Consider the following 113,601-nt stretch of genomic DNA (forward strand, 5'->3'; position numbering starts at 1 on the left):
TGCGCTCGGACAGGCGGGCGGCGAGTACCATGCCGGCGGCTACGGCTTCGCCGTGCAGCCAGTTGCCGTAGCCCATTTGGGTTTCGATGGCGTGGCCGAAGGTGTGGCCGAGGTTGAGCAGGGCGCGGATGCCCTGCTCTTTTTCGTCCTGCTCGACGATGCTGGCTTTCATCTGGCAGCAGTGGCGGATGGTGTCGGCAAGGGCGGCGGGCTCTTGCCGCATGATGCCGGGCATGGCGTGTTCGAGTTTGGCAAGGAAATCCATGTCGCCGAGCAGGGCGTATTTGATGACTTCGGCCAGGCCGGCGGAAAATTCGCGCGGGGGAAGGGTTTGCAGGGTGGCGGTGTCGGCGATGACGGCTTGGGGTTGGTAAAACGCGCCAATCATGTTCTTGCCAAGCGGGTGGTTGATGCCGGTTTTGCCGCCCACGGAGGAATCGACCTGGCTGAGCAGGGTGGTGGGGATTTGGATGAAGGGGATGCCGCGCTGGTAGGTGGCTGCGGCAAAGCCGGCCAAATCGCCGATTACGCCGCCGCCGAGGGCGAGAATGGTGGTGCGGCGGTCAGCATGGTGCTGCAACAGGCCGGTGTAGATTTGCTGGAGGGATTCGTTATTTTTGTATTGTTCGCCGTCGGGCAGGATGATCTCGCAAACATTGATGCCGAGTTGTTGACAGGCTGCTTTGACGGGGGCAAGATAAAGCGGGGCAACGGTTTGATTGCTGATGATGGCGGCTTTACCGCCGATATGTGGGCGGATGAGTTCGGCCAAGTTGTCAAATAAGCGGAAACCAATATGGATGGGATAGCTGTGACCGGGGGTATGGACGTGCAGGGTTTGCATTACAGGGTATCTCGGCTGTGTTGTTGGATAAGGTGCAGCAGTTGCTTGGTAATCTGCGGACAGGAGTGTTGTGCTGGAATGTTGAATACAAGGTGGGCAGTCTCGCGGTAGAGCGGGTCGCGCTGCTGATAGAGCTGTTGCAGCTTGGCAAGTGGATCGTTTACCTGAAGGAGGGGACGGTTTTTATCGCAAGAAATGCGCCGGTATAAAATTTCCGGGGTGGCATGCAGATAGATCACTGTACCACGCGTATGCAGACAACGGCGATTATCGGGAGACAAGACGGCTCCACCACCGGTAGCGAGAATAATGGGATGACGGCGGGTCAATTCGTCAATAACAGCAGCTTCGCGCTTGCGAAAGCCACCCTCCCCTTCCAGCTCGAAAATGGTAGGGATAGAAACGCCGGTACGTTGGCAAATCAGTTGGTCACTATCAATAAAATCGTGCTGTAACAACGCTGCCAACTGTTTCCCATGAGTGGTTTTACCCGCACCCATCAATCCGATCAAAAAAATATTGCCTGCCATGATATCCATGGCAGGCATTGTAACCGAATCAATCGGCGAAGTGTGGCTTAGTAGCGCAGAACGTTGCCTTCACTACCCATGATGCGCGGGGTGATGAAGATCAGCAATTCGTTTTTGCTGTTATTGCGTCTAGTACCACGGAATAAATTACCTACAACCGGAATATCGCCCAGCAGCGGTACCTTGTATTGGGAATTAGAGTTATCTTCCTCATAAATACCACCCAAGATAATAGTGCCGCCATCTTCCACCATAGCGCGGGTATTCAGCTCTTTAGTGTTGATACACGGAGTACCCAGTACGCTACAGTTTTCATCCACCGAGTCTTTATTCAACTTGATGTCCATAATTACGTTACCATCGGGCGTGATTTGTGGGGTAACAGTCAAACCTAACACCGCCTCTTTGAAGCTGGTACTAGTAGCACCACTGGAAGAAGCTTCTTGGTAAGGAATCTCGCGACCAGCCTTGATAGTTGCTTCTTTGCGGTCTTGAGTCAGCACGCGTGGGCTAGAAATAATCTTACCGCGGTTTTGTTCCTGCATAGCGGTCAACTCTAATCCCAAAGCACCAGAAGACAATGCCCGAACTATAGTGATAGAAGAGGTTGCTGATACAGCCGGTAGGTTCACGTTCGGTGCAATAGAGAAAGTATTACCGTTGGTGCCACCACCGCTACCTAGACCACTACCAATTCTAGTTGAGCCAGAAGTTTTGTTATAACCGAACTTCACCCCCAAGGCACGAGAAAAACCATCATTAGCTTCAACAATTCGAGCCTCAATCATCACTTGGCGGGCAGGAACGTCCAATTGTTCAATTAATCGTTCAAACTCTTTAATAACATTCTGGTTATCCTTAATAATCAATGTATTTGTAGCTGGGTCAATTACAGCCGACCCCCGACTACTCAACAAAGTATTATTATTGTTGCCACTACCTCCTGAACCACCTGTGTCACTAATATTCAGAATTTTACGAAACTCATTGACATCCTTGTATTTCAATTGGAATGTACGGGATACTAGTGGACCAAGTTCATCAATACGCTTAGCATCTTCTAAATTTTTGATGTCAATTTGTCGGAATTCATCAGCAGGGGCAACACGAATAATATTACCATTACGGCGTGCATCCAAGCCTCTCGACTGCATTACCAAATCCAAAGCCTGATCCCAAGGCACATCTTTCAACGACAAGGTCATTTTGCCAGAAACACTGTCACTGGCCACGATGTTCATATTGGATTCTTTAGCCAAAATCTGCAGAATGGTACGCACATCCACATCTTGGAAATCTAACGAAACCCGTTTACCAGTAAAGTGACGATTACGGTTACGAAGGCCATCTTCAGCTACAACAGATTTTGGAGAAACGGTAATAATATATCGACCAGCAGATTGACTGGTTTTATGTTCCCAACCGCCTTGGTTCTTAATGGTAATCTCTGTGTCATTACCTAACCGGCGTAAGCTGATGGTGCGAACCGGAGTACTGAAATCAGTTACATCCAAATTACGTTGTGCAGCAATCGGCAATTGGTTATTTTTCAGCAAAATAACCAAGTTATTGGCACGCTGTTTGATTTCAGGGGTACCACGATAACCGGCCGTATTGATTTCAATCACGCCAGAATTACTTGCACCTTTGTGAAAATCAACGGCTACGTTGGCAGTATTGCTACCAAGAGCATTCTGACCAGCAGCAGGACGAGTTTCTGTTACACCAAGAGATTCTTGTTGGATTTGGTTACTGGGAGGAGCAGCTCTTACAGTTGTAGAAGCTCCCTGGCCAGATTCATTTAGATAAATCCAAACCTCATTGCCTCTAACTTCAGCATTATATTGTCCTGGCCTATTTAGATTAAGTAGAACGCGGGTCTTATTGCTATCTTGAGCAACAGCAATTTGACTAAGCAGAGAGTCATTATATTGCAGCACTGGTTGATTAAGGTTAGCGCCAGTATTTGGGAAATCCAAAGCAATACGGGCAGGCGTAGTAGTAATAAAACCGCTAGGCTTCAACATATCCCGATCGAAACGAATTTTAATAACCTTCTGATTATTCGGTAGAGCAGAGACATTAATATCTGTAATATTACCAGCCAGTACGCCTTGCATGGCCAAGCTCATACCTAAAACGGTTAGATATTGCAGTTTTTTGATTTTCATAGCGTAAATCCCTTGGTAAGTTTAATTGGGTTTTGATTGGTTAGAAGCGTCTGGAATATTCAATTCCAATTCCGCTGTTCGACGTTGCCATGCACCATAGCTGTCTTCAGTTACCTCCGATAAAATCAGCTTATCCGGAGTAATAGCGGTAATTTGTCCATAGTTTTGGCCAAGATAATTACCTACATGTACGGTATAAGTATGACCGCCAGCTTCAACAAAGGCAGAAATCTGCCCACCCCGCTTAATAGAACCCACATAACGTAAGCTCTCCAAGCTAAAGTTTTCCAAGATTTCTTTTGGCCTATCAGGGTTCGGAGCATTAATACCCGATTGCTGATTAACACGAAGTCGCTTAGGATCAAATATATTTAACCCATTAATAACAGGATCGATATACTCAGGCGATTTCGAAATAGTCGGTATCTGGGGTTGACGAACCTTACTCTTTGCTTCAGCTCGAGCGTTATCCATCCACTGCTGCAAATCACCCTCTGTCAAAGAACAGGCAGCCAGCAAAAAAACCGCTGAGACCCATAATATATTTTTCTTCATTATAAAATCCTTTATAAAGAACCAATCTTATCACTCTGCCTTTGGTGCCGATGCGGCTGAAGCAGTAGAGGCTTCACTCTGAGGCAATGCCTTATAAGTATTGGCGTTGGCTGTCAAAGTAAGCATGCCATTACTATCCTTTGCATCTACAGGGGCAAGATTGATCTTATCCAAGGTTACAATACGTGACAAACGACCTACATCACGTATAAATTGTGCAATTTGCTCATAACTTCCCGAAATGGAAATTTCATAAGGCAATTGTTGTACGTTATCAAGATCTACCGGAGGCAAAGGTTTCACACTATTCATACGCATACTGTTTTTCGCCCCTGCCTGATGCAATTCCTGAATTAAATTTGGAATTTCTGCATCTGTAGGCAATTGTTTCAACAATACGTTGAATGCAGTACGGATTTTTTCCAGCTCATCCTTCAAAACTGGCAGGTTGGCTGCCTGATCAGCTTTGCTCTGATATTCTTGCTTCAACTGCTCTTCTTTTTGCTGCAAACCCTCATATTCTTCCCATTGTCCTTTAAACAAGGCAAAGTAGCCTGCAATCAAAAGGAGAACAACGATAACGATACCAGCACCAAGCTGAACCAGCTTGTTTTGTTTATATAGAGTATTAAGGTCAATTTTTTGTGCCATGATTTCACCCTTCCATTAATTTGCAGGAGAGGAAGTGGCTGTAGCGGATGATGCAGGTGCCACAGACGTATTGGGTACTGATGCAGGAGTATTGCTGGCAGCAGAAGCAGCTTCTGGCATTGCAACGGGAGCAATATTTATTGAATCTCCGCTCATTGGTGCGGAAGCAACTGCTACAGTCAATTCAAACTCTTGTACAGACTCTACTTTATTGATGCTATCCAAAGAGGGTTGACCAAATACATTGGTACTTGGAATTACCCGCATAAAATCAGCAATTTTACTATCACTAGTAGCCTTACCAGACAGAGTATAGGTGCTAACATCCTTAGCCTTAATACCTGTTAGATAAACACCTTCCGGCGCAACAGTGTTCAATGAATCAATCATCCTAGCTGCTTCAAAACGCTTATTCTCCAACTCCTCCACTTTCGCTTTCCGAGCTAAGAAATCGCGCTTTTCAGCTTCTAAGGTTTCTACTTCCTTAATTTGAATATTTAACTGATCAATACCGGCAGTTAGCTGTTGGTTGCGTGACTCTTGATTTAATATTAGGCCACTAAGCGATACATACGTAAATACCAACAAACCAACACCAATCAAACCAGAAAAAATCATCAATCTAGTGAACTGGGCTTTTTTCTGCTTATCCTGCTCCTCACGATAAGGGAGCATATTTAGTTGAATTAATGGAATCATTTTACAATCCTCTTACAGCCAATCCAAACGCAACGGTCAGTTGCCCGGATTCCAAATTAAATTTCGAAGTTTCGGTTTGCTTGCCGCCTTGCGTGCTGACAATAGGCTCCACTTGTTGAGTAGAGATATTGGTTTGCGCATACACGCTTTTTGCGAGGCCAAAAGGCTGCATGAATGGGCATCCCGAAATCAAGATATGCTTAACACTATCTTGATAATCGCTGCTCACCGTTGTGTAATAGAATTGCAGAACCCTCTGAATTTCTTGAGTAAGCTGACTATTAAAGTGATCAGCTACCGCACCCTGGAAATCTGCGGGCTTATTGCTTTTGAAACGCATACTCCAAGCATCATCCTCACTCAATTTATATTGCCGCTGGATATTATGGGTTAGCTGTTTGTTACCGAAATTAGTTTCTTGTTTATAAACAATACTGCCATTTTGCAGAATCAGGGCTTTAGTCTGTTCTTCATCCACATGGAAAATAGCCAGTTTCTGGTGTTCCAGATCAGGAGCAAATTGATCAATCCAAATAGAGAAAGCGTTCACAACGGCGAAAGTATCCACATCCATTTGAGACAACGGAATATCGGCATCGGCGAACAAATCCCTACGCAGATCCACATCATCACGCTTGGCCGCCGCCATAACGATTTCCTGCACATTGCCGTTTTGCAATTCGGCAGTAACTTGGAAATCATAGCTCAGATTATCAGAACCGATGGTTTGACTGGCTTCCAGCTCAACGAACTCATCTACCGGCAGATCAGCACTACGGGCATCATAAGTAATCGTTTGTATGTTTGTTAAAGCCTGCGGCAGGGCTGCTGTTACATTCTTGCAACTACTGCCGAGCTGTTGGTAAGCTTGTTGTAAATATGACACGAGTTGGTCATGATCTTCGATGTTGCCGTTTATAATAACGCCTTTAGGCAGGGGCTGGATGGTGTAATTTTCCAACCGCAGATTACTCGGAACACTGCCGGCAAGATGTACCATATTAATGGCGGTTGGCGTAATATCCACGCCCAAGCAGCCTTTGCTGCCAAAAGACATTTTAGCCTTTTGTTTTGATTTCCTTGGTTTTTTTGATATTCGCATCTTTAAGCCTCCCTTTAAAAGACCGGCTGACCGGTCACAGGTAAATTTATATCAGGTTTAGCGTTTTCTTGCATAAATTAAGGTATAGTTTACTTTAGTCAAAGTACTTATTGATAGAAAAATTTGTAACTATGTTTAGAAAAATACTTAAAACGGTTTTTGGACTACTGCTGGGACTAACCTTGTTCGGTGTTGGGCTACTGGCTATTGCAGTATTGGTGACCTACCCGAAACTCCCCAGTTTGGAGACGGTAACAAATTATCAGCCGCGGATGCCGCTGACTATTTATTCATCAGATGGCAAACTCATCGGCATGTATGGTGAGGAACGCCGCGCGTTTACCAAAATTGACGAATTCCCGCCTGTGTTGATCAATGCCGTTATTGCTGCAGAAGATAAACGCTTCTACCACCACTGGGGGGTAGACGTTACCGGCGTGGCTCGCGCCCTGATCGGCAACTTCCGTGCCGGCGGCGTACAGTCTGGTGCCAGTACTATTACCCAACAGGTAGCCCGCAACTTTTACCTCACCAACGAACGCAGCTACCGCCGTAAGTTCAATGAGGCATTATTGGCCTACAAAATTGAGCAATCGCTAAGTAAGCAACAGATTTTGGAGCTGTATTTCAACCAAATCTACTTAGGCCAACGCGCCTATGGCTTTGCTGCCGCTTCGCAGATTTACTTCAACAAACCGGTAAAAGAGCTGACTTTGGCTGAGGCCACCATCCTGGCCGGACTGCCTAAAGCGCCCTCCTCTTTTAATCCAATCGTGAACCCCGAGCGCGCCCGCTTGCGCCAGCGTTACATTCTCAACAATATGGTTGAAGAAAAGATGATTACGCCCGCAGAACGCGACCAAGCGCTGGCTGAAGAATTGCATTACCGGCGCCAACAGGTAGAGATTGACCAAAACTCTCTATATGTAGCTGAAATGGTTCGCCAAGAAATGTACGACCGATACGGCGAAGATGCCTATACGCAAGGCTTCCGCGTGTACACCACCGTTAGCTCCGAAAGCCAGCGCGTGGCCACCCTAGCCCTGCGCCGAGCCCTGAAAGGTTTCGGATTAGGCGCTTATCGTGGTGCAGAAGCATTTATCGATTTGAACACGATAGAAGCAGAGACCCTGGACGAAAACCTAGATCAATATCTGGATACGGTTTACACCGTAGACGGCCTACAACCGGCCGTGGTGTTGCAGGCCAGCCGCTCTTCTATTGAAGCCTATACGCAAGGCGGCAACCGCATCAAAATCAGCGGCAATGCGCTCAATTATGTAGCGCGCACCATCAACAACGGCAAAGACAACGCCATCCGCCCCGGTGCGGTTATCCGCGTACGCAAACTCGATCGCGGCTGGCAGATTAGCCAAATGCCCGAGCTGCAAGGCGCATTTGTGGCATTAGATAGCAAAACCGGCGCCATCCGCGCCTTGGTGGGCGGTTTCGACTTCCATAGTAAGAGCTTCAACCGTGCCACTCAGGCCGAGCGCCAACCGGGTTCTACCTTCAAACCCTTTGTCTACTCAGCCGCTTTGGCCAAAGGTATGACTGCCGCCACCACCATCAACGATGCCCCGATCGAATTGCCCGGCATGGGCACCGGCGGTCGGCCGTGGCGCCCGAAAAACTCCGATGGCCGCTATTCCGGCTTCATCACCCTGCGCCAGGCACTTACCGCGTCTAAAAACATGGTTTCCATTCGCATCGTGATGGCGCTTGGCATACACGAAGTACATCAATACGTGCAGCGTTTCGGCTTTAATGCCCGTCAGATTCCCGATTCGCTGTCTATGGCTCTGGGCAGCGGTGTGGTTACCCTGTTGCAAATGGCGCAGGCCTATGCCGTGTTTGCCAACGGCGGCTATAAAGTGTCTCCCTATGTAATCGACCGCATTGAAGACAGCCAAGGCCGATTGCGCGCCCAGATGAAGCCCTTGGTGGCCGGAGAAAGTGCACCGCAGGTTATCGACCCGCGCAACGCCTACATCATGTACACCATCATGCAAGACGTGGTACGCCGAGGCACCGGTGCCCGCGCCAGCGCTCTTGGTCGGAGCGATATTGCCGGCAAAACCGGTACCACCAACGAAAACAAAGATGCCTGGTTTGCCGGTTTCAACCCCGACTTAGTGGGCGTGGTGTATATCGGTTTCGACAAACCGCGCAGCATGGGCCGTGCCGGCTTCGGCGGCACAATCGCCCTGCCCGTATGGGTGGAATACATGCGCTACGCACTCAAAGGCGTACCACAAAAAGGCATGCCGATGCCCGCGAAAATCGTACGCAAGGGCGGCGAATACTTCCTGCAAGAGCAGCAGAGCACCAGTTCGCGCCTGGCCATCGACAACCGCGGCGCCGCACCTGATGCCGAAGATATCCAAGCCGCAGGCGGCGATCCGGTGATACCGGAAGAAAACACCGTAGAACCGATACCGCAGCAAAACGGCGGTGATGGCGGCGCAGCAAACTCGCAAGAGATTGACGCCCTGTTCTAACCCAATCACCTCCGCCTGATTGAAAAGGCTACCTGAAAACCCTATCCGGTATTTTCAGGTAGCCTTTTTCTATAGCCGCAACCATGCGGCATCACACAGCAAATACAGTAGCCGCGTGGGCATCAAGTGACTTATAGTGAATTAACAAAAACCAAGACAAGACGGCGAGCCGCAGACAGTACAGATAGTACGGCAAGGCGAGTCAACGCTGTACTGGTTTTTGTTAATTCACTATATTCTGCGCCACAGGCTACCTGAAAGCATAAGCCTTCGACCCAAATCAAACGAGCATTGCCCGTTTTCGTAAAACCAAAATTTATTTCAGGTAGCCTCCCGACCCAAACAGTATTATCTGCCCGCCAAACATCATCAAAGCAACAATATGGCAATAAAACCACATATAAAGAACCAAACGCCATTAAATACGCAATAACGTGAGAATATGCCAAAACCAGGTTTGCAAAAATCACAAACCATATAGTCAAGTCAAGCTCCTGCCCTGTATAATTCCGCCCCGGCCGCTGATTTGGGCGGCCGTTTTATTTTCCCGCCAAAGGGTGTGGTGGAAGCAATGATTTATTCCTACACGGCGACAAGCCGCAAACAGCAAAGCAATCAGCAAGGCAAGCCAACGCAGTAGGAAGCAATGCAGTGCTTTAACCATACCGAAAACCACTCCATACCCACATCACCATGAATCAAAAACCCTCCGTACTCGGCGGCGCCATGATTATCGCCGGCACTGTAATCGGCGCCGGTATGCTCGCCAACCCCACCGCCACTGCCGGCATCTGGTTTGTCGGCTCGCTCATTGTGCTGCTCTACACCTGGTTCTCCATGCTCTCCAGCGGCCTGATGATTCTCGAAGCCACCACCCACTATCCGCCCGGCGCCAACTTCGACACCATCGTCAAAGACCTGCTCGGCCGCGGCTGGAGCATCATCACCGGCCTTTCCGTAGCCTTTGTGCTCTATCTGCTCACCTATGCCTACATCTTCACCGGCGGCAACCTCACCGCCCAAGCCCTCCAAGCCCCGCTCTGGGTGGGGCAGATTGTGTTCGCCCTCGTCTTCGCCGGCTGCGTGTGGTGGTCCACCTTTTGGGTAGACCGCGGCATCACTATCCTCATCGGCGGCATGATTATGACCTTCCTCTGGGCCAACGGCGGCCTGCTCCTTTCCGCCCAGCCCGCCGTATTATTCGATACCGTCGGCAGCGGAAACGGCAGCTACTGGATCTATCTCGGCACCGCCCTGCCCGTCTGCCTCGCCTCCTTCGGCTTCCACGGCAACGTGTCCGGCCTGTTCGACTACTTCCGGGGCGACGCCAAAAAAGTGGCCCGCTCGCTCTGGCTCGGCACTTTGGTGGCGCTGGTGATCTACGCCCTCTGGCAGTTTGCTGTGCAAGGCAATCTACCACGCAGCCAGTTCGGCCCCGTGATTGCCGCGCAAGACAACGTGGCCGCCTTGCTCGCTGCCCTCGCCCAAGTGGCCGGCAGCGGGCTGGTGCGCGTGCTCTCCCTGTTTTCCTACATGGCCATCGCCTCCTCCTTCCTCGGCGTAACCCTCGGCCTGCTCGACTACCTCACCGACCTGTTCGGCTTCGGCACCAGCCGCGCCGGCCGCAGCAAAGCCGCCGCCCTCACCTTCCTGCCCCCGCTCGTTGCCTGCCTGCTGTTCCCCACCGGCTTCGTACTCGCCATCAGCTACGTCGGCTTCGCCGCCACCGTATGGACGGCATTCGTCCCCGCCTTGCTGCTCTACGCCTGCCGCAAAAAATTCGGCGAAGGCAAAGGCTACCGCGTGTACGGCGGGAAATGGCTGATGGCTTGGGTGTTCTTCTTCGGGCTGGCCAACGTCGCCGCCCAAGTCCTCAGCCGCGCCGACATCCTGCCTGTTTTTAAAGGCTGATACCCGCCCCAAAATTTCAGGTAGCCTTCTGATAGCGGCTACCCTGAAAAATGATAAGGAACAAACCTCCATCCATCCGCGGCAAAACAAAAAGCTTACCTGAAAATTTTCAGGTAAGCTTTTTGGCGTGTAATGAATCAATAAAACCTGTACCACATGAGCCCGCTTTGCCATGATGTCTGCACCATATGCAGCCAGCCGCCTTGCCGCATTCTTATTTCAATCTACTACATTTGGCATTGCAGCCGTATTTCGATACAGAAAGCGCCTTGCCCAAAACCTGCCTACTTACCTGCATCGTCTTATCCTCATAAGGAAACGGCCAGCACAATAGCAGTAATAGGTTTTCAGGTAGCCTATTCCGCCCCGCAGCTTGTATGTAAAAAACCCCATTCGCTATAATCCGCGCTTTCACATTTTCGGCTGCACACCGAAAACCATCACCCTCCAAGAGGCTACCTGAAAGAATAAATATGAAAGCTATGAATAACATCGTCGTCTATTGCGGCTCCAATCTCGGCGAAGACCCCTGCTACAGCCAAGCCGCTCGTGAGCTGGGCCGCACCATTGCCGAACGAGGCAGCCGGCTGGTATACGGCGGCGGCGGCATCGGCCTGATGGGCGAAGTGGCTTCTGCCGCCCTGGCTGCCGGCGGCCAAGTAACCGGCATCATCCCCACCTTCCTGCGCCATGAAGAAATGGCACACGGCCGCCTCACCGAGCTTATCATCACCGACAATATGGCCGATCGGCGAACCAAAATGATTGAACGGGCCGATGCCTTCATCGCCCTGCCCGGCGGATTGGGCACATACGAAGAGCTGTTTGAAGTGCTCTCGGCCGCCCAGCTCAAACTGCACAGCAAACCCATCGGCCTGCTCAACGTCAACGGCTTTTTCAACCCCATCATCACCCTGTTGCAGCACACCGCCAACCAAGGTTTCATGCCTGCCGCCAATACCGGCTTAGTGTGTACGGACAGCAGCATCCCCGCCCTGCTAGAAAAAATGGCCGCCTACCGTTTTCAAGACGCACCCAAATGGAAACGCCCCGCCTGGCAGGAACAGGCAGAGGCTACCTGAAAATCAAATACTATAGTGAATTAAAATAAGAATGCTACAGCGTTGGCTCGCCTTGCCGTATTGCTCATACTGTCTGCGGCTCGCCGCCTTGTCCCATTCTTATTTTAATCCACTATACTTGTTCCTCTTAAATACTCCGCAACAAACTCACTTTTCCAACGGCAGGCTCTCTCAAAGTCTGCCGTTTCTATTTTTACAAATCCGCACCAAACCCCTTGCCAGCACCGCCCTCCACCCCTTCCCCTCCATCAGGCCTGTATCTTTGCTCTAAAATTTTCTGACTAAAGTCAACCCATGACATTATATTTTATGATATGATGTATCAATAAATAGATAGGCATCAAAATAAACTGCCAATTCAGCCACATTTCAAGATATTGTTCTTTAAAATCAACCAGCTTTAATGCAGGCAAGGTGTGTAAATAATTTTAATATTTGCTCACTTGAACGCAACAGACAAAGCAACTGTTAATTTTTCTTAGCAGTACTTAACTGTAATCCGATATTCCATCCGCCGCCAGCCTTGGGTGCTGCAATTCTATAATCCGCCACCAAGCTGCCCAGCCAAAATATCATTAATCTTCTATTAATCACTTGCCTGCATATACCAATGCAGGTTTATTTTTTGCCCTTGTTCCGCAAGCGGCAAAACACAGGTTGCCACTACTGCCGCTGCGCCCTCCGGCACGGCGGCAACGGTAGCAAAAGCCAGCCTCCCGGCCGGCAAAAGCAGTTGTTTCTTAATTTACTTAAAGGATTTAGATCATGAAGAACATCTTATTAGGCTGTGGTCATAAGGAACTTGGTGACTATCTGAAGAGCTTGATTGACACTTTGGAAAAGGGTGGTCACACCATCCGAATAGCCCATGACCCGCAAGAAATCCTGACGTTCCTGAAACATGACGCCAGAATAGGCTCAGTGCTTTGTACACTGGATATTTTCAACCGAGAATTAGACGAACAAATTATCGCGCTCAACGACGAGCTGCCCGTATTCATCCTGAAACCCACCGATTGCGACAAACCAGTGGATTTCAGCGCCGTAGGCGACCACGCCACCTTCATCGATTGCCACCTGTTCAGCAACGAAGACGTTGTGGACAAAATTGAAAAAGCCATCCGTCACTATATCGACAACATCACACCGCCCTTCACCAAAGCCCTGTTTGATTATGTGGTTGAAAACAAATACACATTCTGTACTCCGGGTCACATGAGCGGTACCGCTTTCCTGAAATCTCCCGTAGGCAGCCTGTTCTATGACTTCTACGGTGAAAACACATTTAAATCAGATATTTCTGTTTCCATGGGTGAATTGGGCTCCCTGCTCGACCACTCCGGCCCGCACAAAGAAGCCGAAGAATACATCGCCGAAACCTTCAATGCCGACCACAGCTACATCGTAACCAACGGCACTTCCACCGCCAACAAAATCGTGGGTATGTATTCCGTACCGGCCGGCAGCACCGTGCTGATCGACCGTAACTGCCACAAATCATTAACCCACCTGTTGATGATGAGCGACATTACCCCGGTGTATCTGAAACCGACCCGCAACGCCTACGGTATCTTGGGCGGTATTCCGCAAAAAGAATTCACCAAAGAAGTCATCACCGAGAAACTTGCCAAAGTTCCGGGCGCCACTTGGCCGGTACATGCCGTGATTACCAACTCCACTTATGACGGCCTGTTCTACAACACCGACAAAATCAAAGACACCCTGGATGTGAAATCCATCCACTTCGACTCCGCCTGGGTTCCCTACACCAACTTCAGCCCGATCTACAACGGCAAAACCGGCATGGGCGGCAAACAGGCCAAAGACAAGGTCATCTTTGAAACCCACTCCACCCACAAACTGCTGGCCGCATTCTCACAGGCTTCCATGATTCACGTTAAGGGCAACCTGAACACCGCCACCTTCGGCGAAGCCTACATGATGCACACCTCCACTTCCCCGTTCTACCCCATGGTAGCCTCTACCGAAGTGGCGGCAGCCATGATGCGCGGCAACGCCGGTAAACGCCTGATGCAGGATTCGCTGGAGCGCGCCGTTAAATTCCGTAAGGAAATTAAAAACCACAAAGCCCATGCCGATTCATGGTATTTCGACGTGTGGCAACCTGAAAACGTGGACAACATCGAATGCTGGGAATTGCACCAAACCGACAAATGGCACGGCTTCAAAGACATCGACGCCCAGCACATGTACCTCGACCCGATCAAGGTAACCCTGCTCACCCCGGGCTTGGATAAAAACGGCCAGTTGGAAAAAACCGGTATCCCCGCCAACCTCGTTTCCAAATTCCTGGAAGACCGCGGCATCATCGTGGAGAAAACCGGCCCCTACAACATCCTCGTGCTCTTCAGCATCGGCGTGGACGACACCAAAGCCCTCAGCCTGCTGCACGCATTGAACGAGTTCAAAAACCTGTATGATGCCAACGCCACCGTGGAAGAAGTATTGCCGCGCGTATTCAACGAATCGCCCTCTTTCTACAAAGACATGCGGATTCAAGAACTGGCGCAGGGCATCCACAGCCTGATCTGCAAACACAACCTGCCCGAACTCATGTTCAGCGCATTCGAAGTGTTGCCGACCATGGTGATGAACCCGCACAAAGCCTTCCAGCTCGAGCTCAAAGGCCAGATTGAAGACTGCTACTTGGAAGACATGGTAGGCAAGATCAACGCCAACATGATTCTGCCCTATCCTCCCGGCGTACCGTTGGTAATGCCTGGTGAAATGATCACCGAAGAGAGCAAGCCCATCTTGGAATTCCTGATGATGCTGTGCGAAATCGGCGCCCACTTCCCCGGCTTCGAAACCGACATCCACGGTGCCTACCGCCAAGAAGACGGCCGCTACAAAGTTAAGATCGTTAAAGCTTAACCCACGCGGCACGGGGCTATATGCCCCCGCAGCATAAACCAACCGGCCTGAATAATCAGGCCGGTTTTTTATCTGCCGCTCAGCAGGATAAGTTTAAACCAACACGGCGTTGCCTCGCCTTGCCGCACTGTCCACGGCTTCGTCGCCTTGTCCTGATTCAAACTAAATCCGATATAGCAAAGGCTACCTGAAATTTTAACTGCGCAGAAACTCTGCGTTGCGTCGTGCTTTCAGGTAGCCTCTTCCATAAACATGCCAACATCAAACAGCCAGATAAATTTTCAGGTAGCCTCTCCATGCGAAAGGCTACCTGAAAACGCAGCTTGAGCCAGTTAAAGCCAACAAGACCGGTTTTGCAAAGCGAAAAGTCTGCTGGCACGCAATCTGCGACTAACGCTGCTGTCCGCGTACTGCCGTCCAAGCCGCATCCAACCGGCGGCCGGCTTCTTCCAGCGTGGTATTCGATTGCTGCGCGGCCACATCCGCCTCATTCAATTGCGTTTGCAACTGCGTAATTTCCGCCTGTTTCTGCTGCAAGGCAGTTTGCGCCGCTTCCAAACGGGTACGCAGCGTATTCACACGGCTGCCGTTATCGGTTTGCGCCTTCAATGCTTCCTGATACGCCATCTGCGCACTCAAAAGCTCAGTTTGCGCTGCATCATCCGCCCAAGCGGGCGCAGCGGCGGCCAGCAGGCACAGCCCGGCCAGAATTCCCTTGATCCGCATATTTTCTCTCCTTAATTCTGCAAAAATCACAAAGTTTTGCCGCAGGCAATTTCAAACTGTTTGCCGCCGGCCGAACCTTTCACCACCGGCTTGGCAGGCAGCCTGGCCATTTCATATTGGTTGGCAGCCAACTTGTTGCCGGAGGCATCCCACATCTCCACTGCCATCAAACGGCGCGTGCGCGCCTGGCAGTCGAACTGCCATTGGTTGACCGCCGTTTTGAAATGCGGCGTGTTCACATAATGCTCGCGCCCCACATCCGACACCGTCATCCGCTCGCGGAAGCTAACCCGGCTGCCTTCTTTCCGAATGCTGGAAGTATCTATTTCGTAAAGCATATTACCGTTCTGGCTCAAGCCCACTTCCCTCCAGCTGCCGCCCAAGCTCGGCCCGCTGCCCATACTCGAACAACCCGCCAACACCAGCACCGCGCACAGCCCGGCCCATCTCTTCAGTTGCATAAAAATCCTTTCAGGTAGCCTTCAAACGCTATAAAATCCGCGCCATTATATCCAACAAACCCCGCAAACGGAAAACTGCTCATGCCACAGCCCTCCGCCCTCAACATCCTGCGCGAAGTTTTCGGCTACCACGCCTTCCGGGGGCGGCAGGAAGAAATCGTGAACGCGCTGGCAGAAGGGCAAAACCTGCTGGTCCTGATGCCCACCGGCGGCGGCAAATCCCTGTGTTATCAAATTCCCGCCCTGATGCGGCGCGGGCTGGCCGTGGTGGTGTCGCCGCTGATTGCCCTGATGGACGACCAAGTGGCCGCCCTGCAGGCCGCAGACGTGGCCGCCGCCAGCGTGCACAGCGGCATCGGCAGCAGCCAGGTGCAGCAGATTGCCAACACCATCGAAGCAGGCTACCTGAAACTGCTCTACGTTTCCCCCGAGCGCCTGGTGAGCGAACGCTTCCTGCGCTTTCTCGACCACACCGAAATCAGCCTGTTCGCCATCGACGAAGCCCACTGCGTGAGCCAATGGGGGCACGACTTCCGCCCCGAATACCGCCAGCTCGGCCTCCTGGCCGACCGCTACCCCGCCGTCCCCCGCATCGCCCTCACCGCCACCGCCGACGCCGAAACCCGTGCCGACATCAAACACTACCTCAAGCTGGAAAACGCCGCCGAATACATCACCAGCTTCGACCGCCCCAACATCTACTACCAAATCATCGAAAAAAACAACGGCAAAAAGCAGCTGCTCAATTTTCTGCACAGCCGCCCCCACGGCGAAAGCGGCATCGTTTACTGCCTAAGCCGCAAAAAAGTGGAAGACACCGCCGCCTTTTTAAACGAACACGGCTACCGCGCCCTGCCTTATCACGCCGGCCTCACCATGACCGAGCGCAACGAAAACCAGCACCGCTTCACCCGCGAAGAAGGCCTCATCATCGTAGCCACCGTCGCCTTCGGCATGGGCATCGACAAGCCCGACGTGCGCTTCGTCGCCCATCTCGACATGCCGCAAAGCATCGAACACTTCTACCAGGAAAGCGGCCGCGCCGGGCGCGACGGCCAGCCCGCCGCCAGCTGGCTGTGTTACGGCCTCAACGACTACGCCCTGCTGCGCGAACGCATCCAAACCGGCAACAGCAGCGACTTCCAAAAGCAAATCGAACAGCAAAAACTCGAAGCCATGTTTGCCGTGTGCGAAACCTCCGGCTGCCGCCGCGCCGCCCTGTTGCGCCACTTCGGCGAAGCCATCCCCCCCTGCGGCCACTGCGACAACTGCCTGCACCCGCCCGTCCTCTTCAACACCACCGAAAACGTGCAGAAACTCCTCAGCTGCGTTTACCGCGTCGGCCAGCGCTTTGCCGCCGGCTACGTCATCCACGTATTGCGCGGCAAAGCCGACGACTGGATTCGGCAAAACCGCCACGACCAGCTCTCCACCTACGGCATCGGCGCCGCCCTGTCCGACAAAGAATGGCGCGGCATCATCCGCCAATGCATCGGCCAAGGCCTGCTCGCCACCGACCCGCACAACTACCACGCCCTCATGCTCACCCAAGCCGCCCGCCCCGTGCTGCAAGGCAAGCAGGCCGTGATGCTGCGCCCGCTCAAACGCGAAAAATCCGCCACCCGCACCCCGCGCGAACAATGGCTGCGCACCGAGCGCGAAGAACGCCTCTGGCAAGCCCTGCGCCAATGGCGCACCGAACGCGCCCGCGCCGACAACGTGCCCGCCTACATCGTGTGCGGCGACCGCACCCTGCAAGACATCGTGCAGCAACGCCCCGCCAGCCTCACCGAACTGCAAAACATCTACGGCTTGGGCGAAGCCAAAATCCAAAAATTCGGCAGCGGCATCCTCGAAGTCTGCACGCGCTTCACCCAAGACAGCGCCCCCGAAACCGCCCTGCCGGATGCCTAAGCCGCTCCATAAAAGGCTACCTGAAATTTTCAGGTAGCCTTTTTAAAGGCGGACAACACGTTTTCAGCCAATTTATAGTGGATTAACAAAAATCAGGACAAGGCGGCGAGCCGCCGACAGTACAAATAGTACGGCAAGGCGAGCCAACGCTGTACTGGTTTTTGTTAATTCACTATACTTTGCCACACATGGCGCAGCCCATATTATTCGGAGCAAGCCGGGCAATACCGAATCAGCAAAACCAGCCAGTTTAAATATAAAAACACAGGCTTTAGTCAGATTTGATGTGGCAGGGATCAACTAGCTGGGGCACAAACCGCCCTGCTCATACAGAATGATTCAGGCTACCTGAAAGCAGTCTGGCACTGCAGAACTCCGGCGGGGGATATCTGCATTGTTTGAGTGTGTGCCTTCCCGCCTCCTGCACAACAAAAAGGCTACCTGAAAACCATACCGCATAGTTTCAGGTAGCCTTTCGCGCAAAATCAAACCGCCCCACAACATGATGCCGAAGGGCGGTACTTCAACAGCAAACGGAAAACAGAACCCGGCTAAATCCCGCCTTGCGCCTTCACTTTTTCACCACCTTCCAGCTTATTCAGCGCAGAAAGATAGGCTTTGGCGGTGGCGGCCAGAATATCGGTGTCCGCACCTTGGCCGTTGGCCACGCGGCCGTTTCTGGCTAGGCGCACGCCGGTTTCGCCCTGGCTTTCCGTGCCGAAGGTTACCGCATTCACCGAATAAATCTGCAATTCGGCACCGCTCTGCACCACGCTTTCGATGGCTTTGAAAATCGCATCCACCGGGCCGGATCCGGTGGCTTCGGCATGCCGCTCTTCGCCGTCGGCGCTGAACACGATTTCGGCGCGCGGCAATTCGCCGGTTTCGGTAACGATGCGCTGGGAGATGAATTTGTAGCGCTCGGGCGCGAGGTTCGACATTTCGTCCGACACCAAGGCGTGTAAGTCTTCATCGAAGATTTCGCGTTTTTTGTCGGCCAAATCCTTAAAGCGGGCGAAGGCGGCGTTCAATGCCTCTTCGCTGTCCAATTCAATACCCAGCTCGGCCAGCTTGGCCTTAAACGCGCTGCGGCCGGAAAGTTTGCCCAAAGTCAGGCGGTTGGTAGCCCAGCCCACGCTCTCGGCGGTCATGATTTCATAGGTTTGCGGGTGTTTGAGCACGCCGTCTTGGTGGATGCCGCTTTCGTGGGCGAATGCGTTGGCGCCGACTACCGCTTTATTGGGCTGCACGGGATAACCCGTTACCGTGGATACCAATTTAGATGCGGGCACGATTTGCGTGGTGTCGATGCCGGTTTCCAAACCGAACAGGTCGTGCCGCACTTTCAGCGCCATCACGATTTCTTCCAGGCTGGCATTGCCCGCGCGTTCGCCCAGGCCGTTGATGGTGCATTCCACTTGGCGCACCCCGGCCTGGATTGCGGCCAGCGAGTTGGCCACGGCCATGCCCAAATCGTTGTGGCAGTGGGTGGACCACACCACTTTGCCGCCGTTGGGCACACTGCGGATGATGCTGCCGATGCGCTCGTACCACACGGATGGGACAGAATAGCCCACGGTGTCGGGGATATTGATGGTGGTGGCACCGGCATCGATAACCGCCGTGAAGATTTTTGCCAAAAAGTCCAAATCGGAGCGCACCGCATCTTCGGCGGAGAATTCCACGTCGTCCGTGTATTCTTTGGCAATTTTCACCGCTTTCACCGCCGCGTCGATCACCTGCTGCGGCTTCATTTTCAGCTTGTATTCCATGTGGATGGGGCTGGTGGCGATGAAGGTGTGGATGCGTTTTTTCGGCGCGGGCGCAACCGCTTCGCCCGCCTTGCGCACATCGTTTTCCACCGCACGCGCCAGCGAGCAAACCGTGGATTTGGTGATGATTTTGGCAATGGCGTTCACCGATTCGAAATCGCCCGGGCTGGCGGCGGCAAAACCGGCCTCAATCACGTCCACCCCCATTTTTTCCAACTGGCGGGCGATACGGATTTTCTCTTCCTTGGTCATGGATGCGCCGGGCGACTGCTCGCCGTCGCGCATGGTGGTGTCGAAAATGATGACGCGGTTGCTTTGCGGCTGCACGGTGTTTTTCTCCAAAGTTGTCTGCTGTTGCATAAAGGCATTCAAATCAATCGGCCTGCCCTGCGCTTCGGCCAAGGCGGTCAGCCTTTGCAGTTGCGCCAGCGGCAGCGAGCCGCGCGTGCGCCATTTGTAAATCGCCGCCGTGGAGGCAGCGCCTTCGGGATCATGTTGGCGCAAGGCCTCGGCCAACGCGTTTACGCCGCCGAAATAAGCAATCAGGAGATCGATATCGAGCTTCATAATGGACTTTCAGTCTAATTTAAACCATAAACTTGGCAAGTGTCACCATAATAGACATGTTTAGACACAAAAGCAAATCTATTTATGCAAAATTCGGCCGAATAATGAATGTTACCTATACTTATTGTCCATACTATTCACTTGTTGCACAAATGCCTTAACCTTTCCTACCAGTTTAGTCGGTTACTGGACATAAATGTAAAGAAATCGCTATAATTCAAAACAGATACAGAGGGTTTCCGAAAAAGAGGGGCTTGCTGGCATACAACAACAAACGGCATCCCGCCGCTTACCAAGCGGCAAGCTTTGGAACGCAGGCCTTACGCAGCGATACAAACAGAGAATAAACACCGATTCTGATACCTACGGCCGGACAACTTCATCCCATACAATCAAGGCTGCACTGCCTTGCCAATCAAACCAGCAAAATAATCGGGGATGCAAAGTGTTTCGTGCCACTACTTGCGGGGGACAGCGATGTTCGATTTATCTCTCTCTCTTACTTTCTTATTACTGGCATTGTTGCTATGGCTGCTGGTGCGCCTCAAACAGCACCACCGCCAACATAAGCCGCTCACCACGCACGGGCATGACGATTGCAGTTTTTTCACCCGTGAATACCACCGCGACCGACAATAGCCCATTCGTGGCAGCCGCGCGGTGCATATCTTGTTTTAACGCCGCTGAAGCAAATGCTTTCAGGTAGCCTCACTCCAAAAAGGAATCCCATGCCATATAGCCTTCGCCGGTCTACCTTCCGCAGCCTCGCCTTGGTCGCACTCTTGGCCGCCCTGCCCGCCGCCGCGCAAACACCGTCTGACGAATCTCTTAACCGGCTGATTGACCTGCAAAACCTGCCCGCCCAGCTGCGTGCCGCCATGCCCGCCGCCACCGATTTCGCCAATCAGGAAATCGCCCGCCGCATCAACGATAACACCCGCCTGAACCCCGAGCAGCGTGCCGCGCTGCAACGCGCTGCCGAACAATATGTTGCCGGCATGAACCGCGAAGTTTTCCAATCGGAAGAAATGCTGAACCAGATGCGCGAAATCGGCCGCGATGCCATGCGCCAAACCTACACGCAGGAAGAAGTGGATGCCATGATCGCCTTCTACCGTACACCTGCCGGACAGAGTGTGTTGAACAAACAGGGCGATTTGACCAAAACTATGATGCCGCCGATGATGCGTCTAATCAGCCAGCGCTACGAACAGGTAAGCCAGCGCCTTACCCCGCAGTTCCGCCGCGAAGTGGAACGCATCCGTCTCGAAGCTGAACGTACTGAGCCTCCACGCCACAGCGGCCGCGGCAAACGCCGTTAAACAGCCCGAACGACACAACGGCACGGCAAATTTCTCCCTGCAAACCCTACCCCGCCAAGCCGCTGTGCGGGTAAAATACAGCCATGCCAACAGGCTACCTGAAAATAAAGCCTCTACGCGGTTCAAACCCGGCGTAGCGGCGCGGCCAAGCCAAACTTTTCAGGTAGCCTTTAACACAGATAACCTGCAAAAATACCCTGATTGAGTTTCCCATGCCCACCCTAGCCGAATTCCTCCAGCAACACCTCGCCGAACACCACCTCCCTGCCGAATTAGGCAGCGTGGTTTCCACCATCGTCCAAGCCTGCCAAACCATCAGCGGCCAAGTGCGCCAGGGCGCGCTCGCCGGTGTCCTGGGCGAAGCCGGCAGCAGCAATGTGCAAGACGAAGCCCAGAAGAAACTGGACGTTATCGCCAACCAAATCCTGATTGACGCTTTGCGCGCCAACCCCGCCGTGGCCGGCTTGGCCAGCGAAGAAGAAGAGCAGTTCGTGCCCGCCGGCGATCAAGGCCGTTATCTCGTGCTGTTCGACCCTTTAGACGGCTCGTCCAATATCGACATCAATATTTCGGTCGGCACTATTTTCTCCATCTTGGAAAAACCCGCAGGCCCGCTCTCCACCCAATCCTTCCTGCAAAGCGGCCGCGCCCAAGTAGCCAGCGGCTATGCGCTCTACGGGCCGCAAACCCAGCTCGTGCTCTGCCTGCGCCACGGCGTGGCCGTGTTTACCTTGGATGCGGACGGCCAATTTGTCCAAACCCAGCTCAACCCGCAAATCCCGCAGGCCACGCGCGAATTTGCCATCAATATGTCCAACCAGCGCCATTGGCAGCCGCCCATGCAGCAATACATTGCCGAGCTGCTCGCCGGGGAAACCGGCCCCCGCGGCAAAAACTACAATATGCGCTGGGTAGCCAGCATGGTGGCCGAAATCCACCGCATCCTCATGCGCGGCGGCATCTTTATGTATCCCAAAGACGCGCGCGACCCGGCCAAGCCCGGCAAACTGCGCCTGATGTATGAAGCCAATCCCTTGAGCCTCATCATCGAACAAGCAGGCGGCGCGGCCACCAACGCCCGTGAGAACATGCTCGATATCCAGCCCGAAGGTCTGCACCAGCGCGTGGCCGTAATCATGGGCAGCCGCGAAGAAGTGGATTACGCCACCCGCTTGCACCAACAATAAACCCTAGGGCTACCTGAAATAATTTCGGCTTTGCCGAAACAGCTGCCCGCAACAAAATATTGCTTTACCCCCGCCGAAGCAGATGCTTTCAGGTAGCCTCCCCCTTAAGTTTTTAATCCGACATCGAACACACCATGCAAACCATCCGCGCCGCCGCCATCCAACTCGTTTCCCATACCGACCCCGCCGTCAACCGCCGCAGCGTCGTACAGCAAGTGGCCGCTGCCGCCCAAGCCGGTGCCGACTGGGTGCTGCTGCCCGAATACTGGCCGCTGATGGGCCGGCACGACACTGACAAACTCGCCCAAGCCGAACAATTCGGCCGCGGCCCCCTGCAAATCTTCATGGCCGAGCTGGCCGCCCGCCACCGCATCGTCTTATTCGGCGGCAGCATCCCCCTGCTCGCCAACGAAAGCGGCAAAATCATCAACAGCCTGCTCGTATACGGTCGCGACGGCCAATGCCTCAGCCGCTACGACAAAACCCACCTCTTCAGCTACACCGGCATCGGCGAAAGCTACCGCGAAGCCGACACCATCGAAGCCGGCAACCGCATCCCCCCGTCGGTGGAAATCGACGGCTGGCGCTACGGCCAAGGCGTGTGCTACGACCTGCGCTTCCCCGAAATCTTCCGCGCCCAGCAGCCGTTCGACGTACTCCTCCTGCCCGCCGCCTTCACCTACACCACCGGCAAAGCCCACTGGCAAACCCTGCTGCAGGCCCGCGCCATCGAAAACCAATGCTACGTTATCGCCGCCGCCCAAGGCGGCCTGCACGACAGCGGCCGGCGCACCTACGGCCACAGCATGATTATCGACCCCTGGGGCGAAATCCTCGCCGAGCGGCCGGAAGGCGAAGGCTGGATCATGGCCGAACTCAAACCCCAACGCCTGCACACCATACGCAACCAACTGCCCGCCCTGCAACACCGCCGGTTTTAAACGCAAAGGCTACCTGAAAATCAGGTGTAAATTTTCAGGTAGCCTTAGCACAGCCAACCAAGCGAATTAAAGCCTTCCCCACCATCTGATAGGAGAAAATATGAGAGCCGTCCGCACCATTCTAAGCATCGCCCTTCTCATGACCGCCCTAAGCGGCTGCCAAAACGTGGCAGACATCCTTGAAGAAGTGAATAACCTAACCACCAGCGTTAACGAGTTTGCCAACGGCCAACCCATCAGCAGCAAGAGCGCACCGATGAGCAGCGGCACCAGCGCCTCCATCACCCAATCTCTTAACCGCGCCGTGCCCAACCGCGGTGCCGCCCCGCTCTTCAACGATGCCAAACCGGCCATTGCCAACTATATCGGCCTCATCGCCTGCGGCGCATCGTCTGGCCGCCTCCAGCGCTATAGCGCACCCGGCACTCAAAGCGGCAACCTCGCCCTGCCGCACGGCAATATGGAACATCACACCGGCGGCTGCCTGCGCATTTTGCGCGTAAACAATATCCGCAAACTCGCAGCCAACGCCCTTTCCTTTGATGTTTACTATATGTCGCCGCAAAGCGAAGAAGTAGTGCGCCGAACCCATCGCGCCATCAAACAACCGGATGGCGAATGGCTGTTTAATTTCTACGGTTGGTAACCCAACCAGGCTACCTGAAACTCCAAATACCCATGTTTCAGGTAGCCCTACCGCCCGTAAAGGCTACCTGAAAGCCTGAGCCGCAAGGCAGTTAAAACCACACGGCAACCCGTTCACAAGAAAGCAAACCATGCAAAAAATCGTCGTCCTCACCGGCGCCGGCATCAGCGCCGACAGCGGCCTGCGCACCTTCCGCGACACCGACGGCCTGTGGGAAGGCTACAAAGTGGAAGAAGTGTGCACGCCCGAAGCCTTCGCGCGCAATCCCAAGCTCGTGATCGACTTCTACAACGAACGCCGCCGCCAGGCGCGGGCCGCCGAGCCCAATGCCGCCCACCGCGCGCTGGCCGAACTGGAAAAATATTATCAGGTTCAAATCGTTACCCAAAACGTGGACGACCTGCACGAACGCGCCGGCAGCAGCAACGTGCTGCACCTGCACGGCGAATTGAACAAAGCCCGCAGCAGCGCCGACGAAAACTACGTAATCGAATGGACGGGCGACCAATCCGTCAACGACACCGACCCGCAAGGCCGCCCCATGCGCCCGCACATCGTTTGGTTCGGTGAAGCCGTGCCGCTGATTGAAACCGCCGCCCGCCAGGTATCGCAAGCCGATAAAATACTGGTGGTCGGCACCTCGATGCAGGTGTATCCCGCCGCTGGTCTGCTGGAATATGCGCCCTACGAAGCCGAACGCTACCTGGTCGATCCGCGCCCGCCGAAAGGCTTGGCAAACATCAGCATTATCGAAGCCAAAGCCAAAGACGGCGTGCCGCCGCTGGTGGAAAAACTGATTGCCGAAGCCGCGCGGCACTGATTGCCGCTAGGCCGCCAGAAACATACGCTGGTTTTGCCGAAACCAGCCCGCTGTTTTCAGGTAGCCCCTCCTCCGGCAAAAGGCTACCTGAAAACCATAACCCTTTATTTCAAAAACCACTTACCTAAAATACGCCCATGACCACCATCCTGCTCTACTCCTTCACCTACCTCGCCTTCGCCGTGGCCGCCGTACTGATTTCCAAAAAACTGGGCTTGGGCTCGGTGTTGGGCTATTTGATGGCCGGTATCGCCATCGGTCCGGTTTTGGGTTTGGCCGGTAAAGAAACCGAATCCATCCAGCACGTTGCCGAATTCGGCGTGGTGATGATGCTGTTTTTGGTCGGTTTGGAGCTGGCGCCGCAGAAGCTGTGGCAGCTGCGGCACAAGCTCTTGGGGCTGGGCGGATTGCAGGTGATGCTCTCCGTGGCGGCGATTGCCGGCATCACCATAGCCATCGGCAAAAGCTGGCAGATGGGCGTGGCCGTGGGCTGCATTCTGGCGCTCTCCTCCACCGCCATCGTGCTGCAAACCTATAGCGAAAAAAATCTGATGCAGTCGCCCGGCGGGCAGGCAGGCTTTGCCATCCTGCTGTTTCAAGACGTGGCCGCCATCCCGATGCTGGCGCTCTTGCCGCTCTTGGCCGCCAGCCACCACCACCGAAGCGGCCCGCACACCACCAACCTTTTGGCCGACCAGCCCGGCTGGGTGCTCGCCGCCGTGAGCATCGCCGCCATTTTGGCCATTGCCGTGGGCGTGCGCTACCTGGTGCCGCGCATGTTCCGCTTCATCAGCAAAGTCCGCCTCAACGAAATGTTCACCATGTTCACCCTGGCCTTGGTGGTGGGCATCGCCACGCTGATGTCGCTTATCGGCCTCTCCCCCGCGCTGGGCGCGTTCGTAGCCGGCGTGGCGCTGGCCAACAGCTCCTACCGGCACGAAATGGAAAGCCACCTCGAGCCTTTCAAAGGCCTGCTTTTGGGGCTGTTTTTCGTCACCGTGGGCGCGGGCATGAATTTTGCCCTGCTGCATAAAGAATTTTGGGTGGTGGCCGCCATCACCTTGGCCACGCTGGCGGTAAAAGGCACCATCCTCTTTATCCTCGGCCTGCTGTTCCGCCTGCCGCGCATGGGCAGCAAACTGCTCGCGCTCAGCCTGGCGCAGGCCGGTGAATTTGGCTTTGTGCTGCTTACCATCGCCCGCCAGAGCCATGTTCTGCCGCGCGCCATGGCCGACCGCATTTCGTTGGTGGTTGCCCTCTCCATGCTGCTCACCCCGCTCCTGTTTATCTTCTATGACAAAGTGGTTGCCCCGCGCGGCATCGTGGAAGAAAACCAAGAACGACCGCAAGACGTGATTGAAGAGGAAAACCCTGTCATCCTGCTCGGCCACGGCCGCTTCGGCCAGCAAATCAACAGCCTGCTCACCGCCTGCGGCTTCCATACCACCGTGATCGACTACCAGGCCGACACCGTGGAAGGCCTCACCAAATACGGCAGCAAAACCTACTACGGCGACGCCACCCGCCCCGAACTGCTCAACTCCATCGGCCTGGCGCACGCCAAACTGCTCATCATCTGCATCGGCAACCGCGAGCAGTCCACCGAAATCGTGGAATTCGTCCACCGCCACTACCCCAACCTGCCCATCATCGCCCGCGCCCACGACCGCATCCACGCCTACCACCTGCACCATGCTGGCGCCAACTACATCATCCGCGAAACCGTAGACGCCGCCATCCGCAGCGGCCGCCTCGCGCTGGAAAAACTCGGCATCAACTCCGAAAAAGCCCAAGAGCTCAGCGAGTTCTACGCCGCCCGCGACCGCTACCAGATGGACAAAATGGCCGAGAAATATACCCCCGACCTGCCCGTGTTTGCCAATGAGCCCCTGCTCGAAACCGCACGCGAAATCGACGTCGAAACCGCCAAAATGATGCAGGCCATACTGCGCGGCGAAAACGTAGAATGGCAGGAAGACCCCGAAAGCTGGACCCGCCTGAAAAAAGGCCTCGCCTAAACCGCCATGCCAAGCAAAAAAGACCTCCGCCGCCACTTCCGCCGCCAACGGCAAAGCCTGCCGCCTGACGAACGGCGGCGCGCCGAAAAGCGCATCAACAACCTGCTCAAAGGCTACCTGAAACGCGGCAAACGCCTGGCCGTTTATTGGCCCATCGGCAGCGAGCTGCGGCTCGACAGCCTCACCGCCGCCGCCCGCCAACGCGGCACCGAGCTCTACCTGCCCTACATCGAACCGCGCCGCCTACGCCTGTGGTTTACTCCCTTCCCGCAGCAGGGCCGCCCCGAACGCCGCCGCCGAGGCAAGCTGCACATCCCCCAGTTTGCCGGACGCAAAATCCGCATCCACAACCTGCACGGTATCGTCATCCCCCTAGTTGGCATCGACCGGCGCGGCTACCGCCTCGGCCAGGGCGGCGGCTACTATGACGTTACCCTCGCCGCCACCCGCCACCGCCTCTGCCCGCGCAAAATCGGCGTCGGCTTCGCCTGCCAGGAAACCGACACCCTGCCCGCTGAAAAGCACGATATGCAGCTGGACGACTGGGTGTGCGAAAACGGTATCCGGCATTTCCGCCCAACCTACCGACAACAGCTGGAAACGGCCGTCAATACAGCAGGGCAAACCAATGCGGTATGAAACGTTTGAACATGAATTGAAATAATCCTGCTGCCGATAAAATTACCGAAGAAACCCACCCTTTGGATTCATTGGACAAAAAAAGGCTACCTGAAATTTCAGGTAGCCTTTTCTATTATTCAAATGTGCCTTACGCCCCCAAAAACCAGAATTTCAATGCCCACAGCACGGCCACGCCCCACACCATCGGCGGTACGTCGCGGAATCGGCCGCAGCACAATTTCACCAAGGCATAGCTGATGAAGCCCATGGCGATGCCGTCGGCAATCGAATAGGAGAAAGGCATAAACACCATGGTGAGGAAGGCGGGCGCGGCTTCGGTCATGTCGTGCCAGTCGATTTCGGTAGCCGAGCGCATCATGTGGATGCCGATATACAGCAGCGCGGGCGCGGTGGCGAAGGCGGGCACGGCTTCGGCCAGCGGCGAAAACCACAGGCAGGCGAGCATCAGCACGCCCACGGTAACGGCAGTAAGCCCAGTTCGGCCGCCCGCAGCCACGCCGGAGGCGCTTTCCACATAGGGCGTGGTGGAGGAAGTGCCCAGTGCCGCCCCGGCCACGATGGCCACGGAATCGGCAAACAGGGCTTTTTTCAGGCGCGGCAGTTTGCCGTTTTCCAACAGGCCGGCACGGTGCGCCACGCCCACCAGCGTGCCGGTGCTGTCGAACAAATCCACTAGGAAAAAGACGAAAATCACCGCAATCAGGCTACCTGAAAATAGATGGTTGAAATCCATCTGCATAAAGGTGGGCGCCATGCTGGGAATGGCCGATACCACGCGCTCGAAGCGGGTCAGCCCCAGCGGTACCGCCAGCAGGGTAACGCCCAAAATGCCGATGATGATGGCGCCGCGCACACGGAAATAATCCAGCACCACGATGATGAAAAAGCCCAGCAACGCCAAGAGCATCGGCCAATTCGGCGTATACACGCCCGGCTGCCCTTCCACCGGCAGGCGGAATTCGCCCATGTGCACCAGCGTGGCCTCATTGCCCACCACCACGCCCGAGCCTTTGAGCGTAATCAGCGCCAAAAACAGGCCGATACCGGCGGCAATCGCCATTTTCAGGCTCATCGGCAGCGCGTTCACCAACATTTCGCGCACTTTCAAAAAGCTGAACAAAATAAAGATGATGCCGGACACAAACACCGCCGCCAGCGCCACCTGCCACGGCACGCCCATGCCTTTGACCACGCTGAAGGTGAAATAGGCATTCAGCCCCATGCCGGGCGCCAGCGCAATTGGATAGTTGGCCAGCGCGCCCATAATCAGGCAGCCGATGGCGGCGGAAATACAGGTAGCCACAAATACCGCGCCAAAATCCATCCCCGCCTGCGACAGGGTGTGCGGATTCACCACGACGATGTAGCACATGGTGAGGAAAGTGGTCAGCCCCGCCATCAGCTCGGTGCGGATGGTGGTTTTATTTTCGGAAAGTTTGAAATAACGGTCTAGAAAGGATTGCATGATGTTTCAAGTGTGGTTGGGAAAAAGGGTTGAGATAAAGGTTTCTTGCAGGATTAAGCTCCGGTTTTATTTTCAGGTAGCCTCAAGGATTGCCTGCGGAAGGCTACCTGAAAACTATCCGCTATCGATCTTTGCTGCCGGAATGCAAGGCTAACCGCGCCATCCATTCGGCAATCTGTTCTGCTTCGGCAACCTGCCGGGGGTGGCTGGTTATCCAAGATTGAGTCTGCTCGTGTAGCGGCATAATCGGCTGTTTGTCGTTTGACTGCTCCAGCGTTTGGCGCATGAGGGTCCGCCCGGCAATATCGCGATAAGCGCATAAATCTGCTTGGTTTCCCGCATAGCATTGCACAATATAGCCAACAAACTGCCGCATTACCCGCCCGCGAATTTCGCTTTCCCAGCGGGCTGCCTGCTGTTTGTCCGCAAGCAGCCGGTCGAACTCTCTCTGCTGCTCCGGCGTCATGGCAAGAACGTGATCCACTACCAGGCTGGATGCTTGATCACCCAAATATTGGGCGGCCATCCGTGCCTGCCGGGCAAACGCCAACTGATCAAGCCTTTCGGCATCCTTCGCGTAAGCCGGTGCAAGCAAGCATAGCGATAATGCCGCCGCCATCATTTGCTTCATCATTTTCAGGTAGCCCCTGTCTCTTTTGCTTTGTGTTTGACGCGTTATAAAAGCTACCTGAAAACATCTGCCAAACATTTTTCAGGTAGCCTCAGTAGTTAGCCGCGCGGCTGGCGTACAGTTTTATCCGTCCAATCAACTAGCTCGTATAAGCCGTCAGCGCCGCTGTACGGTACGTCCGACAGCAGAGCGAGGCTATGCACTTGTCCGGCCTGTGCGGTTTGCGCCATGCCGCTGCCGCAAGCCACCGCTAAGATATCAGCCAACAGGGTGTGTTTGAATTTCATCATGTTATCCCTTTCTACATGCCCGACAAGTACGATTGTACGACTAAAACGCTAACAGGCTACCTGAAAATATGTACCTCAAATCAGTGGCAAGCAAATACCAAAGCGCACTGATTTACAAACCAGCCTCACGGATTATCGCAGTTATTTCAGCTGCCGCCTGCTCCGACAATCGGGGGTTCTGCCATATCCAGGCGTGGGTTTGCGCATTGAGCGGCACAACCCGCTGCCGATCGCCAGCTTGTTTCATAACAAATTCAAATATCTGATGGAAATACATATCGCGATAGGCACACAATCTAGCCGCATTGCCGGCATAACAGCGATTCATATAGGCAGGCCAGGTTTGCATGAGCTGGCGCCGAGTCCTTTGATTAAACGCATTTTCTGCCTGTTTACTTGTATTCAGCCACCGCTCTTGTTCGGGCGACATTACGGCCAAATTCGCCAGCACGATATTGCTCAGCTCGTTTTCAATATATTCGCTCGTTAGCTGAACCTGCTGATAGATTTCATCCTGGTCGAAATCCTGCTAATTTTCGGCACAGGCAGGGGCAAGCAACAAACCCAATAGCGCGGTTATCGCGATTTTCTTCATGCTTATCCTTCCTAGTAAATTTTCAGGTAGCCTGTTGTTTACTCCACCAACTCGCCGCGTAACGAGAAGGTGAAGGCTTCGGTGATTTTGATCTCTACCATTTGATTGATGAGCGACACATCGCCGGTAAAGTTCACCACGCGGTTGTTGGCGGTACGGGCTTGAAGCTGGTCGGGATCTTTTTTGGAGATGCCTTCCACCAGACAGCGCTGCACTGTGCCGAGCATGGTTTGGTTGATGCGGGCGGTTTCGGCTTCAATCACTTCGTTCAGTGCTTCCAAGCGGCGCACTTTTTCTTCGTGCGGCGTGTCGTCGGGCAGGTTGGCCGCGGGCGTGCCGGGGCGCGGGCTGTAAATAAAGACGAAGCTCAAATCGAAGGTGATGTCTTTTACCAGCTTCAGCGTTTGCTCGAACTCGCGTTCGGTTTCGCCGGGGAAGCCGACGATGAAGTCGCTGCTCAGGCACAAATCGGGGCGGATGGCCCGCAGTTTGCGGATGATAGATTTGTATTCCAAGGCGGTGTAGCCGCGTTTCATCGCGCTCAATACGCGGTCGGAACCGCTCTGAATCGGCAAGTGCAGGTGCGACACCAACTTGGGCAGGTCGCGGTAGCATTCGATGATGGCATCGGAAAATTCGCGCGGGTGGCTGGTGGTAAAGCGCAGGCGTTCGATACCGGGAATTTCGTGGACAATGCGCAGAAGGGTGGCAAAATCGCAGATTTCGCCGTTGTCCATTTCGCCGCGATAGGCGTTCACATTCTGCCCCAACAGGTTGATTTCTTTCACGCCTTGCTGCGCCAGTCCGGCGATTTCGGTCAGCACGTCGTTCAGCGGGCGGGAGAATTCTTCGCCACGTGTGTAGGGCACCACGCAGAAGCTGCAATATTTGGAGCAGCCTTCCATGATGGAGATGAACGCGCTGCCGCCTTCCACACGCGCGGGGGGCAGGTGGTCGAATTTTTCGATTTCAGGGAAGGAAATATCGACTTGCGACAAGCCGGTGGTTTCTTTGTCCACAATCATTTTGGGCAGGCGGTGTAGGGTTTGCGGGCCGAACACCACGTCCACATAGGGCGCGCGCTCGATAATCGCCTCGCCTTCCTGCGACGCCACGCAGCCGGCCACGCCGATGATGAGGTTAGGGTTTTTCTGTTTGAGCGGTTTGACGCGGCCGAGGTCGGAAAACACTTTTTCCTGTGCTTTTTCGCGCACGGAGCAGGTGTTGAAGAGGATGATGTCGGCGTTGTCGGGTTCGGCAACCTGTTCAATGCCGCCGTGTTCTTCGGCGAGGACGGCGAGCATTTTTTCGCTGTCGTATTCGTTCATTTGGCAGCCGAAGGTGCGGATAAAGACTTTTTTCATGGTTTGGTTCTTCTTTCAGGTATCCCGTAATTGCGGGGCTGATGGTTTGCGGAGGCGGCATTATACGCAGTGCGCCTCAGGATGAAAAGGCGGAATTAAAACAAAATGATGTAGCATGATTTAAGGCTACCTGAAATCCTGTTAAAGCGAGGGATTTTTCAGGTAGCCTTATTGCATGAGGCGGCGGGCTTATTCGCGGTTGCGGCCGTGCCAAAAATAGCGCAGTACGAAGCCGGGAAAGGCGAATACCAAATAAAGGCACACCACCGCCACATAAAACTGCCAATACTGGCGGTGCACGCTACCGGCCTGTGCCTCCAACATATAGGCCAGCAAGGCCACAAAGGCGAAACCGGCCAGCAACTCCGGTAAATGATGGCCGAAATGTTTTTCAGGTAGCCTTTTGAGGCCGAACCAGCGCTGCGTAACAAACGGCAGGTTGGCGCACACCAAGGCCACCAGCAACAGCAGATACATCGCCGCCGTCATCGCCCTGCCCTACCCAATATTGGTTTAGAAGGTTTTTGCCAGCGCATATACGCACCAATCCATCAGCAGGCTCGGCATCAGGCCGAACAGAAGCAAAGCCAAGGCGCAGGCCGAAAGCACTACCCTGCCCCCTACACACATAGCCGGAGCTTGTGCCGGCTCGGCAGATTCGTCCATATACATCACTTTCACCACGCGCAGGTAGTAGAACGCGCCAATCAGCGACATCACCACCGCAAACACTGCCGGCCACACAAAGCCTTGACCCACCAATGCTTTCAACACGCTGAATTTGGCATAGAACCCGGCCAGCGGCGGAATACCGGCCATGCTGAACATCACCAGCAGCATCAGGAAGGCATACCAGGGATGGCGTTGGTTCAGGCCAGCCAAATCGGCGATTTCCTCGCAATCACGCCCTTCGCGCGAGAGCAGCATCAGCACGCCGAAGCCGGTGAGCGCCATCAGTGCATAGGTAAGCGCGTAATACAGTGCGGCGCTGAAGCCTTCAAGGCCGCCCATAAACGCCAGCAGCACGAAGCCCATATGCGACACCGTGGAGTAAGCCAGCATACGTTTGATATTGGTCTGCATCACGGCAGCCAAGTTGCCCACCAAGAGCGAAGCCAGCGCCAACATATTCAGCATCGGCACCCAATCGGTGTGCAGTGCGCCCAAGCCGGTAACCAGAATGCGGAAGGCAAACACTGCGGCCGCGATTTTCGGCGCCGTGCCCACCAGCGCGGTAACCGCGGTGCTGGAGCCGTGATACACGTCCGGCACCCACATATGGAACGGCACGGCACCCAGCTTGAACGCCACCGCCACCACCACAAACACCAAACCCAGCTTCAGCAGCCACGGATTGGCCGACTGCCCCAACCCTGCCATCAGCACTTCCGGCAAGAGCAGCGAGCCGGTTGCGCCGTAAATCATGGAAATGCCGTACAGCAGCAGGCCGGAAGCCAGCGCACCGAGCACGAAATACTTCAATGCCGCCTCGCTGGCGCGGGTATCCTCGCGGCGCAGCGCAATCAGCGCATACAGCGACAACGATAGGAGTTCCAAACCGATATACAGGGTGAGGAAATGGTTGGCGCTCACCATCACGCACATACCCAGCAGCGCAAACATAGTGAGCGAATAGAATTCGCCTTTATAAATTTGGCGCGCTTTCAGGTAGCCCCTCGACACCACGAACAGCACCAGCACCACGGCATAAACCGCGAGCTTGGCCACATACGACATACCGTCCAACACAAACATCGCATTGAAGGTTTCCACCGGCTCTCCCGGCCATAAAGCTACCTGAAAAACCGCAGCAGCCAGCACGCCCAATATGGCCAGGCCGGCAGTGATGCCGCGCTTTTCGTCCGGCAGCCACAAATCCACCAGCAGCACCGCGCACAATGCCGTGAGCAGCACGATTTCGGGCATGGCGGGGATTAAGTTCAGATCAGTCCAGTTCATTCACACACCTCAAATCTTGCTTTGCGCCACATGCGCGATCAAATCGTTAGCCGCCTGATGCACCACGGCGATAAACGGCTCCGGCCACAGGCCCATGCCCAGCACGGCGGCGGCGAGGATGGCCAGGATGGCGAATTCGCGCCGGTTGATGTCTTTTATTTCGGCCACATGCGGGTTGGTTACCGCGCCGAAAATCACGCGTTTGTACATCCACAGCGTGTAGGCCGCGCCCAAAATCAGCGTCAATGCCGCCAGCGCGCCGGTAAGCAGGTTGTAGTTCACCGCACCCATAATCACCATAAATTCGCCCACGAAGCCGGAAGTGGCGGGCAGGCCGGCGTTCGCCATGGCAAACAGCATCATAAAAGCGGCAAATTTCGGCATCACGGTAACCACGCCGCCGTAGTCGGCAATGTTGCGGCTGTGCAGGCGGTCGTACATCACGCCGATGCAGAAGAACATGGCGGCGGAAACGAAGCCGTGCGAAACCATCTGCATAATCGCACCTTTCAGCGCCCACGGCTGCAACTGCACCTGATTGGTAAACAAGAACATGCCCAAGGTAGCGAAACCCATGTGGCTGATCGAGGAATAGGCCACCAGTTTTTTCATATCGGTTTGTACCAAAGCCACCATGCCGATGTAAATCACCGCAATCAGGCTGAGCACGATGATGGCGGGGGCAAAATAGCGCGACGCATCAGGCAGGATGGGCAGGATGAAGCGCAGAAAGCCGTATGCGCCGAGTTTCAGCGTAATAGCCGCCAGCACCATCGAACCGCCGGTGGGCGCTTCCACGTGCGCATCGGGCAACCAAGTGTGCACCGGAAACATCGGCACTTTCACCGCAAACGACAGGAAGAAGGCGGCAAACAGAATCTGTTGGGTAAACAACGGAATTTGTTTGATATTTTGGAAATCTTCAATCGCGAAGCTGCCGCCGGTTTGCAGCGACAAATACACCAAGGCCACCAGCATCAGCAGCGAGCCCATCAGCGTGTAGAGGAAGAGTTTTACCGAGGCATACACGCGGCGCGGCCCGCCCCATACGCCGATAATCAGATACAGCGGAATCAGCATGCCTTCGAAGAAAATATAGAACAGCATGGCATCGCGGGCGGCAAACGCGCCGTTGATCAGGCCGGACATAATCAGGAAGGCCGCCATGTATTGCGCCACCTTTTTCTGAATCACTTCCCAGCCCGCAAGCACCACCATCAACGTGATGAAGGCGTTGAGGATGACAAACAGCACGGAAATGCCGTCCACGCCCAGCGCGTAGTTGATGTTGAGCGCAGGAATCCACGCATAAAACTCGGCAAACTGAAAGCCGCCGCTCAAGCGGTCGAACTGCGTAAACAGCGGCAACGTAACCAGAAAACCGGCCAGCGCGCCAACAAAAGCCAGTATCCGCGCCAAGGGGGCACGGCGGTCGCAGCCGGTAGCCAGCACCAATAATCCGGCGGCTATCGGCAGCCAGATTGCCAAGCTGAGAAGATGGTTAGAAAACATAGTTGTAACCTGTGGTTTGAATAAATAAATCGTCGTTTTTCTGCGTTTGCCGCTTTTCAGACGGCCTCTAAATAATGCTGTTTTTATTCCCAATCAATATCAGTATTCTTACGATATTTTGCCTGTATCAAGACATCTAATTCAGCCAAATTTCTTATTTTTGATTGTTTAATCAATAGTTCTCTTAACTTCATACTCAAATCAATATATTTGGAACCTTCACTTGCCCCGCGTGCTGAACGAAACTGGTTATCTTTTAAAAATTTCTCTATAGGTTTATTAAGTAATGGATATTTATCTGGATATTCCTGACAAAGCATTTCTGAAAAAACAGAACGACGAGTAGAAACCTCACATTCTTTTAGCCAATCAATTTTCTTGGCAACAACATAATCCCTCTCAGTAGGTGGAGCATCAAAAACCGATTGGGTAGCAAAGCATAATTTTTTAAAATCTGAAGACTTACCTTTTCCCGTCCATGTTTTATCTTGAAAACGGTTACCTACACCATTACCCCCATTTTCGTTTTTCCAAGACCATAATTTATTAAACTCCATATAAAACTCATCATTATCTATCTTTCCATCGGCACATTGCTTAATAAGTTTTTTTAATTGTTTGCGTACAGTCTGATGGTTTCTCATCTGTTCTCTTCGTGCTTCAATTAGTTTTTTGTCATAATTTGGCATTTCCATAAATAATGCATCCATCGCCGATTTACTGAAGGTTGGTTTCTTATGAGTAATCCCGGCTTCTTGATATTTTTCAAGCCAATCTTCCGATACAGGAATAGATTTCATTGCAATTTTATTAGCCCAAGACTTAGCGTTTATAAATTCTTTCTCAGAGATTTCTGTCAAAATATTAGCTTCATAATTGCTATTAAATGCAGCATGAGTCAAATTTGAAGAACCAATTAAAGCATAACATCTATTTTTATCATTTTTCCAAAATACAGCCTTGGGATGAAATCCTTGAATATTCTGAGCCACCATTAATGCAAATTTCAAGCGTGCTGGAATCCATTTCAGCACCTTCCGAATAGCATTTTTTTTGGATAAACCAAAATCTTGACCAAAAATAAATTTAAACTCTTTCAATTTATCATTAAGCTTATTCTTTACATCCCAATGAGTGAGATACGCGGAAAAAATATACAATTCTACTGCCTCTGAAACAGCTTTCTCATATACTGAGTTCAGTCCATTATCACTAGAAGCCTCCGAATGTAAAAACAACTGTGTCATCTTTTTCGCTCCAGTCTCAGCTAATCTCAGCAAGTAAAATTTACGTATATGAGCTGCATGTAGATTATGTTTTCAGACGAAATCTAAACGCTGCCCTCTTTCTCAATCACCAAAATCCGCGCTTCGCCGCGCGGGTGGGCGACGTGTTCCGCGCCGATGCCGGCATAGAAGATGTCGCCGCTTTGCAGCCGCGCCACGCGCTCTTCGCCGTTTTCGCGGTAGTGCATGTCCACTTCGCCGTCCATCACGGCAAACACTTCCTCGCCGTCGTTCACATGCCATTTGTAGGGCCGGTCCGTCCAATGCAGGCGCACGGTGATGCCGTTCAGATTGGCGATGCTGCGCGCGCCCCATGCCCTCTCGGCGGTGAATTCGGCGGCGCGGATGATGTCGGTTGCGCTCATTTTTTCCTCTGTGTGTGGTGTTTTCAGACGGCCTTTTAGTTTTCAGGTAGCCTTAATTAGCTGTCCCGCCCGAACGGTTTACTTCCTGCTCGAAACGGATAAAGGCGGCAATCATGGCCTGCCACACGGCTTCCGCCACATCGGGCGACAAGCCTGCCGCCGCAGCCTGTTCGCGTCGTGCCTTCAGCACCTGCACCACCCTTTCGGGCGCGGCCACGGCCTGCGCGTCGTGTTTGGGTTTCAGACGGCCTGCCTGTGCAACCAACTGTTGCCGCCGCGCCAGCAAGCCGATGAGCTGGCTGTCCAGCACGTCAATCGCCTGCCGCACTTCGGCTAGGGTATCGGGCAAAATATCAGCATCCATTTTTCAGGTAGCCTTTATCTGAACCAAAGCTGCCAGAAGAACACCACAATCAGCACCAACACGCCGGAAACCATGGCGGCGGCGTAGGTGTAGATGAAGCCGGTTTGCAGGCGGCGTACCTGCCCTGCCACCGCGCCGACCAGTTTGGCCGCGCCGTTTACCAGGCCGTTGTCGATGATTGCGGTATCGACGGCTTTCCAGAAGAAAGTACCCAGCGCGCGCGTGCCTTTGGCAAACACGGCGAAGTAGATGTTATCGAGGTAGTATTTGTTTTCAAACAGCACATACACCGGGCGGAAGGCCTGCGCGATTTTGGCAGGCAGCTGCGGCGCTTTCACATACAGGAACCACGCAGCCAATACGCCGCCGATGGCCAGATACAGCACGGGCGTATGCAGGCTGTGCGACACCATGGCCATTGCGCCGTGGAATTCTTCCTTCATGATGTGCATCACCGGATGCAGCTCGTGATTGACATAAATCACGTCTTTAAAGAAATCGCCGTACAGCATGGGTTCGATGGCGATGTAGCCGATAATCACTGACGGAATCGCCAGCAAAATCAGCGGCAGGGTAACCACCCACGGGCTTTCATGCGGGTTGTCGGACGGTTTCAGGCCGTGGTGGTGGCCGTGGTCGTCGTGATGGTCGTGCTTGGCCTCGCGCCAGCGTTCTTTGCCGTGGAAGACGATAAAGTATTGGCGGAAGGCGTAAAACGCGGTAACGAACACGCTGGCCAGCACGGCGAAATAGGCGAAACCGCTGCCGGGCAGATTGCTGGCGTGTACCGCTTCGATAATCGAGTCTTTGGAATAGAAACCGGAGAACAGCGGCGTGCCGATGAGGGCGAGATTGCCCAGCAGCATGGTGAACCAGGTAATCGGCATGTATTTGCGCAGGCCGCCCATATTGCGCATATCCTGGTCGTGGTGCATGCCGATAATCACGCTGCCCGCCGCCAAGAACAACAGGGCTTTGAAGAAAGCGTGGGTCATCACATGGAACATGGCCACGGAATAGGCAGACACGCCCAAAGCCACGGTCATATAACCGAGCTGCGACAGGGTGGAATAGGCCACCACGCGTTTGATGTCGTTTTGAATCGTGCCGAGGAAGCCCATAAACAGCGCGGTAATCGCGCCAATCACCATAATCACGCTCAGCGCGGTGGTGGAGAGTTCGTACATCGGCGACATGCGCGACACCATAAACAGGCCGGCGGTAACCATCGTGGCGGCGTGAATCAGCGCGGAAATCGGAGTCGGGCCTTCCATGGAATCGGGCAGCCACACATGCAACGGGAATTGGGCGGATTTACCCATCGCACCGACAAACAGCAACAGGCAGGTGATGGTAATCAAATCCCAGCCGAACAGAGTGCTACCGACCACGTTGGGCAAATAGGCGAACACGTCGGCATAGCGCAGGCTGCCGCCGAAATAGGCCAGCACCAAACCAATGCCGAGCACGAAGCCGAAGTCGCCCACGCGGTTCACCAAAAAGGCTTTCAAGTTGGCGAAAATCGCGCTGTCGCGTTTGAAATAGAAGCCGATTAGGAGGTAAGACACCAAGCCGACCGCTTCCCAGCCGAAGAAAAGCTGGATGAAGTTGTTGGACATAATCAGCATCAGCATGCTGAAGGTAAACAATGAGATATAGCTGAAGAAGCGTTGGTAGCCGACTTCTTCGTCCGCCATATAGCCGATGGTGTAGATGTGCACCATCAGCGACACGGAAGTAACCACCACCATCATCAGCGCGGTGAGGCTGTCCACTAGGAAGCCGACCGAGAAATCCAGCCCGTTCATGGTCAGCCAGGTATAGACGTTTTCATCGAACTTGGCACGGCTGCCGTCGATAAACCCGCACAGCACATAGGCCGACAGCACGGCGGATACGGCCACGCCGAGTATGGTAACCGTGTGCGCGCCCCGGCGGCCGATGGTGTTGCCGAACAGCCCGGCCAGCAAACAGCCCGCCAAGGGCGTGAGGGCGATGATGAGGTATAAAGTCATGTCAGTCATGTTGTTGCCATCCTTACGGATAAATCTTTCAATTTTGTGCGGCTCGTTTTCAGACGGCCTCTTTGGCTGTCCGTCAGGCTACCTGAAAAAATAGATAATTTTACGAATTGCAAACGAGCAAATTCACTGTTTTTCAGGAAATTTGAATTCAGCTCGCTCCAATCGTTTATATGCCACTGCTAATTGCTCTTCAGTAAACAAATCACACCACGGCTTCTGTAACACTAAATATTCCATACTGTACTGTAAAGCGTGTATTCCACCACCACTCAGAATCAGTTCTGCAAAGCCACTTTGAGTACGATCGCCTGTGCTCAATAATTTATCAGCTGCCTTTTTCCCACCCAACTCATTTACCATTTGAAAAAATCGTGTTGCACGATATGGCTTCGGAAAATCTAAAGCATTGTAATAAATGTCCAGCATGGCTTTGTGAAATTCTTGTTTCAACTGTTCTTCGCCCATAATCTCTTATCTTCAGCCAATCACTTAATTTATGTTGGAATCTACCTTAGTTATGATAAGGCTACCTGAAACTTTCAGACGGCCTGTTTTCAGGCAGCCCTAGCCTTTGAGGCTATCCAAATCCGTTACGTTGATCGTGTTGCGGTTGCGGTATACCAAAACCATAATCGCCAGGCCGATGGCGGATTCGGCCGCGGCCACGGTGAGCACGAAGAAGACGAAAATCTGCCCCGCGCTGTCGCCGAGGTAGCGCGAGAAGGCGATAAAGTTGAAGTTCACCGCCAACAGCATCAGTTCGATCGACATCAGCAAAATCAGCACGTTTTTGCGGTTCATGAAAATGCCCATCGCGCTGATGCCGAACAACAGGGCGGACAGCACCAGATAATGCGTAATCGTAATCATGCTTTGCCCTCCCCTTTAGCGGCATCGGATTCGGCGGCTTCGCCGTTGTTTTCTTCGCTTTCAGACGGCCTCTGCACCACGGCTTCCATCTTCACCATGCGCAGGCGGCCTTTTTTCGCGTCCACTTTAACCTGGTCGGCCGGATTGATGTATTTCGGCTTGAAGGTTTTGCGGTGCACCAGCGCGATGGCGGCCACCATACCCAGCACCAGCAGCACGGCCGCCAGCTCGAAAGGCAGCAGGTAGGTGGTGTAAATCTGCGTGCCCAGCTCGCGCACGTTGCTGTGGTCGGCCGGCACGTCGTTCATCTGGCCGAAGGCGGCCAAATCGGTATCCGGCGCAACCAAAATCATGATCAGCGCCACGGCCATCAGCACGCCGACCACGGCGGCCACCGGCGCGTTGCGCCAGAAGCCTTTGCGCATTTCCTCCACGTCGATGTTGAGCATCATCACCACGAACAGGAACAGCACCATCACTGCGCCCACATACACCACCACCAGCGTGATGCCGAGGAATTCAGCCTGCATCAGCATCCACATCATTGCGCTCATGCAGAAAGTGAGCACCAGATACAGCGCGGCATGCACCGGGTTTTTCACGGTTACGGTTTTCAGCGCGCCGAACAGGATGATGGCGGCCAACAGGTAAAACAGGATCAGTTGAAAGTTCATATTTTTGCACTTTCCGTTTCGGGATATTTCAATCGGTTTTGCTGTGCGTTCCGGCTTGGTCGGACGCGGTTTATTGGCTGCGCCATTGGCTGCGCCAATAGCTTAAGAATTCATCTGCCAAGCCTTCCGGGTTGGCGCGTTCCGTCCACGACAAGGGGGCATCGTAATACTCCAATTCGTGTACCAGTACGGGAATATTTTTGCCGAACGTTCCGGCAATCACGCCTTCGGCAAACAGGCGTTGCACCACGGCGATTTGGGTTTCGACAAAGGCCTGGTAAAACTCACCCGATTTCTCGCCTGTTCCACTGCTTTCGTCTTCATCGTCGCCGTCAAACATGGCTTCGTATTGTTCTTCGGTGTAGGCAAAGGGCGCGTTTGCCAGCCATGCTTGGAGTTCTTGCTTGTTTCTATATGCGTCTACGCCCAACAATTCGGCTTCGTCTTGCAGCCAATAGGCATAATTCCACTTGGCTTCGTCATCCTGATTAAGCGTCTCACCCTTCTTTTCTTCAAACTGCCCGCAAGTGTTGTAGCTGACTGAAAGGCCGGGCAACCACTCATCACCGCCCCGAACCCAGAACGATAAGGCATATACATCATCCCGCATCTCTTCAGGCAGCCCGGCCAATGCGGCGGCGGTTTTCTGAAAAACCATATTGGCAAAGGCTTGTTGCTTATCCATTCTGTCTTTCCTTCAATCACGGCAGCCGGAATATTGGCTTCAGGCTACCTGAAAACTCTGCGGGCGTTCCGTTCTTTAGCGGTACGGCGCATCGGCCGCTTTGCGTTTGGCGATTTCGGCTTCGTATTTGTCGCCGATGGCCAGCAAAATCGGCTTGGTCATGTGCAAATCGCCTTTTTTCTCGCCGTGGTATTCGAAGATGTGGGTTTCCACAATCGCATCGGTCGGGCAGGCTTCTTCGCAGAAGCCGCAGAAGATGCACTTGGTTAAATCGATGTCGTAACGCGTGGTGCGGCGGGTGCCGTCTTCGCGCTCTTCGGATTCGATGTTAATCGCCATGGCGGGGCAGACGGCCTCGCACAGTTTGCAGGCGATGCAGCGTTCTTCGCCGTTCGGATAGCGGCGTTGGGCGTGCAGGCCGCGGAAACGCACGGATTGCGGCGTTTTCTCTTCGGGGAAGTAAATCGTGTCTTTGCGGGCGAAGAAGTTTTTGAGCGTTACGCCCATGCCTTTCACCAATTCGCCCAGCAGGAAGGTTTTTACTAAATTAGCCATTTTCGGATGCTCTTTTCGGATTATTCTGTTTATAGGCCGTCTGAAAGCGGTTTTTAACCTGCCGCGCCCACCATTTCTAAAAACTCTGCTTCGGTCAGCTTCGGGGTATCGTTGGCCAAGTCGTAATACGGAGCTTTGCAATCGATAAAGATTTGCGAGGTGGTTTCAAAGCCCGCGTTGTCGGCAAACAGCCCAGCGTTGATGTAATAATCGTTGCCAACTTTCACAAACAGGTGTGTGCCGCAGTGTTTGCAAAAACAGCGTTGTGCCCATTCGGACGACTGATAATGCGCAACGTGCTCGCTGCCTGTGATTTCGGGCGACTGGGCGGACAAAGTAAAAGACGCGCCGCCGCCCCATACGCGGCATTTCCCGCAATGGCAGGCGTGAAGTTCGTGGTTTTCGGCGGTTTCCAGTGATACTGCGCCGCACAGGCATTGAGCTTTCATCGGTTTCTCTCGGTTTGAAACGGTTAAAAATTTGGGTTCAGGCTACCTGAAAACTTTCAGACGGCCTCCCTGCCCTATTTCCACAAGCTCCACGGCGAAGCCATCCACAGGCCGTAGAAAACGATGGCGACAAAGCCGATGGGAATCAGCACTTTCCAGCCCAGGCGCATGATTTGGTCGTAGCGGTAGCGCGGGAAAGTGGCGCGAATCCACAGATAGCCGTAGAGCACGAAGGCCATTTTGGCAAACATCCAAATCGGGCTGGGCGTACCGACGATGCCCCAGCTTTGCGGGAAGGGCGACAGCCAGCCGCCGAGGAACATGATGGAGGTGAGCGCGCCGATTAGAATCATGAAGATGTATTCGGCGAGGAAAAACAGGGCGAAGGCAAAACCGGAGTATTCAACGTGGAAACCGGCCACGATTTCGGATTCGCCCTCGGCCACGTCAAACGGGGCGCGGTTGGTTTCGGCCACGGCGGAAATCAGGTATACGAGGAACACGGGGAACAGGGTGAACCAGTTCCACGAGAAAATCGAGCCGCCCGCAATACCGGTGCTTTGCGCGGCCACGATGTCGTTGAAGTTCAGGCTACCTGAAACCATGATTACGCACACCAAAGCCGCACTCATGGCGATTTCGTAGGAAATGGTTTGCGCGGAGGAGCGCATCGCGCCGAGGAAGGCGTATTTCGAGTTGGACGCCCAGCCGGCAATAATCACGCCGTACACGGAAAGCGAGGTAATCATTAAGATATACAGCAGCCCGGCATCGACTTTGGTTAAAAGCCATTGGTCGGAGAACGGCACCACCGCCCACGCGGCAAACGAGGGTGCAAGCGAGAGCATGGGACCGATGTAGAACAAGGCTTTGTTGGACGAGCTGGGGCGGGTAACTTCTTTAAACAGCAGTTTCAACACGTCGGCAAACGGCTGAATCAAGCCCCACGGGCCGGTCACGTTCGGGCCGACGCGCAGCTGCATGAAACCGATGACCTTGCGCTCGAAGTAGGTCAGGTAGGCCACGGTCAGGATCAGCGGCACAAGGATAATCACGATTTTGACGACAATCGACACCAAGAGGCCGATGTCGTTGCCCGCCGCGCCGAACCAGCCGGCAAACAGGGCTTGAAACCATTCCTGCATCATCAGACTCCTTCCAGTTCAATCGCGTTCATCAGCCCGCCCAACGCGGCGTTGGCCGGATGCTGCGGCAGGTGGACGACGTTGGGCGGCAATATGTTGTCGGCCATTACGGTTACGCGCACGCGGCTGCCGTTCTGCACAGCTTCGGCGGTTGTGCCGTCGGCGAGGCCGAGCGCGGCCAGCGTATCGGGATGGACGCGGGCGGCGGGCACTTGGGCGTGCGAGGTTTGCTGCAGCGCTTCGGCGCGGCGCACGATGGCGTCGGTGTGGTAGATGCCGACGCCGCCGGTGCGGATCAGGCCTGCGGCGGCAGGCGCGGCTTCGCCCTGCCAGTTGCTGCGGTTGTTCAGTTTTTCAGGTAGCCTTTGGGCATCCAGCGCGTCGTGCAGGATTTGCTCACTGCTGTCGTATTCGAAGCCTTCCAGCTCCAGCAGATTGCCCAGTACGCGCAGGATTTTCCACAGCGGGCGGCTTTCGCCCAAGCCTTTTACTACGCCGTGGAAGGATTGCAGACGGCCTTCCATATTGACGAAGCTGCCGGAAGTTTCGGTGAACGGGGCAATCGGCAGCAGCACGTCGCACACGTCGAGCAGGGTATCGCTGACGAACGGGGTGAACGCCATCACGCTCTTGGCCTGTTTCAGCGCGGCCACGGCGGCGGCTCCGCCCGCCACGTCGGCTTCCGGCTCAACGTTGAGCAGCAGCACGGCCTGTTTCGGCGCGGCAATCATTTCGGCAATGCTGCCGCTGTCGGCATTCAGCAAATCCGCGCCCACGCTGTTGGCCGCCTGCGGCAGGATGCCGAATGACGCGCCGGTTTGTTCGGCCAGCCTTTGCGCGGCGGCGTAAATCGCGGCGTAGTCGGGGTGGTTTTGCGCTTCCGCACCGAGCAGGACGGCGGCTTTTTCCGCGTCTTTCAAACCGGCGTGAATCGGGTTGGCGGCATCGGCGGACAGGGTTTTCAGGTAGCCTGCCCATTGGTTCGGATGCAGGGTTTCCTGTGCGGCCAAGGGCATATGCAGTTGCTCTTTACGCGCGGCTACCACGCTGATTTTGCTGCCTTGGTTGGCCGCCACGCGCAGGCGGGCGGTGAGCAGCGGCTGCTCTTGGCGCAGGTTCGCGCCCACCACCAACACGGCTTGCGCATCGGAAAGGTCAGCGATATTGCAGCCCAGCCATTGCGCGCCTTGCAACGTGCCTTTCAGACGGCCGTCTTGTTCGCGCAGGCGGGTGGCAAAGTGGCGGCTGCCGATGCCGTTAGCCAGTTTTTTCGCCAGATAGAGTTCTTCCAACGTGTTCATCGGGTTGGCCCAAAAGCCGATTTGCTCTTGGTTGCCGTCTTTGGTGATGCATTCGATGCCGTTGCGCACGTATTCGAGCGCGGTTTGCCAGTCCACATCGATCCATTCGCCGCCCTGCTTGATTTTCGGGTTTTTCAGACGGCTTTCGTGGTTCAGGCCTTCGTAGGCGAAGCGGTCGCGGTCGGACAGCCAGCATTCGTTGATGGCTTCGTTTTCCAGCGGCAACACGCGGCGAACGGTGTGTTCTTTGGTTTGCACGATCAGGTTGCTGCCCAATGCGTCGTGGGCAGACACGGATTTGCGGCGGTTCAATTCCCATGAGCGGGCGTTGAAGCGGAAAGGTTTGCTGGTGAGCGCGCCCACGGGGCAGAGGTCGATGACGTTGCCAGAAAGTTCGGTTTCCACGGCGCGGCCGATGAAGGTGAGGATTTCGGAATGTTCGCCGCGGTTGGCGATGCCGATTTCCTGGTTGCCGGCGATTTCTTCGGTAAACCGCACGCAGCGGGAGCAGTGGATACAGCGGCTCATTTCCTGCGTGGAAATCAGCGGACCCATTTCTTTGGCCACCACAGCGCGTTTGGCTTCGGTGTAGCGGGTGGTGGATTTGCCGTAGCCGACGGCCAAATCTTGCAGCTGGCATTCGCCGCCCTTGTCGCACACGGGGCAGTCGAGCGGGTGGTTGATGAGCAGGAATTCCATCACGCCTTCCTGCGCTTGTTTGGCCATTTTGGAATGGGTGTGCACCACCATGCCGTCGGTTACCGGTGTGGCGCAGGCGGGCAGCGGCTTGGGCGCTTTTTCCACTTCCACCAGGCACATGCGGCAGCTGGCGGCGATGGAAAGTTTTTTGTGGTAACAGAAGTGGGGGATGTAGGTGCCGAGCTTCTGCGCCGCTTCAATCACGGTCGCGCCCTGCTCTACCGATACTTCCTTACCGTCAATGCTGATTTGTAACATGGTGTATTTCCTACGTTACGGGTATTTAAAATTTTTCGTTGTGAGGCCGTCTGAAAAAAGGCGGCGGCCTGCGGGCTGTGTTTCAGGCAGCCTGTTTTCAGACGGCCTTTTTGCTTTCAGGTAGCCCAATTATTCCGGCAGCTAGCACCACTTGTGCTCTTTCATCGGTTTGCCGTGTTCGATGTAGTGGACGAATTCGTCGCGATAGTGCTTCATGAAACCGCGCACGGGGAAAACGGCGGCGTCGGCAAGGGCGCAGATGGTACGGCCGGCCATGTTGTTGCCGATGCTTTCTAAAAGTTCGAGGTCTTCCATGCGGCCTTGGCCGTTTACGATGCGGTGAACGATGCGGTAGAGCCAGCCGGTGCCTTCGCGGCAGGGAGTACATTGGCCGCAGGATTCTTCGAAGTAGAAGTAACTCAATCTTTCCAATGCCTTAACCATGCACACGTCTTCATCCATCACGATGACCGCGCCGGAACCGAGCATGGAACCGGCTTTGGCGATGGCGTCGTAGTCCATGGTGAGGGTCATCATCATGTCACCGGGAATCACGGGCGAAGAGGAGCCGCCCGGAATAACGGCTTTCAGTTTTTTACCACCGCGCACGCCGCCTGCCATGGCCAAAAGGTCGGCAAAGGGCGTGCCGAGCGGCACTTCGTAGTTGCCCGGGCGTTCCACGTGGCCGGATACGGAAAAGAGTTTGGTACCGCCTGCGTTGGGAATGCCTTTATCGGCAAAGGTTTGACCGCCGTCGCGGATAATAAAGGGAACAGAGGCGAAAGTTTCGGTGTTGTTGATGGTGGTGGGTTTGCCAAACAAACCGAACGAAGCCGGGAACGGAGGTTTGAAGCGCGGCTGGCCTTTTTTGCCTTCGAGCGATTCGAGCAGCGCGGTTTCTTCACCGCAGATGTATGCACCGTAGCCGTGGTGGGCGAAGAGTTCGAAATCGAAGCCGCTGCCCAGGATGTTTTTGCCAAGGAAGCCTGCTTCCCGGGCTTCGGCCAGAGCGGCTTCAAAGCGTTGATAGCCTTCAAAGATTTCGCCGTGAATGTAGTTGTAACCGGCACACGCGCCCATGGCATAGCCGCCGATAATCATGCCTTCAATCAGGGCATGCGGATTGAAACGGATGATGTCGCGGTCTTTGAAGGTGCCGGGCTCGCCTTCGTCGGTGTTGCAGACGATGTATTTTTCGCCGGGGAAGGAACGGGGCATGAAGCTCCATTTCAGGCCGGACGGGAAGCCGGCACCGCCGCGCCCACGCAGGCCGGAAGTTTTAACTTCGGCAATCACGTCGTCTTGCGGCGTTTTTTCGGCCAAAATTTTACGCAGGGCGGTGTAGCCGCCGCGTTTGACGTATTCGTCCAGCGTCCAGCAATCGGGATTGGCGGTATCCACTTGGTCAAAAATCACGCCTGATTGGTAAATAGCCATTTTGGTGTGCCTATGTGTTTCGGTTTCTGCTGCGGCCTTGTCGGTTTCAGACGGCCTGTCAATATTGCGGTGTTTTTCAGGTAGCCTGTTAGGCCGTCTGAAAAAGGGTTTTCTGTTTTCTTTCTGTTCGGTTTCGAGGCGACCTGCGTTGGTTTTTCAGACGGCCTTTGCGGTTTCAGGTAGCCTCTAACCCAATTCAGCGAGTTTGGCTTCAATCGCTTCTTCAGTCATGAAGCTGCACATTTTGTGGTTGTTCAGGAGCATCACGGGGGCATCGCCGCATGCGCCCATGCACTCGCCTTCGACCAAAGTGAATTTACCGTCGGGCGTGGTTTCGCCGTAGCCGATGCCGAGTTTTTTCTTCAGGTATTCGCCGGCATCCACGCCGCCACGCAAGGCGCAAGGGAGGTTGGTGCAGACAGTGAGTTTGTATTTGCCGATAGGCTTGAGATCGTACATATTGTAAAAGGTGGCAACCTCATAGGCCTGCACGGGAGGGATACCGATGTAGTCGGCAACAAATTCGATGGTTTCGGGGGCGAGCCAGCCTTTTTCGGTTTGGGCGATACGCAGTGCCCCCATGATGGCGGAGCGGTGGCGATCAGCCGGGTATTTGGCCAATTCGGTATCGATTTGTTTCAAGGATTCTGCGGATAACATTAGCGGTCTACCTCTCCGAATACGATATCTTGCGTGCCGATGATGGCAACGACGTCGGCGAGCATGTGGCCTTTGGCCATTTCGTCCATACCTTGCAGGTGGGCGAAGCCGGGGGCGCGGATTTTCAGGCGATAGGGTTTGTTGGCGCCGTCTGAAATGATGTATACGCCGAATTCGCCTTTGGGGTGTTCCACGGCGGTGTAGGTTTCACCCTCGGGCACGTGCATGCCTTCGGTAAACAGTTTGAAGTGGTGGATAAGGTCTTCCATGCCGAACTTCATTTCGGTGCGCTTGGGCGGGGCAACTTTGTGGTCGTCCACGATGACGGGGCCAGGATTAACACGCAGCCAATCGACACACTGCTGAATGATGCGCACGGATTGGCGCATTTCGTTGATGCGGCAAAGGTAGCGGTCGTAGCAGTCGCCGTTTACGCCGACGGGGATGTCGAAATCCATTTTGTCATAAACTTCGTAGGGCTGTTTTTTGCGCACATCCCATTCGATGCCCGAGCCGCGCAGCATCACGCCGGTGAAGCCTTTTTGCAGGGCGCGTTCGGGGGAGACCACGCCGATGCCGACGGTACGCTGTTTCCAGATGCGGTTGTCGGTGAGCAGGGTTTCGAGGGTGTCGATGCGGCCGGGGAAGCGTTGGCAGAAGGCTTCGATAAAGTCGAGCATGGTGCCTTCGCGGGCTTCATTGAGCTCTTTCAACACTTTGGCGTTGCGGAATTTGCTGGCTTCGTATTTCGGCATGAAGTCGGGCAGGTCGCGGTATACGCCACCGGGGCGGAAATAGGCGGCGTGCATGCGCGCACCGGAAACGGCTTCGTACAAATCCATCAGTTCTTCGCGGTCGCGGAAGGCGTAGAGGATGGCGGTCATTGCGCCGATATCGAGGGCGTGCGAGCCGATGCCCATCAGGTGGTTCAGAATGCGGGTTACTTCCGCAAACATGGTGCGGATGTATTTGGCGCGGATGGGAATATCGATACCGAGCAGTTTTTCCACGGCCAAGCAGTAGGCCTGCTCGTTTACCATCATGGAAACGTAGTCCAACCTATCCATATACGGCAGGGTTTGCAGATAGGTTTTGGTCTCGGCAAGTTTTTCTGTGCCGCGATGCAGCAGGCCGATGTGCGGATCGGCGCGGACGATGGTTTCGCCTTCCAGCTCCAAAATCATGCGCAATACGCCGTGGGCGGCGGGGTGCTGCGGGCCGAAGTTAATGGTGTAGTTTCTGAGTTTAGTGGCCACCGTAGTTCTCCTCGCGGACGACGCGCGGGGTAATTTCGCGCGGCTCGATGGTTACAGGCTGATAGATAACGCGTTTTTCGGTTTCGTCGTAACGCATTTCGACATAGCCGGAAATGGGGAAATCTTTGCGGAAGGGGTGGCCGACAAAGCCGTAATCGGTGAGGATGCGGCGCAGGTCGGGGTGGTTTTCGAAGACGATGCCGTACATATCGAAGGCTTCGCGTTCGTACCAATCGGCGCTGTTGTAAATATTGATAACAGATTGAACCAGCGGGAAATCGTCGTTTTCCGCCCACACGCGCACGCGGATGCGCTGGTTGTTTTTCACAGACAACAGCTGGCTGACCACGGCAAAGCGTTTGCCCGGCCACGGTTCATTTTTATAGGTGCTGTAATCGACACCGCACAAATCCACTAGGAGCTCAAAGTGCATTTCTTCGTGGTCGCGCAGGGTCTGCATGATATCGAGATAGTGTTCGGGGCGGCATTCGACGGTTATTTCATCCAAAGCCAGCAATACTTTGTCCGCCTTGCCTGCCAAGATGCGCTGTGCCGCGCCGTGTAAATCTTTCGGGTGCATGGTGCGCTCCTAGTTACGGGCAATGGTGTAAGTACGCTTGATTTTGCCTTGAAGCTGAATCAGGCCGTAAATCAAGGCTTCGGCAGTCGGCGGGCAGCCGGGCACGTATACGTCTACCGGCACCACACGGTCGCAACCGCGCACCACTGAATAGGAATAATGATAATAACCGCCGCCGTTGGCGCACGAACCCATCGACAACACCCAACGCGGCTCGGCCATCTGGTCGTACACGCGGCGCAGGGCGGGTGCCATTTTATTGGTCAGCGTACCGGCCACAATCATCAAGTCGGATTGGCGTGGCGAGGGACGGAAAATGATACCGAAACGGTCGAGGTCGTAACGCGCCATACCGGCATGCATCATTTCCACCGCGCAGCAGGCCAAACCGAAGGTTACCGGCCACAGCGAGCCGGTGCGCACATAGTTGAGCACCGTATCCGCGCTGGCGGTAACGAAACCTTTATTCAGAATGCCTTCTACTCCCATTCCAGCGCTCCTTTTTTCCACTCATACACAAAGCCCACACCGAGCACGGCGATGAAGACAAACATCGACCAGAAGGCAAACTGCCCCGACTGCGCCAGCAAATCTTTGAACACCACCGCCCACGGAATCATAAACGCCACTTCCAAATCGAACAGGATGAACAAAATCGCCACCAAGTAATAGCGCACGTCGAATTTCATACGTGCGTTTTCAAACGCCTCGAAGCCGCACTCGAACGGCTGGTCTTTTTCGGCATAGTGGCGTTTGCTGCCCAGCAGCGTGCCGAGCAGGATAAACAGCACACCGGCAATCAGGCCGACCAAGATAAAGATAAATACGGGAAAATAGTTAGCCAACATGGTTTGCACTCTGAAATAGACATAAAAATGCAGGTAAAACCAACTCGTATTGTAACCAAATTTTTTTCCGCATTCAAAATAAACAGGCTGGAAAATACAATATTATCATTACATTATAATGATAATAATTTTCTATATTAAAATTATGCAGGTAATCCTTAGAATATTCCGATCAGTTCTGATTTAAATCAACGCTATAAGTTTATCCGTATAAAATATATGGATATGACGCATAATTGACCAACCGCAGGCTACCTGAAAGCAGTTTGTCGCCTCAGTGCAAAAGCGTGTAGAATGCGGCGGTTTGCTATTGATGCCAGATTGGGGCTTCAAATTTATGGATCCTTCCGGTTCCCACAAGATTCTGTTTTTCCTTATTTATTCTTCCTGATTTCTCCCGTGCGCCATTACCGTGATGCACGGTAAGGAGTGCGCATGCCTACCCTACTGCCCTCTTCCGAACAGCCGCAGATCGATACCGCCCGTATCCACGAACTGGCCGACGCCCTGCTGCCGGTGTATGACACCATCCGGCCCGACAGCGTGCTGGACAACCCCTATTTAAACAGCTGCCTGGCCGAACTCATCGAAATCCTGCACGAGCTGCATCCGGCCGATATTGCTGCCGTACTCGAATCGCTGCCGCTGCAATCCCGTCTTTTGGTATGGAAACTGGTGGAGCCGGAGAGCGACGGCTCCATCCTGTTGGAAGTATCCGATGCCGTCCGCGAATCTCTGATTGAAAACATGGAGCGGCAGGAAATCCTGGCTGCCGTAGAAGACATGGACGTGGACGACTTGGCTGAGCTGGCCGACGACCTGCCGCGCCAAATTGTGGCCGAAGCCCTGCAATCATTGGGCGAGGAAGAACGCGCCCAAGTGCAGGCCTCCATGTCGTTTGCCGACGACCAAGTGGGTGCCATCATGGACTTCGAGCTGGTAAGCATCCGTGCTGATGTTACCTGCGAAGTGGTACTGCGCTACCTGCGCCGCTTCGAGAGCCTGCCCAACCACACCGACAAAATCTTCGTGGTCGACGAAAACGACGTCTTGCAAGGCGTATTGCCCATCCGCAAGCTCCTCGTGGCCGATCCCGACGAAATCGTGGAGCACATCATGGCGCGCGACATTGTGCGATTCCGCCCCGAAGACAACACCGAAGAAGCCGCGCAAGCGTTTGAGCGTTACGACTTGGTAACCGCGCCCGTGACCGATGCCGATGGTAAGCTTATCGGCCGCCTGACCGTGGACGAAATGGTGGACGTGATTCGTGAAGAAACCGAAGCCGATATGTTGAACATGGCCGGTTTGCAGGAAGACGAAGACCTGTTCGCGCCCGTGCTTGATTCCGTGAAAAACCGCTGGATGTGGCTGGCCATCAACCTCTGCACCGCCTTCCTCGCTAGCCGCGTCATCGGCGCATTCGAAGGCAGCATTGCTCAAATTGTCGCCCTGGCCGCGCTGATGCCGATTGTGGCCGGTATCGGCGGTAACTCCGGCAACCAAACCATCACCATGATCGTACGTGCCATGGCTATGGGGCAGCTTTCAGGTAGCCAGGCGCTGTACCTGTTGCGCAAAGAAGTGGGGGTGGCGCTGATCAACGGCGTGATTTGGGGCGGCGTGATGGGCGTGGTGGCCTGGCTGCTGTATAAAAACATCGGCATCGGCCTGGTGATGGTGGCCGCCATGACGCTAAACCTGCTGCTCGCCGCCACCGTGGGCGTGCTGATTCCGGTGATCATGGATAAACTCGGTCGCGATCCGGCACTGGGCAGCTCGGTGCTGATTACCGCCGTTACCGACTCCGGCGGCTTCCTGATCTTCCTCGGGCTGGCTACGATATTTTTGCTTTAATCTCAATTTCATATATAGTGGATTAACAAAAAACAGAACAAGGCAGCAAGCCGCAGGCAGTACAAGCCATACGGCAAAGCGAGCCAACGCTGAAGCATTTTTTGTTCACTCACCATAAAGTTTTCAGGTAGCCTTTCCCTACCAAGCAGAGGCTACCTGAAAATTTTTAGAGGCCCAAAACTGATTCCACCATACAGCTACAGCCCGTTCCATATCAAACCGCAACATAGCCATATATAGTGAATTAACAAAAATCAGGACAAGGCGGCGAGCCGCAGACAGTACAGATAGTACGCAAGGCGAGGCAATGCGGTACTGGTTTTTGTTAATTCACTATAAAATCAGCAGCAGCTTCAGCCTCCTTTTTTCAGGTAGCCTCATCATGAACCCATCCCGCCCCAAAGCCATATTCGTAGATGTCGATGACACGCTGGTGCGCAGCGTCGGCCAAACCCGCATCCCCATGCCCGCCGTCATCGCCCATATCCGCCGCCTGCACGATGCCGGCCACCAGCTCTATTTGTGGAGCAGCGGCGGTGCGGATTACGCCCGCGCCAGTGCGGAAGAGCTGGGTATCGGTCAATATTTCCAAGCCTTTCTGCCCAAGCCGCAAGCCTATATCGACGATCAAGCCGTTGCCGACTGGCGCTTCTGCCGCCACATCCTGCCTGCCAACAGCAGCGAAATCGAATAATCCGCCCTTCCCGAACCATCCGCCTGCAATTCACCAAACCAATATAGTGAATTAACAAAAACCAGTACCGCATTGCCTCGCCTTACCGCACTATCTGTATCGTCTGCGGCTCGCCGCCTTGTCTTGTTTTTTGTTAATCCGCTATAAAAGGCAAAAGGCTACCTGAAATTTTCAGGTAGCCTTTTGCCCAATCAAAACGCTGTCTGCAACAACGGCCGGAATGCCTTGGTTTCCAGCTTGCCTAGACCGTAGATTTTGGCCTGCCCGCCATGCGGCCGGGTTTGGAATTGGTAATTCAGGCCGGGATGCCGCCATTCCAAACCGGCGGGGATATTGGCCACCAAGCAGTCGCGGGTTCGGCTGCTGCAGAATTCCAGCCAGGCGCGGCTGTGTGAGAAGTGTTTCGCATCCGATTCATCGGCCGTGCGGATTTTGGATTGGCGGTATTGCGCCATTAAAAATTGGAGAATCGGTACGATTTTTTCCCGATTGTCCGCTTTTTGGTAGACAGCCATACTGTTTGTGCCGTTTTTCATACCATCAATCGTTATCGGGGCTACAGCCGTAATCTGCGAAGGGAATGTCCACATTTCCAAGGTGAGCGAATCATCCTGAATCAGCTTCTCGGCAAATGCCTCCAGCACTTGGTCTTCATTTGCGGCGGCAATTTTCGGCACGGAAGCCGCTTCCCGCGCGCCATTGGGCACGGCGGGGCGGCCAGCCGTTTGCGTGCCTTGGTGTTGCAGGACAACCTGTGCGCAGGCAGACGACAAACAGGCAGCGAATGCTGCTGCCAAAACGATTTTTTTCATTTTTGTTTCCTGATTAACTTAAAACACAAACGGCCCATTTTTCAGGTAGCCTGACAGGGGATGGGCTACCTGAAAACATGAGTTTCAACAAATCCGAAACCGCATACATGCGTTTCGCACACACTATCCATGCAGCTATGCTTACCAACGCTAGATTCGGGAGTGAGACCAATGGCTGCCGCCCATTTCCAACTATCGCCAAAATACTTATTCCTTCATACCGCATCGGCCAGCCTGACCATCACTATCCGTACCGTCCGCGCCCCAACGCTTGATAGGAGAAATCATTATTTCAGCTACAACCCTATCACTCATCAAGGCTACCTGAAAATATCGGGCTCGAACCAAACCAATACCCGAAACTACTGCCCCGTTTCCATCTTTGCCACTTCGTGTGGGTTGAGCCTTGCTTCATCTTCCTGCCCCAAGCCGACTAGGCGGCGCAGGCGGGTCATATAGAGGTTTACATCCAGCCCCTGTCCGTTGCGCTGCGCGCTCCAGATGGTTTCGGCCAGCGCGTCCATCATATCGTGTTCGGCGCGCACCCAGTTGCCGGCATAGCGGCCTTGCAGCTCGTGGTGGATGGCGCGGATGCCGGGCGGTTGGTCGATGTCGCTTTGCTCTTGTATGGAAAGGTGCAGCGACAGGTGCAGGAAGGGGTTGGTTTCGCCCTGCTCCGGCGTCCAGTTGTGGTCGAGGTAGCGTTCGATATTGTCGAGATAATGGTGATATTCGGGGTGGGCTTCGATGATGCGCAGAGCTTTTTGCTGGAGTTTGTCCAGTTGCAGCGGGGTAAGGCGTTGCCGCCATATGTCGGCAAAAAAGCGACGTACGTCGTGGGTGTTTACATCATACATTTTCAGGTAGCCTTTGGCGCTTAATCGCGGATAACCAAGGTTTTGGCCAGCATATCCTGCCCGGTGCGGCGGTTGCCGTCTTCCATAAACATCATCAGGATGCAGGCCGAGGCCGCCACCAAGGAGAGCATGCCGCCGATAAGCGGGAGGAATTTCAGCAAAATGGCCAGCGGCAGCAGGACGGCGGCTTCGCGCAACAGAAGGTATTGCACCAGGCTGGGTTCGCTGCCGTCTTCGCTGATCACGCGGATACCCATCATGCGTTTGCCCAGGCTTTGCCCGCTATTGGCCATCAGCATGGCCTGCCCGATTACATAGGCAAGCATCGCGCCGTAGCCGATGAGCGCAGGGTTGCCGAAATTGCTGCCGAATAGGCCGCCGACTAGGCCAGTAATAAAGTTGACACCGATGGTAAACACCAGCATTATCAAAAGATTCAACGCTGCTGCTGCCACCCGCCGCCACGGCGCGGCCAGCTCCACATTGATGCCGTCTTCATCAAACACTTCGTCTTCCAACACGGCGGAACGGAAAACTTGTTTGATCTCTTCACCTATCTGGCTGTTGAAATTGGGTTGACGAAAATCCCGCATGATTATTCCTTTCTGATTAGTCTGACGTTTGGCTTATGGGGCTACCTGAAAACCGCCTCCCGCTGTTTTCAGGTAGCCTGTGAAATGCCGCTACTGATAGCGCTGCCCGTTATGCTCCAGCCAGCCGTCCGCATGGCGGCCGGCCGGGTCGCGGTGCGTCCAGTGGATCACGCCGCCTTGGGCGTTGTATTCGTATTCGCCGGAAAAGCCCACCGTGTCGCCACGCTGCAAACGCGGAATGCGCGGCGCGAGGTCGATATTGTGTGCCACCAATACGGTTTGGCCGTTGGAGAGTTTCATGATGAAACGCTGGTGGCGCGAGCCTTGGGTGTCGTCGGGCAGGGTGCGGTGCACTTTGCCGCTGCCGCTCACCTGCACATCGCTGCGCTGCTCGGCAAAGGCTTGGGCAATCAGTTCGGCGCCGTCTGTCGCGCCCCGCTTGGCAGCAGCTTGGGCAGCATTTTGGCGTGGCGTGCGCGCCTGCTCGACTACGGCGGTTTTCGGCGGCGCCGCGCCCTGCTCCGGCTTGGATTTCGGCTGTTCGGCAAAGTGGAAATAGGCGGCGATGCCGAGCAACACCAAGAGCCACAGCCATTTGTTTTGTTTCTTATTCATTGTTGTTTGGATTGGTTGGCGGGCTACCTGAAAGCTTGCGCTTGCGGAAGCGGCGTTTTAGCTCCGCAGAAACTTAGCTTCCTTCGGAAACGGTGTTTTAGCTCCGCAGAAACTCCGCCTCCTTCGGAAACGGTGTTTTAGCTCCGCAGAAACTCCGCCTCCTTCGGAGACTCCGTTTTCAGGTAGCCTCAAATGGGTTAGTCGTCATGCCGCACATCGGGCAACAGCAGGCTCAGGAGAATCGCCAGCAGCGCGCACAAGCCCACGCCGGCGAAGCTGAAACTGCCCAGCTTCATTTCCATGCCGCCCACGCCCACGGTGAGCACCGAGCTCACAATCACCAGGTTTTTCGGCTGCATCAGGTTTACCTGTGCGTCGATCAGCGTTTTCAGCCCCAGCGAAGCAATCGTGCCGAACAGCAGAATCATCACCCCGCCCATCACCGGCAGCGGAATCGAAGCCAGGAAAGCATTGAATTTACCGAAAAACGCCATGCAGATGGCGAAGATGGCCGCCCAAGTCATGATGGCCGGATTGCTGTTTTTGGTGAGCATCACCGCGCCCGTTACCTCGCCGTAAGTGGTTACCGGCGGGCCGCCGATCAGGCCGGCCACGCACACGCCCAGGCCGTCGCCGGCCAGCGTTCTGTGCAGACCCGGCTCGGCGGCATAATCCTTGCCGGTTACCTTGCCGATGGCCATGATGCCGCCGATGTGCTCAATCGCAGGCGCAATCGCCACCGGCAACATAAACAGCGCGGCCTGCCAATTCACCTGCGGCGAATGGAAATGCGGCACGGCAAACCACGGCGCGGCCACAATCGGCGCGGTATCCACCATGCCCATGGCCAAAGCCATCAAATAGCCCGCCGCCACCCCGATTAAAATCGGCACCAGCTTCATCATCTTGCTGCCGAACACCGCCACCATCACGGTTACCGCAAACGTAAAGCCGGAGAGCAGCAGCGAATGGGTGTAGTCCAGCACCTGATTGCCGCCCGCCCGGCCCATCGCCATATTGCCGGCCACCGCCGCCACCGAAAGCCCGATCACCATAATCACCGGTCCGATCACCACCGGCGGCAGCAAACGGTTGACCACCGGCAGCCCGAAATACTTAATCAGCGCGGCAAACACAAAATACATAAAGCCCGCCGCAAACAGCCCGAACATCGTGCCGCCCATGCCCCATTCCTGCATGGCATAGATAATCGGCGCGATAAACGCAAACGACGAACCCAGGAAAATCGGCACCTTGCGGCCGGTCAGCGCCTGAAACAGCAGCGTACCGATGCCCGCGCCCAACAGCGCCATCGCCGGGTTCAACCCCGTGAGCAGCGGCACCAGCACCATTGCGCCGAAGGCCACAAACAAAATCTGCGCCCCCGCCACTGCGGTTTTGAAAGATTGAAACATGTTTCCTCCTCGAAAAATTCAGTCGGCAAAACGGGCGGGATTATACCCGAGAGCCTGTGCCTCCGCATCGCTTGGGCTACCTGAAAATGGGAATCCTGCCTGCCGGAAGAAACGCTAAAAATGATGACGGATTAAAAAACGGCACTTTCCCGAAAGGCAGAAAAGATGGCAGAATCACATACTGGCTGGAGAGCGAAATCCAGCGTCGGATTCTTGAAACCGCAGAAGCCGCCGGTAAAAATTAAAGCGGGTATAACGGCGGGCATTAAGAGTAACCATTAAAACATACCATATTATAAATCAATAATATATCCAAATTATGCTTTTATTCATCGACAACTACGACTCCTTCACCTACAACATCGTCCAATATTTCGCCGAGCTCGGCCAAGAAATCAGCGTGCGCCGCAACGACGACATCACGCTGGACGAAATTGCCGAACTCCAACCCCAATACCTCGTGATCGGCCCCGGCCCCTGCTCGCCCAAAGAAGCCGGCATTTCCGTGCCGGCCCTGCGCCGCTTTGCCGGGCAGATTCCCATTTTGGGCGTGTGCCTCGGCCACCAGGCCATCGGCGAAGCCTTTGGTAGCCGCATCGTGCGTGCGCAAGAGCTGATGCACGGCAAAGTATCGCCCGTGCACCACACCAACAGCGGCGTATTCGCCGGCCTGCCCAATCCCGTAAACTGCACCCGCTACCACAGCCTCGCCATCGAACGCGCCAGCCTGCCCGAATGTCTCGACATCACCGCCTGGACGGCAGACCGCGAAATCATGGGCGTGCGCCATAAACAATATGCCGTGGAAGGCGTACAATTCCACCCCGAAGCCCTGCTCACCGAACATGGCCACGATATGCTGGCCAACTTCCTCAAAGAACATGCTGCCCGTACGTAGCCAGTGAGCCGAACTTATCATTCCCGCATCGGCTCGCTTCGCAGAAAACTAAAGGCTACCTGAAACTTCAAATTCAAACCTCAAACAAAAAGGAGAACACCATGAGCCTGAAAGCCCGCCTCACCGAAGACATGAAAACCGCCATGCGCGCCAAAGACACGCTCGCCCTATCTACCATCCGCCTGGCCAATGCCGAAATCAAACGCTACGAAGTGGACGAGCGCACCGAAGCCGACGACGCCAAAATCACCGCCATGCTCAGCAAAATGATTAAGCAGCGCAAAGAAAGCGCCGCTATCTACCACGAAGCCGGCCGCCAAGATTTGGCCGACAAAGAGCTGGCCGAAGTGTCCATCCTCCAGCGCTACCTGCCCGAAATGCTTTCCGAAGCCGAAATCCAAAGCGCTGTGGCCGAAGCCATCGTCCAAACCGGCGCATCCGGCATGGCCGATATGGGCAAAGCCATGGGCGTGTTGAAAAAACGCCTCGCCGGCCAGGCCGACATGAGCGACGTGAGCCGCCTACTCAAAGCCGCCTTGCAGAAATAGCATCCCACAGGCTACCTGAACATGCCGACAGCTTTCAGGTAGCCTTTCTTTCCCCCGCAAAGGCTACCTGAAACGCAGTACTATATATTCACCCCATCACACCATGGCCAAGAAAAAGAAAACCCTGCCCAAAGATTTCACCGAGCTGCTAGCCGCCAACGACTTAAACACCCTCAAAGCCGCGCTTAGCCAATGCGAGCCCAATGCCTACGATCGCTATGCATTTAACAAACCCGCCCTATCCTTCTACGACATTCCCGTAGAGCTGATGGCCTGGTTGTTGGAACAAGGTGCCGACATCAATGTAAAAGACGAATACGGCCGCACCCCGCTCCACTATCACGCCCAAGTGAACAACACAGCGCAGCTCGCCTTCTTGTTGGCACAAGATGCAGACATTCACGTCCAAGACACCTACGGCAACACCCCGCTGCATTTTGCCGGATATCATGCCGATGCCGCCCGCCTGTTAATCGAACACGGTGCCGACATCAAAGCCAAAGGCGACAGGAGGCACGACGTGGTGGAACGTATGCTCAGCCGACTGAGCAGCGGCGAAATCGCCCGTGCCGCCCAAGCCGCCGCAGTGTATTTGCAGGCGGGCTACAAGCCCACCAAGCTGGCTAAAGAGCAGGTTGTCCGTATCGGCGAAGATTTCGAATTCCACCGCGCCGGCTTCAACCCCGAATTCCTGGCCGAAACCGAAGCCGGTCTGCAACAGCTCTACCGCCTGTTTGCCGTGCCGCCCGTGCCCAAACGCATCCAACACGACGGCCAATCCCCCATCATGCTCGCTGGCGATACCTGGGAACAACGCTACGAACAAGCTTGGGTGCTGCTCGTACCTGGCAGCGGCCAGGCCGGCACCATGCAGGGCGAAGCCGTACGCATCGCGGGCAAGATCAACGACGAACTCCTGCGCAACGCCATGGGCAACTGGGATAAGGAATACCGCAAAATGCTCACCGCCCTCGGCGGCTATTTGCAACAAGGCAACGCCCTGTCGGCAAGCCAACTGGCCGAAGTAGCCCACATCTCCAAACACATGTTGGAAGACGACGGCACCGGCAGCAGCCGTCTGTGCGAGCTGGCCACCCTTTGGGTGTGCCGCAACCCCGAGCCGATTGCCTTGGAAAAACCCACATACTGATATTAACCACCCCCCTTTTTCAGGTAGCCTTTCTTTCCCCCGCAAAGGCTACCTGAAATCACCCGAACCATCACACAAGGAAACCCGATGTTTACCCCCCAACAAGCCCTGCAGCGCCTGCTCAGCAACAACGAACTCTTCCACGACGAAATGACCGACCTCATGCGCCAAATCATGCGCGGCGAAGTAGCCCCCGAGCTGATTGCCGCCATCCTCATCGGCCTGCGCATCAAAGTGGAAACCGTATCTGAAATCAGCGCTGCCGCCCAAGTGATGCGCGAATTTGCCGCCAAAGTGCCCGTGTCCGAGCCAGACAAACTTGTCGACGTGGTCGGCACCGGCGGCGACGGCGCGCACACCTTCAATATTTCCAGCACCGCCATGTTCGTGGCCGCCGCTGCCGGTGCCAAAGTGGCCAAACACGGCAACCGCAGCGTGTCCTCCTCCAGCGGCTCGGCCGACGTGATGGAGCTGGCCGGCGTCTCCCTCGCCCTCTCGCCCGAACAAGTGGGGCAATGCATCGACCAATGCGGCGCCGGCTTCATGTTTGCCCCCAACCACCACAGCAGCATGAAATACGTCGCCCCCGTGCGCCGCGCGCTCGGCGTGCGCACCGTATTCAACATCTTGGGCCCGCTCACCAATCCCGCCGCCGCCGCCAACCAGCTCATCGGCGTATTCCACATTGACTTGGTGGGCATCCTCGCCCGCGTGTTCCAGCAGCTCGGCAGCAAACACGCCCTCGTGGTGCACGGCAGCGACGGGCTCGACGAAATCACCCTCACCGGCCCCACCCGCGTGGCCGAGCTCAAAGACGGCCTGATTGCCGAATACGACATCCACCCCGAACAATTCGGCCTGCCCGTGCGCGCCAACCTCAACGATATTAAGGTGGCCTCCGCCGCCGAATCCCTCGCCATGATGGACCGCGTGCTCGCAGGCGAAGCCGGCGCCCACCGCGACATCGTGCTGCTCAACGCCGGCGCCACCCTCTACGCCGGCAACGTGGCCGCCACGCTCGACGAAGGCGTGGACAGGGCGCGCGAAGCCATCGACAGCGGCAAAGCCCGCGCCAAACGCGAAGAGGTGGCCGCCTTCTCGCAAAAACTGGCCGCACAACAGGCGAAATAGTGCAGATAAATTTCAGGTAGCCTTTGAGGCAAGCCTAACATGATGAAAAGGCTACCTGAAAAAGCAACCGCCTAAAATACTGTTCAGACTGGTATTTATAGTGGATTAACAAAAATCAGGACAAGGCGACGAGCCGCAGACAGTACAGATAAGGCAACGCTGTACTGGTTTTTGTTAATTCACTATAACGCTTTCCCCTACGATCGGGGCGTCATATAAGGCTACCTGAAATTTCAGGTAGTCCCATGCCCCGCAACAACCAAGGAAACCCATGCGCGATCCCGAATTTTTCCTCCACCGCTACGCCCCCACCACCAATCTCATGGCCTTTTTGGAAGTCCCCTATGACAAGCTGGTTGATTTTATCGTGCAGTGAGTAGGGTGCGTGCGGAACGCACGCACGCGGCTGGAATAACACGGGCAACTTGGCATAACGGGCAACGGCGTGACACCTGCGGCGCACACCTACACGCCCCCAAGCAGCCGACAAATCGGATGAAGAAAGGCTGCCTGAATTTCAGGCAGCCTTTGCGTTGCAGACAAGCGCGGCGGTTTAAAAGCGCAGGCCGGCGCGGATGCCGAAGGCGTGCGTGCGGCTGGTGGACGAATTGAAATGTTGGCCGGCATGGTCGCGGGCATGGGTTTTGTAATGCTCGTAGCGGTAATAAGGGCCGAAGGTCAGCGCCAGATTCGGGGTAAATTGTTTCTGCGCATCCACACCCAATCCTAGGTCATAGCTACTGCCTTTATGCGTTTCATCGGGTATGTTGTAAGCCTGCGACCATTTGGTTTCCGCACGACTACGCAGGCTGACCTGTGCTTCCCCCCACGGGGTGATGCTCCAGCCACCGCCCAAGTCCTGCTCGTATTCCGCCTGTGCTTTCAGGTACAGAATGCCTGCATTAACGTCCACGGCATTCGGGGCATGGACTGTGCGGTGTTTGCTGGCATTGTCGCCACCATAGGTATAGCCCAAACCGCCGCCCACGCGCAGACCGCCCTGTTTGAAACCGGACGGGGAATACAGGTAGCCCGCATATAGGTCGATGTCGTCGGCTTTAGCACCGTCCACCAAAGTTACGCCGTTTGCTTTTACATCAAAACTGCGGCGGGTATAGCTCAATTCGGCACGGATGGCGTGCTGTTGCGCCAGCGGGATATCGGCACGGCCGCTTAGGACAAAGCCATCGTCGTTTTGCTTGACATCGCCGCTTTTTGTATTGCTATGTTTGTAGCCGGTGGTAACGGTATAGCGCCCGTCTTTAATCGGGTGCAGCGGGGTTTCTTGGGAATCGGGCGCGGCGGATGCGGCGGCGGCGAAGGAAAGGATGGCAAGGGCGAGTAGGGTTTTCTGCATAATTCGGTCTCCTTGGAATGGGGATTGAACGATGCTGCAAAAGCCCGAAAAAAAGGGCTGCACAGCGGGGGCTGCACAGCGGGGGCTGCACAGCGGGGGCTGAGGCGGCAAACCTGCCTGCGGCGGTTTGCCGCCTCAGCCAAACTTATTATCAATCATCCGAGCCTAGGCTTACAATTCTAGCGGCAGGTTTTGCCTTTATTAACAAAAGCTGCCGAAACAGGCGCAGCCCGCTCCGCCTGCCGTGGAAAGGCTACCTGAAAACATAAAGCCGCCCGAAGTCCCCCAGTGAGTAGGTTGGGTTAGCCGCAGGCGTAACCCAACACATAAAGTTTGGAATGTTGGGTTTGCCAACCCAACCTACCCTCTGCCCTATCAACAGGCTACCTAAAAATGAATTTCAGGTAGCCTGCTCATTGTGTGGGGTGTAGGATGTGTGCGGAACGCACGCACACGGTTTTGGAATAACGGGCAACGGCGTGCGTACCTGCGGTACTCACCCTACACACCGTGCAAACTTTCCTGTAACAAAGGCTACCTGAAACATTTTTCAGGTAGCCTTTTCGCGGTTTGGCTGGCATAAACCCCGCCCTATGCGTTCTCAGGTAGCCTTTTGATGGGCTATGCCTAGTGCCGCGGCTGGCGGTAGTTATCGAGGTCGACGATGCGTTCGAGCAGCATGTCGCACAAGTCGTCCATGCTGTCTTCGTCGAATGCGCCGTTTTCGGCCACGAGGTCTTCGAGCCAATCGAGGCTGCGGCAGAGGCGCTGGTAGTTGATTTCGGTGTAGGCGGCGGGGCTGGCGGGAAGTTCGCTTTGCAGGAGGGCGAGGCCGTCGTCGCATAGGTTGTCCCAGGCGCCGAGGCGGCAGGATTCGCAGATGTCTTCGGCGGTGCGTACCATTTCGCCGGTATCGCCGCTGCTTTCAAACAGGCGTTGGGCTTCTTTGCCGTAGGGGGTGTCTTCAAAATATTCTTGCCAGGGCTCAAAGCTGAGGCCTTCGAAGTTTTGCGGCACGAATTCTGCGGGCAGGTTGCCCAGCAGTTCGAGCATTTCTTCGGCGCTGTAGAAGCGGCCGTGCGCGCCTGCCTTGACGGGATCGGGGATTTCGCCCCAGTAAAAGCCGCTGAATTCTTCGAGCAGGATTTGGAAGGTGTTGTCGTGCCGGTCGATGATGCCGAGAAAGTCGTGGTGCTGCTGCAGACGGCTGAAGTATTGGGGCAGCTCGGCGGCGGATACGGTGATGGGGCTGCTGCCGTCGATGTGGGCGTCGTCGGTGTAGAAGGAATAGAAGATTTGGTAGGTGCGGTTCATGGCGGGGCTTGGCGAAGGGGAAAAGGCTACCTGAAAAATCGGGGGTGGCTGAAACGTTTATTTCTTCCTGCCGCATCGGTTTGCCTGGTGCGGAGAAATGATGGTTTCAGCCAAGCGCGGATTGCGGTGCGGCCGGTTGGCCGGAATGGGGCGCGGCGGGATTAGGGCCGGCCGGTACGGGGGCTGACGGTGAGGATTTCGCAACCGGTGTCGGTAACGAGCACTTCGTGTTCCCATTGGGCGGAGAGTTTACGGTCTTTGGTGACCACGGTCCAGCCGTCGTCGAGGATGCGCAGGTGGCGTTTGCCTTGGTTAATCATGGGCTCGATGGTGAAGATCATGCCGGGCTGCAACACGGGGCCAGTGCCTCTTTTGCCGTAGTGGACGACTTGCGGGTCTTCGTGGAAGCTGCGGCCGATACCGTGGCCGCAAAATTCCTGCACCACGGAGTAACCGGCGTTTTCGGCGATTTGCTGGCAGGCATAGCCGATGTCGCCGAGGGTGGCGCCGGGCTTCACGGCTTCGATGCCGGCCATCATGCTTTGGTGGGTGATGTCGATCAGGCGCTGCGCCTGCGGGCTGATGGTGCCCACGGTATACATGCGGCTGGAATCGCCGTGGAAGCCGTCTTTTTTGATGGTGATGTCGATATTGAGGATATCGCCGTTTTTCAGTGGCTTATCGTCGGGGATACCGTGGCAGATAACGTGGTTTACGGAGGTGCAGCAGGATTTGGGGAAGGGTGGGTTGCCGTAGTGCAGGGGCGCGGGGTAGCCGCCTTGCACGTTGACATGATAATCGTGCACCAGCTGGTTGAGTTCGTTGGTGGTCACGCCGGGTTTGACGAAATCGCCGATGTAGTCGAGGGCTTCGGCGGCCAGACGGCCGAGTTCGCGCATTTTTTCGATTTCTTCGGGGGTTTTGATGATGATAGCCATGTTGTTTTTCCTAATGATTCCGGTAACGGGCTACCTGAAAACGAGGCTTTGGCCGGGCCAAAACTTTTTCAGGTAGCCTTTGATGTTATTCCTGTTCGCCGTTGCGGCGTTTGCGGCGCAGCGGGATGCCGTGGGCGCCGTATTTTTGCGGCACGATGCCGCTGCGGGCGAGCAGCATGAGTGCGCCGAGCAGCATCATGCCGAGCGCGGTCAGCGGGGCGAAAGCGACAAACATTTGGTCGCGCAGGTAAACCGCGGCGCCGATATACATCAGCATGGGGCCGTGCACGATGCTTTGGGTGTTGATGCCATCGAGCAGCAGCAGGGCAAGGCCGCCCAACACCAGCGCGAGCGCCAGCAGCGTGGCGGTGGTGGGCAGGATGTCGGTGCTGCTGAGAAACCAAACGGCGCCGAAAATAATCAGTACGATGGGGAGGAAAAGGGAGGGTTGTTTCATAAGGGTTTCCTACTGGGGAAGGCTACCTGAAACCTGGCGGCACGGCATTTTCAGGTAGCCTTATAACCGGGCAAACAAGCAACTCAGCGGTTTTTCAACAGCCGCTGTTTTTCGCGCTTCCAATCGGCTTCTTTCATGCTTTGGCGTTTGTCGTGCTGTTTTTTGCCTTTGGCCAGGCCGATGTCCATTTTGATGTAGCCGCGCCGGTAGTGCAGGTTGAGCGGCACGAGGGTGTAGCCGCTGCGCTCCACTTTGCCGATTAATTTGTTGATTTCGCTTTGCTTGAGCAACAGCTTGCGCTGGCGCACCGGATCGGGCTTAACGTGGGTGGAGGCGGTGGGCAGCGCGGTGATGTGGCAGCCCACCAGGTAAAACGCGTCTTTTTTCCAGTGGATATAGCTTTCTTTCAGCTGCACGCGCCCGGCGCGCACGGCTTTCACTTCCCAGCCGTCGAGCACCAATCCGGCCTCGAGCTGGTCTTCGATAAAATAATCGTGAAAGGCTTTTTTATTGTTGGCGATACTCATGATGCTTTGCCGTTTCGTTACAGAAAGCGGATTTTAACAGCAAACCGTGCCGCTGAACATTCGCCCGGCGCTGCCCGGCCAACGGCTTGGGCAGGCAGACATAGTGAATAAAATTTAAGAATGCGACAGCGTTGGCTCCTTTTTAATCCGCGATACTTTCAGGTAGCCCTCTGCCGCCGTGCTACAATCTGCCTGCTTGAAATCAAACCCCGCCAAGGAAACCGCCATGAAGCTCTATATCTACGACCACTGCCCCTTCTGCGTGCGCGCCCGCATGATTTTCGGCCTGCGCAACGTGCCGGTGGAAGAAATCGTTTTGCTGAACGACGACGAGGCCACGCCCATCGGGCTAATCGGTGCCAAACAAGTGCCCATCCTGCAAAAACCCGACGGCAGCCACATGGGCGAGAGCCTCGATATCGTGCGCTATATAGACGAATTCGCCGGCCAAGCCCGATTGGACGAAACCATCCGCCCCGCCGTGCAGGCCTGGCTCGATCAGGCAAGCCAACCCTGCAACCATTTAGTGATGCCGCGCGACGTGCGCCTCGAGCCGCCCCTGCCCGAATTTGCCACCGCCGAAGCCATTGCCTACTTCGTACAGAAGAAAGAGCAAAACATCGGCAGCTTCGAGCAAAACCTGGCCGAAACCCACACCTATCTCGAGCGCATCCATCTCGCCCTACCCGAGCTGGCCGCGCTGTTGGGCGGGCAGCCTTATCTCAACGGCAGCGCACCCGGCATGGAAGACATCATCATCTTCCCCGTGTTGCGCAACCTCACCTTGGTGAAAGGCATCGCCTTCCCCGCCAAGTTGCAGGCCTATATCGAACGCCTGTCGGCCGAGAGCAAAGTGCCGCTCTATTCCGAGCGCGCCCTATAGCCATGAATACCCTGTCCGGCCACGCCCGAGAAGCCGCCGCCCGCGCCAGGCTGCAACGCAGCCGCCGCCAGGCCGGCGGCCTGCTGCTGGCTGCCGTATTGCTGTTTATCGTTTCCGCGCTGTTCGTGCAGCGCCACCCCGCGCTGGGCTACCTGAAAGCCTTCGCCGAAGCCGCCACCGTCGGCGCGCTGGCCGACTGGTTTGCCGTAACCGCCCTCTTCCGCCATCCGCTCGGCCTTAAAATCCCCCACACCGCCATCCTGCCGCGCAACCAAAACCGTATTGCCGACGAGCTCGGCCGCTTCATCGAAACCAACTTCCTGCCCGAGCGCCCCATCGCCATCCGCATCTACCGCCTGCGCATCGCCGAAAAACTACGCCGCTGGCTGGCGCGCAACAGCACCCGCCAAGAATGGCTGCCCGCCCTCGCCCGCCAAATCCCCGCCGCCCTGCAAACCATCCCGCCGCAAGAAGCCGCCCGCCTCGGCGCCGCCTTCTTAGCCGCACACGGCAGCGGCAAACAACTCGGCAGCGCCCTCTCACAAGCCCTGCTCCTGCTCGAACAGCAAGGGCTACCTGAAAGCCTGCAAACCGCCCTGCTCGGCCAAATCCGCCATTGGATCAAACAGCCAAACACCCGCGTTTTACTCGAAGAAAACCTCCGCGCCTGGGCTGAAAAAATCGAAACCAGCCAACCCGACACCTGGGACAAACTCAAAGCCCAGCTGCGTGGCCGCCTCGTTGGCCAAATCGACAGCTGGGTGGCGCAAAAAGCCCTCGACTGGGCCGACAACTACCTCGAAGCCGCCCTCGCCAGCCCGCAGCATGAACTGCGCACCGCCTTCCGCCGCCAATACCGCGCCCTCGCCCGCGAACTCGCCCAATCCGAAGCCTGGCAGCGCAAACTCGCCCTAGCCAAACGCCGCCTAGCTGACTCCCCCGAGCTGCAACAGCAAATCGCCCAACTGTGGCAAAGCCTCACCGTCCGACTCGCCGCCGATGCCCAACGCCCCGATTCCGCCGCCGCCCGCCGGCTGAACAGCCTGCTCACCTACCTGCTGGAGCAACACGCCGCCACCCCGCAGCAGCTGCGCCGCCTCAACGTGCGACTCGCCCTGCTCGCCCGCAGCCTGGTGCGCCGCCACCGCCACGCCGCCGCCGAATTTATCGCCGACAAAGTGAAAAGCTGGGACAGCCGCCAAATGAGCGACAAACTCGAGCTTTCCATCGGCCGCGATTTGCAGTTTATCCGCATCAACGGCACCTTGGTCGGCGGCCTGGTCGGCCTGCTGATTTACACCCTCAGCCAATGGCTGCCCTCACTGTAAGCGGGGTTCGGCTGCAAAAGGCTACCTGAAAACACACGGCACCAGTTTCTGCGCCGCCCAAACCAGTCATCCCTCCGATAAACATGTCATGCCATAGAAAGGAAGCGTCATGATCCTCACCCGCCAGCAAGCCCTCGATATTTTCCGCCGCCGCGTTTCCACCCGCCACTACGACCCCGCACGCAAAATCAGCGCCGAAGATTTCGCCGCCATCCTCGATTTCGGCCGCCTCTCGCCCAGCTCCGTCGGCTCCGAACCGTGGAAGTTTCTGGTGATACAAAACCAAGGGCTGCGCGAAAAAATCAAGCCCGTGGCCTGGGGTATGCAAAGCAGCATTACCGAAGCCAGCCACCTAGTGATCCTGCTGGCGAAAAAACACGCCCGCTACGACACTCCCTTTTTCAGCGAGCTGATGGACCGGCGCGGCTTCCCCCCAGAGCAGCGCGCCGCCGCCCTTGAGCGCTACCGCAGCTTCCAAATCCACGATATCGCCATTGCCGACGACGAACGCGCCCTATTTGACTGGGCGAGCAAACAAAGCTACATCGCCCTGGCCAATATGCTCACCGGCGCCGCCATGCTCGGCATCGACTCCTGCCCCATAGAAGGCATGGACTACGCCGCCGTGGAACACATCCTCGCCCAAGCCGGGCTGCTCGACCCCGCCGAATACGGCGTGTCCGTGGCCGCCACCTTCGGCTACCGCGCCCGCGACATTCAGCCCAAACCGCGCCGCGATGCCGCCGAAACCGTGGTTTGGGCGGAATAAAGCAGATGGCCGAGCCGATAACTTCAGCCTCGCCGCAACCCGCACCACCCGCTTTCAGGTAGCCTCAATGCACCAACAGGCTACCTGAAGCCGACTGCCCGAGAAAAACATGCCCCCACCCCTCCAAAGCCAGTTCAACGCCGTATCCGAACAATACGACGGCCAGCGCCGCGCCCTCATCCCCTGTTTCGACCTCTTCTACCAAACCGCTGCCGAGCTCGCCGCCGCCGTACCCAACGTGCGCCGCGTGCTCGACCTCGGCGCGGGCACCGGCCTGATGAGCGCCTTCGTGCACACACGCTGCCCCCAGGCCGAATTCATCCTGGCCGACCTCTCCGTGCAGATGCTCGCCAAGGCGCGGGAACGCTTCCGCGGCCTGCCAAATGTCCACTTTATCGAACAAGACCTCGCCCGGCTCGCACCCGATGACAGGCTACCTGAAAACGGCTTCGACCTCATCGTCTCCGCCCTCGCCATCCACCACCTCGACAACCCACAAAAGCAAACCCTGTTCCGCCAAATCGCCCGCCTGCTCGCCCCGCGCGGCCGCTTCATCAACGCCGACCAAGTGCTGGGCGAAACCGCAGCCGCCGAAACCGCCTACACCGAACACTGGCGGCGGCACGTAACCGCCCATCCCGATTTGTCCGCCGAAGCCAAAGCCGCCGCCTTCGAGCGCATCAAACTCGACCGCATGGCCACCCTGTCCGGCCAATTCCAATGGCTTGCCGCCGCCGGCCTGCCGCCCACGCTCTATTTCCAGCACTACAATTTCGTGGTGCTCGCCGCCGACAAACCTTAAAATTCAAACCGCCGCCTCCGCCGTGCGGCAACCCCGCTTTCAGGTAGCCCCTTTTTCAGGTAGCCTCTAATAAAGTAGCTAAAAAACCAAATATAGTGGATTAAAATAAAAATGAGACAAGGCGGCGAGCCGCAAGGCGTACAGGTAGTACGTCAAGGCGAGCCAACGCCGTATCATTGCGATTTTAATCCACTACACACAGGATATTTATGCACACACACTCTTTACGCCCGCACCTGCAGCTCCTCGGCATGGCCTTGCTGTGGGGCGCAAACTGGTCGTGGGGCAGAGCCGTGGTTCAATCCATGCCCCCGCTCACGGCTGCCACGCTGCGTTTCATACTGGCCGCCATCCTGTTGGTGGGCTGGCTGTTACTGAAAGAAGGCACGCGCCCGCTGCTCCGGCTCACCCTGCGCCAATGGGCGGGTTTGGCCGCGGCTGCGGCGTTCGGCGTATGCAGCTATGCGGTGTTTTTCATGCAGGCGCTGCAACACGTTCCCGCCGGCAAGGCCGCCACCGTGGTGGCACTCAACCCCATTCCGACACTGCTGCTGGCCGCCGTGCTGTTTAAAGAACGGCTCAATGGAGGCATAGTGGTCGGTATGGCCTTGGCCGTGTTCGGCGCGCTCACCGCCATCGCGCGCGGCAACCCCCTGTCCATATTGGCCGGCGGCCTCGGCACGGGCGAATACCTGCTGCTCACTACCGTGCTGTGCTGGACAGGCTACGCCCTCATCGGCCGCGTTTTGCTGCAAGGCATCAGCCCCCTCCTCACCACCGCCGCCACCGTAGCCATCGGCGCACTGATGCTGCTGTTTCTAACCGCATTTTACGAAGGCGGCGCGTTCACCCACAGCCTGCAGCACACGCCCGCCTGGGTATGGCTGCTGCTCGCCGCCATGTCTTTCGGCGCCACCATGCTGGCCTATCTTTGGTATTTCGACGGCATCCGCCGGCTCGGTGTCGGCACAGCCTCGGCCTACATGGCACTCGTGCCCGTATTCGGCATCGCCATCGCCACCTTTTGGCTGCACGAGCCACCGCACGTCTCATTATTGATTGGCGGCGCAGCCGTGGTGGCCGGGATGAGCCTAATGAACTTCGCCAAACGCACGAAACGGTAATAAAATATTTCAGGTAGCCCCATCCAAGGCTACCTGAAAAAAGGAAATACTATGTCCACCCCTATCCACCTCTACCGCCCTCTTCACACCCTCAAGCCCTTCGGCAGCAATATCTGGATTGCCGACGGCGGCATCGTGCGCATGGCCTTTCCGCTCGGCCTGAGCATCCCCTTCAGCACCCGCATGACGGTTATCCGCCTCGCCGATGGCGGCCTCTGGTGCCACTCTCCTATCGAGCCGAACCCAGAACTGTTATCCCAAATCAACGCACTGGGCGAAGTGCGCCACCTCGTCTCGCCCAACCGCATCCACTACGCCCACATCCCCGCCTGGCAAAAACACTACCCCCAAGCCACCGCCTGGGCCAGCCTCGGCGTATGCGAACGCGCCGCCGCCCAGCGCATCGCCGTATCCTTCGATGCCGATTTGGGCCCCAGCGCCCCACCCCAATGGGCAGACGACATCGCCCAGCTCCCCTTCCTCGGCAGCTCAGTCATGACCGAAACCGTATTCTTCCACCACGCCAGCCGCACCCTAATCCTCGCCGACCTCATCGAAAACTTCGAGCCCGCCAAATTCTCCAGCCGCTTCTGGGCGCAGGTAATGAAATGGGTCGGCATCGCCGATCCCGACGGCAAAACCCCGCCCGACTGGCGCGCCACCTTCCGCAACCGCGCCGCCGCCCGCGAGAGCCTGGCGCAAATGCTCGCTTGGCAGCCCGAAAAAATCATCCTTGCCCACGGCCGCTGCTACGAAACCGACGGCACCGCCGAACTGCGCCGCGCCTTCCGCTGGCTCAAGCCTGCCGGGTAAAACAAGAAGGCTACCTGAAATTTTCCAGCATACGAGGCAGATGCGATGGCAGTCCTTTCTTTGTATTTAAAATCAGAACGTACCGCCAAACCTATCTCATCAAAAACGGCGGATATTCCGCCAAATCTCCGCGCAAGTGCCGCGCCAACAGCATTGCCTGAATATATGGCAGTAGCCCGATTTCCACTTCCTCGCCTAAAAACGGATGCACGATTTTTTCCTGCTTTTTCGCCTGCAAGGCTTGGAACAACAGCTTGCGCGCATCGGCTTTCAAGCTTACCGCGCCGCTTGCCTCGGTAACGAAATCCTGCGGTTTGATTTGCCCTCGGTTAATCAGCGACAACACCAGCCTGTCTGCCCACCACGCGCGGAATTCTTCCAAAATATCTTGCGCCAAACTGTCGCGTCCCGGTCGGTCGGCGTGCAGAAAGCCCACTTGCGGATCCAGCCCCACGCCTTGTAGCGCGCCGCTGATGTCCTTGCCCAAGATGCTGTATACAAACGACAACAGCGCGTTCACCCCATCTCTGGGTGGACGGCGGTTACGCCCGTCAAAAGAAAAGCCGCTTTTTTCGCTCAAAAGTTGCCCGAACACGCCGAAATAACGCGCTGCCGCATCGCCTTCAATGCCGCGCACCACGTCCAGCTCCGCCGCGCCCTTCAACTGCCGCAACGAAATATTCAAAGCATCGACTGAATTTTGAATCGCCGCATTCTCGCCGTAATTACGAATCTGCCGCTGAAGCACCCGCTTACTCGCCTGAATCTTCGCCGCGATGATATTGCGCGCAATCGGTACGGGATTTTGCTCCGACACCCGATACTGCGCCCGACGCAACAGCACATTGCCGCTCTGCCGCCCCTGAAGTCGCCCCAAGAAACGTCCGTTTTCGGTAAAAAACGCCAAATTCACATTATTTTCGCCGCAAAATCCCAACAAAAACGGCGATACCAACACATTCCCGAAACAAAAAATATGCCCGATGGAATGCACCGGCAACTGCGCCACCTTCTTACGCTCCTGCTCCACCACCAACGTCTCCCGCTCCTTATGCAGATAGCTGCCTTGGGTGGTGATATAGAGGGTGTTTTGCAGTTTGCGCATAGGAAAAACTCCTTGGGTTTTGACCGCACTTTTGGGGGCGATGAGGCTGGCTACCTGAAAAATGATGGGTAAGTTGCCAATTTATAATGGTTTAGTCTTAGTTCTCAAAAAATTTTTGGGTTCAAGCACTTTTTCTTCCTGAACCAAAACTTCTACTATATTTTCAATTTCATCCCATGTCATATTTGCTCTAAAAGAAAAACTTGAGTCTGACTCATCCCATATACAGTTCATCGTCCTATCAAATAGCTCAACCGTTGTTCTTCTTGGGTTACGAGCAAGACGTGAATTAAAAAAGTTATTAACTACACTATAATGATGAGAGTGTATAAATTCAGACCAACTATCTATCAATTCATCTTCAGAACGAATATCAATAAATTCAAACTCTTCAAGATTCCTATCCTCAAAATTTCCCCAAGATTCTTTTAATAGAGAAATAGCTTCTGTATCTGTTGCTGGTGCACTATATCCAAAAACCGTAACAAGGTAAGCGCGTCTAAATGCACTCCTTACAGCCTTCCAATTATCTTGTGTAAATGGATCTGCCGCATAATTTTTCTGACGTATGGGATATAACAGCCTGCTAGGTTGGAACGGTTTTTTACACTCACGACAAACATTACCATTTAAATTTCCACCGCACTTATGCTCACTACAATATCCTACTGAAACATTACCATGTAAAAAAGCCAAATCTGGGAGATCGCTCGTAATACGAACAGCACGTTGATATGCTTGCAATAACAGCGGATCCCAATTAAAAGTTGCTACCAAGTCCTTTTGTCTTAAGGACAATAAAATTAAATCGTATATATTAGGTTCATCAGGAATTTCTAAACAAGAAAAATATTCTCTTATCTTATTATCTAATTCCTCTCTGATGAACTGACAATCAACTCGATCGTGTAATTCTGAATAAATATCCTCCAAGTTATTACTTTTGGTATTTAAATTGACATTTTTTATTATCGAAGACATCCCTAGCTCTTCAATAAAATTATTCATAACAGATGATTTTCTACCATTTTTATCGCCATTAGGTATAGCTGCCATTGTAGCCCCTGCACCAAGTAAAACTACATGTGGACGATTTTTCATTAAGAACTCAAATTCATGAGCTTGATCTTCATTCATAACATTCCTTTTATAATTACATGCTTATTAAAAGTTAATTCCCAAACAACCCCGCCACATACCCCACACTCTTATCCCGTTTCCCCAGCAACTCCGGCTGGCAAATTTCCACCAGTGAGCAGGCTTTGCAGCGTTTACCATAATCGGGTCGCGGGGTTTGGCCGCTGATTAGGAGTTCGCGGACGGCGGCGATGGTGGCGAGTGTTTGGGCACGCAGGTCGTCTGAAAACACGACGGGGACGCGATGGCGGGTTTGCATATACCACAGCGCGCCCTCAAGGACGGTTTGCCCCGTCATTTCTTCCAAGCACAAGCCTTGGGCACAAAGCTGGATTTCGTCCATCGGGTCGGGTTTGGGCTTGCCGCGTTTGTATTCCACGGGTTTAAGACGACCTGTTTTTGTATCCACTTCCACCAAATCCAACACGCCGCTGATGCCCAGTTTCTCCGCCGACACATGCACCGTCCGATCAAAGCGCACGCCCTTGCGCGTTTCCGGTTCGCCCGAATCCACCCGCTCATGCAGTGCCTTGCCCTGCGCAGTCAAATAGTTCTCCGCCCACGCCTGCTCGTTGTGAATCAGCGCGCATTGACGCGGGCAAAAGGCGTAGTGTTGCAGGGCAGAAAGGGGAATCAGGCGCGTGTCCTGATTTCCCCCTTGGGTTTCGGTTAAAAGTGCGGTCATCTTTTTAAGTGTTTTTACAGCAACTCTTCCACACTCACGCCATTGAGGCCGTCTGAAACCACACTGATGTTGTAATCGCCAAAACCGCTGGCGGGCGTACCTGATTCGCCGTTTACGCGTTCAACTTTCACGGCGTCAAACAGTTTATGTGCAGGCTGGCTGCCGAGTGCGCTGTCGTGTTTAAAAACAATCAGTTTGCGCGCCGCCATTTCGCCACGGGCGGCGGAGCGGTCGTGTTCAAACATCAGCGTCAGGGCTTGCCAGAGTTTGGCTAAGTCGTCGTCTGAAAAGCCGGTTTTAGCGGCAAGGTTGGCGGAGATAAAGCCGTGCACGCGGTAGAGCGCGTAAGGGACGATGTATTTGCGCCCCATGGTGCGTTCTTTTTCCAAGTCTTTTTCGTTGGTGACCGCCATGCGGGTGATGGAAACTTCCAGCGGCACAATCGGGTCGATGGATTGGGCAAACGCCAGTTGCACCGGACCGCGCACTTGTCCGCTGTTAACTTCGGTGGTCATCACGGCGCCGAAGGTGCGGATATCAAAGAAGTTTTTGCACATCCAGGCGGTAATGTCGCGGGCTTTGGTTTCGTCTTTAGGCAGTTTTTTGGCTTCTGACTCAATGCCGAGTGCTTCATAAGCGCGTTTGTTTTGCAGGTTCAGCACGCTTTTTTCTTTGACGTAGATTTCGTAACCGGCTTCGTTTTCGCTACTGATTTCGACAAAATTACGGATTTTGCGTTTCAGGCAGACATCGGTTACCAAGCCTTTGCTGGATTCGGGGTCAAGGCGCGGCATATTGCCCGCATCGGGATCGCCGTTGGGGTTGCCGTTGGTTACGTCAAAAAAGTAAACAAATTCATAGCGGTTTTGAATAGCAGACATTTTCTGGCTCCTTAATTTTCAATAGTTTCAGCGGTTTCTTTTTTAGCAAAATAGCTTTGTTTTTGATGGTAATAGCCGATGGCGAAGCGGCCTTGCTCGTCAATGCTCAAATGGCGCGGAAAGGTTTCGGGCAGTTTGGCAATGATTTCGCCCAAATCTTTATCCAAATTCACCGCCATGCCGGCTTTGTCTTTACGCAAGCGCGATAAATGGTGTTTTGCACCCGACAAAAGGCGCGGAAAAACCGAAAACGGCACGGCGGAGGCAGAGCCGTAATAGCGGTCGGCAATGCCGGCATTTAATTCGCCCAACGCCTGATATTGAATGCGCTCCAACACGGCAAACAGCCGCCCTAAAAGATAGGCGCGATTCGGGCTTTCATTGTTCAAACTCATAGGAACTCCTTCTTCGATAAAACCTTTTCTAAAACGCCGCTGTAATACGGCTTTCATCATTGCCACGCGCAGACCGTTCACGTCGCCGTCAGCGCGGATTCGGGTAATCAGTTGCGACAGCAAACTTAAGGGATACGGCGTGCCGCAAATCACGGCGCGGGTCATTTCGCCTGCCAATACGGGCGAGATATTTTCGCTTTTGCCCAGCACGGCAGTTTGCAATAAAAGTCGCCAAATAGACGGCGGCGTTTTCCACGCGCAAGGCTCAATGGCTAAATCTTGCCAATGCTGCGCCAAATTTTCCGCCAGCTGCCCAAACGTGGTGTCCAGCCAAAACCGAACAGAAATCCGCGCGGCATTGGGGGCAAGCCCTAAGATATAAAAACGGGTATTGGGAGAGAGTTCGGGCGCAATTTCTTGCAGCGGGCGACCTTTGCCCATTTGTTCCAATACGTTGAAAATTTTAGCACTTTCTTGTTCGTCATCCGGTGGCGTGAACACTTGCGCGAAGAAGCCCTCGGCAGCCTGCGCAGTTGCGTTATCATCCGCTTCCGCCCAAAAAACCGTGCTGGCGTCGCCGATGGTCAAACAGTGATTATTTTCGCGGCGCAACAGATAGTTCAGCGCGGTGGTGTAGGCAAAAGCGGATTGTTCGGAAACAGGGGCGTTTGCACCTTGCTCCTTACCGAAAGAGGCAAAAGCTTCTTTGTTGAACGAAATAATCGAACCGCCGGAACTTTGCCCGCCAAACACGCCTTTAATCGCGGGATGCAGCCTTGCAATTGGGGCAGTATCGCCGCTAATCAGGCACAGGCCTTCGAGCGCTTCATCGCTTTTCAGGCAGCCTGCCCACAAGGTTTGTGCAGCTTCGCGTTTATGGATAAGTGCGGTCGGTTTTTCAAGAGAAAATGCGATGTTGGCATCGAGCATTTCGGCTGGCAGATTTTCGGCAGCAAAATGTGCAGGCTGCCAGTTTTGCAGAAAACGGCACAAGGCTTGCAAGCCCTCATCTTCACTGTTTTGCAGTATATCGAGATGGTATTGCTTGAAGGCGTCCAAGGTTTTTTCAGACGACGTAAACGGTTTTTCTTTGGCTTCGGCTTTGTTTTTATTGGCTTCCACGCCAAGCGCGTAGGCGGTTTTATCCCACAAAAAATTCGGTTTGATACCCGATGTGCGTTTTTCAGGGCGCGGCACGCTCATCAGCTTCGGTTGCGGCTTTTTATCGGCAGTCAGATTCGGCACAACGGTTTTCAGACGACCTTCTTTATCCAACACCAAAATCCAGCCGATTTTCTCCTCACTAAAGCCATAAGGCGGCACTTTCGGGTTGCCCATTTCATCGGTTTCCGCTGCCAAGCGGCGGTAATAGCGGGCAAGGGACGCAAGAATCATGCTTTCACCTCCTCGGCGTAAAACGGCGGCACATCAATCACGCCGTCTTTCATTTCCGCGCGGAAAAAATGCGGCGTGTTGCCGTGGTCAAAATCAATGTCGTGCAGCATCCAACCTAAATCGCGGTTTGCCTCGCTTTCCAATAATGCCGACGGCGGCAGCGGCTCGCCCTCGTCAATCAACGCAAAATCGGCAGGAAATTCACGCACGCCCAAACAAGGCTGCTGAAAGCATTGCCCCTTTTTCGCACGGCGTTTGAACATCTCGATATGCTTGGTAACGGTCTCATCCGCCCCCGCTTTTGCCGTCAGCACCGCATGGGCTTCAATCACATAAGCCACGTCTTTAAGCACCGTCGCCGCGCGCTGCTGGCGGTCGTCTTCAATCAGCGTATATAAATCGGCAACGCTCTTACGCTTCATCGCACCGCTGACCTTGCCCGCCGAAATCTTGCCGCCCAACTCATTGCGCCGCACCGACTCAAACCGAATCGGCTTTAACACATAAATCCGGTCAATCACCCACCGAATCGCCGGCTTCCAATGCACCGCCGCCAAAATCCCGCGCGCCGCCGACGGCGTGATGACATCATAAGACACCCGCTCCACCTTCATCTCCGGACGGGTAAAACAGGCATAATCGCCCCAAATGTGTAGGCGGATTTGGTTTGCCATACAAACTCCTTAACACACAGCCGCCCGAAAGCGGCTGATTTTTACTGATAACCTATAAATTTTAGTTTCAATCCACGCACTTGATAAGTGCGATTCGCTTTAGACAGACTTTTTCTCAAACCTTAAAAAATCCGCCAATTTTTTTGATTCAACGACTTCATCATGGGAAATCAGTACATAACGCCAATGCTTACCATTGTGCTGTAACGCATAATCCGTAGCGTGTTTGCACCATTCAAAAGCTGCATCAGCTTTTGCCAAAACTTCAGGATCTTTTAAATCTTTACCTGCTTTAGTTTCGACAAGCCAGATAGAATCTTCGGTTTCTACAACAAAATCAGGGATATATTCTTTAGAATCCAAACCTGATTTCCAGTAGATCTGGAATTGTCCTTGCGCTGGTTTGAACCATTTTTGCGCGTCTCGTTCCAGAATCACAGCAAAACGGCGTTCAGTATCAGAGTCGAATTTTTGTAATGGATACAGACATTTGGAAAAGCTACCAAACAGCATTTGCTTAATACGGCTGACATCTTTTGGTGTTTGACGCACCGAATGAATCGGTTCATCAGCTGAAACAGTATAGTTGCATGGTTTGAGCGTACTAAATCCTTGGCTGACGCGTACTTCATAACTTGCCGCTTTTTCCCAAAAATGCGCCATCATTTGGGCATGGATTTCACGGGCTATCAGACGGCGTTCTTTATCCAGCACACTCAAAACTTCCTCTTCGGATAAATAAGCGCGTAGGTGCGCCACCATCTGCCCCGCCAAATCGTAAAGCAGGTCAGCCTGCGTGAAATAGTCGATATCGTCGAAATCCATCAGCGAAAAAACAATATAGTCTTCAGGGCGTTTTTCCTTCATACCCAATTCAGCAGACAGGCTACTTTGTTCATTAGTGTGCAGATTGTGAATAGTGATTTCACGTTCACTCGGTTGTAGATGCAGGCTGCTTAAATCGAGTTTGAATGGATGGAATCCCGTGCTAACTTCCCCGCTGGGTACAACTGTAATTCTAGGAATATCGATGGTTTGATTCACCATTGTTTCTGTGGTTTTAGCAACAATCTCAGCTATATCCAGCTCATCCACTAGCAATTCCCCTTGAGCCGGTTGTAATGCCGTCTGAACTTCTTGAACGATTTTTTCGCGGATTTCCACTGTCAATAATGCTTGGGAAGTTGGAGCCTCACTTGGACGGGAAGCATATTTTGCAGCAGCTTCCATTACCTTTCGGGCAATGCGTTTTTCGGTTTCAGTTTTAAAAACAGGCTGATAATCGACTGAAGAATTGGTTTCTGAAATACCTTGTTTTGTATTTTCAGACGACGTTTCCGCCAATCCCAATTTCGTTTCCACTCCGCTATACACCTGCACGCTGACTTTTTTATCGTCCGCACTTGGTGCATCCAAAATTACCTGTTTCAATTTCAGCACTGAATCACCTTTATTAGCTTCATCGATGATTTCCTGAAAGCGGTCGTGGGCGATAATGTTCAATCTATCCACCACTTCCACTCCCGTGCGTTTACCGTAAGGCAGACGCAAACCGCGTCCGATAGATTGCTCGATCAGTGTTCTAGCATTGGCAGCGCGCAACGGTACGATGGTATAAAGATTGGTAACGTCCCAGCCCTCTTTGAGCATATTGACATGAATCACGATTTCCGTCGGCTCATCCACGCTCTCCACCGCTAAAAGTCGTTCAATCATTTCTTCTTCGTCTTTGCCTGATTTACTCGAATCCACCTGAATCACTTTGCCCTGATAACGCCCGTTATAAAAGTTATCCGATTCCAGTAAAGACAATAATTGCGCCGCATGTGTGGTATCGCGGGCAATCACCAGCATAAAAGGCTTCACCATGGCAACATTATTTTCCCGAGCATAAGTCATAAGCTCGACCTTGGTGTTTTCATGCACACGCACGCCATCTTCTAACTTGATTTTCTCAATTTCTTCGGGCGTATAATTTTTCGCATCAAAATTGCGCTGTGTTACTACGGCAGGCATTTTGACAAAACCATCGTCCATTGCCCGAGCCAAAGGATAATCTACAATCACATTTTTGAACGGAATAGGTGCTTTGGTGGATTCCACAAATGGCGTAGCAGTTAACTCTAAGCCAAAAAGCGGATTTAATTCATTAATCGCCCGCATCCCCGCCTGCGCCCGATAGCGATGTGATTCATCCATCAGCAATACCAAATCAGGTAGATTTGCTAGATAATTGAAATAACTATCGCCCAGTACTTCTCGCATCCGCTTGATTTTCGGCTCTTTGCCTCCTCGCACTTCGCTATTTATCTTCGAAATGTTGAATACATTAACGGTAATCTCACCAAAAAGATTATCCATCCCCATACTCAAATTCTGCTGTTCATAGTTGTTGCCGCTAATGAGTTTGGGTGGATTTACCGCAAATTCACTGATTCCCTTAAACACATATTTCGGCGTATTCGGTGTAAAGTCTGCAATCAGCTTGTTATAAATCGTCAGGTTCGGCGCAAGTACAAAAAAATTATTGATACCGTGTGCCAAATGCAGATAGGCGATAAATGCTCCCATTAGGCGGGTTTTCCCCACCCCCGTTGCCAAAGCAAAGCACAATGACGGAAATTCCCGCTCAAAATCCTCTAAAGTAGAAAACTCTGCTTTTAAAGTATTCAACACTGCAGCCACATCTCGGTCTTTTTGTGCCATTTCCGGTGCAGCATCCAACGCCTGCTTTAACTTCGCTAAACTTTCTGCTTGCGGTGCACGCAAAGACAAACGTCCGTTGATATAGTTTTGAGTTCTGATGCTCATGGTTTTATCTCTTATCTCTTGTTTTCAGTAATCAAGAATAGCTTAATCACCGATTTGATCTTTATTCCTTTAGCTGTCTGGATTTTTTAGATAACCAAACCGCCATATGTGATCAGTTGCTCGAACATTTCGAATAACTGACATTTTGTGCAGCAAGCCAGCACAATTCGAACTATCCGGAATTTCCGGACAGCTCATCTCTTGCTTCCTGCCAATCCGACAACTCATTTTCCAACTGTTCAACTGTCGGCAGATTCGTTACCAATGGTTCCGGAAGGGCGCGCACCAATTCGTATTCTGCAATACCTATCGGCTTGTCTATGCCCGATAAGGCATATTCCGCCACCAAGCGATTTTGCGTTTTGCACAACAGCAAGCCGATGGTTGGATGATCGTCAAGGGCTTTCACTTGTGCATCGATTGCTGCCAAATAAAAATTCAGTTGCCCTGCGTGTTCGGGCTTAAATGCTGTGGCTTTTAATTCCACCACCACATAGCATTTCAGGCGGATATGATAAAACAGCAAATCAATAAAAAACTCGTCGCCGTTTACTTCCAAGCGGTATTGCCGCCCAACAAAAGCAAAGCCGTTGCCCAATTCCAGCAAAAAACGGGTAATGTGCTGCACCAAGGCATTTTCGATTTCCCGCTCTTGCGCATCCTCGCCCAAACTCAAAAAGTCGAACAAATAAGGATCTTTTAATGTTTCTTGCGCCAATACGGAAGTCGGCGCGGGCAAACGGGCGGCAAAATTGGTAACGGCTTTTCCTTGTCGCTCGTGCAGGCAGTTTTTAATGTGGACTTCTAATGTGGCGCGCGACCAATTTTCCGCTATTGCTTTCTGCACATAGAACAAACGTGCTTCTTGTTCCTTAATACGGTTAAGCAAAAGCACATTATGACCCCACGGCAATTGTCCAACAGACTGTTGGACAATTTCAAAATCAGTCCAAGCTTCGGCAAAAGCCCGCATATATAGAAGGTTGGCACGGGAAAACCCCTTCATTTCAGGAAACGCCTCGCGCAAATCCCGCCCCAAGCGGTCAATCACTTTACTGCCCCAGCCTTGCGCAGCCTGCCGCTGCAAAATATCCCGCCCGATATGCCAGTAAAGTGATACCAGTTCGGCATTTACTGCCAAAGCCGCTTTGTACCTCGCAGCCGACACTCGATTTTTAATGTCTGCCAACCATTGCACATAATCGGCGGGCATCATCGCCATTTCCTTACCCATCACTATCCTCTCCATCAAACAACCCGCCCTGATTTTTGACCGCACTTTGGCGTTTCACGGGTTTGGTTTTGGCGGCGGGTTGGTTTTCAGACGACCTTGGTTCAAGCTCTTCTTCCGCCATCGGAAGATTGGCGACGTTCAAGCTGTAATCGTCGTGTCCCCATTCGCAGCGTTTCAAAATCATTTTGGGGATTTTTTTTAGGGAAAGATTCGGGAAACGCTCTGCCGCCTGATCTGCCGTAATCCCACGCCAAGCGGAGCAGTAGATTAGCAGGCTGCGACCTGCTCCAACCTCGTCTGAAAGTACCTGCAACTGTTCAACAGATAGGCTTTGGGTGGTAACGTAGATAAAATCGTTTTCGCTGGAATAACCGTGCTGCCACCAAAGGTTTTCAGACGGCATATAAGTAAATCCCTCCAGCTTCGCCAAGGCTTCCGCCAGCATTTCAGGGTTGTAGTCGGGATTGATGATTTGATTGCCCCATTTGTCATTGACAATCAATGTTGGCGCAAGGCGGAAATAGCGGAATCCACCGCCTCCCTGCCAGTTTACTGCCTTGGAAATACCACCTTGGTCTTCGCCATCGATGACTTTTTGCAGGCGTGGGATAATGTGCGTATGGCAATGCTCACCAAGCTCCACCATAATCCAACGCCGTCCCATTTTATGGGCAACTGCGCCAGTCGTGCCTGAGCCTGCGAAAGAATCTAGAACGAGATCGCCAGGATTGGTGGCGAGGTGGATGATACGGTGAAGAAGCCTTTCGGGTTTTGGGGTATCAAAAATATCTATTTCATTAAATTTTTTCACTTCTCTTTTTGCGTCTTGATTATCTCCAACCTCTGTTCTTAACCAAATTGATAGAGGAACTATTCCACCTTGAACCTCACTCAAAAACTGTTTTACCCTAGGCTTGTTCTTTCCATTTTTGCCAAACCAAATTCTATTTTCACTAAGCCATTTTTCATAAGTAGATAGAGACGGAGCCCATTGTCTTCCTGCTGGTGGATAGTGTGTGATTCCTGAAGGAGTTACTACGGGGTATGAGTGCCCAGCTGCTTTGGTTTTTGAAGTCATATCACCACTCGACCAAGCTCCACGAGGATCATTATCAGGATTAGAAAAAGAACTATCATGCGCTTCATTTCTTGATAGTTGATTTAAAACGCATAAATTTTTATTTTTTGAATACACCAATACATGGTCATGGCTAGCTGTAATTAATTTTTCATCATTTTGAGGTGAAAATTTCTTCTGCCACACCACATTCGCCACAAAATTCCCCCGACCAAACACTTCATCACACAATACTTTCAAATAATGTGCTTCGTTGTCGTCAATGGTAATCCACAGCGAACCGTCGTCTGAAAGCAGGCGTTTGATAATCTCCAAACGGTCGCGCATCAGCCCCAGCCAAATAGAATGCTCCAGCCCGTCATCGTAATGGGCAAAGGCACTGCCTGTGTTGTACGGCGGATCAATAAACACGCATTTCACCTTACCGGTAAATTCCTGCTCCAAGGCTTTAAGTGCTAGCAGGTTGTCACCAAAAATCAATCGGTTATCAAACGCCGCCGATTCCGACCGCACTTTGGCATGATAGGATTTTTCAGGGTCTTCCAGCAAAATCCGCGCTTCTAATTTCGGACGTTTATGTTTGCCTATCCAGGTGAGTTCTAGTTTTTGGGTTTTCATATTTCTTAACTCGGTTTCTTTAGTGGGTGTAGCCGGCGTGTATCTCCACCATTTTTCCAATAACTTCCAGTATCTTTATTTGGCCATCCATAATCCGGACAAATTAAAGCATCACATAATTGCTCAACTAATTTTGCAAATCTTAATCCATCTTGGGGATAAAGATTAAACGAAAGTTCATTGAAATGTGCGCCAATAACATTTCGTGTTTGAGCAATTTGTTGTATCTCTTTTAAAATTTCACCAATTTGAATTTCTTCATTATTTTGTTCGCTTATTTTTTCAACCTTCAGCTCTCTTAGTAATTTACCATTTACAGCTCCCAATAAATCGCTTAGTACATAAGTATTTCCTACTTTTCTTGGAACTGCACAAGCATATTTTATAGTCAGGAAATCCAGCAAAGCCTCTAAAATAACGCCTGCTTTCCCAGTAATAGATTGTATGTCTGGATCAGAATCAGCGAGTAAATTTTTTAGCCGAACAATCTCTGTAATTGATCCAGTTAAAGCCATTCCACTATCCAACGACCAGTGTTTTAACTCTACAAATTGGCAACCTTGTTCAGGCTTTAAAATACCCCAGCGAAATTTCTCTCGCCAAGGTCGATAGTGTGTTGTAACGATAGTATGTTGGAATTTCTGGATTACATCATAAATCATGCCGATAACACGCTCTACATGGGGTTCATCTACACTACCCAATACATCATCTAAAACCAGTATTTTTTGTTCTGGATTTTCACGTTCAGCTAAGGCTAAAAATACACAAAGTCCCAAAGTATCCAAATGAGAATCACTAAAATATGCTTGCGGAGGGGTATCTTGTTTTCCGCCGAATTCCATTGAAATATCTAAAGAACCTCTTTTGGCTGCATCTAATGCCAGGGCAATTTTATCTAAGCCTTCATTAGGATGAATTAACTCATAAAGTTCACCGACTCTTATTGAGATTGCCTCAAGAATATTGTCTGTATATTCCTTACGCTTACTCTCAATAATATCTAGTACTCTTTTCAATTTAGGTAATGTTATAGATAACTCGTTAACAATATTTTCATTATTTGCAAGATCATTTAATGAACGTCGTAATGTCTCTATAAAGTTCTTACTATCTATGCATCTATCCGCTTCTTTTCTCCAAGATTCTTTCTTATTGTATACCGTAGTCCATTCTAACCATTGCGTTGGATCTTCAGGTGCTGGAAAAAATGGAAGATCTAGGTCTTGAATCTCAGATGTATTCAAACAGTAATTTTCTAATTTTTTAAAATCATTTCTTGTATTTTTTAAAAAATCCTCTAACTGTTGTTTCTTACTTTTTAGGGAAATTTCACTCCTCGAAACGGTTTGTTTTGCAGTATTCAATTTCCCAATCAGTCCATTTTCTTCAATCTGCTTATTTACATTCTCAACTAAATTACTTATATTTTCGGAACTTCCACAAAGTGGACATTTTTCCAAGGTATCATGTTTATGAAAATATTTTTGTGCAGCTTGAAGAATATCTATGATTTCTAAATAATTATTGGAAGCTGCTTCGCTTAACTTGGTTAGTGTAACCTGATCGTTAGCCAGTTTGGTTTCAGCATTCTCTATTTCATTACAGATTTGTAGGTACTTTTCGTATCCTCCTTCAATTTTGTTCCAATAAGAAATTAAAGCATCAATATTATTTTTCTTTTTTTCAAGATGAGCTACGTCTTTTTTTACTTCATCTTTTGCCCACGAAATAACATCATGTATTGGACAATTTACTTGTTTCCAAAAATGTTCGATAGCATTTCTATTTTCACTTACACGTGTTATTGCAGTATCAAAATCTCGCTCCTTATTATTGATTAGTTTTCGTAATGTATTTTCTGATGTTTCAATTCCAGATACATCAATAAATTGACGAATTTCCTTATAACGTTCTGCTGGTTGTGCAGCTATTAATCTTAATATCTCACTGCGGCGCAATACTGATACCTGTGGTCTTAATACTTCAAAATCAACAGATACATTTTTCTTATCTAAAGATAATATGCAGGTACCACTTGAAGTTTCTAATGAAACTTTAACATCTGAATGGGATTTCCCAACAGACGGCCAATATGTTTTTGTAGAAGATCCAACGCCCCTATTTTCCAAAGAACCAATTTTGCTATTCCCCAGTAAATCAAAAGCATCTGAAATTGTGGATTTCCCCGTACCATTTTCTCCATAAATGATCGTCAGTTTTTTGCCTTTTTCAAAATTCAGAACAAAAGGTGTTACAGAACCTCTAAGATTTTCAATAGATAAACTTTTTAATGAAATAGTGGACATTTTTATTCTCCAATTCCCATATTTGTTTTAGGGGCTGACGTAGATTAGCCCTAAATTCCACACCAATCACGCAGGATTTTAAGCTGTTGGGACGGTGTGCCAAAGTTAAATCGAAATTCGCATTCTTTCAAGAACAGCGGGAAAGATTTGCGATCGATTCCGTTGTATTTTCGCAAGACGCGTTTTGCCTGATTCCAAAAATTCTCAATGCCGTTGATATGGTTCTGGCGGTCTGCAAATTCCTTGGAATGGTTGATGCGGTGATGGATAAAACCGCTCACGTCCAACTTGTCGTAGCTGCTCAGGCTATCCGTGTAAACAATGCTGTCCGGCATGATTTTCTGTTTGATAACAGGCATCAAAGTATCGGACTTGGCATTATCTACGACAACGGTATAGACCCGTCCGTTGCGTTTCAGGATGCCGAAGACAACCACTTTTCCTGCCGCACCGCGACCACGTCTGCCTTTACGCCGTCCGCCGAAATAGCTTTCGTCCAACTCGACGGGGCCCTCGAAAACCTCATCGGCAGCCAAGGCCAAATGATGGCTGATGACCATGCGGATTTTACGGTAAAACAGAATAGCGGAGTTGGGCTGAATGCCCAAAATATCGGCAGCGGAACGGGCGGTAACTTGGAGTACGAAAAATTCAAGCAGTTTATTTTGAACTCTCTTGCTTAATTTACAATTGGTTATCTGCATTTTCGTAGCCTAGCATAACTGCTAATCTACGTCAGCCCCTTGTTTTATCTATGGCTTTTTCTATAGCCAATAACCAATCTTCCTCTTTCATTGAACCTGTTGCAATTTTCTCTTGATAGCGTTCTAAATCAGTAGCTAAAAATAGCTTTTCTTCAATTAAAGAAGGAAAAATTAATTCGATTAATTCTTCATCTGGTGATTTCATCTTACCATTTCCTCGCATAATTAGTTTTTACTACAGATGAAATATAGGAATTAAGACCTATCCCTTGTACTGCTAAATTCTTCATCTGTTCTACTGCATATCTACCTGGTTTAACATATGTATATAAATAGTTTCTATAACGCCCACTCTTAAATACAACATGAATAGAATCTTCAAAAATTTGATACGAAACGATATTAGAGTTTCTAGAAAGATTTTGATAAAGCTCCATTAAACCATCTCCCATTCAATAAAAAACAATTCTTCCTCTTCTACCGTCTGCTTCAAACTTTCTTCTAATTCTTCAATCAGCTGGTTGCGCTGCGCTTCAATTTCATCCTGTTTATCAAAAAGTTCACGGCGTTGGCGGCTGCGTTTATTTTCTAATTCGCGCTGTTTTTTCTGCCAACTTAGTTTTTCCTCTAAAGTGGCGGAAGTGGTGGCGGTGCGGCGGACTTCTTTGATTTCACGATCGGTTTCTTTAATCTCCTGTTCCAAACCTTGTTTTAAATCATCCGCCCAGTCGTCCAGTTTTTGCACTTCCTCCTCAAAATAACCCAAATTACGTTTGGTGGCTTGGTTTAATAGCGTTTGGCGGCGTTCAGCCATATTGTCGGATAAGGTCGTCTGAAATCCCATTTTTATTGTGGTTTCAGCAATACGTGCAGGCAGGCGCAGAAGTTTTTCTGGATCGTCAGCTTGTAGGACTTCACCGTTTTCAGTTATGGCGGCAATCAGTATGTGCTGCTCTGTATCACCCAATGCGCTGATGCTGATGAGTTTGGCAATAAGTTGTCCGCTTTGTCCGCGATAGGGTTTGAGTGTACTGATCCTGCCGTTATGCTCTTTATAATCAAAAATTAGACGAGCTGGTGGACAATCGCGTTTTTTGGCGCGATCGATGATAGCTTGTGCCAAGGGATGGGTGATGCGGTAGAGATAGGCTTCGCCACTTTTTCGCGGCAGTTCGTATCGTCCTGTTGGAATGTTAAGGCCGTCTGAAAGATTTTCAGGTAGCTTATTGAGTATAAAACCACCATCACAGATATCTGAACTGTCTCCAAGCTCGCTCTGGGTTAAATCCATCAGAATTTTTCCGTATTTGTTGAGTGCTACTTGGCTTTCTTCAGCACAAATACGTAGTCTTTCGCGGACTTCCTCATCAAAATTTTCCAGCAGGGTTTGACGGGCTTTCATCATGCTCTGGTTAATTTCGTCCGATAGTTCACTTTGCAGGCTATCAAAGGCAGTTTTGATATCTTCTGAGTGGCGGCATTGGCGGTAGATTTCAGCAATGCGTCGTTCGATATCTACGCCACTACCGATTGCCCCCAACACTTCGTCACTGGCACCAAATACACCATCAAAAAGCTTAAATTTTTGCTCAAGCAATTCGTAAACACGCTGGTCGGCTTCATTGGTTTCATCAACGAAATTCACGACGACAACATCGTGTTTTTGTCCATAACGGTGGCAACGACCGATGCGTTGTTCGACACGTTGAGGATTCCACGGTAAATCGTAATTGATAATGAGGGAGCAAAATTGCAAGTTGATACCTTCCGCACCTGCTTCAGTGGCAATCATGATGGTGCCGCGCTCTTTGAAATGTTCTACCAAAGCGGCACGGGTATCGGCGGTTTTGGAACCGGTAATTTTATCGCTGCCTTCATGCCGTTTGAGCCAGTCTTTATAGATTTTTTGTGCTTGGGAATCACTGTTTGTGCCATTGAATAACACGATACCTGCCCCATTCTCACCTGCATAGTCAGTTTGGGCAAGACATTCTAAGAGATAGGCTTGGGTGCGTTTGGATTCGGTAAAAATAATGGCTTTTTGCGCCGCACCAAGTTCTTTCAATTTGGCAAAAGCTGTGGAAAGTGCGGTCAGTAATGCGCGACTTTTTGCGTCTTCTCGGATGTTTTCGGCAAGTTGTTTAAAATGTTTAAGCTCTTCAATTTCATCGGCAATCGCTTGATATTCATCAGCAGTTAGAATGTTCGATTCGTTTTCTTCTTCCCATTCTTCTGCAGTTTCATCTAAGCTTTCATAATCCTCATCCAGAGTTTCGACCAGGTCTTGTGTGGTTGATTCTGCCAATACACCTTGTAGGCGTTTGGTCATAGTATCCAGTGCACCTGCAATAGCACGGCTACTAGAGGCTAAAAGTTTCCACAACACTAGGGAAATAAGCTGTCGTTGTCCTTCTGGCATTGCTTGCAGATTTGGACGGCGCAGGTATTCGGCAACCAAATGAGAAAATTCTCGTTCTTGGTCGGATGGCGTAAATTTTTGCAGGATGGCAAGGCGCTGAGTGTAGGGAACATAGGCCTGTACTTGGCGGCGTAAGGTACGCTGGCAAACAGGGCTGAGTCGCTGGCGCAGATGGGATAAGGTCTGTTCTGTGGCCTTTGCACCGAATTGAGCACGAAAACTATCTAAGTCGCCAAAAACACGATCATCTATCATGCTGACCAAGCCGTAAAGTTCAAGCAAAGAATTTTGCAAAGGAGTAGCAGTTAATAGGACTTTGCTGGATACGTTTTCCAAAGCTTCTTTTAAAGTTTTACCGATAACATTGTTTTTCTTATAAACATTGCGTAGACGATGAGCTTCATCTAATACAACCAAATCCCATCCAATTTGCTTAATATCATCCGCTTTAGATTTAGCAAATTGATAGGAGCAGATAACGGGATTTTCTTGACGAAAAGGGTTTTTACCTGTTTTTTTTATGGCATTGTAACTTTTAGCCTCCAAAATCATGCCCTGTAAGCCAAATTTTTCCTGTAACTCTTGATGCCATTGTTTGCGTAAGTTGGCCGGGGTGATAATCAGAATTTTACGTTTGCGTTCTGCCCAATGCTGCAATATTACCAAGCCCGCTTCGATGGTTTTTCCTAAACCTACTTCATCTGCCAAAATCACACCTTTCGACAAGGGATTTTTGCAGGCAAACAAGGCTGCATCAACTTGATGCGGGTTTAAATCGACTTGGGCATCAACCAATGTTGTTGCTAACGAGTCCATACTTCCGCCCTCGGCTTGACGGGTTAAAAGCCAGGAGTAGTATCGAGCTTGATGTGGTGTCAGTTGAGATTGGGACATGGTCTTAATTTTCTCCAAATTACTTTTTAGGCCATACGAAGGATATGCCTTTTAAAGGTAAAAATCAAATTAATATTCTATAAATTATAAGTTCAGTTAAAACACCAAACTTTCCCCCTTCAAAAACGCCGTATCCTCCCAAGAAAGCCCTGCCACCTCATCATACAAATCCAGCCCAATCAGCGTATAAAACTGTTTGCCGAAGTTTTTCTCGTTAATCGGTTCGATACGCCCTGCCTTGTATAAAGCGGCAAGGGCTTTTTCGGGAATTTGGACGGTGTAGGGTTGCAGTTTGCGTAAGAGTCCGCCGATGTGGTCGGCGTGGTGCAGGCTGCTAATAAGGTTTTCGGCATCAACATCGAAGGGAATAATCAGCGGCTGCATATGGCTTTCGATCATGCGGAACTTGTCGGCGATGGTTTGGAATGGGAAATCGAGGCTTTGCCCTGTGTCGTTGTGCATTTTCAGGATTTTTTTATTGTCCAGTTCACTGCCTTTTAAGTCGTAAAGGTCTTTGAAATAGGCGGTAACGGCTTGGGTGGATAAGAGGTCGTCTGAAAAGCTGTCAGCGGTCAGACGCATGACGGCGGCTTGGGTGGCAAGTTCAGGCGGGGCTTTCCATTGTTCTTCGGGCGTAAATATCCAGACAAAGCTGTTTTCAGGTAGCCTTTTGCCTTCGCGGTTGCAGCGTCCTGCGGCTTGGGCAACGCTGTCTAGGCCTGCTTCGGAGCGCATCACCAGCGGAAAATCCACATCAACGCCGGCTTCGATTAAGGAAGTGGCGATAACGCGGCAGGGTTCTCCGCTTTTCAGACGACCGCGGATTTCATCAAGCTTTTGGCTGCGGTGTTTGGCGCACATTAAGGTGGTCAGGTGGAATGTGCCGTCAAGATATTTGGCTTGGTCGTACAGGCTGCGGGCATGGCGGCGGTTATTGACGATGACGAGCATTTGCGGGTGTTCGGTAAGTTTGGCGAGCAGGTCGGCATCGGTTTGTGTGCCGATGTGTTGCACGGTGGTGCGGCGCAGTTTGTCGAAAAGTGCGGTCGGTTTTGGGGCTATTTCGCGCACGTTTTCAAAGCCGCGATAGAAGCCGTTTTCGGCTTGCACGGCTGGCTGGGTGGCGGTGCACATGACGACAGAGCAATGATAGTTTTGTGCCAATTCTTTGATGGCTTGCATGATGGGCAGCAACAGATTGAGCGGCAGCATTTGCGCTTCGTCGAGGATGATGACGGAGCCTGCGATGTTGTGCAGCTTGCGGCAGCGCGAGGAGCGGTCGGCAAAGAGGGATTCGAAGAATTGCACGGCGGTGGTCACGACAATCGGCGCGTCCCAGTTTTCCGAGGCAAGGCGCAATTTGTCTTTGGTGGCCTCATTTTGCAGTTTGCCGTCGTCGAAGGTGCTGTGGTGTTCCAACACGGCTTGTTCGCCTAATTCGCCAAAGGCTTTGCGAAACTCGGCGGCATTTTGTTCGATGATGCTGGTGAACGGGATGACGTAAATCACGCGCCGCATTCCGTGCCGTTTGGCGTGTTCCAGCGCAAATGCCATAGAAGTGAACGTTTTGCCGCCGCCGGTCGGCACGGTGAGCGTGAACAGCCCTTGCGGTTGTACCGCTTGTTCTACGGCATAATCGAGAATTTCGCTGCGCAGGCGGTTTAAGGCGGCATTGCGTTTTTCGGCTTCGGTTTGCTCTGGAGCTTGGGCAATGTGTCGTCTGAAAGCGTTGATGAATTGATTGAAATTGTGTTGTAAGGCGTTTAGTGTAAGGCGGCGGCAGCTTTTGCCCGAATTGGCAGTAGCTTTTGCACCGCCGCCGCGTAAGAAATTGTATCAGCTTTTGCATCAATTAATCCCCGTTTAATGGTCTGTTAAACGGGGATTTTCATGCTATGTCCAATGGCGGCCGGGCTACGCTATTCCTCCTGCCCGTTGCCTAAATAGCGGAAGCCTTGCACGGCGCGGAAATGACCACCGTAGCCGGTGGCACTGCGGGCTTTACCGGTATCTTTCCCGTGCTTTAAGGCGGAGCGGCGCAGACTGTCGCGGCAGCGCAGTTTGTCGGCACCGTATAGGGCAGCCGATACCTGCGTCCATTGTGGATTGCGGCGCAGGGCGGCGGCCAAGCCGGGATGAGAGGTGTTGATTAGAGTACGCAGCGGGCGGCGATAGCGGTTTTCTCCACGCAGCCACATTTCGGCACAGCCGTTTAGAAAGCGCGTACCGACTCCGGCACCCTGCCATTCCGGCAGCACCACCAGCCGGCAGGCGCGCGCTTCCACTAAACCGGGGCGCGGGCTGAAGGCAACATGTGCCACAGGCTGCCCATTAATCAACCCCATGTAATGGCTGCCGGCAATCACCGGCGGCAGTTTCAGATAATGATGCGGCTCAAACAACCGGTAGTCGGCTTGGCGGCAAGGGTATATTTCCAATTCAAATCGCGGCCGTTGCCGAAGCCACCCCCATTGGAAGCAGCCAGTTTCGGTGTCTAACACCCAATCCGGCTGTATCCAGTCGAGGATGTCGTAGTGGCAGGATAGCAGCACGACTTGTTTGTTTTGGTGCCGGCGCCAGCCTTTGGCAAACGCGCCAGCGCCCACCCGGGCGATTTGGCGGTCTACCACCGAGCTGAACTCGTCCACAACGCTGATGCCATCGGGCGCTTCGGCCATCAGCCGCGCCAAGGTGGCGCGGAACTGTTCGCCATTGCTCAACACGGGATAGGGGCGCAGCCAAGCGGGCACATCGCCCAAACCGACCGAGGATAAGGCGGCGGTTACGGCATCGAAATCGCCGTCGGCGGCAATCGCATCCACCAGCGGCCGGTTGGCCGGCCACTTTGGGGCGTAGGCTTGGCCGATGCTTTTGCCGATACTGGTTTTGCCGGAGCCGGAAGGGCCGGCCACTACGCCAATCTGCCACGGCCGCTCATGCAGCGGCAGCTCCGCCGATAGGCGGAAATCCGCGCCGCTTTCCACGTTGAATAAGGATTTGACCCGTGCGGCGCGATAGCTGTTGAAGTTGGCGCAACGGTGATGAATCTCAATCTTCATACACTCACCACCTTGAGCCGGTAGCCCTGCCGTTTGAGTTGGTTGTAGGCCTCGATTTGCTGTGCTTCGTTGGCGCAAATGATGACCACGCCGTATTGGCGGCGGTATTTAAACCCGTTCTTGCCGGGTATTTTGTCTGGCTTTCCCATGAGGCTGACTCCTTACTGAAGTTGGGCACTCGTGGGTGCTCTGGGTTGTTAAAGAACTGAATTGGTTTACTGTTTTGCAGCGTTGGCACTTGATTTGCACGGTGCCGCTGCCAACGGCCAGTAATTTGCCGCAGCTTTTGCATCGGTATTGCATTATTTTTCCTACATTGCGTGATACAATCCGCGCGCCCTCGAGGGTGGCGGCCTTGGGTCAATGCAGGCTGGTTCTGCTTGGCTGTCGCGGCGGGTGTTCCCGCACCCGCCGTGTCGCCGTCTTAGTTTTTTCCTCCCCGCCCTTGTGGCGGGGTTTTTCATGCCTGCCTTTTTAGAGCGGGCACGATAGCGGCAAGGTCGTTGGGCGACCAGCGCCAGCCGTCGGGCAGCCCCAATGCGGCGGCACACCACTCGGAGCAAAACCACTTATCGCCCCTCTGGCGGGTTTTGAATACCACGCCGACGGCGCCAAACCAGTCGTAGGGCTGGCTCACTGTGTTGCGATATAGGCGGTCGAGTTGGCCGTGCTCATTGATGCTGTCGGGCAGCGGGATTAGATCCCACTTATCAGCGGGCAGTAGCATGGTTTTGGCGCGCACACCGCCGTCGCGCACGGAAGAAGAAATGCAGTCGTACCCGCCGCCTTCGGCTGAGCCGTAGGCAATCTCGGCATGGCTGTATTGGCCGCGCGTAAGGGCACGGGTGAGCCAGTCGGTGGCTCGGGCACACCATACGCGCCAGCCGCGGCCGCTGCGGCGGCCTTTGTAGAGGGCTAGGTAGTATCTCGGTTTCATGATTACGCCTCCTCGAGCTCGGCAGCGGCGGGCTCAAAGTTGGCCGTCCATCCGCCGGAATAATCGTACGCAAGCGGTTTTTCTGCTTTGAGCATAGCGGCACGGTGTTTTTCGGCGTTGGCAAAATCGGCCTGCTCATCCACCAACATTTGCGCCATCAACTCTTCCAGCAGCACTTTGGTCATATTTATAAAGCTGTTGTCCATCGTTTTCCAAGCCAGCTTTTCAGGTAGCCTCGGCATCACGGCCAGCGCGATATATTGTGTGCGAGAGTTGTCATCAGTGTGAAACCATTTGTCCACCGATTTAACGTACACCCCATGCCGCAGATTATCGGCACGCTTGGCCTTGATGCGATCCCACATCTCATCCTGTTGCTCGGCTTTGAGCCGGGCGGCGCACTCTGGGTCGATGTGCCATTGCTCCCCGTCCCAAGTGCTGGATGGGCAGGGCGGCTGCTCGGCCAGCACGGGCTTGCCGTCCTTGCCCGGCATAATCACTTGCCCGGCGGACTGGCCGGATAGCAGTGCGGTGTGCTGCTCGGGGCTAATCTCTACCGCATCTTCAGGTAGCCTGCTGTGGATTTGGTCGTCGTAAAACGCCTGATTGGATTTTGAGTAATAGATGGTCATGTGTTATCTCCCGTTAAAACCCGATGGCCAGTACATAGCTCTTGGCAGGCTGGTGCGTGCCGACTGCCGACCAAAAATCCTCCACCAGCCTAAATTGCGATACCGATATAGGCATTACGCGAGTCAGCGCACCATAGCCGAGAGCAGGATTGGACAGGCAGGTATTGATGCTCATCGACAGGCAGCCTTGCGTAAAGGCCACCGGAAAACTGTAAACCGCACCCGGGTTGTTGCCGATGCTCGTGATGGTGTGCTCAATACACAGCCACTGCAGCAGCAGGCCGTTGGGCAGCCGCACCCAGCCGTTGGCGGATTTGTCCGCGGTAAACAGATTACCCACAGCCTGCGTAAAATCAGTAATCTCGCTGCTGCGGTGGGTGTGGCTTTTGGGTGCAACCTCGTCGCGGTCGGCCTTGCGCTGCAAATCCGCCGCCAGCGTGGCGGCATTCATCGTGCCGGCGTTGGTTACTTTGCCAAACGCCTTAATCCACATCACCACATCGTCCAGGCTGTCTTTGGCCTTGATGCACAGCACCATCGCAATGGCTTTGGGGCGTACCTCGTCTGCGGTCGGCACGGCGCGGCTGGCATCAAACATCAGTGGCGCAAAGTTGGCTGCGCCGGTCCTCAGGTCTTGGCTCCAAGACACCCAGGCGATGTTATCCAGTACCTTTTTGGACATATCCATCCACAACGCGCTGTTTGCCTTGTTGTAGGCATCTGCCACCCGTTTGCTGGTGGCGGCATCAATGTCGGCGTCGTAGCCGTAAAAATACTCACCCTTTATATTGCGGATGGCATCCCCTTGCTGCGTGCCCACCGTGAGGCCGCCTGCAGCATTGCGCACAAAGCGGTCATCAGCCTTGGGCACGGCAGTAATGCTGCCGTACTGCGCCACCAGTTTGCGGTAGAGCTCGGGATAGGCGGCCTGCGTTACCTTGGTAGCAATCTCATCGTACTTAATCCAGCCGTCCGGGATGGCCTCAATCGGGAAATAGGCGGTCATGCCTACATCGGAGCGTGTAAGGTTTGGCAGTTTGTTGCTGCCCAATACGCGGTGCAGGTCGGGATAGGTGGCCTGGGCAAAGGTGCTGCCGTCGGCTTTCAGGTAGCCTTCGGGGCTGCTGACGGCACGCGGAAAGCCGATTACTGCGCCAACGGGTAAGCCTTTGCCGCTGGCTTGCTCGTCGATGATTTTGCGCAAAGCCTCGACCACTTGGTTTGGTTTGGCTTTATCCGGCTGGATACCGGCCGCAGTCAGCACGGCCAGCAGCTCGGATTGCACTTGGTTGAGCCACCACGCGGGCAGGATGGTGCCGAGTTCGCTCACGCCGTCGCCGTCGTGGAAGGTCTTATCGGGGGTTTCGATGGGGTGCATGGTTTAGTCCTTTAGCGGTAGGTAAATCGGATGGCGGTGTGGGCGGGTTTGAGGCGGTTGAACAGGCTCTCGATCACAGCATCGCTGTATTGGCTCAGGCGGCTGCCGGCGGTGCCAGAGCCAGCGCGGAAGCGCCACACGGTTTGCGATTGGGCGGCCACGTCCACCCACCACACCCACATGATGTCTTCGCGGGCGAGGCGGTCGCCGGCGCGGTTTACGCCGGCGCGGAAGGGCTGCGGCTCGCTGATGGTGATGGTGTAGCCTGCGGCGGCAGCCAAGCCGACGAAATACGGGATGCTCAGGCCGCCGGTCTCATTGAGTTTGGCCAGCACGTCGGCCACGCGGCGGGCGTAGTTGTCGGGCTGCGGCGGGTTGATGCCGAGCAGGCGCTCCCAGCGCGTGATGTCGCCGCCGGCAGTGGGGGCGTAGGCGGCAGCCAGCAGCTGTGCCGACTGTGCCTGCACACCGTCGAATATGGCGGCTTCCGCCTGCCGCTCGGCGGCCTGCCCGGTGGCGCGCACGTCGTAGCTGACGGGCGGATAGTAGAGGGGGAGCAGGTCGGCGTAGGTCATAACAGGGTCATCTCAAACGTGCCCAAGGCGAGCCATTGGATGTGCGGGGTGATGGTGGCGTTTTGGTTGGCGGCCGGGCTGTCGAGCACACGGTCGCGCACGCCCGGGGTATCGCTAATCAGCGCCTCGATATGGCTTTTATAGACGGTGTCGCCCGGCTTGATGGTTGCAAAATAAGCCGACAAGGCGCGGGCGGCGGCATCCTTAACCGCAGGCAGGGTGTAGCCGTCGGCCAGCGATACGCGCACCGATACATTGAGCGGTACGCGTTGCGGTGCCATCACCTGCACGTTTTTGGCGGTAACCGGGCGGCGCTCGTCGATATATTGCTGCACGGCACGCACCACATCGGGCGACGGCAGGCCGGATGCGGTGAGGATGGCCACATCCACCGTGCCCAAACCGCGCCGCAGCGGATACACAAATGCCGCCTCCACCCCCGGCACGGCCATTGCCCAGCGGTAATAGTCGTAGGCATTGCCGCCGGCGGGCGGCTGGCGCAAACGCGACAGCAGCCTGTCTAACAACGCGGCATCGCTCTCGATATCGGTGCCGCCCACCATACTGGTGAGCACGGCATCTGCCTCAACGCCGGCAGGCGGGCTTTGCAGCTTGGCCGGGGTATTGTCCGGCTGATTGCCGGCGGCACCGGTGCTCAGGCAATGGCAGGCCAATACAGCCTGCCCGCTGCCGTCGGTTTGCCCGGCGGCAGAAGTCTGGTAGGCGGTGTCGCCTACTTGGGCCACCAGCCCGGCAGGCAGCACGGTATTGGGCGCGCCGCTGATGCGGATGCTACCCGCCGCAGCGGCGGCACTCTTGCGCCAAATGCGGTACATGGCGCAATGGCGCTCCAAATAGGCGGTGTCCGCCGTATCGGCAAACACCTGCCGCAAAATCCACTCTTGGTGTTGGTATTGCCCCTCGGCCAGTGCGGCCAAAGCAGTGGCGCGGGCGAAATTGTCGCTGCCGGGGTGGGTGTGGGCGGCAGGCTGCTGGTTGCTCAAATCGCGCAGGTAGTCGCTGCGCAGTTGCTCAAAGTTTTTGGTTTTCATGCCAGCCGCACCTCATGGATTAAGGATAGATTCCGGCCGCTCATGTCTTCCCCGTCAATATCCAGCCGCAGCCAGCCGCGCCGTGCCAAAGAGGCGGCCACATTGATGCGGCGGGCGCGGCGGGCATCTAAAATCGGCTGCAAAGCCTGCTCGGCATACTGCTTGGCCAACACGGCAATGCGCGGCAGGTCTTTCTGCCGGCGCAATTCGTGCAGGCGGCTGCCCAGTGCGGGTTCGGCCCAGTAGCTGCCAAGCGGGGTAACCAGCCGCACATAGACTTCGTTTTCGATGCCTTGCGCGGATTGGTTGAGCAGGTAGTCGCCGGTGGCGGGGTTAAGTAAAGCGTCCATAACCGCATTATGGGTTATGGACGCTGGGAGAACTGCTTGAGGGGCTTCAGAGGGGTGCGCCGGTGGTGCCGCCGCTGTCGCCGGGGTGCTGGTGGCCGGTGAGGGATTTGCCCGAGGCCACCACGTCTTGGTCGGTGGTGTAGTCGCCGCCGGTTTGGCGCACGTCGCCCTCGAAGGTAGCGCCGTTGCCGCCTTTTATGGCCATGCCGCCGTTGCCGTTGATTTGCCCGGCGGCGGTCACTTCGGCGGTGCAATCCACATTGGGTGCGTCGATATTGACCCCGCCCGGCGCTTTGATATTGAGCACTTGGCAGTCGATGTCGATGATGCGGCCTTTTTTCAGCACGATTTTGGCGCCGTCGGCGTTGTACACCGCAGTCTCACCCTCTTGCAGGTTGGTGATGCGGTAAGCACCGTTGCAGGTATTGACGACGATGCCGTGGCTGGTCTGGCCGCCCAAGGGCAAAACGATGCAATCGCTACCGGCAGGCGGGTGCGCGGTGAAGCCGAACTGTTCGGCGTGTTCCAGCGCCTGCACTGTTTCGCCGTCCAGCCCCTCAATCTGTGTACGCTGCACGCCGCCTCCGGCATCGGTGCGGGCGATTTTGCCCCTGAATGCCTGCCGGATGCCGCCCAGCATCCGCTTGATGCGGCCGTCTACTTGTTTAGCGTCCATTTATTGTCCTTAAATAACCTGTAATTCCCGTGCCTGACGGCCTTTCCGCCCGCCGCCGCGGCGTTTACGACTGCCCCTGCGGCGGCCTTTGCCGCCTTGGCCTTTGTTGTTTTTCGGCGGTTTGGCCTCGGGTATCCACGCCTTATCCTCTTTGAGGGTGAGGATGGTTTGCGTGGGCTTGCCGCGCCCGCCCACAAATTTTCGCGCCATCAGGAAATAGATGCCGTCCAGCCCGTCCGGCTCGCTCAACAGTTGCAGGCGCTGGCCGGGCTGCCACAGCACGCCGTCGTCGTTGCGGTGGCCTTGCACGGTGGCGGTGATGGTAAGGCCGTCCAATTTGCTGTCGCCCAGCCGCTTCTTGGCCTTGCGCTCGGCGGCGGCTTGGTTGTCTACATCCGCCTCGACGATAATCAGCGGGCGGTGCACCTTAACCGTATCGTCTTTAACCGTGGCGCGCAGGTTGTGTTTGCCGCTGTGGCTCTACCCCAAAATCGTTATCTCGCTGAAGCGCTGCGAAAAATCGCGCTCCACCTGCAATTGCTCCACGTTGTTGCCCTGCCCGTTGGTGCGCACAATCAAATCGGCCACCGGCTTGGTGGTGTAGTCGGGCCCGCCGATCACCAGCGTGCCGTCCGGCTCCAGCCACGGCCACAGCCCGTTGGCCTCGGCATACTGCGCCAAGGCATCCCAAGCCCGGCTGCCCGGCTCGATTTGCACTTTGTTGGTGCGCGCGGTTTGCGCCGCATCGATGCGGATTTTGCTGATGCCCAAGGGTTTGACGATGGTGTCGATAATCTGCTTTAAATCCATATCCTGCGCGTTAAAAATCGGGCAGGAGCAATCCAACAGGATGCCGGCATCGTCGCGGCCGGAGATGGTGAGCGTTTTTTGCCCTTTGGCGGTGCTGGTGCTCACGCGGTCGATGCGCCCGCTCAATACGGTATCCTCACCTACCCGCACCTCCACCGTGTCGCCCGGCTGCACCGCATCCGGTTTGGCGTCTACCGGCCGCCCGAGGGTTACCTGAAAATCATCGGCCGGGGTGAGGAGGTCGCTGTCGATGTCGTAGTCTGTCCACTGACTGTGGGTTTTGCCTGCAATTAAGAGGCTTACGGTGTTATTGGGCGTAGGCATTTAATACGGTTCCGCGGGCGATAAAGTTGGGATGCACAATGCCGGGATTGAGGCGCAGCAGCTCGGCTTGGCGGCTGTGGTCGCCGTACCATAAAAAAGCCAGTAGGTGCAGGCTGCTATCCTGAGGCACCACCTTTTGCACCAAGGGCGGGCGCAGGTTAATCAAGGCTTGTGCCTGCTTTTGCAGGGTGTGTGCCAACGTGCGCACGCTGTCGGCCAATTCGGCGCTGCCCTCCAAATAGGGCTGCTGCGGCAACAGGCGGCGCTGTTCCAGCTGGCGGTAGAGCTGCTCTGGGTCGGGCGGGTTGTCCTGATACAGCGAGAGCAGCAAGGCGGCCAACTGTTCGGCCTGCTCGGCGCTGGCGGAGAGCATCATCACCGCCAAGCGGTTGGCGGCCAACGCGCTGTTGAGCTGGGCGCGCACATCGGCCAGCAGGCGGCTGATTTCCGCCGGCGTGAGTTCGGGCTCGTCTTGTTCGGCGGCGAAAATATCCGCCAGCTCTTTGGCCAGCGCGGTGCTGCCCACAATGGCAATCGCTGCCGTGAGCGCGGCCACATCCGGCAAGGCGGCCTGCGAGCGGGCGGGCGTGACGCCGTTATCCAAGCCCTGCCGGTATTGCCACGGCACGGCGGCGGCCGTTTTGGTACCGCCGGCCAAATCGCGCCAGCCCGACAGGCTGCTTTCCGCCGTGCGGTGCATCCCGGCCAGCGCGCCAAACACGCCTTTGAGCTCGGTGAGCAGCACGCGCGGGCTGTTGAGCAGGTTTAGGCTACCTGAAAATACCCCGTTCACTTGGCCGTACAGCCGTCCGATTACGTTTAATACCGCCGCGTGAAAATTATTCCACCGGTGCTGCTGGGTGCGGATTTTGGATAGTGCCTTTTCCAGTACGGCGAAACCCTGAAAGGCGGCCAAGTCGGCCACCCAATCCGCCTCGTCGGCCAAGGCCAGCGCCAGCTCGCGCCCGAAAAACGGCGCGGCGGCCACGCTCTGTTTGAAGCTGATATTGATTTCGGCATAGTCCGGACTGTCCTCGCTATGCCGCACCTCGAAATCGGCCACCACCGTGTCCGGCACGCTGCCGTAAATCGGGTGCACCAGCTCGCCGCTGCCGTGTTCGCGCAGCACCTTGAGCAGGCGTTGCAGCCGCGCCTCGTAGTCGTCGCCATACAAAACGGCGGTGAGGTTAAATTCCAACGCCTCGCAGCCCGTGTCTTCAATATCCGAGCCGTCCACAAAAGGGTAGCTGTGCTCGGCCAGCGCGTGCACGCCGCGCAGGGTGTCGCCAGTGGCTTCAAACGCTACGCCCTTGTAACTGGCATCAAGCAGGGTATCTTGCCAACTCATCTGTTAATTCCTTCTGTTATCGCGCTCGGCGGCTTGCGATACGGCGGCGGTGATATTGCCGCCCGACACCGATACGGTTACCGGCACCGGCTGCCGCGCCGCTGCCGCCAACTGACCCGCCGCCGTGCCCATCAGGCGCGATGCCTCCAAAAACTGGGCGGCGGCCTGCTGGTTGTCGGATACCGCTTGTGCGTACTGTTCGCCGCTGTTTTCCATGCGTTGGGCAGCCTCTTGCAGCTGCTCGGCGCTCATGCGCAGCTCGGGACTGTCCAGCGGGGTATGTCCCTGCCCGCGTAGGTAGTCCTGATAAGCCTGCGCCGCATCCGGGCTTTGGCCGATGCGGCTTTTGAGCCACTCGCCCTTACTGTCTCCGCGAAAGCTGGGCAGATATTTATCCAACAAACGCCCGAAGCCCTGCAAACTCTCGGACCATTCGCCGTACTTATCACGGCGACCGGCCAGATAGGTAGCGCCGCCGAAGCCAATCAGCGGCAGCGAGGCCATCGCCAGCGAGCCGGTAGCGAGGCCGCCGGCCGTGCCGCCTGCTGCGCCCCCGCCACCGGCAGCACTGCCTCCGCCGAAGCCTAAAAGGCCACCGCCGGGCATAAAACCAAAAACGCCTCTGGCGGCGGCTGCCGCTGCTGCCATCCAGCCAGCACCGGTGGCTACCTGGGCTTGATCGGGGTTTTGTTTCGCCCAGCGGCCGAGTGCATCCATGCCACTACCCACTTTATCGCTTACGCCCTTAAATGCACCATATTCAGCATCGGAGTAGGCCGCTTTGGCACGTTGTGCCTGCATCCCCGAGCCCTGCATCAGGAACTCGAAATTACCTGCTACAGCACCGTTAGCGTTAGCCTGCCCCTGTTTGAGGCGGTCGGCTTGGTCGGCATTATTTACCAGCGCCAGCAAAGCCATCAGTGCCTGCCGGTCAGTTACCAGCTGCCCGATGGCCGTACCGTCCACTAAGGCTTTTTGGCTCTCCAGCAGCTCCAGTTTGGCCTCGTCGCCTTTAGCGGCATTAATTTGCTCCATCAGGGCGCGGCTGCGCTCGTCTTTGCTAATCAATTCCCGGGCAATATCCACTACCGCATCCAGCGAGTTCATGCCGTCGGCCTGCCGCTTGTTCATAGAGGCCGTGAAATCAAAGCCTTTTTGGCCGTTGATGGTGATGCGTTTAGCGTGGTTGGCAATATCCGGGCTGGTCAGTTTAGCCAATAAATTGACCACATTATTGCCCGCTTCATCCGTGCTGCCGGCCGACATAAAGCTCAATTGGTTGGCATTGAGCAGAGAGGAGAAATTTTCTAAGGTCGGCGCCATACCGGCGTTTTTCATTGCCGCCAACTGTTGCGGCAGCCAGCGCGCCATATCCTTAAACTCGAAGCCGCCATCAGCACCGGACTGCACTGCGCGGTCCAACAGCTCGGGGATATCGGCCTCCTTGAAGCCAGCCTGCAAGGCTTTAGCGATAAAAGTAGATACCTCTTCGCCAGAAGCATTAGCAGCGGTGGCGGTTTTCATGATAGTGGGCAGCAGTCTCTGTGCTGCTTGGCCGTCCACCGCGCCGCTGGAAATCAGGGTATTAAATGCCGCCAGTGTGTCTTCGCGGGAAGCAGCTCCCTCGTAGGCCGCGCCCATCACGGCACGGTTGATGTCGGCCATCCCGGCCTGCCGCTCGGCCATACTCTTGCCGGCATAAGCCACATTGGTTACATGGCGTAGCTCGGTGTCGTAATCCATCGTGCGCCGTACCGGCTGTGCCAGCACATAACCGCCCGCCACCAAGGCCGCGCCGCCTCGGGTAGCGGCATCAAAAGCCCGGCCGCCGCCGCGCATCATGCGCTGCCAGCGCCCCATCTGCCCGCTGCTGCTGCGCAATTCGCTATTCAGGCGGCGGATGTTTTGACGGTTGGCTTCCGCCGCCCGAGCCAGCTCGCGTTGCGACAGCGTGCCGGAGCGAGCCAAACGGTTGTAGGCCGCCTGCGTGAGCTGCATTTCACGGCGGATTTGCTGCTCGGAGCGGATGCCGAGCCGCTGGTAGGCATTGATGGCCTGCTGCCGCTGGCGTGAGGATTGTGCCCAAGCGCGACCTTGTGCTGCGGCGCTGCGCTCGGTCTCATTCATTAACCGCCGCAACCCTTGACTGGCGTTATCTTTAAACTTGGCAATCAGCTCTAAGGTGTTACTGCTCATGTTTCTTCACTCGCTTGCTGATAAAGGTGGTGCCGCTGGATTTGCCCGGCGGCGCGGCGGCTGGTTTGGCAGCCGGGGTCGGTACAGGCAGCGGCACTACCTGATAGGCCGACAGCAACTGGCGCGCCTGCCGCATAAAGCTGTTGAGCTCCGGCAGCGTCATGGCCAATACCCGCTGCTCAGGCAGGCCAAAGCGCCCCAGCATCAATACGGCTAAACGGTAGCGGTCGAGCTTGGGCGTAGACGCTTTTTTGCCAACAACTCTTGGGCAAAAAACAGGGCATCAAAATCGGTGGCCACTAAGCCGTCGGCCAAAATATCGGCACTGATTTGCTCCGCCGGGATACCGCCCAAGCGGTCGAGCGACAGGGCATAGCTCTCCAACAGCCGCGCCTGCCCCTCCAGCTGTGTGTCAATCGCCATATCCTCGCGCACCGTGAGCAGGTGCATGGCAAAATCGTAGTGCCATTCGCCATTGTGCAAAATGCCATATTTCAGGCTACCTGAAACCGTTAGGCCGTCTTCGGCCACAGCGAGGTTAAACTCCGCTGTCGCATTATCCAGCGGGTCGATAACAGAGGTTTGGGAATTTTGGTCAGACATAAGAAAAGCCTTTAAACGTGGATTAAACCGAATAAAAATGTAGGTTTAATTATCGTTTAAAGGCTTGGGGGGAGCTGGTTGAAACAATTCACAGGGTCGCTAGATGGCTCTCCTTACAACCATAGTCACGTCCTTACTTCCAGCGATAACCGTATATGAATAATCTCCTAATACAATCTGTTGTTTGCTATGCCCTGTTTTATTACTTTCATTTAATGCAGTAGTAAGCATTCCTACCAACTCTTTCCATTCAGGCCGTTCTCCTACTTTTTGAGAACCATGTATCGCTGCCAACACCTGCATTGCAGCAATAGAGCGGTTAAAATTAACTACCGTATCTTGTGTGTTTTGGTAGGATACAGTTACACCCATTACATTTTTTCCGGTTGGATCTGTAAATACGCCAACAAATCCAAACTCCATATCCATCATTACCAATATACCGCACTCATCATTGGTAATATCCTGTTTATAAATAGTATATGGTTGTTCTATCTGCTTTAAACCTGTTACCATGTTTTGTGTAAATTGGTCTAGTGATATACCTATCTGTGCCGTGTTACATCCAGCAGGCACATCTCCCAATGGCAAATTAGCCGGCGCCGGCTGCTCCTGCCCGCCGCAGGCGGCCAGCCCGAGAGCGATAAGCACGCCGTACAATAGTTTTCTCATTTCCCTTCTCCGTAAAAAAAGCCCTGCCGATTCAGGACAGGGCTTGATTTTACCATTTTCAGGTAGCCTTTACTCCAGCACCTTGCGGATGGCAAAGCCGGTGATGTCGATCACCATCTCGTTGTCCACCGTGTAGCTCTCGCCCACCTCGGTTACGCAAAACCCGAGGTAGCTGGTGGGTTTCGCGCCGGGCACGTCGGGCACCAGTGAGATTTTGGCGTCCTCGATGCTGCCCCAGTTGATGGCGGTGCCGTCGGTAGGCATCACGGCGGTGGCGGTGATGTCGTATTGGCCCACGCCGCGGGTGAAGCCTTTGGTGCGGCGGCTGCGGTTCATGGTTTTTACAGGCTTGCGTCCGGTCGAATCCTTGACGTCAATTTTGGTAATCTCTACCTCTGCCGCGTCGAGATAGAGGGTTACGCTGCCGATGTATTCGGTACTCATTGTTTATCGCTCCTTATAAATAGAGGTCTACCACCATGCCGACCACGTGCAGGCCGTTCACTACGTCGGATGGGATGCGCACGTCCAGCATGTTCACGTTTTGCTTGTCCCTCTCCACGATGAGGTTGGGCAGGTTGGCTTCCACCTGCTCCAAAATCTCCAGCTCTTCGCAGCGCATCAGCACGTCGATAAGCTCGCTGCGCACCCGCGCCGGGGTTTTGTCGGAGAGTTTTTCGCGCGGGAAGCGCAAGGCCACGCGCTGGATACAGGCTTTGCTCACGTAAATCAGGGTGCGCACGGTGGTTACGTCCAGCAGGCTCTCGTCGGCGGTGCCGTTGGCGGTTTTGGTGTAGGTGGTGATCGCCCGCACAATCTGCGCCCGGCTGCCGTCCGGACTGGTTTCCACCGGTGCCACGCCGTTGTAGAGCGCGTTTTCCTGCTCGGTACGCATGGTTTTATCTTTGCTGTCGCACAGGCCGATGCCTTCCAAGGCCAGCGTGTTCAACGGGCGGGCGGGGTCTTCTTCGCTCGCCATCACGGATGCAAAAGCTGCCGCCAGTTCACACGGCAGGCTGGGCGTGCCGCGATACCAAGCGCAGAGCATAAAGCCGTTGTTGAGTTTGCCGGCCAAGGTGGTGGCGGTGGCCAATGTGCCGCTGTGGCCGTACACACCGATCGCCCAGCGTTTTTCTGTGGGCGCGCCGACTTTTTCGAGGTGGGCGCGCAGTTTGAGCAGGTTGGCCTCGTCGCTGATGCCGCAGGCGATGATGTCGTGGCCGTCGGCAATCACGGCGGTAAGTGCGGGCTGGATGTCGGGGTTGGCGTCGCCGCCCGCCATCGCGGTTACCGTGGTGCTGATACCGGCGGCGGTGCAGGCCGCCAACAGGCGGATGGCATTGCCCTCGGTGCCTTTGTTTTTTGCGGTGATGGTCACCACGCCGGCGGCTTCGGCGGCAGATACGGGCAGGCCGGGCTGGGCGGCAATCGCAGCCTTGACGGCTTTGCCGACGGTATCGGCGCTGTCGCCGGCGGCCACGGCCACCATCAGCACGTCGGCGTTGCCGATGCCCACGCGCAGCACACCCTGCGTGGTGGCATTGCCGGTAATGGTGATTTTGCCTGCGGCGGCCACGCCGGCGCTGTTGTCGGCCAGCGTGATGATGCTCAGGGCGGCATTGGCGTAGGCTTTAATGGCGGTATCGGCCATTAAATGTGCCTGACTGCCCGCACCGTAGCGCTCGGCCACTTCGGCGGCGGAATACACATCCGTCAGGGCGGATACTGCGCCCAAGTCGGTGGTGTGCTGGGCAATCAACAGCACGCGCTGCCGATTGGTAGGCAGGTTGCGCATGGCGCGTTTGAGGTTCCATTCGGCGTACACGCCGGGTTTGCGCGTAGATGCCGGGATTTTGTCAAAACTGATGTTGGCGCTGGCCATTATTTGCCTCCTTTGGCGGGTTTGGGATCAGGCTCGGATTCGGCCTCGGATTCGCGCACCAAGTCGCCGCATTCGAGGCAGCGCAGATAGTAGGCGCTCTCCTCCACGGCGACGGCCTGATGCTCGTCGATATAGCGGTGCGGCTCGCCTTCCTTCGGCACTTTCAGGCCGGCGGCGGCTCTTACCAAGATACTCATGGTGTCTCTCCTGTTTTAACTTCCGCCTCGATGGCGGGGGTGGGGTTGTCGGGCGGCGCGTGCACATGCAGGTTCGCGCCTTTCAGTTCGGGGTATGGCGGGCTGGTGGCCGCCTGATAGGTCACAAAGATTTGGTCGGGGTGCGGCGGGGGCGGCGGGGCGTTCGGATTAGCCGGTGGTGGCGGTGGCGGCGGGATTTCCGGCCAGCGGCCGTTGTCCAACGCCTCCTCGATCCAATGGGTGGCAAATTCGCAGGCATACACGCTCATCGCTTCCTGCCGCTCCATCCTGCCGTTAAACAGGGTGCGCACCGCGCGCGGTTGCAGCTTGTCGATGGCCAAGCCCAAATCCTGATTGGCCAGCAGGCGGCGCACCGCGTAAATCAGTTGGTAGCTGCCGATTTCCCAGTGGCCGATGCCGCCGGCGCGGCTGGCTTCCTCGCTGCGTAACGAGCGGGCAGCCACCATCACCACAAACTTGGCTTCGGCCTTGTGCTTGGTGCGGCTGGTTTTAACGGCTTCGGTTTTGTCGATGCCGGCAAAAGTCACCCAAGCAGCGGGCAACTGCTGCACCACCTGATACAGCCCCTCGTCGTCCAGCTCGCCGCCGTAGCTGTGCACGCCGGTAACCAGCTTGCCCAAACCTTGGCGCAGGCGCTGCACGATGGCAGCCTCAATAAGGGCGATCACGGCCGAATACCTTTTGCTGGGGCTTGTTAAATATCACGGTGTCGCCGGTGCCGAGCTGGCCGTTTTCGGGCAGCCCACTGATGGTGGCCGTGCCGCGCGCCACCTGCTTGAGGTAGTCGATGGCGTTTTTGTAGCGGGTGTCCATGTCATCGTTGCCTTGGCGCATACCGGTGGCCAAGCGGTAGATGGCAATGTCGCAGCAGTACACCGTCAATAACCGCGGAATCTGCGGAAACGGCCGCGTGTAGCGGTTCAAGTAGCCGTCGATTTCGGCGGTAGCGTCCAGCAGTGCCTGCTGCGCAATGTCGGCATTGATTTGGCCGCGCCGCTCTAAGTCGGTGAGCTGCAACACGGTGTTGTCGCCGTAGCGCAGGCACAGTTCGTCGAGCGAGGCATAGCTGATCATTGCGGCACGTCCCCGTTATCGTCCGGCGCATCGGCCGGGCGGATTTCAAGATGCGGCTCGGCCAGCAGGCGCTGCCAATCTGCATCGCTCAATTCGCTGCGCTGTACCGTACGCCATTCATGGCGCACAAATTCCAAGCCGCAGCGGAAAAAGCGCTCGGTGCGCGAGCGCACGGCCACTGCATCGGCGGCAGGCGGTTCGGTTGGTTTTTCAGGTAGCCTGCCTGCATCGGCGGTGGGCTGTACAACGGCATCCTGTTCCGGCTGCTGTTCAACCGGCGCGGTTTCAGACTGCGTGGTTTCAGGCGGGGTGTCGGGATGGCCTTGCTGCTGTTCCGGCTGGTTTTCGGGCAGGCCGTCCTGCGCCTCCGGCTGCTGCTCGGTTTGGCCGCCTTGCGCTTCTTGCAGCGGCTTTTGCACTGCATCGTCTTGGGGTTTGTTTTTTGCCATTTATCTGCTCCAAAACGGCGGCTTTAAACCGGTTAAAGCCGCCGCAAAAGGGGTTACAACAGCCACGGGCTGGCCACGACTTTGACCTTGTTGTGGTGCGGGTTGAATTTGCCGTTTTCGTATTTGTCGGGTTTGACAATCGAATTGGCCAAATCTTCCATAGTGCTGGGCACCAGCAACACAGTCGGGCGGATGTCGAGCGGGCGGCCGCCGTCGCCTTTTTGACTAGCCATCGCGTTAAATACCTTGGCAAAGTTGTCCGGGGTCAGCTCCTCGGTGCTCATGCTGGCCATCTGCCAGAAGCCGAAGCCGGCATTGCAGCGGCCGTCCACGCCGTAGCGGTACTCGTTGCGCATAAACACGCCTTCGTCATCGTCTTTGGTCATCGCACTGAGCTTCATCGGCTTGCGTTGCTGGAAGATCATCGGTTTGATGGCGCGGCTGGTATCCAGCAGATACCACGGCGTGCCCTGCGTGCCGCCGGTGGCGGTAAACAGGTTTTTAACCAAGGTTTTGTTGCCGGTGCCGTCCACTTTTTCAAACACCGGGTGGTCGGTATCAAAAAAGTTTTGGCCGTCGTAACACAGGGTGGTGTTGCCTTTTTTCAACAGGCCGAACACCAATTCGTCGGCAAACACGGCAGCGGCACGGCCCAGCTCGGTTACCAGCGGCGCATAAATACCGATGTTGTCGTCTTCAATATCGTTGCGGCTGACTTTGATGGAGCTCTCAAAATGCTTATTGGCAATCGCGTAAGCGTGTGCCTTCATGTCGTTGAACACACGGTCACCCACCCATTCGCGCAATGCCGGCGCCTGTCCGAGCCAGCCGTAGGTGTTGGAGGCGGTGGAAGACGGCACCACGGTGGCAATTTCCGGGTATTGGCTCTTAGCCATTTGCAGGCCGTCCTGATAGTTCTTTTTAAAGCCGGTAAACAAGGCTTTAATTAAATCCGGGGTGATAATCATCGGGGATTACTCCTATTTCTGTTTTGCATAGTCTTCGGCAGTGATGCCCAGCATTTCTGCCACTCTCGCCTCATCAGCGCTCAAACCTTTTTCCGCGGCAGCAGGCGGGATGCCGCCGGTCTGCGTGGCGCTTAGGGCGGCCAAAGGCTGCGCCGTGGCTAAAAATTCGGCCAGTGCCTGCGGGTTGGATTTGCCCAAGCCTTCCGCCCATGCTTTTTGCGCCGGTAGCAGTCGGCCGTCGGAGAGGGCGGCGGTAATCAGTTGTGCGGTTTTTTCCGCCTCGTGCGCAGCCAGCTGCTGGCTCAGGGCGGCCACTTGTCGTTGCAAGCCTTGCAGTGCCGACAGCGGCACCTGTTGCGAGGCGGCAGCGGTATTGGGTGCGCCGGTCTCGTCATTGGCCGGCTGGCCTGCCGGTGCGGCAGGGGCGGCGGGCGGGTTCGGCTCGGCCGGTTTGTTTTCCGGCTTGGCTGCCTCTTTGGCGGCGGCCAAGGCTTCGGCCAGCTTTTTGCCGTCGGTGCTGCTTTGGATTTGCTGCATCGCGGCCAGCTGCTCCGCCTCGCTGGCGGTTTCAGGCAGCCCGAGCAGCGACAGCATCAGCTTTTGTGCTTCGTTCATTGCTTCGTCCTTTTGAGAGGGTTGGAGGGGGTTAAGTAATCGGGAGGCGGCAGCCAAGGCCACCGGGTCGAGTTGGTCAAGCGCCGGGGTGTTGGTGAGCGCGGGCGGCAACAGGCTAAGGATGTCGCCCGCAGGCGTGTACTGGAACACCGGCGAGATATAACGGTATTCGCCGCCGGCAATCCGCTCCTTGGCCGCGGCCGTCCACTGCACCTCGGCATACAACCCTTTGCCGTCTATCCATTCAAAACCGGAGAGCCAGCCCGATGCCGGGTTAGGCTGTCCGTTTTGCGCGGTAAACAAGGTTTGGTGTTCGTAGTCCACCATCAGCCGCACCGGCCGCGCATTGAGCTCGGCCACCAAGGCGGCTGCACGCTGCGGGCTCAAACGCCAAAACGGCGCATCGGCCGGGCGCCCGTCGTTGGAGCGGAACTCGCCGGCGGGAATCAGCTGGATGCGCTGCGCCGCGCCGTCCACCGGGACGGAACAGGCAGCCAGTAAAAACGGGGGAGGGGTATGTTTGTTCATGGCCGCATTGTGCAGCCGGAAGCGGGGGAAAAATCTTTGAAGCGCCTCACTTGGTTTTGGCGCAGGTGAAACAGTCGGCGGGGCGGCTGCGGTGTGATGGCTATAAAGAGGCTATAAAGCGCGTTTTTTAGCGGGGGTCTGGCGCGGGGATATACCAAACTATACCCAAGCCGTTTAAACGCCGTTTGGCGCGATTTTGGGCGGGGTGTCGTTTAACTGCCTTTCGGTAGGCCGCAGACGGAGGCCAAATAGTCGCTCACCGTCTCCACCAGCTCGTGCTCGTCTTGCGGCGTGAGCTGCATAAACGGGCGTGCCGGGATGCGGCTGCCGGGGTGCTTCACGCTTTTTACCGGATACGCCCCGGTGGCCCATGCCAGCGCCTTTTTATGGCGCGGGTAAATCATGTGCGCGGCGGTTTGCCCGCCGAAGTTGTGGATGGCGGCATAGGCCACATTAGTGCCTACCCGCGCGCTATCGTTGTCGCTGGCCTCGGTGATGCTGTTGCGCAGGCGGCCGGTGTTTTGCAGGATTTTGTGGTTGCGCACATGCTTGTCAAACCGCGCCTGCGATACCTGCCCGCGTTTCGTCAGCGCCCCGGCACGGGAGAGCTGGCTGCCCAGCTTCAGCCCCGCCCAAGCCGGGCGGCCTTGGCTGTTAAAGTTTTCATCCACCGCCTGATGCAGCCTGCCGGCAATCAGGCGCATCAGGCTACCGCGCTGCTCCAAGCCCTGCGCTGCGCGGCTGATGTTTTGCTGCAACTCTAACGTCTTGATTTCGATTTCGATCATAGCTATACTGTAATTCACAAATAGGCAGGGGTAGTTTCCAACTGGTAAAGGTTATGGTTTCCCCATATTATGCGGGTTCGAATCCCGACGCCCCTGCCTGTTTTACTTCATTCCTGCCGGGGCTTTCCCCCAAACCAGTGTATGCTGGTTCAATGCTTCTTTCCAATTCGTGATTCTGCCGCCGGTTCGCACAATATTCATCATCTCTTTGCTTTTCTTCTCCGGCTTATCCACCAACAATACCAATTTGCCCTGCTCGGTCTCATAAATAAACCATAATGTCGGATTTTTGGCATTGGTTTGTACATACACCGAGTCCGGCTTCAGCAGCAGCTCCGGCACACGCCGGATAATGGCTGCATCCAAAGCCCGACCGCTTGCCGCCTTGCTGTCGCGCAAGGCATGGGTAATGTCCGCATCCCCCATACTGATAACGGCCGACTGAGGCATGATGTTGTGGGCGGCCAGCGCATCCAGCAGCTCGGTGTGCAATACGCCCACGTGCATTATGCGGTTGCTGCCGTGACCGCCGGCGGCCAAAAAATCAAAGCGCCGGATAAACTCATCCGACAGCGCCTTAAAAAAGGCCGGCTGTTTCAACGCCTCGCCCACCGCCATACTCGCCAACCGCGGCGGTAAATCCACCGCCCGTTGCATCTGCAATTGCCCCAGCTGCGCCAAGTGTCGCTTGCCCACGTTGCCGTCAAAGCCGCGGTCGGCCATAAAGGAGCGGCCGTCGGCCAAACGGATGGCGCGGGTCGGCTCGGTGTCGCCCGCTTTGTTCACCACGCGGTACACCTCTTCCAGCCGCCCCTCGCTGTCGGCCACTTCCAGCCCGCGCCGGGTCAAATCGGCTGCGCTGTAGGCGGTTACCGTGCAACGGCAGTTAAAGCCGTTGGGCGGGTAAAAGGTATCCCAAAATGGGTCGTCGATGTGGTACACCTGCCCGTGCAGCTCGCGGTGCAGCGGGCGGGTGCGGTTGTCCATAACGGCGGTGTATTGCAGATAAGGCATAGCGGCACGGTTGTCTTGCAATTCCTGCCAACGTCCGGCCATATACGCATTTTGCATATTGGTGCGGTAAATCACCTCCAAGCGCTGCGGCGTGATGCCTTTGCCCAGCAGCTCGCCGGTGGCGGCGTCCACCATATCGCCGGCCTGATCCAGATGCAGCCCCTTGGCCGTCAGCTGCCGCTCCACCGCATCCCTAAATTTGGCAAACGGCGTGCCCTTGGCCGCCGATTCGCCCAGCGCGCGGTGGATGTCGGCCACCACATCCTGCCGGTAGATGCCGGCGATGGTCTGCGCCTTGGCCGCTGCTTGTTGCATCCGCTGCGGCCAATCGGTCGGCACCGTGTAGCCCAAAGTCTCAAAATAACGGATGGCACGCTCCGGCGGCAGGCCGAAGGCATAGGCCAAATCCACTTGATTAGCGCCCACCGATCTGCCCCCACAAGTCCGCCACAAACAGCACGCGCCCCAGCGCCTCTTGCAGCTGTGCGGTGTCCAATTGCGGGTAGGCCGCCAGCAGGCGATCGGCCGCCTCTTCATAGCTGCCGCCTTCGGCGATGGCTTGGCCGAGTTGCTTAATCAGCGGTTCGAGCAGTGCGGGCAGATCAGTATTTTTCAGGTAGCCTGCAATACCGTCATCCAACGCCAGCTGGTCGGGATAGATGATTTCGCCCTGCCGCGACAAGGCTACCTGCCGGTAGCGGCTGGCCTGCGCCTGCCGTAGTTCCGGCTGGGCGCCACGCATAGCCAGCATGTCTTGGTCGTCTGCCGCCTGCGGGATGGCCAGCTTTTCGTGCGCCCATTCCAGCGGAATTTTCATGCCGAGCTGCACCAATTCGGGCAGCGCCTCGGCATACAGCTTCATGTCTTCCGGCTGGCGGGTGTCAAACTCAAAATAGGGGATATTGTTGGGGTCGGCGATGCCCTTATTGAGATACAGCAGCGGCGCAATCAGCTGCCGGGTCAGCGTGGCCGCCAGCTGCTTGGCGTCAGACGCCAGCAAGTC

112 protein-coding genes and 2 pseudogenes (2 of these 114 only partly in view) are annotated in these 113,601 nt (G+C 54.6%); 26 read left to right on the forward strand and 88 right to left on the reverse strand.

Annotation, left to right across the window (positions count from 1 at the left end; all coding sequences use genetic code 11):
- The 7 genes in view from aroB to pilM are tightly spaced (at most 30 nt apart) and all read right to left on the reverse strand, a layout consistent with a single transcriptional unit that may run on beyond the window.
- A protein-coding gene (gene aroB / locus A7Q00_RS02460; protein ID WP_064089067.1) for a 3-dehydroquinate synthase crosses the window boundary here: on the reverse strand, positions 1-844 show its 5' portion. It extends 233 nt beyond the left edge of the window; only the first 844 of its 1,077 coding nucleotides appear in the window; its start codon is at positions 842-844; its stop codon lies beyond the left edge, outside the window.
- Positions 844-1,392 (reverse strand): shikimate kinase, encoded by a 549-nt coding sequence (locus tag A7Q00_RS02465; RefSeq protein WP_082887710.1) that lies wholly within the window; start codon positions 1,390-1,392, stop codon positions 844-846. The genes aroB and A7Q00_RS02465 overlap by 1 nt, the downstream gene beginning before the upstream one ends.
- Positions 1,393-1,421: 29 nt before the next feature.
- Complete coding sequence (locus A7Q00_RS02470; protein WP_179946189.1) at positions 1,422-3,545, reverse strand: type IV pilus secretin PilQ; 2,124 nt, start codon at positions 3,543-3,545, stop codon at positions 1,422-1,424.
- Positions 3,546-3,566: 21 nt separating this feature from the next.
- Positions 3,567-4,100, reverse strand: a complete 534-nt coding sequence (locus tag A7Q00_RS02475) for a pilus assembly protein PilP (protein ID WP_064089068.1) — start codon at positions 4,098-4,100, stop codon at positions 3,567-3,569.
- A 30-nt stretch (positions 4,101-4,130) separates the two neighbouring features.
- Complete coding sequence (locus A7Q00_RS02480; RefSeq protein WP_064089069.1) at positions 4,131-4,751, reverse strand: type IV pilus inner membrane component PilO; 621 nt, start codon at positions 4,749-4,751, stop codon at positions 4,131-4,133.
- 15 nt (positions 4,752-4,766) lie between these two features.
- Complete coding sequence (locus A7Q00_RS02485) at positions 4,767-5,450, reverse strand: PilN domain-containing protein (protein ID WP_064089070.1); 684 nt, start codon at positions 5,448-5,450, stop codon at positions 4,767-4,769.
- A gap of 1 nt (position 5,451) precedes the next feature.
- A complete protein-coding gene (pilM, locus tag A7Q00_RS02490) occupies positions 5,452-6,552 on the reverse strand; it encodes a type IV pilus biogenesis protein PilM (RefSeq protein ID WP_064089071.1) in 1,101 nt (366 codons plus the stop codon).
- A gap of 131 nt (positions 6,553-6,683) precedes the next feature.
- Here pilM and A7Q00_RS02495 point away from each other — a divergent pair, with 131 nt between their 5' ends.
- Positions 6,684-9,053: a penicillin-binding protein 1A gene (locus tag A7Q00_RS02495; RefSeq protein ID WP_064089072.1), complete on the forward strand. Its 2,370-nt coding sequence runs from the start codon at positions 6,684-6,686 to the stop codon at positions 9,051-9,053.
- 131 nt (positions 9,054-9,184) lie between these two features.
- Here the strand turns inward: A7Q00_RS02495 and A7Q00_RS13295 are convergent, their stop codons facing one another.
- Complete coding sequence (locus tag A7Q00_RS13295) at positions 9,185-9,538, reverse strand: hypothetical protein (RefSeq protein ID WP_156503701.1); 354 nt, start codon at positions 9,536-9,538, stop codon at positions 9,185-9,187.
- Positions 9,539-9,746: 208 nt separating this feature from the next.
- Here A7Q00_RS13295 and A7Q00_RS02500 point away from each other — a divergent pair, with 208 nt between their 5' ends.
- From A7Q00_RS02500 to A7Q00_RS02510, 3 genes are all read left to right on the forward strand, one after another.
- Positions 9,747-10,964, forward strand: coding sequence for an aromatic amino acid transporter (locus A7Q00_RS02500; protein ID WP_064089073.1), 1,218 nt, complete (start codon positions 9,747-9,749; stop codon positions 10,962-10,964).
- Positions 10,965-11,437: 473 nt separating this feature from the next.
- Positions 11,438-12,046 carry an LOG family protein gene (locus A7Q00_RS02505; RefSeq protein WP_483782931.1) on the forward strand — a complete coding sequence of 203 codons (609 nt, stop codon included), beginning with the start codon at positions 11,438-11,440 and terminating at the stop codon, positions 12,044-12,046.
- Between the two features lie 765 nt (positions 12,047-12,811).
- A complete protein-coding gene (locus A7Q00_RS02510; protein WP_064089075.1) occupies positions 12,812-14,941 on the forward strand; it encodes a lysine decarboxylase LdcC in 2,130 nt (709 codons plus the stop codon).
- Between the two features lie 390 nt (positions 14,942-15,331).
- Here A7Q00_RS02510 and A7Q00_RS02515 read toward each other — a convergent pair whose 3' ends face one another.
- Together A7Q00_RS02515 and A7Q00_RS02520 are read right to left on the reverse strand one after the other, a co-directional pair.
- Positions 15,332-15,667: a hypothetical protein gene (locus A7Q00_RS02515; protein WP_064089076.1), complete on the reverse strand. Its 336-nt coding sequence runs from the start codon at positions 15,665-15,667 to the stop codon at positions 15,332-15,334.
- A 26-nt stretch (positions 15,668-15,693) separates the two neighbouring features.
- On the reverse strand, positions 15,694-16,128 hold the full coding sequence (locus A7Q00_RS02520) for a surface-adhesin E family protein (RefSeq protein ID WP_064089077.1): 435 nt from the start codon (positions 16,126-16,128) through the stop codon (positions 15,694-15,696).
- A gap of 81 nt (positions 16,129-16,209) precedes the next feature.
- Here A7Q00_RS02520 and recQ point away from each other — a divergent pair, with 81 nt between their 5' ends.
- Entirely contained in the window at positions 16,210-18,042 is a 1,833-nt protein-coding gene (gene recQ / locus A7Q00_RS02525) for a DNA helicase RecQ (RefSeq protein ID WP_064089078.1), read from the forward strand.
- Between the two features lie 551 nt (positions 18,043-18,593).
- On the opposite strand, the gene A7Q00_RS02530 is transcribed toward recQ, so the two are convergent.
- Positions 18,594-20,381, reverse strand: a complete 1,788-nt coding sequence (locus A7Q00_RS02530; RefSeq protein WP_064089079.1) for a 2-isopropylmalate synthase — start codon at positions 20,379-20,381, stop codon at positions 18,594-18,596.
- 477 nt (positions 20,382-20,858) lie between these two features.
- On the opposite strand from A7Q00_RS02530, the gene A7Q00_RS13300 reads away from it, so the two are divergent.
- The 8 genes from A7Q00_RS13300 to A7Q00_RS02565 all read left to right on the forward strand — a co-directional run bounded on the left by A7Q00_RS13300 (position 20,859) and on the right by A7Q00_RS02565 (position 27,954).
- Positions 20,859-21,020: a hypothetical protein gene (locus A7Q00_RS13300; protein ID WP_156503702.1), complete on the forward strand. Its 162-nt coding sequence runs from the start codon at positions 20,859-20,861 to the stop codon at positions 21,018-21,020.
- An 89-nt stretch (positions 21,021-21,109) separates the two neighbouring features.
- On the forward strand, positions 21,110-21,703 hold the full coding sequence (locus tag A7Q00_RS02535; RefSeq protein WP_064089080.1) for a DUF2059 domain-containing protein: 594 nt from the start codon (positions 21,110-21,112) through the stop codon (positions 21,701-21,703).
- Between the two features lie 212 nt (positions 21,704-21,915).
- The gene (locus A7Q00_RS02540; RefSeq protein WP_064089081.1) at positions 21,916-22,890 is read left to right on the forward strand and encodes a class 1 fructose-bisphosphatase; all 975 of its coding nucleotides are present in this window, start codon (positions 21,916-21,918) and stop codon (positions 22,888-22,890) included.
- 134 nt (positions 22,891-23,024) lie between these two features.
- On the forward strand, positions 23,025-23,831 hold the full coding sequence (locus A7Q00_RS02545; RefSeq protein WP_064089082.1) for a carbon-nitrogen hydrolase family protein: 807 nt from the start codon (positions 23,025-23,027) through the stop codon (positions 23,829-23,831).
- A 100-nt stretch (positions 23,832-23,931) separates the two neighbouring features.
- A complete protein-coding gene (locus A7Q00_RS02550) occupies positions 23,932-24,477 on the forward strand; it encodes a hypothetical protein (protein WP_156503703.1) in 546 nt (181 codons plus the stop codon).
- 130 nt (positions 24,478-24,607) lie between these two features.
- Positions 24,608-25,297, forward strand: a complete 690-nt coding sequence (locus A7Q00_RS02555; RefSeq protein WP_064089084.1) for an SIR2 family NAD-dependent protein deacylase — start codon at positions 24,608-24,610, stop codon at positions 25,295-25,297.
- Positions 25,298-25,434: 137 nt separating this feature from the next.
- Entirely contained in the window at positions 25,435-27,315 is a 1,881-nt protein-coding gene (locus tag A7Q00_RS02560) for a monovalent cation:proton antiporter-2 (CPA2) family protein (RefSeq protein ID WP_064089085.1), read from the forward strand.
- A 6-nt stretch (positions 27,316-27,321) separates the two neighbouring features.
- Positions 27,322-27,954: a 5-formyltetrahydrofolate cyclo-ligase gene (locus tag A7Q00_RS02565; protein ID WP_064089086.1), complete on the forward strand. Its 633-nt coding sequence runs from the start codon at positions 27,322-27,324 to the stop codon at positions 27,952-27,954.
- 130 nt (positions 27,955-28,084) lie between these two features.
- On the opposite strand, the gene A7Q00_RS02570 is transcribed toward A7Q00_RS02565, so the two are convergent.
- From A7Q00_RS02570 to ndhC, 26 genes are all read right to left on the reverse strand, one after another.
- The gene (locus tag A7Q00_RS02570) at positions 28,085-29,422 is read right to left on the reverse strand and encodes an NCS2 family permease (RefSeq protein WP_064089087.1); all 1,338 of its coding nucleotides are present in this window, start codon (positions 29,420-29,422) and stop codon (positions 28,085-28,087) included.
- A 121-nt stretch (positions 29,423-29,543) separates the two neighbouring features.
- Positions 29,544-30,056 carry a hypothetical protein gene (locus tag A7Q00_RS02575; RefSeq protein ID WP_156503704.1) on the reverse strand — a complete coding sequence of 171 codons (513 nt, stop codon included), beginning with the start codon at positions 30,054-30,056 and terminating at the stop codon, positions 29,544-29,546.
- Between the two features lie 95 nt (positions 30,057-30,151).
- Positions 30,152-30,343 (reverse strand): hypothetical protein, encoded by a 192-nt coding sequence (locus tag A7Q00_RS02580; RefSeq protein ID WP_064089089.1) that lies wholly within the window; start codon positions 30,341-30,343, stop codon positions 30,152-30,154.
- 112 nt (positions 30,344-30,455) lie between these two features.
- Entirely contained in the window at positions 30,456-30,773 is a 318-nt protein-coding gene (locus tag A7Q00_RS02585; RefSeq protein WP_245637509.1) for a hypothetical protein, read from the reverse strand.
- Positions 30,774-30,976: 203 nt separating this feature from the next.
- On the reverse strand, positions 30,977-32,302 hold the full coding sequence (gene miaB / locus A7Q00_RS02590; protein ID WP_064089090.1) for a tRNA (N6-isopentenyl adenosine(37)-C2)-methylthiotransferase MiaB: 1,326 nt from the start codon (positions 32,300-32,302) through the stop codon (positions 30,977-30,979).
- Positions 32,303-32,491: 189 nt separating this feature from the next.
- Positions 32,492-32,791, reverse strand: coding sequence for a DUF2818 family protein (locus tag A7Q00_RS02595; protein ID WP_064089091.1), 300 nt, complete (start codon positions 32,789-32,791; stop codon positions 32,492-32,494).
- 24 nt (positions 32,792-32,815) lie between these two features.
- On the reverse strand, positions 32,816-34,261 hold the full coding sequence (nuoN, locus tag A7Q00_RS02600; RefSeq protein ID WP_064089092.1) for an NADH-quinone oxidoreductase subunit NuoN: 1,446 nt from the start codon (positions 34,259-34,261) through the stop codon (positions 32,816-32,818).
- Between the two features lie 9 nt (positions 34,262-34,270).
- Positions 34,271-35,773 carry an NADH-quinone oxidoreductase subunit M gene (locus A7Q00_RS02605; RefSeq protein ID WP_064089093.1) on the reverse strand — a complete coding sequence of 501 codons (1,503 nt, stop codon included), beginning with the start codon at positions 35,771-35,773 and terminating at the stop codon, positions 34,271-34,273.
- A gap of 83 nt (positions 35,774-35,856) precedes the next feature.
- Entirely contained in the window at positions 35,857-37,020 is a 1,164-nt protein-coding gene (locus tag A7Q00_RS02610) for a phospholipase D family protein (protein WP_064089094.1), read from the reverse strand.
- Positions 37,021-37,103: 83 nt separating this feature from the next.
- Positions 37,104-37,424 (reverse strand): cupin domain-containing protein, encoded by a 321-nt coding sequence (locus A7Q00_RS02615; RefSeq protein ID WP_064086129.1) that lies wholly within the window; start codon positions 37,422-37,424, stop codon positions 37,104-37,106.
- 52 nt (positions 37,425-37,476) lie between these two features.
- On the reverse strand, positions 37,477-37,788 hold the full coding sequence (locus tag A7Q00_RS02620; RefSeq protein ID WP_064089095.1) for a chorismate mutase: 312 nt from the start codon (positions 37,786-37,788) through the stop codon (positions 37,477-37,479).
- 14 nt (positions 37,789-37,802) lie between these two features.
- Complete coding sequence (nuoL, locus tag A7Q00_RS02625) at positions 37,803-39,812, reverse strand: NADH-quinone oxidoreductase subunit L (RefSeq protein WP_064089096.1); 2,010 nt, start codon at positions 39,810-39,812, stop codon at positions 37,803-37,805.
- A 123-nt stretch (positions 39,813-39,935) separates the two neighbouring features.
- Positions 39,936-40,280, reverse strand: a complete 345-nt coding sequence (locus tag A7Q00_RS02630; protein ID WP_064089097.1) for a hypothetical protein — start codon at positions 40,278-40,280, stop codon at positions 39,936-39,938.
- A gap of 96 nt (positions 40,281-40,376) precedes the next feature.
- Complete coding sequence (nuoK, locus tag A7Q00_RS02635) at positions 40,377-40,682, reverse strand: NADH-quinone oxidoreductase subunit NuoK (RefSeq protein ID WP_003773732.1); 306 nt, start codon at positions 40,680-40,682, stop codon at positions 40,377-40,379.
- On the reverse strand, positions 40,679-41,356 hold the full coding sequence (locus tag A7Q00_RS02640) for an NADH-quinone oxidoreductase subunit J (protein WP_064086126.1): 678 nt from the start codon (positions 41,354-41,356) through the stop codon (positions 40,679-40,681). The genes nuoK and A7Q00_RS02640 overlap by 4 nt, the downstream gene beginning before the upstream one ends.
- 70 nt (positions 41,357-41,426) lie before the next feature.
- On the reverse strand, positions 41,427-42,041 hold the full coding sequence (locus A7Q00_RS02645; RefSeq protein WP_064089098.1) for a hypothetical protein: 615 nt from the start codon (positions 42,039-42,041) through the stop codon (positions 41,427-41,429).
- A 75-nt stretch (positions 42,042-42,116) separates the two neighbouring features.
- The gene (nuoI, locus tag A7Q00_RS02650; protein WP_003798854.1) at positions 42,117-42,596 is read right to left on the reverse strand and encodes an NADH-quinone oxidoreductase subunit NuoI; all 480 of its coding nucleotides are present in this window, start codon (positions 42,594-42,596) and stop codon (positions 42,117-42,119) included.
- Between the two features lie 53 nt (positions 42,597-42,649).
- Positions 42,650-43,045: a GFA family protein gene (locus A7Q00_RS02655; protein WP_064089099.1), complete on the reverse strand. Its 396-nt coding sequence runs from the start codon at positions 43,043-43,045 to the stop codon at positions 42,650-42,652.
- Positions 43,046-43,119: 74 nt separating this feature from the next.
- On the reverse strand, positions 43,120-44,190 hold the full coding sequence (nuoH, locus tag A7Q00_RS02660; RefSeq protein ID WP_035580103.1) for an NADH-quinone oxidoreductase subunit NuoH: 1,071 nt from the start codon (positions 44,188-44,190) through the stop codon (positions 43,120-43,122).
- Positions 44,191-44,192: 2 nt separating this feature from the next.
- The gene (gene nuoG / locus A7Q00_RS02665) at positions 44,193-46,448 is read right to left on the reverse strand and encodes an NADH-quinone oxidoreductase subunit NuoG (RefSeq protein WP_064089100.1); all 2,256 of its coding nucleotides are present in this window, start codon (positions 46,446-46,448) and stop codon (positions 44,193-44,195) included.
- Positions 46,449-46,589: 141 nt separating this feature from the next.
- A complete protein-coding gene (nuoF, locus tag A7Q00_RS02670; RefSeq protein ID WP_003822945.1) occupies positions 46,590-47,885 on the reverse strand; it encodes an NADH-quinone oxidoreductase subunit NuoF in 1,296 nt (431 codons plus the stop codon).
- A gap of 186 nt (positions 47,886-48,071) precedes the next feature.
- Complete coding sequence (gene nuoE / locus A7Q00_RS02675; RefSeq protein ID WP_064089101.1) at positions 48,072-48,545, reverse strand: NADH-quinone oxidoreductase subunit NuoE; 474 nt, start codon at positions 48,543-48,545, stop codon at positions 48,072-48,074.
- Positions 48,545-49,801, reverse strand: coding sequence for an NADH dehydrogenase (quinone) subunit D (nuoD, locus tag A7Q00_RS02680; RefSeq protein ID WP_064089102.1), 1,257 nt, complete (start codon positions 49,799-49,801; stop codon positions 48,545-48,547). The genes nuoE and nuoD overlap by 1 nt, the downstream gene beginning before the upstream one ends.
- Positions 49,791-50,381, reverse strand: coding sequence for an NADH-quinone oxidoreductase subunit C (locus A7Q00_RS02685; RefSeq protein WP_064089103.1), 591 nt, complete (start codon positions 50,379-50,381; stop codon positions 49,791-49,793). Before A7Q00_RS02685 ends, nuoD begins: the two co-directional genes overlap by 11 nt.
- Before the next feature lie 9 nt (positions 50,382-50,390).
- On the reverse strand, positions 50,391-50,870 hold the full coding sequence (locus A7Q00_RS02690) for a NuoB/complex I 20 kDa subunit family protein (protein ID WP_064089104.1): 480 nt from the start codon (positions 50,868-50,870) through the stop codon (positions 50,391-50,393).
- A complete protein-coding gene (ndhC, locus tag A7Q00_RS02695) occupies positions 50,861-51,229 on the reverse strand; it encodes an NADH-quinone oxidoreductase subunit A (protein WP_064089105.1) in 369 nt (122 codons plus the stop codon). The genes A7Q00_RS02690 and ndhC overlap by 10 nt, the downstream gene beginning before the upstream one ends.
- Before the next feature lie 435 nt (positions 51,230-51,664).
- Between ndhC and mgtE the strand changes: the two genes are divergently transcribed.
- Both mgtE and A7Q00_RS02705 read left to right on the forward strand, forming a co-directional pair.
- Positions 51,665-53,086, forward strand: a complete 1,422-nt coding sequence (gene mgtE, locus A7Q00_RS02700; protein ID WP_064089106.1) for a magnesium transporter — start codon at positions 51,665-51,667, stop codon at positions 53,084-53,086.
- Positions 53,087-53,339: 253 nt separating this feature from the next.
- The gene (locus A7Q00_RS02705; protein WP_425387492.1) at positions 53,340-53,780 is read left to right on the forward strand and encodes a DUF705 domain-containing protein; all 441 of its coding nucleotides are present in this window, start codon (positions 53,340-53,342) and stop codon (positions 53,778-53,780) included.
- A gap of 191 nt (positions 53,781-53,971) precedes the next feature.
- Here the strand turns inward: A7Q00_RS02705 and A7Q00_RS02710 are convergent, their stop codons facing one another.
- From A7Q00_RS02710 to A7Q00_RS02730, 5 genes are all read right to left on the reverse strand, one after another.
- A complete protein-coding gene (locus A7Q00_RS02710) occupies positions 53,972-54,592 on the reverse strand; it encodes a hypothetical protein (protein WP_064089107.1) in 621 nt (206 codons plus the stop codon).
- 362 nt (positions 54,593-54,954) lie between these two features.
- Entirely contained in the window at positions 54,955-55,449 is a 495-nt protein-coding gene (locus A7Q00_RS02715) for a DUF1841 family protein (protein ID WP_064089108.1), read from the reverse strand.
- 20 nt (positions 55,450-55,469) lie between these two features.
- Positions 55,470-56,042 carry an RDD family protein gene (locus tag A7Q00_RS02720; protein ID WP_064089109.1) on the reverse strand — a complete coding sequence of 191 codons (573 nt, stop codon included), beginning with the start codon at positions 56,040-56,042 and terminating at the stop codon, positions 55,470-55,472.
- A gap of 90 nt (positions 56,043-56,132) precedes the next feature.
- Positions 56,133-56,657 carry a DUF3465 domain-containing protein gene (locus A7Q00_RS02725; RefSeq protein ID WP_064089110.1) on the reverse strand — a complete coding sequence of 175 codons (525 nt, stop codon included), beginning with the start codon at positions 56,655-56,657 and terminating at the stop codon, positions 56,133-56,135.
- Positions 56,658-56,854: 197 nt separating this feature from the next.
- Entirely contained in the window at positions 56,855-58,072 is a 1,218-nt protein-coding gene (locus tag A7Q00_RS02730; RefSeq protein ID WP_064089111.1) for a uracil-xanthine permease family protein, read from the reverse strand.
- 86 nt (positions 58,073-58,158) lie between these two features.
- Between A7Q00_RS02730 and A7Q00_RS13305 the strand changes: the two genes are divergently transcribed.
- From A7Q00_RS13305 to trpD, 5 genes are all read left to right on the forward strand, one after another.
- Positions 58,159-58,317, forward strand: a complete 159-nt coding sequence (locus tag A7Q00_RS13305) for a hypothetical protein (protein ID WP_156503705.1) — start codon at positions 58,159-58,161, stop codon at positions 58,315-58,317.
- A gap of 74 nt (positions 58,318-58,391) precedes the next feature.
- A complete protein-coding gene (locus A7Q00_RS02735) occupies positions 58,392-58,970 on the forward strand; it encodes an aminodeoxychorismate/anthranilate synthase component II (RefSeq protein WP_064089112.1) in 579 nt (192 codons plus the stop codon).
- Between the two features lie 101 nt (positions 58,971-59,071).
- Positions 59,072-59,518: a GatB/YqeY domain-containing protein gene (locus tag A7Q00_RS02740; RefSeq protein ID WP_064089113.1), complete on the forward strand. Its 447-nt coding sequence runs from the start codon at positions 59,072-59,074 to the stop codon at positions 59,516-59,518.
- A gap of 103 nt (positions 59,519-59,621) precedes the next feature.
- Positions 59,622-60,668, forward strand: coding sequence for an ankyrin repeat domain-containing protein (locus A7Q00_RS02745; RefSeq protein WP_064089114.1), 1,047 nt, complete (start codon positions 59,622-59,624; stop codon positions 60,666-60,668).
- 87 nt (positions 60,669-60,755) lie between these two features.
- Complete coding sequence (gene trpD, locus A7Q00_RS02750) at positions 60,756-61,799, forward strand: anthranilate phosphoribosyltransferase (RefSeq protein WP_064089115.1); 1,044 nt, start codon at positions 60,756-60,758, stop codon at positions 61,797-61,799.
- Between the two features lie 553 nt (positions 61,800-62,352).
- Here trpD and A7Q00_RS02755 read toward each other — a convergent pair.
- The 5 genes from A7Q00_RS02755 to smpB all read right to left on the reverse strand — a co-directional run bounded on the left by A7Q00_RS02755 (position 62,353) and on the right by smpB (position 66,395).
- Positions 62,353-63,156 carry an autotransporter domain-containing protein gene (locus A7Q00_RS02755; RefSeq protein WP_064089116.1) on the reverse strand — a complete coding sequence of 268 codons (804 nt, stop codon included), beginning with the start codon at positions 63,154-63,156 and terminating at the stop codon, positions 62,353-62,355.
- Positions 63,157-63,783: 627 nt separating this feature from the next.
- Positions 63,784-64,470 (reverse strand): hypothetical protein, encoded by a 687-nt coding sequence (locus A7Q00_RS02760; RefSeq protein WP_064089117.1) that lies wholly within the window; start codon positions 64,468-64,470, stop codon positions 63,784-63,786.
- Positions 64,471-64,631: 161 nt separating this feature from the next.
- Complete coding sequence (gene map, locus A7Q00_RS02765) at positions 64,632-65,408, reverse strand: type I methionyl aminopeptidase (RefSeq protein ID WP_064089118.1); 777 nt, start codon at positions 65,406-65,408, stop codon at positions 64,632-64,634.
- Between the two features lie 85 nt (positions 65,409-65,493).
- The gene (locus tag A7Q00_RS02770) at positions 65,494-65,865 is read right to left on the reverse strand and encodes a hypothetical protein (RefSeq protein ID WP_064089119.1); all 372 of its coding nucleotides are present in this window, start codon (positions 65,863-65,865) and stop codon (positions 65,494-65,496) included.
- 83 nt (positions 65,866-65,948) lie between these two features.
- A complete protein-coding gene (smpB, locus tag A7Q00_RS02775) occupies positions 65,949-66,395 on the reverse strand; it encodes an SsrA-binding protein SmpB (protein WP_255361181.1) in 447 nt (148 codons plus the stop codon).
- Between the two features lie 223 nt (positions 66,396-66,618).
- Here smpB and A7Q00_RS02780 point away from each other — a divergent pair, with 223 nt between their 5' ends.
- The 6 genes from A7Q00_RS02780 to A7Q00_RS02805 all read left to right on the forward strand — a co-directional run bounded on the left by A7Q00_RS02780 (position 66,619) and on the right by A7Q00_RS02805 (position 72,111).
- Positions 66,619-67,275, forward strand: a complete 657-nt coding sequence (locus A7Q00_RS02780) for a GrxB family glutaredoxin (RefSeq protein ID WP_064089120.1) — start codon at positions 66,619-66,621, stop codon at positions 67,273-67,275.
- 2 nt (positions 67,276-67,277) lie between these two features.
- Positions 67,278-68,603, forward strand: a complete 1,326-nt coding sequence (locus tag A7Q00_RS02785) for a DUF445 domain-containing protein (RefSeq protein ID WP_064089121.1) — start codon at positions 67,278-67,280, stop codon at positions 68,601-68,603.
- Between the two features lie 109 nt (positions 68,604-68,712).
- On the forward strand, positions 68,713-69,372 hold the full coding sequence (locus A7Q00_RS02790) for an NAD(P)H-dependent oxidoreductase (RefSeq protein ID WP_064089122.1): 660 nt from the start codon (positions 68,713-68,715) through the stop codon (positions 69,370-69,372).
- 109 nt (positions 69,373-69,481) lie between these two features.
- A complete protein-coding gene (locus tag A7Q00_RS02795; RefSeq protein WP_064089123.1) occupies positions 69,482-70,174 on the forward strand; it encodes a class I SAM-dependent methyltransferase in 693 nt (230 codons plus the stop codon).
- A 209-nt stretch (positions 70,175-70,383) separates the two neighbouring features.
- The gene (locus A7Q00_RS02800) at positions 70,384-71,298 is read left to right on the forward strand and encodes a DMT family transporter (RefSeq protein WP_064089124.1); all 915 of its coding nucleotides are present in this window, start codon (positions 70,384-70,386) and stop codon (positions 71,296-71,298) included.
- Positions 71,299-71,349: 51 nt separating this feature from the next.
- Positions 71,350-72,111: a DUF4336 domain-containing protein gene (locus tag A7Q00_RS02805; RefSeq protein WP_064089125.1), complete on the forward strand. Its 762-nt coding sequence runs from the start codon at positions 71,350-71,352 to the stop codon at positions 72,109-72,111.
- A gap of 91 nt (positions 72,112-72,202) precedes the next feature.
- Here A7Q00_RS02805 and cas1c read toward each other — a convergent pair whose 3' ends face one another.
- From cas1c to A7Q00_RS02990, 41 genes and pseudogenes are all read right to left on the reverse strand, one after another.
- Positions 72,203-73,216 carry a type I-C CRISPR-associated endonuclease Cas1c gene (gene cas1c / locus A7Q00_RS02810; protein ID WP_064089126.1) on the reverse strand — a complete coding sequence of 338 codons (1,014 nt, stop codon included), beginning with the start codon at positions 73,214-73,216 and terminating at the stop codon, positions 72,203-72,205.
- An 81-nt stretch (positions 73,217-73,297) separates the two neighbouring features.
- A complete protein-coding gene (locus tag A7Q00_RS12700; protein WP_082887716.1) occupies positions 73,298-74,353 on the reverse strand; it encodes a hypothetical protein in 1,056 nt (351 codons plus the stop codon).
- A 34-nt stretch (positions 74,354-74,387) separates the two neighbouring features.
- On the reverse strand, positions 74,388-75,038 hold the full coding sequence (gene cas4, locus A7Q00_RS02815) for a CRISPR-associated protein Cas4 (RefSeq protein WP_064089127.1): 651 nt from the start codon (positions 75,036-75,038) through the stop codon (positions 74,388-74,390).
- A 14-nt stretch (positions 75,039-75,052) separates the two neighbouring features.
- A complete protein-coding gene (gene cas7c / locus A7Q00_RS02820; RefSeq protein ID WP_064089128.1) occupies positions 75,053-75,919 on the reverse strand; it encodes a type I-C CRISPR-associated protein Cas7/Csd2 in 867 nt (288 codons plus the stop codon).
- Positions 75,920-75,930: 11 nt separating this feature from the next.
- A complete protein-coding gene (gene cas8c, locus A7Q00_RS02825) occupies positions 75,931-77,709 on the reverse strand; it encodes a type I-C CRISPR-associated protein Cas8c/Csd1 (RefSeq protein WP_064089129.1) in 1,779 nt (592 codons plus the stop codon).
- Positions 77,706-78,383: a type I-C CRISPR-associated protein Cas5c gene (cas5c, locus tag A7Q00_RS02830; protein WP_064089130.1), complete on the reverse strand. Its 678-nt coding sequence runs from the start codon at positions 78,381-78,383 to the stop codon at positions 77,706-77,708. Before cas5c ends, cas8c begins: the two co-directional genes overlap by 4 nt.
- A 99-nt stretch (positions 78,384-78,482) precedes the next feature.
- Complete coding sequence (locus tag A7Q00_RS02835; protein ID WP_064089131.1) at positions 78,483-81,194, reverse strand: DEAD/DEAH box helicase family protein; 2,712 nt, start codon at positions 81,192-81,194, stop codon at positions 78,483-78,485.
- Between the two features lie 172 nt (positions 81,195-81,366).
- Complete coding sequence (locus A7Q00_RS02840) at positions 81,367-82,410, reverse strand: PDDEXK nuclease domain-containing protein (protein WP_218915553.1); 1,044 nt, start codon at positions 82,408-82,410, stop codon at positions 81,367-81,369.
- Positions 82,411-82,420: 10 nt separating this feature from the next.
- Positions 82,421-84,124: a site-specific DNA-methyltransferase gene (locus A7Q00_RS02845; protein ID WP_064089133.1), complete on the reverse strand. Its 1,704-nt coding sequence runs from the start codon at positions 84,122-84,124 to the stop codon at positions 82,421-82,423.
- 5 nt (positions 84,125-84,129) lie between these two features.
- Entirely contained in the window at positions 84,130-86,433 is a 2,304-nt protein-coding gene (locus tag A7Q00_RS02850) for an AAA family ATPase (RefSeq protein ID WP_082887717.1), read from the reverse strand.
- 50 nt (positions 86,434-86,483) lie between these two features.
- The gene (locus tag A7Q00_RS02855) at positions 86,484-87,137 is read right to left on the reverse strand and encodes an IS1595 family transposase (RefSeq protein ID WP_064089002.1); all 654 of its coding nucleotides are present in this window, start codon (positions 87,135-87,137) and stop codon (positions 86,484-86,486) included.
- Positions 87,138-87,168: 31 nt separating this feature from the next.
- Positions 87,169-87,342, reverse strand: coding sequence for a hypothetical protein (locus A7Q00_RS13310; protein WP_156503707.1), 174 nt, complete (start codon positions 87,340-87,342; stop codon positions 87,169-87,171).
- Positions 87,343-87,573: 231 nt separating this feature from the next.
- Positions 87,574-90,450 (reverse strand): SNF2-related protein, encoded by a 2,877-nt coding sequence (locus tag A7Q00_RS02860; RefSeq protein WP_064089135.1) that lies wholly within the window; start codon positions 90,448-90,450, stop codon positions 87,574-87,576.
- A gap of 96 nt (positions 90,451-90,546) precedes the next feature.
- A pseudogene (gene cas3, locus A7Q00_RS02865) lies at positions 90,547-92,217 on the reverse strand (CRISPR-associated helicase Cas3'); the annotation flags it as partial.
- Between the two features lie 152 nt (positions 92,218-92,369).
- Entirely contained in the window at positions 92,370-93,509 is a 1,140-nt protein-coding gene (locus A7Q00_RS02870; protein ID WP_064089136.1) for a GNAT family N-acetyltransferase, read from the reverse strand.
- Positions 93,506-93,658, reverse strand: coding sequence for a hypothetical protein (locus A7Q00_RS13845; protein ID WP_167746787.1), 153 nt, complete (start codon positions 93,656-93,658; stop codon positions 93,506-93,508). The genes A7Q00_RS02870 and A7Q00_RS13845 overlap by 4 nt, the downstream gene beginning before the upstream one ends.
- A complete protein-coding gene (locus A7Q00_RS12710; protein ID WP_081258775.1) occupies positions 93,618-93,812 on the reverse strand; it encodes a zinc finger domain-containing protein in 195 nt (64 codons plus the stop codon). The genes A7Q00_RS13845 and A7Q00_RS12710 overlap by 41 nt, the downstream gene beginning before the upstream one ends.
- Before the next feature lie 157 nt (positions 93,813-93,969).
- Positions 93,970-94,446: a hypothetical protein gene (locus A7Q00_RS02875; protein ID WP_064089137.1), complete on the reverse strand. Its 477-nt coding sequence runs from the start codon at positions 94,444-94,446 to the stop codon at positions 93,970-93,972.
- A 2-nt stretch (positions 94,447-94,448) separates the two neighbouring features.
- The gene (locus tag A7Q00_RS02880; RefSeq protein ID WP_064089138.1) at positions 94,449-95,078 is read right to left on the reverse strand and encodes a DUF4376 domain-containing protein; all 630 of its coding nucleotides are present in this window, start codon (positions 95,076-95,078) and stop codon (positions 94,449-94,451) included.
- Between the two features lie 13 nt (positions 95,079-95,091).
- A complete protein-coding gene (locus A7Q00_RS02885; protein ID WP_064089139.1) occupies positions 95,092-96,456 on the reverse strand; it encodes a phage tail protein in 1,365 nt (454 codons plus the stop codon).
- An 11-nt stretch (positions 96,457-96,467) separates the two neighbouring features.
- Positions 96,468-97,031 (reverse strand): YmfQ family protein, encoded by a 564-nt coding sequence (locus tag A7Q00_RS02890; RefSeq protein WP_064089140.1) that lies wholly within the window; start codon positions 97,029-97,031, stop codon positions 96,468-96,470.
- Positions 97,028-98,083: a baseplate J/gp47 family protein gene (locus tag A7Q00_RS02895; protein WP_064089141.1), complete on the reverse strand. Its 1,056-nt coding sequence runs from the start codon at positions 98,081-98,083 to the stop codon at positions 97,028-97,030. Before A7Q00_RS02895 ends, A7Q00_RS02890 begins: the two co-directional genes overlap by 4 nt.
- On the reverse strand, positions 98,080-98,433 hold the full coding sequence (locus A7Q00_RS02900) for a phage GP46 family protein (RefSeq protein ID WP_064089142.1): 354 nt from the start codon (positions 98,431-98,433) through the stop codon (positions 98,080-98,082). The genes A7Q00_RS02895 and A7Q00_RS02900 overlap by 4 nt, the downstream gene beginning before the upstream one ends.
- 46 nt (positions 98,434-98,479) lie before the next feature.
- On the reverse strand, positions 98,480-99,109 hold the full coding sequence (locus A7Q00_RS02905) for a phage baseplate assembly protein V (RefSeq protein ID WP_064089143.1): 630 nt from the start codon (positions 99,107-99,109) through the stop codon (positions 98,480-98,482).
- 9 nt (positions 99,110-99,118) lie between these two features.
- Positions 99,119-100,243, reverse strand: a pseudogene (locus tag A7Q00_RS14215) (phage baseplate assembly protein).
- Entirely contained in the window at positions 100,227-101,591 is a 1,365-nt protein-coding gene (locus A7Q00_RS02915; protein ID WP_064089144.1) for a DNA circularization protein, read from the reverse strand. The pseudogene A7Q00_RS14215 and the gene A7Q00_RS02915 overlap by 17 nt, the downstream one beginning before the upstream one ends.
- 3 nt (positions 101,592-101,594) lie before the next feature.
- Positions 101,595-103,787, reverse strand: coding sequence for a phage tail tape measure protein (locus tag A7Q00_RS02920; protein WP_064089145.1), 2,193 nt, complete (start codon positions 103,785-103,787; stop codon positions 101,595-101,597).
- Positions 103,777-103,992: a hypothetical protein gene (locus tag A7Q00_RS02925; RefSeq protein ID WP_064089146.1), complete on the reverse strand. Its 216-nt coding sequence runs from the start codon at positions 103,990-103,992 to the stop codon at positions 103,777-103,779. The genes A7Q00_RS02920 and A7Q00_RS02925 overlap by 11 nt, the downstream gene beginning before the upstream one ends.
- Before the next feature lie 8 nt (positions 103,993-104,000).
- Positions 104,001-104,390, reverse strand: coding sequence for a hypothetical protein (locus A7Q00_RS02930; protein WP_064089147.1), 390 nt, complete (start codon positions 104,388-104,390; stop codon positions 104,001-104,003).
- A gap of 99 nt (positions 104,391-104,489) precedes the next feature.
- The gene (locus A7Q00_RS02935) at positions 104,490-105,062 is read right to left on the reverse strand and encodes a hypothetical protein (protein ID WP_064089148.1); all 573 of its coding nucleotides are present in this window, start codon (positions 105,060-105,062) and stop codon (positions 104,490-104,492) included.
- Between the two features lie 69 nt (positions 105,063-105,131).
- On the reverse strand, positions 105,132-105,506 hold the full coding sequence (locus A7Q00_RS02940) for a phage tail protein (protein WP_049249282.1): 375 nt from the start codon (positions 105,504-105,506) through the stop codon (positions 105,132-105,134).
- 13 nt (positions 105,507-105,519) lie between these two features.
- Entirely contained in the window at positions 105,520-106,944 is a 1,425-nt protein-coding gene (locus tag A7Q00_RS02945; protein WP_064089149.1) for a phage tail sheath subtilisin-like domain-containing protein, read from the reverse strand.
- Positions 106,944-107,141: a hypothetical protein gene (locus A7Q00_RS02950; RefSeq protein ID WP_064089150.1), complete on the reverse strand. Its 198-nt coding sequence runs from the start codon at positions 107,139-107,141 to the stop codon at positions 106,944-106,946. The genes A7Q00_RS02945 and A7Q00_RS02950 overlap by 1 nt, the downstream gene beginning before the upstream one ends.
- A complete protein-coding gene (locus A7Q00_RS02955; RefSeq protein WP_064089151.1) occupies positions 107,138-107,830 on the reverse strand; it encodes a DUF1834 family protein in 693 nt (230 codons plus the stop codon). Before A7Q00_RS02955 ends, A7Q00_RS02950 begins: the two co-directional genes overlap by 4 nt.
- Positions 107,814-108,236: a gp436 family protein gene (locus A7Q00_RS02960; protein ID WP_245637512.1), complete on the reverse strand. Its 423-nt coding sequence runs from the start codon at positions 108,234-108,236 to the stop codon at positions 107,814-107,816. Before A7Q00_RS02960 ends, A7Q00_RS02955 begins: the two co-directional genes overlap by 17 nt.
- The gene (locus A7Q00_RS02965; RefSeq protein WP_064089152.1) at positions 108,233-108,685 is read right to left on the reverse strand and encodes a hypothetical protein; all 453 of its coding nucleotides are present in this window, start codon (positions 108,683-108,685) and stop codon (positions 108,233-108,235) included. Before A7Q00_RS02965 ends, A7Q00_RS02960 begins: the two co-directional genes overlap by 4 nt.
- Before the next feature lie 53 nt (positions 108,686-108,738).
- The gene (locus A7Q00_RS02970) at positions 108,739-109,653 is read right to left on the reverse strand and encodes a Mu-like prophage major head subunit gpT family protein (protein ID WP_064089153.1); all 915 of its coding nucleotides are present in this window, start codon (positions 109,651-109,653) and stop codon (positions 108,739-108,741) included.
- A 12-nt stretch (positions 109,654-109,665) separates the two neighbouring features.
- A complete protein-coding gene (locus tag A7Q00_RS02975; RefSeq protein ID WP_064089154.1) occupies positions 109,666-110,796 on the reverse strand; it encodes a phage protease in 1,131 nt (376 codons plus the stop codon).
- A gap of 212 nt (positions 110,797-111,008) precedes the next feature.
- The gene (locus A7Q00_RS02980; RefSeq protein ID WP_064089155.1) at positions 111,009-111,584 is read right to left on the reverse strand and encodes a phage virion morphogenesis protein; all 576 of its coding nucleotides are present in this window, start codon (positions 111,582-111,584) and stop codon (positions 111,009-111,011) included.
- A 102-nt stretch (positions 111,585-111,686) separates the two neighbouring features.
- On the reverse strand, positions 111,687-113,024 hold the full coding sequence (locus A7Q00_RS02985; RefSeq protein ID WP_064089156.1) for a phage head morphogenesis protein: 1,338 nt from the start codon (positions 113,022-113,024) through the stop codon (positions 111,687-111,689).
- Positions 113,014-113,601: the end of a DUF935 domain-containing protein gene (locus A7Q00_RS02990; protein WP_425387494.1), read on the reverse strand. It continues 996 nt past the right edge of the window; the window shows 588 of its 1,584 coding nt (coding positions 997-1,584); the start codon falls outside the window, past its right edge — the gene reads right to left on this strand; it ends in the stop codon at positions 113,014-113,016. The genes A7Q00_RS02985 and A7Q00_RS02990 overlap by 11 nt, the downstream gene beginning before the upstream one ends.

The sequence above is a fragment of the Eikenella halliae genome (assembly GCF_001648475.1).
In the GTDB taxonomy this organism is placed as follows: Bacteria; Pseudomonadota; Gammaproteobacteria; order Burkholderiales; family Neisseriaceae; genus Eikenella; species Eikenella halliae.

What these genes read in the sequence shown, in the direction of transcription:
- pilM (WP_064089071.1), bottom strand. Translation starts at nt 6,552, where the DNA reads ATGCGAATATCAAAAAAACCAAGGAAATCAAAACAAAAGGCTAAAATG.
- A7Q00_RS02555 (WP_064089084.1), top strand. Translation starts at nt 24,608, where the DNA reads ATGCAAAAAATCGTCGTCCTCACCGGCGCCGGCATCAGCGCCGACAGC.
- A7Q00_RS02895 (WP_064089141.1), bottom strand. Translation starts at nt 98,083, where the DNA reads ATGAAAACCAAAAACTTTGAGCAACTGCGCAGCGACTACCTGCGCGAT.
- cas7c (WP_064089128.1), bottom strand. Translation starts at nt 75,919, where the DNA reads ATGTCTGCTATTCAAAACCGCTATGAATTTGTTTACTTTTTTGACGTA.
- A7Q00_RS02655 (WP_064089099.1), bottom strand. Translation starts at nt 43,045, where the DNA reads ATGAAAGCTCAATGCCTGTGCGGCGCAGTATCACTGGAAACCGCCGAA.
- A7Q00_RS02790 (WP_064089122.1), top strand. Translation starts at nt 68,713, where the DNA reads ATGATCCTCACCCGCCAGCAAGCCCTCGATATTTTCCGCCGCCGCGTT.
- A7Q00_RS13300 (WP_156503702.1), top strand. Translation starts at nt 20,859, where the DNA reads ATGTTCGATTTATCTCTCTCTCTTACTTTCTTATTACTGGCATTGTTG.
- A7Q00_RS02470 (WP_179946189.1), bottom strand. Translation starts at nt 3,545, where the DNA reads ATGAAAATCAAAAAACTGCAATATCTAACCGTTTTAGGTATGAGCTTG.
- A7Q00_RS02840 (WP_218915553.1), bottom strand. Translation starts at nt 82,410, where the DNA reads ATGATGCCCGCCGATTATGTGCAATGGTTGGCAGACATTAAAAATCGA.
- A7Q00_RS02535 (WP_064089080.1), top strand. Translation starts at nt 21,110, where the DNA reads ATGCCATATAGCCTTCGCCGGTCTACCTTCCGCAGCCTCGCCTTGGTC.
- nuoK (WP_003773732.1), bottom strand. Translation starts at nt 40,682, where the DNA reads ATGATTACGATTACGCATTATCTGGTGCTGTCCGCCCTGTTGTTCGGC.
- A7Q00_RS02855 (WP_064089002.1), bottom strand. Translation starts at nt 87,137, where the DNA reads ATGCAGATAACCAATTGTAAATTAAGCAAGAGAGTTCAAAATAAACTG.
- A7Q00_RS02565 (WP_064089086.1), top strand. Translation starts at nt 27,322, where the DNA reads ATGCCAAGCAAAAAAGACCTCCGCCGCCACTTCCGCCGCCAACGGCAA.
- A7Q00_RS02755 (WP_064089116.1), bottom strand. Translation starts at nt 63,156, where the DNA reads ATGCAGAAAACCCTACTCGCCCTTGCCATCCTTTCCTTCGCCGCCGCC.
- cas5c (WP_064089130.1), bottom strand. Translation starts at nt 78,383, where the DNA reads ATGGCAAACCAAATCCGCCTACACATTTGGGGCGATTATGCCTGTTTT.
- A7Q00_RS02685 (WP_064089103.1), bottom strand. Translation starts at nt 50,381, where the DNA reads ATGCACCCGAAAGATTTACACGGCGCGGCACAGCGCATCTTGGCAGGC.
- A7Q00_RS02585 (WP_245637509.1), bottom strand. Translation starts at nt 30,773, where the DNA reads ATGTCGCCCGAACAAGAGCGGTGGCTGAATACAAGTAAACAGGCAGAA.
- A7Q00_RS02845 (WP_064089133.1), bottom strand. Translation starts at nt 84,124, where the DNA reads ATGAAAACCCAAAAACTAGAACTCACCTGGATAGGCAAACATAAACGT.
- A7Q00_RS02510 (WP_064089075.1), top strand. Translation starts at nt 12,812, where the DNA reads ATGAAGAACATCTTATTAGGCTGTGGTCATAAGGAACTTGGTGACTAT.
- A7Q00_RS02980 (WP_064089155.1), bottom strand. Translation starts at nt 111,584, where the DNA reads ATGATCGAAATCGAAATCAAGACGTTAGAGTTGCAGCAAAACATCAGC.
- A7Q00_RS02610 (WP_064089094.1), bottom strand. Translation starts at nt 37,020, where the DNA reads ATGACACAGTTGTTTTTACATTCGGAGGCTTCTAGTGATAATGGACTG.
- map (WP_064089118.1), bottom strand. Translation starts at nt 65,408, where the DNA reads ATGGCTATCATCATCAAAACCCCCGAAGAAATCGAAAAAATGCGCGAA.
- A7Q00_RS02520 (WP_064089077.1), bottom strand. Translation starts at nt 16,128, where the DNA reads ATGCAACTGAAGAGATGGGCCGGGCTGTGCGCGGTGCTGGTGTTGGCG.
- A7Q00_RS02850 (WP_082887717.1), bottom strand. Translation starts at nt 86,433, where the DNA reads ATGTCCACTATTTCATTAAAAAGTTTATCTATTGAAAATCTTAGAGGT.
- A7Q00_RS02930 (WP_064089147.1), bottom strand. Translation starts at nt 104,390, where the DNA reads ATGTCTGACCAAAATTCCCAAACCTCTGTTATCGACCCGCTGGATAAT.
- A7Q00_RS02770 (WP_064089119.1), bottom strand. Translation starts at nt 65,865, where the DNA reads ATGAAACAACCCTCCCTTTTCCTCCCCATCGTACTGATTATTTTCGGC.
- A7Q00_RS02505 (WP_483782931.1), top strand. Translation starts at nt 11,438, where the DNA reads ATGAAAGCTATGAATAACATCGTCGTCTATTGCGGCTCCAATCTCGGC.
- A7Q00_RS02485 (WP_064089070.1), bottom strand. Translation starts at nt 5,450, where the DNA reads ATGATTCCATTAATTCAACTAAATATGCTCCCTTATCGTGAGGAGCAG.
- A7Q00_RS02475 (WP_064089068.1), bottom strand. Translation starts at nt 4,100, where the DNA reads ATGAAGAAAAATATATTATGGGTCTCAGCGGTTTTTTTGCTGGCTGCC.
- A7Q00_RS02710 (WP_064089107.1), bottom strand. Translation starts at nt 54,592, where the DNA reads ATGAAAAAAATCGTTTTGGCAGCAGCATTCGCTGCCTGTTTGTCGTCT.
- A7Q00_RS02495 (WP_064089072.1), top strand. Translation starts at nt 6,684, where the DNA reads ATGTTTAGAAAAATACTTAAAACGGTTTTTGGACTACTGCTGGGACTA.
- A7Q00_RS13310 (WP_156503707.1), bottom strand. Translation starts at nt 87,342, where the DNA reads ATGAAATCACCAGATGAAGAATTAATCGAATTAATTTTTCCTTCTTTA.
- A7Q00_RS02745 (WP_064089114.1), top strand. Translation starts at nt 59,622, where the DNA reads ATGGCCAAGAAAAAGAAAACCCTGCCCAAAGATTTCACCGAGCTGCTA.
- A7Q00_RS02835 (WP_064089131.1), bottom strand. Translation starts at nt 81,194, where the DNA reads ATGAGCATCAGAACTCAAAACTATATCAACGGACGTTTGTCTTTGCGT.
- A7Q00_RS02900 (WP_064089142.1), bottom strand. Translation starts at nt 98,433, where the DNA reads ATGGACGCTTTACTTAACCCCGCCACCGGCGACTACCTGCTCAACCAA.
- nuoG (WP_064089100.1), bottom strand. Translation starts at nt 46,448, where the DNA reads ATGTTACAAATCAGCATTGACGGTAAGGAAGTATCGGTAGAGCAGGGC.
- A7Q00_RS02805 (WP_064089125.1), top strand. Translation starts at nt 71,350, where the DNA reads ATGTCCACCCCTATCCACCTCTACCGCCCTCTTCACACCCTCAAGCCC.
- A7Q00_RS02595 (WP_064089091.1), bottom strand. Translation starts at nt 32,791, where the DNA reads ATGACGGCGGCGATGTATCTGCTGTTGCTGGTGGCCTTGGTGTGCGCC.
- A7Q00_RS02905 (WP_064089143.1), bottom strand. Translation starts at nt 99,109, where the DNA reads ATGGACGCTAAACAAGTAGACGGCCGCATCAAGCGGATGCTGGGCGGC.
- A7Q00_RS02940 (WP_049249282.1), bottom strand. Translation starts at nt 105,506, where the DNA reads ATGAGTACCGAATACATCGGCAGCGTAACCCTCTATCTCGACGCGGCA.
- A7Q00_RS02925 (WP_064089146.1), bottom strand. Translation starts at nt 103,992, where the DNA reads ATGCTGGGGCGCTTTGGCCTGCCTGAGCAGCGGGTATTGGCCATGACG.
- recQ (WP_064089078.1), top strand. Translation starts at nt 16,210, where the DNA reads ATGCCACAGCCCTCCGCCCTCAACATCCTGCGCGAAGTTTTCGGCTAC.
- A7Q00_RS02935 (WP_064089148.1), bottom strand. Translation starts at nt 105,062, where the DNA reads ATGAGAAAACTATTGTACGGCGTGCTTATCGCTCTCGGGCTGGCCGCC.
- A7Q00_RS02950 (WP_064089150.1), bottom strand. Translation starts at nt 107,141, where the DNA reads ATGAGTATCTTGGTAAGAGCCGCCGCCGGCCTGAAAGTGCCGAAGGAA.
- cas1c (WP_064089126.1), bottom strand. Translation starts at nt 73,216, where the DNA reads ATGCGCAAACTGCAAAACACCCTCTATATCACCACCCAAGGCAGCTAT.
- A7Q00_RS02530 (WP_064089079.1), bottom strand. Translation starts at nt 20,381, where the DNA reads ATGAAGCTCGATATCGATCTCCTGATTGCTTATTTCGGCGGCGTAAAC.
- A7Q00_RS02730 (WP_064089111.1), bottom strand. Translation starts at nt 58,072, where the DNA reads ATGTTTCAATCTTTCAAAACCGCAGTGGCGGGGGCGCAGATTTTGTTT.
- A7Q00_RS02615 (WP_064086129.1), bottom strand. Translation starts at nt 37,424, where the DNA reads ATGAGCGCAACCGACATCATCCGCGCCGCCGAATTCACCGCCGAGAGG.
- A7Q00_RS12700 (WP_082887716.1), bottom strand. Translation starts at nt 74,353, where the DNA reads ATGAATGAAGATCAAGCTCATGAATTTGAGTTCTTAATGAAAAATCGT.
- A7Q00_RS02785 (WP_064089121.1), top strand. Translation starts at nt 67,278, where the DNA reads ATGAATACCCTGTCCGGCCACGCCCGAGAAGCCGCCGCCCGCGCCAGG.
- A7Q00_RS02795 (WP_064089123.1), top strand. Translation starts at nt 69,482, where the DNA reads ATGCCCCCACCCCTCCAAAGCCAGTTCAACGCCGTATCCGAACAATAC.
- A7Q00_RS02725 (WP_064089110.1), bottom strand. Translation starts at nt 56,657, where the DNA reads ATGAATAAGAAACAAAACAAATGGCTGTGGCTCTTGGTGTTGCTCGGC.
- trpD (WP_064089115.1), top strand. Translation starts at nt 60,756, where the DNA reads ATGTTTACCCCCCAACAAGCCCTGCAGCGCCTGCTCAGCAACAACGAA.
- A7Q00_RS02945 (WP_064089149.1), bottom strand. Translation starts at nt 106,944, where the DNA reads ATGGCCAGCGCCAACATCAGTTTTGACAAAATCCCGGCATCTACGCGC.
- A7Q00_RS02880 (WP_064089138.1), bottom strand. Translation starts at nt 95,078, where the DNA reads ATGACCATCTATTACTCAAAATCCAATCAGGCGTTTTACGACGACCAA.
- A7Q00_RS02690 (WP_064089104.1), bottom strand. Translation starts at nt 50,870, where the DNA reads ATGGGAGTAGAAGGCATTCTGAATAAAGGTTTCGTTACCGCCAGCGCG.
- nuoE (WP_064089101.1), bottom strand. Translation starts at nt 48,545, where the DNA reads ATGTTATCCGCAGAATCCTTGAAACAAATCGATACCGAATTGGCCAAA.
- A7Q00_RS02875 (WP_064089137.1), bottom strand. Translation starts at nt 94,446, where the DNA reads ATGAAACCGAGATACTACCTAGCCCTCTACAAAGGCCGCCGCAGCGGC.
- A7Q00_RS02965 (WP_064089152.1), bottom strand. Translation starts at nt 108,685, where the DNA reads ATGGCAAAAAACAAACCCCAAGACGATGCAGTGCAAAAGCCGCTGCAA.
- A7Q00_RS02545 (WP_064089082.1), top strand. Translation starts at nt 23,025, where the DNA reads ATGCAAACCATCCGCGCCGCCGCCATCCAACTCGTTTCCCATACCGAC.
- A7Q00_RS02515 (WP_064089076.1), bottom strand. Translation starts at nt 15,667, where the DNA reads ATGCGGATCAAGGGAATTCTGGCCGGGCTGTGCCTGCTGGCCGCCGCT.
- A7Q00_RS02560 (WP_064089085.1), top strand. Translation starts at nt 25,435, where the DNA reads ATGACCACCATCCTGCTCTACTCCTTCACCTACCTCGCCTTCGCCGTG.
- nuoI (WP_003798854.1), bottom strand. Translation starts at nt 42,596, where the DNA reads ATGGCTAATTTAGTAAAAACCTTCCTGCTGGGCGAATTGGTGAAAGGC.
- nuoL (WP_064089096.1), bottom strand. Translation starts at nt 39,812, where the DNA reads ATGACTGACATGACTTTATACCTCATCATCGCCCTCACGCCCTTGGCG.
- cas4 (WP_064089127.1), bottom strand. Translation starts at nt 75,038, where the DNA reads ATGACCGCACTTTTAACCGAAACCCAAGGGGGAAATCAGGACACGCGC.
- nuoF (WP_003822945.1), bottom strand. Translation starts at nt 47,885, where the DNA reads ATGGCTATTTACCAATCAGGCGTGATTTTTGACCAAGTGGATACCGCC.
- A7Q00_RS02920 (WP_064089145.1), bottom strand. Translation starts at nt 103,787, where the DNA reads ATGAGCAGTAACACCTTAGAGCTGATTGCCAAGTTTAAAGATAACGCC.
- A7Q00_RS13305 (WP_156503705.1), top strand. Translation starts at nt 58,159, where the DNA reads ATGGGAATCCTGCCTGCCGGAAGAAACGCTAAAAATGATGACGGATTA.
- A7Q00_RS02580 (WP_064089089.1), bottom strand. Translation starts at nt 30,343, where the DNA reads ATGATGAAATTCAAACACACCCTGTTGGCTGATATCTTAGCGGTGGCT.
- A7Q00_RS02570 (WP_064089087.1), bottom strand. Translation starts at nt 29,422, where the DNA reads ATGCAATCCTTTCTAGACCGTTATTTCAAACTTTCCGAAAATAAAACC.
- mgtE (WP_064089106.1), top strand. Translation starts at nt 51,665, where the DNA reads ATGCCTACCCTACTGCCCTCTTCCGAACAGCCGCAGATCGATACCGCC.
- A7Q00_RS02715 (WP_064089108.1), bottom strand. Translation starts at nt 55,449, where the DNA reads ATGTATGATGTAAACACCCACGACGTACGTCGCTTTTTTGCCGACATA.
- A7Q00_RS02960 (WP_245637512.1), bottom strand. Translation starts at nt 108,236, where the DNA reads ATGATCAGCTATGCCTCGCTCGACGAACTGTGCCTGCGCTACGGCGAC.
- A7Q00_RS13845 (WP_167746787.1), bottom strand. Translation starts at nt 93,658, where the DNA reads ATGGGAAAGCCAGACAAAATACCCGGCAAGAACGGGTTTAAATACCGC.
- A7Q00_RS02760 (WP_064089117.1), bottom strand. Translation starts at nt 64,470, where the DNA reads ATGAACCGCACCTACCAAATCTTCTATTCCTTCTACACCGACGACGCC.
- A7Q00_RS02890 (WP_064089140.1), bottom strand. Translation starts at nt 97,031, where the DNA reads ATGACCTACGCCGACCTGCTCCCCCTCTACTATCCGCCCGTCAGCTAC.
- ndhC (WP_064089105.1), bottom strand. Translation starts at nt 51,229, where the DNA reads ATGTTGGCTAACTATTTTCCCGTATTTATCTTTATCTTGGTCGGCCTG.
- A7Q00_RS02915 (WP_064089144.1), bottom strand. Translation starts at nt 101,591, where the DNA reads ATGAGTTGGCAAGATACCCTGCTTGATGCCAGTTACAAGGGCGTAGCG.
- A7Q00_RS12710 (WP_081258775.1), bottom strand. Translation starts at nt 93,812, where the DNA reads ATGCAATACCGATGCAAAAGCTGCGGCAAATTACTGGCCGTTGGCAGC.
- A7Q00_RS02550 (WP_156503703.1), top strand. Translation starts at nt 23,932, where the DNA reads ATGAGAGCCGTCCGCACCATTCTAAGCATCGCCCTTCTCATGACCGCC.
- A7Q00_RS02605 (WP_064089093.1), bottom strand. Translation starts at nt 35,773, where the DNA reads ATGTTTTCTAACCATCTTCTCAGCTTGGCAATCTGGCTGCCGATAGCC.
- A7Q00_RS02645 (WP_064089098.1), bottom strand. Translation starts at nt 42,041, where the DNA reads ATGGATAAGCAACAAGCCTTTGCCAATATGGTTTTTCAGAAAACCGCC.
- miaB (WP_064089090.1), bottom strand. Translation starts at nt 32,302, where the DNA reads ATGAAAAAAGTCTTTATCCGCACCTTCGGCTGCCAAATGAACGAATAC.
- A7Q00_RS02780 (WP_064089120.1), top strand. Translation starts at nt 66,619, where the DNA reads ATGAAGCTCTATATCTACGACCACTGCCCCTTCTGCGTGCGCGCCCGC.
- nuoH (WP_035580103.1), bottom strand. Translation starts at nt 44,190, where the DNA reads ATGCAGGAATGGTTTCAAGCCCTGTTTGCCGGCTGGTTCGGCGCGGCG.
- A7Q00_RS02735 (WP_064089112.1), top strand. Translation starts at nt 58,392, where the DNA reads ATGCTTTTATTCATCGACAACTACGACTCCTTCACCTACAACATCGTC.
- A7Q00_RS02970 (WP_064089153.1), bottom strand. Translation starts at nt 109,653, where the DNA reads ATGATTATCACCCCGGATTTAATTAAAGCCTTGTTTACCGGCTTTAAA.
- A7Q00_RS02500 (WP_064089073.1), top strand. Translation starts at nt 9,747, where the DNA reads ATGAATCAAAAACCCTCCGTACTCGGCGGCGCCATGATTATCGCCGGC.
- A7Q00_RS02800 (WP_064089124.1), top strand. Translation starts at nt 70,384, where the DNA reads ATGCACACACACTCTTTACGCCCGCACCTGCAGCTCCTCGGCATGGCC.
- A7Q00_RS02480 (WP_064089069.1), bottom strand. Translation starts at nt 4,751, where the DNA reads ATGGCACAAAAAATTGACCTTAATACTCTATATAAACAAAACAAGCTG.
- A7Q00_RS02540 (WP_064089081.1), top strand. Translation starts at nt 21,916, where the DNA reads ATGCCCACCCTAGCCGAATTCCTCCAGCAACACCTCGCCGAACACCAC.
- A7Q00_RS02870 (WP_064089136.1), bottom strand. Translation starts at nt 93,509, where the DNA reads ATGAAGATTGAGATTCATCACCGTTGCGCCAACTTCAACAGCTATCGC.
- nuoN (WP_064089092.1), bottom strand. Translation starts at nt 34,261, where the DNA reads ATGAACTGGACTGATCTGAACTTAATCCCCGCCATGCCCGAAATCGTG.
- A7Q00_RS02885 (WP_064089139.1), bottom strand. Translation starts at nt 96,456, where the DNA reads ATGCACCCCATCGAAACCCCCGATAAGACCTTCCACGACGGCGACGGC.
- A7Q00_RS02620 (WP_064089095.1), bottom strand. Translation starts at nt 37,788, where the DNA reads ATGGATGCTGATATTTTGCCCGATACCCTAGCCGAAGTGCGGCAGGCG.
- A7Q00_RS02975 (WP_064089154.1), bottom strand. Translation starts at nt 110,796, where the DNA reads ATGAACAAACATACCCCTCCCCCGTTTTTACTGGCTGCCTGTTCCGTC.
- A7Q00_RS02465 (WP_082887710.1), bottom strand. Translation starts at nt 1,392, where the DNA reads ATGCCTGCCATGGATATCATGGCAGGCAATATTTTTTTGATCGGATTG.
- A7Q00_RS02575 (WP_156503704.1), bottom strand. Translation starts at nt 30,056, where the DNA reads ATGATGAAGCAAATGATGGCGGCGGCATTATCGCTATGCTTGCTTGCA.
- A7Q00_RS02740 (WP_064089113.1), top strand. Translation starts at nt 59,072, where the DNA reads ATGAGCCTGAAAGCCCGCCTCACCGAAGACATGAAAACCGCCATGCGC.
- cas8c (WP_064089129.1), bottom strand. Translation starts at nt 77,709, where the DNA reads ATGATTCTTGCGTCCCTTGCCCGCTATTACCGCCGCTTGGCAGCGGAA.
- A7Q00_RS02860 (WP_064089135.1), bottom strand. Translation starts at nt 90,450, where the DNA reads ATGTCCCAATCTCAACTGACACCACATCAAGCTCGATACTACTCCTGG.
- A7Q00_RS02640 (WP_064086126.1), bottom strand. Translation starts at nt 41,356, where the DNA reads ATGAACTTTCAACTGATCCTGTTTTACCTGTTGGCCGCCATCATCCTG.
- A7Q00_RS02720 (WP_064089109.1), bottom strand. Translation starts at nt 56,042, where the DNA reads ATGCGGGATTTTCGTCAACCCAATTTCAACAGCCAGATAGGTGAAGAG.